This is a genomic window from Butyrivibrio sp. WCE2006 (assembly GCF_000701985.1).
Lineage (GTDB): Bacteria > Bacillota > Clostridia > Lachnospirales > Lachnospiraceae > Butyrivibrio.
In genome coordinates, this window is the sequence record NZ_JNKH01000012.1 from 1 (window position 1) to 111,578 (window position 111,578).

Annotated in this window: 86 protein-coding genes; 77 read left to right on the forward strand and 9 right to left on the reverse strand. The window is 38.9% G+C overall.

The window, feature by feature from the left end; translation table 11 throughout:
• From T501_RS09620 to T501_RS09650, 7 genes are all read left to right on the forward strand, one after another.
• Positions 1–1,476 (forward strand): leucine-rich repeat protein (locus T501_RS09620; RefSeq protein WP_044914555.1); only part of this gene is annotated, 1,476 nt, incomplete at its 5' end.
• Between the two features lie 216 nt (positions 1,477–1,692).
• On the forward strand, positions 1,693–3,108 hold the full coding sequence (pyk, locus tag T501_RS09625) for a pyruvate kinase (protein ID WP_026510297.1): 1,416 nt from the start codon (positions 1,693–1,695) through the stop codon (positions 3,106–3,108).
• A 212-nt stretch (positions 3,109–3,320) separates the two neighbouring features.
• On the forward strand, positions 3,321–4,511 hold the full coding sequence (locus T501_RS09630) for an N-acetylmuramoyl-L-alanine amidase (RefSeq protein WP_050008239.1): 1,191 nt from the start codon (positions 3,321–3,323) through the stop codon (positions 4,509–4,511).
• Between the two features lie 21 nt (positions 4,512–4,532).
• On the forward strand, positions 4,533–6,083 hold the full coding sequence (locus T501_RS09635; protein WP_044914558.1) for a Y-family DNA polymerase: 1,551 nt from the start codon (positions 4,533–4,535) through the stop codon (positions 6,081–6,083).
• Positions 6,084–6,336: 253 nt separating this feature from the next.
• Positions 6,337–7,722, forward strand: a complete 1,386-nt coding sequence (locus T501_RS09640) for a condensation domain-containing protein (protein WP_044914560.1) — start codon at positions 6,337–6,339, stop codon at positions 7,720–7,722.
• 23 nt (positions 7,723–7,745) lie between these two features.
• Positions 7,746–7,985: a phosphopantetheine-binding protein gene (locus tag T501_RS09645; RefSeq protein WP_026510301.1), complete on the forward strand. Its 240-nt coding sequence runs from the start codon at positions 7,746–7,748 to the stop codon at positions 7,983–7,985.
• Between the two features lie 20 nt (positions 7,986–8,005).
• The gene (locus T501_RS09650; protein ID WP_044914561.1) at positions 8,006–9,604 is read left to right on the forward strand and encodes an AMP-binding protein; all 1,599 of its coding nucleotides are present in this window, start codon (positions 8,006–8,008) and stop codon (positions 9,602–9,604) included.
• 58 nt (positions 9,605–9,662) lie between these two features.
• Here T501_RS09650 and T501_RS09655 read toward each other — a convergent pair whose 3' ends face one another.
• Positions 9,663–10,238: a TetR/AcrR family transcriptional regulator gene (locus T501_RS09655; RefSeq protein WP_081675237.1), complete on the reverse strand. Its 576-nt coding sequence runs from the start codon at positions 10,236–10,238 to the stop codon at positions 9,663–9,665.
• A 191-nt stretch (positions 10,239–10,429) separates the two neighbouring features.
• On the opposite strand from T501_RS09655, the gene T501_RS09660 reads away from it, so the two are divergent.
• From T501_RS09660 to T501_RS09715, 12 genes are all read left to right on the forward strand, one after another.
• Positions 10,430–10,831, forward strand: a complete 402-nt coding sequence (locus T501_RS09660; RefSeq protein WP_044914563.1) for a YolD-like family protein — start codon at positions 10,430–10,432, stop codon at positions 10,829–10,831.
• A gap of 16 nt (positions 10,832–10,847) precedes the next feature.
• Entirely contained in the window at positions 10,848–11,273 is a 426-nt protein-coding gene (locus T501_RS20185; protein ID WP_050008240.1) for a DUF2752 domain-containing protein, read from the forward strand.
• An 837-nt stretch (positions 11,274–12,110) separates the two neighbouring features.
• Complete coding sequence (gene pssD / locus T501_RS09670) at positions 12,111–12,572, forward strand: PssD/Cps14F family polysaccharide biosynthesis glycosyltransferase (protein ID WP_330363587.1); 462 nt, start codon at positions 12,111–12,113, stop codon at positions 12,570–12,572.
• A gap of 21 nt (positions 12,573–12,593) precedes the next feature.
• Positions 12,594–13,088, forward strand: a complete 495-nt coding sequence (locus tag T501_RS09675) for a glycosyltransferase (RefSeq protein WP_044914565.1) — start codon at positions 12,594–12,596, stop codon at positions 13,086–13,088.
• A complete protein-coding gene (locus tag T501_RS09680) occupies positions 13,085–14,194 on the forward strand; it encodes a polysaccharide pyruvyl transferase family protein (protein ID WP_044914567.1) in 1,110 nt (369 codons plus the stop codon). Before T501_RS09675 ends, T501_RS09680 begins: the two co-directional genes overlap by 4 nt.
• 15 nt (positions 14,195–14,209) lie before the next feature.
• A complete protein-coding gene (locus tag T501_RS09685; protein WP_044914568.1) occupies positions 14,210–15,394 on the forward strand; it encodes a Coenzyme F420 hydrogenase/dehydrogenase, beta subunit C-terminal domain in 1,185 nt (394 codons plus the stop codon).
• 118 nt (positions 15,395–15,512) lie between these two features.
• A complete protein-coding gene (locus tag T501_RS09690; protein ID WP_050008241.1) occupies positions 15,513–16,436 on the forward strand; it encodes a beta-1,6-N-acetylglucosaminyltransferase in 924 nt (307 codons plus the stop codon).
• A gap of 107 nt (positions 16,437–16,543) precedes the next feature.
• Positions 16,544–17,653: a glycosyltransferase gene (locus tag T501_RS09695; RefSeq protein ID WP_044914569.1), complete on the forward strand. Its 1,110-nt coding sequence runs from the start codon at positions 16,544–16,546 to the stop codon at positions 17,651–17,653.
• Positions 17,654–17,690: 37 nt separating this feature from the next.
• Positions 17,691–18,992, forward strand: a complete 1,302-nt coding sequence (locus T501_RS09700; protein ID WP_044914570.1) for an O-antigen ligase family protein — start codon at positions 17,691–17,693, stop codon at positions 18,990–18,992.
• Positions 18,993–19,016: 24 nt separating this feature from the next.
• Positions 19,017–20,150, forward strand: coding sequence for a Coenzyme F420 hydrogenase/dehydrogenase, beta subunit C-terminal domain (locus tag T501_RS09705; RefSeq protein WP_050008242.1), 1,134 nt, complete (start codon positions 19,017–19,019; stop codon positions 20,148–20,150).
• Positions 20,135–21,226, forward strand: coding sequence for a polysaccharide pyruvyl transferase family protein (locus T501_RS09710; RefSeq protein ID WP_044914571.1), 1,092 nt, complete (start codon positions 20,135–20,137; stop codon positions 21,224–21,226). Before T501_RS09705 ends, T501_RS09710 begins: the two co-directional genes overlap by 16 nt.
• 66 nt (positions 21,227–21,292) lie before the next feature.
• Entirely contained in the window at positions 21,293–22,777 is a 1,485-nt protein-coding gene (locus tag T501_RS09715; RefSeq protein WP_044914573.1) for an oligosaccharide flippase family protein, read from the forward strand.
• A gap of 278 nt (positions 22,778–23,055) precedes the next feature.
• Here the strand turns inward: T501_RS09715 and T501_RS22875 are convergent, their stop codons facing one another.
• A complete protein-coding gene (locus T501_RS22875) occupies positions 23,056–23,271 on the reverse strand; it encodes a hypothetical protein (protein WP_442856363.1) in 216 nt (71 codons plus the stop codon).
• Positions 23,272–23,396: 125 nt separating this feature from the next.
• Between T501_RS22875 and T501_RS20190 the strand changes: the two genes are divergently transcribed.
• Positions 23,397–24,626 (forward strand): alpha/beta hydrolase, encoded by a 1,230-nt coding sequence (locus T501_RS20190; protein ID WP_050008243.1) that lies wholly within the window; start codon positions 23,397–23,399, stop codon positions 24,624–24,626.
• 155 nt (positions 24,627–24,781) lie between these two features.
• Here T501_RS20190 and T501_RS09730 read toward each other — a convergent pair whose 3' ends face one another.
• The gene (locus T501_RS09730) at positions 24,782–26,146 is read right to left on the reverse strand and encodes an MATE family efflux transporter (protein WP_044914574.1); all 1,365 of its coding nucleotides are present in this window, start codon (positions 26,144–26,146) and stop codon (positions 24,782–24,784) included.
• Positions 26,147–26,674: 528 nt separating this feature from the next.
• Between T501_RS09730 and pheS the strand changes: the two genes are divergently transcribed.
• From pheS to T501_RS09755, 5 genes are all read left to right on the forward strand, one after another.
• Positions 26,675–27,694, forward strand: coding sequence for a phenylalanine--tRNA ligase subunit alpha (pheS, locus tag T501_RS09735; protein ID WP_026510318.1), 1,020 nt, complete (start codon positions 26,675–26,677; stop codon positions 27,692–27,694).
• 45 nt (positions 27,695–27,739) lie between these two features.
• Positions 27,740–30,160 (forward strand): phenylalanine--tRNA ligase subunit beta, encoded by a 2,421-nt coding sequence (pheT, locus tag T501_RS09740; protein ID WP_044914575.1) that lies wholly within the window; start codon positions 27,740–27,742, stop codon positions 30,158–30,160.
• Between the two features lie 45 nt (positions 30,161–30,205).
• The gene (locus tag T501_RS09745; protein ID WP_044914577.1) at positions 30,206–31,702 is read left to right on the forward strand and encodes an aminopeptidase; all 1,497 of its coding nucleotides are present in this window, start codon (positions 30,206–30,208) and stop codon (positions 31,700–31,702) included.
• Positions 31,703–31,848: 146 nt separating this feature from the next.
• Positions 31,849–32,928: a tRNA preQ1(34) S-adenosylmethionine ribosyltransferase-isomerase QueA gene (queA, locus tag T501_RS09750; protein ID WP_242832983.1), complete on the forward strand. Its 1,080-nt coding sequence runs from the start codon at positions 31,849–31,851 to the stop codon at positions 32,926–32,928.
• A gap of 39 nt (positions 32,929–32,967) precedes the next feature.
• Positions 32,968–33,312: a PilZ domain-containing protein gene (locus T501_RS09755; protein ID WP_026510322.1), complete on the forward strand. Its 345-nt coding sequence runs from the start codon at positions 32,968–32,970 to the stop codon at positions 33,310–33,312.
• A gap of 114 nt (positions 33,313–33,426) precedes the next feature.
• On the opposite strand, the gene aroA is transcribed toward T501_RS09755, so the two are convergent.
• A complete protein-coding gene (gene aroA / locus T501_RS09760; protein WP_044914578.1) occupies positions 33,427–34,758 on the reverse strand; it encodes a 3-phosphoshikimate 1-carboxyvinyltransferase in 1,332 nt (443 codons plus the stop codon).
• Between the two features lie 48 nt (positions 34,759–34,806).
• Positions 34,807–35,907: a prephenate dehydrogenase gene (locus T501_RS09765; RefSeq protein ID WP_081843109.1), complete on the reverse strand. Its 1,101-nt coding sequence runs from the start codon at positions 35,905–35,907 to the stop codon at positions 34,807–34,809.
• Positions 35,908–36,379: 472 nt separating this feature from the next.
• Between T501_RS09765 and T501_RS09770 the strand changes: the two genes are divergently transcribed.
• The 13 genes from T501_RS09770 (at position 36,380) to T501_RS09830 (ending at position 59,550) form a co-directional block, all read left to right on the forward strand.
• Positions 36,380–38,470 (forward strand): elongation factor G, encoded by a 2,091-nt coding sequence (locus T501_RS09770; protein WP_044914582.1) that lies wholly within the window; start codon positions 36,380–36,382, stop codon positions 38,468–38,470.
• Positions 38,471–38,708: 238 nt separating this feature from the next.
• A complete protein-coding gene (locus T501_RS09775) occupies positions 38,709–40,658 on the forward strand; it encodes an EAL domain-containing protein (RefSeq protein ID WP_044914583.1) in 1,950 nt (649 codons plus the stop codon).
• Positions 40,659–40,797: 139 nt separating this feature from the next.
• Entirely contained in the window at positions 40,798–43,215 is a 2,418-nt protein-coding gene (gene leuS / locus T501_RS09780; protein WP_026510327.1) for a leucine--tRNA ligase, read from the forward strand.
• A 182-nt stretch (positions 43,216–43,397) separates the two neighbouring features.
• Positions 43,398–44,483, forward strand: coding sequence for an Ig-like domain-containing protein (locus T501_RS09785; RefSeq protein WP_044914585.1), 1,086 nt, complete (start codon positions 43,398–43,400; stop codon positions 44,481–44,483).
• 33 nt (positions 44,484–44,516) lie between these two features.
• Positions 44,517–46,229 (forward strand): methyl-accepting chemotaxis protein, encoded by a 1,713-nt coding sequence (locus T501_RS20195; protein WP_050008244.1) that lies wholly within the window; start codon positions 44,517–44,519, stop codon positions 46,227–46,229.
• A 248-nt stretch (positions 46,230–46,477) separates the two neighbouring features.
• Entirely contained in the window at positions 46,478–47,911 is a 1,434-nt protein-coding gene (locus T501_RS09795) for a 2-isopropylmalate synthase (protein ID WP_044914587.1), read from the forward strand.
• A 32-nt stretch (positions 47,912–47,943) separates the two neighbouring features.
• Entirely contained in the window at positions 47,944–48,624 is a 681-nt protein-coding gene (locus T501_RS09800; protein WP_044914651.1) for a GntR family transcriptional regulator, read from the forward strand.
• Between the two features lie 103 nt (positions 48,625–48,727).
• Positions 48,728–49,936, forward strand: a complete 1,209-nt coding sequence (locus T501_RS09805; protein ID WP_044914589.1) for an NADP-dependent isocitrate dehydrogenase — start codon at positions 48,728–48,730, stop codon at positions 49,934–49,936.
• A gap of 120 nt (positions 49,937–50,056) precedes the next feature.
• Positions 50,057–51,511, forward strand: a complete 1,455-nt coding sequence (locus T501_RS09810; protein ID WP_044914590.1) for an MBOAT family O-acyltransferase — start codon at positions 50,057–50,059, stop codon at positions 51,509–51,511.
• 114 nt (positions 51,512–51,625) lie between these two features.
• A complete protein-coding gene (locus T501_RS09815) occupies positions 51,626–52,708 on the forward strand; it encodes a hypothetical protein (RefSeq protein WP_044914592.1) in 1,083 nt (360 codons plus the stop codon).
• 125 nt (positions 52,709–52,833) lie between these two features.
• A complete protein-coding gene (locus T501_RS09820; protein ID WP_044914593.1) occupies positions 52,834–55,029 on the forward strand; it encodes a glycoside hydrolase family 3 protein in 2,196 nt (731 codons plus the stop codon).
• 97 nt (positions 55,030–55,126) lie between these two features.
• A complete protein-coding gene (gene bglX / locus T501_RS09825; protein WP_044914594.1) occupies positions 55,127–57,391 on the forward strand; it encodes a beta-glucosidase BglX in 2,265 nt (754 codons plus the stop codon).
• Positions 57,392–57,552: 161 nt separating this feature from the next.
• Complete coding sequence (locus T501_RS09830) at positions 57,553–59,550, forward strand: ABC-F family ATP-binding cassette domain-containing protein (protein ID WP_044914595.1); 1,998 nt, start codon at positions 57,553–57,555, stop codon at positions 59,548–59,550.
• 90 nt (positions 59,551–59,640) lie between these two features.
• Here the strand turns inward: T501_RS09830 and T501_RS09835 are convergent, their stop codons facing one another.
• Positions 59,641–59,976, reverse strand: coding sequence for a hypothetical protein (locus tag T501_RS09835; protein ID WP_026510338.1), 336 nt, complete (start codon positions 59,974–59,976; stop codon positions 59,641–59,643).
• Between the two features lie 393 nt (positions 59,977–60,369).
• On the opposite strand from T501_RS09835, the gene T501_RS09840 reads away from it, so the two are divergent.
• From T501_RS09840 to alr, 4 genes are read left to right on the forward strand one after another with little or no spacing between them, the layout of a single operon-like run.
• Complete coding sequence (locus tag T501_RS09840) at positions 60,370–61,014, forward strand: redox-sensing transcriptional repressor Rex (RefSeq protein WP_026510339.1); 645 nt, start codon at positions 60,370–60,372, stop codon at positions 61,012–61,014.
• Positions 61,015–61,040: 26 nt separating this feature from the next.
• Positions 61,041–61,730, forward strand: a complete 690-nt coding sequence (locus T501_RS09845; RefSeq protein ID WP_044914596.1) for a coiled-coil domain-containing protein — start codon at positions 61,041–61,043, stop codon at positions 61,728–61,730.
• On the forward strand, positions 61,702–63,363 hold the full coding sequence (locus T501_RS09850) for an NAD(P)H-hydrate dehydratase (protein WP_081843110.1): 1,662 nt from the start codon (positions 61,702–61,704) through the stop codon (positions 63,361–63,363). The genes T501_RS09845 and T501_RS09850 overlap by 29 nt, the downstream gene beginning before the upstream one ends.
• Positions 63,363–64,568: an alanine racemase gene (alr, locus tag T501_RS09855; protein WP_044914598.1), complete on the forward strand. Its 1,206-nt coding sequence runs from the start codon at positions 63,363–63,365 to the stop codon at positions 64,566–64,568. The genes T501_RS09850 and alr overlap by 1 nt, the downstream gene beginning before the upstream one ends.
• Positions 64,569–64,643: 75 nt before the next feature.
• On the opposite strand, the gene T501_RS09860 is transcribed toward alr, so the two are convergent.
• On the reverse strand, positions 64,644–65,543 hold the full coding sequence (locus T501_RS09860; protein WP_155994832.1) for a hypothetical protein: 900 nt from the start codon (positions 65,541–65,543) through the stop codon (positions 64,644–64,646).
• Positions 65,544–65,901: 358 nt separating this feature from the next.
• Here T501_RS09860 and T501_RS09865 point away from each other — a divergent pair, with 358 nt between their 5' ends.
• The 23 genes from T501_RS09865 (at position 65,902) to T501_RS09975 (ending at position 94,539) form a co-directional block, all read left to right on the forward strand.
• Complete coding sequence (locus T501_RS09865; RefSeq protein ID WP_044914602.1) at positions 65,902–67,317, forward strand: hemolysin family protein; 1,416 nt, start codon at positions 65,902–65,904, stop codon at positions 67,315–67,317.
• Positions 67,318–67,336: 19 nt separating this feature from the next.
• Positions 67,337–68,077, forward strand: coding sequence for a YebC/PmpR family DNA-binding transcriptional regulator (locus T501_RS09870; RefSeq protein ID WP_026510344.1), 741 nt, complete (start codon positions 67,337–67,339; stop codon positions 68,075–68,077).
• 83 nt (positions 68,078–68,160) lie between these two features.
• Complete coding sequence (locus T501_RS09875) at positions 68,161–70,176, forward strand: hypothetical protein (RefSeq protein WP_044914603.1); 2,016 nt, start codon at positions 68,161–68,163, stop codon at positions 70,174–70,176.
• 131 nt (positions 70,177–70,307) lie between these two features.
• A complete protein-coding gene (locus T501_RS09880) occupies positions 70,308–73,253 on the forward strand; it encodes an insulinase family protein (RefSeq protein ID WP_044914604.1) in 2,946 nt (981 codons plus the stop codon).
• On the forward strand, positions 73,246–74,319 hold the full coding sequence (gene era / locus T501_RS22130; protein ID WP_442856364.1) for a GTPase Era: 1,074 nt from the start codon (positions 73,246–73,248) through the stop codon (positions 74,317–74,319). Before T501_RS09880 ends, era begins: the two co-directional genes overlap by 8 nt.
• An 11-nt stretch (positions 74,320–74,330) precedes the next feature.
• Positions 74,331–74,993: a DNA repair protein RecO gene (gene recO, locus T501_RS09890; protein WP_044914606.1), complete on the forward strand. Its 663-nt coding sequence runs from the start codon at positions 74,331–74,333 to the stop codon at positions 74,991–74,993.
• Positions 74,994–75,084: 91 nt separating this feature from the next.
• Complete coding sequence (locus T501_RS09895) at positions 75,085–75,699, forward strand: hypothetical protein (protein WP_044914607.1); 615 nt, start codon at positions 75,085–75,087, stop codon at positions 75,697–75,699.
• Between the two features lie 62 nt (positions 75,700–75,761).
• A complete protein-coding gene (locus T501_RS09900) occupies positions 75,762–77,159 on the forward strand; it encodes a glycine--tRNA ligase (RefSeq protein ID WP_044914609.1) in 1,398 nt (465 codons plus the stop codon).
• Between the two features lie 26 nt (positions 77,160–77,185).
• On the forward strand, positions 77,186–79,834 hold the full coding sequence (gene alaS, locus T501_RS09905) for an alanine--tRNA ligase (RefSeq protein WP_044914611.1): 2,649 nt from the start codon (positions 77,186–77,188) through the stop codon (positions 79,832–79,834).
• Between the two features lie 140 nt (positions 79,835–79,974).
• Positions 79,975–80,151: a 30S ribosomal protein S21 gene (gene rpsU / locus T501_RS09910; protein ID WP_022755619.1), complete on the forward strand. Its 177-nt coding sequence runs from the start codon at positions 79,975–79,977 to the stop codon at positions 80,149–80,151.
• A 96-nt stretch (positions 80,152–80,247) separates the two neighbouring features.
• Positions 80,248–81,123: a metallophosphoesterase gene (locus T501_RS09915; protein ID WP_044914613.1), complete on the forward strand. Its 876-nt coding sequence runs from the start codon at positions 80,248–80,250 to the stop codon at positions 81,121–81,123.
• 16 nt (positions 81,124–81,139) lie between these two features.
• Positions 81,140–81,892 carry a segregation and condensation protein A gene (locus T501_RS09920; RefSeq protein WP_026510353.1) on the forward strand — a complete coding sequence of 251 codons (753 nt, stop codon included), beginning with the start codon at positions 81,140–81,142 and terminating at the stop codon, positions 81,890–81,892.
• Positions 81,893–81,899: 7 nt separating this feature from the next.
• Entirely contained in the window at positions 81,900–82,469 is a 570-nt protein-coding gene (scpB, locus tag T501_RS09925; protein ID WP_044914615.1) for an SMC-Scp complex subunit ScpB, read from the forward strand.
• A gap of 129 nt (positions 82,470–82,598) precedes the next feature.
• Entirely contained in the window at positions 82,599–84,029 is a 1,431-nt protein-coding gene (locus T501_RS09930; RefSeq protein ID WP_026510355.1) for an acyl-CoA carboxylase subunit beta, read from the forward strand.
• A 14-nt stretch (positions 84,030–84,043) separates the two neighbouring features.
• Positions 84,044–84,880 (forward strand): OadG family protein, encoded by an 837-nt coding sequence (locus tag T501_RS20200; RefSeq protein ID WP_050008245.1) that lies wholly within the window; start codon positions 84,044–84,046, stop codon positions 84,878–84,880.
• A 50-nt stretch (positions 84,881–84,930) separates the two neighbouring features.
• A complete protein-coding gene (locus T501_RS09940) occupies positions 84,931–85,293 on the forward strand; it encodes a biotin/lipoyl-containing protein (protein WP_044914616.1) in 363 nt (120 codons plus the stop codon).
• Between the two features lie 31 nt (positions 85,294–85,324).
• Positions 85,325–86,476, forward strand: a complete 1,152-nt coding sequence (locus T501_RS09945) for a sodium ion-translocating decarboxylase subunit beta (RefSeq protein ID WP_044914618.1) — start codon at positions 85,325–85,327, stop codon at positions 86,474–86,476.
• 102 nt (positions 86,477–86,578) lie between these two features.
• The gene (locus T501_RS09950; RefSeq protein ID WP_026510358.1) at positions 86,579–87,979 is read left to right on the forward strand and encodes an oxaloacetate decarboxylase subunit alpha; all 1,401 of its coding nucleotides are present in this window, start codon (positions 86,579–86,581) and stop codon (positions 87,977–87,979) included.
• 181 nt (positions 87,980–88,160) lie between these two features.
• Positions 88,161–90,332, forward strand: coding sequence for a glycogen debranching protein GlgX (gene glgX, locus T501_RS09955; RefSeq protein ID WP_044914620.1), 2,172 nt, complete (start codon positions 88,161–88,163; stop codon positions 90,330–90,332).
• Complete coding sequence (locus T501_RS09960) at positions 90,322–91,050, forward strand: hypothetical protein (protein ID WP_044914621.1); 729 nt, start codon at positions 90,322–90,324, stop codon at positions 91,048–91,050. Before glgX ends, T501_RS09960 begins: the two co-directional genes overlap by 11 nt.
• A 141-nt stretch (positions 91,051–91,191) precedes the next feature.
• Positions 91,192–91,866, forward strand: a complete 675-nt coding sequence (locus tag T501_RS09965) for a response regulator transcription factor (protein ID WP_044914622.1) — start codon at positions 91,192–91,194, stop codon at positions 91,864–91,866.
• 33 nt (positions 91,867–91,899) lie between these two features.
• Positions 91,900–93,417 carry a HAMP domain-containing sensor histidine kinase gene (locus T501_RS09970; RefSeq protein WP_044914624.1) on the forward strand — a complete coding sequence of 506 codons (1,518 nt, stop codon included), beginning with the start codon at positions 91,900–91,902 and terminating at the stop codon, positions 93,415–93,417.
• Between the two features lie 18 nt (positions 93,418–93,435).
• Positions 93,436–94,539: a hypothetical protein gene (locus T501_RS09975; protein ID WP_044914625.1), complete on the forward strand. Its 1,104-nt coding sequence runs from the start codon at positions 93,436–93,438 to the stop codon at positions 94,537–94,539.
• A gap of 48 nt (positions 94,540–94,587) precedes the next feature.
• On the opposite strand, the gene T501_RS09980 is transcribed toward T501_RS09975, so the two are convergent.
• A complete protein-coding gene (locus tag T501_RS09980) occupies positions 94,588–97,668 on the reverse strand; it encodes a hypothetical protein (RefSeq protein ID WP_155994833.1) in 3,081 nt (1,026 codons plus the stop codon).
• A 356-nt stretch (positions 97,669–98,024) separates the two neighbouring features.
• Between T501_RS09980 and T501_RS09985 the strand changes: the two genes are divergently transcribed.
• From T501_RS09985 to T501_RS10015, 7 genes are all read left to right on the forward strand, one after another.
• Positions 98,025–98,549 carry an adenine phosphoribosyltransferase gene (locus T501_RS09985; RefSeq protein ID WP_026510365.1) on the forward strand — a complete coding sequence of 175 codons (525 nt, stop codon included), beginning with the start codon at positions 98,025–98,027 and terminating at the stop codon, positions 98,547–98,549.
• Positions 98,550–98,572: 23 nt separating this feature from the next.
• Positions 98,573–100,852: a RelA/SpoT family protein gene (locus tag T501_RS09990; protein WP_044914629.1), complete on the forward strand. Its 2,280-nt coding sequence runs from the start codon at positions 98,573–98,575 to the stop codon at positions 100,850–100,852.
• A 71-nt stretch (positions 100,853–100,923) separates the two neighbouring features.
• A complete protein-coding gene (locus T501_RS09995; protein WP_026510367.1) occupies positions 100,924–101,610 on the forward strand; it encodes an MBL fold metallo-hydrolase in 687 nt (228 codons plus the stop codon).
• Between the two features lie 41 nt (positions 101,611–101,651).
• On the forward strand, positions 101,652–103,160 hold the full coding sequence (gene hemZ, locus T501_RS10000; RefSeq protein ID WP_044914630.1) for a coproporphyrinogen dehydrogenase HemZ: 1,509 nt from the start codon (positions 101,652–101,654) through the stop codon (positions 103,158–103,160).
• A 15-nt stretch (positions 103,161–103,175) separates the two neighbouring features.
• A complete protein-coding gene (locus tag T501_RS10005; RefSeq protein WP_197027945.1) occupies positions 103,176–104,525 on the forward strand; it encodes an MATE family efflux transporter in 1,350 nt (449 codons plus the stop codon).
• Positions 104,522–105,205, forward strand: a complete 684-nt coding sequence (locus tag T501_RS10010; RefSeq protein ID WP_044914631.1) for a TVP38/TMEM64 family protein — start codon at positions 104,522–104,524, stop codon at positions 105,203–105,205. The genes T501_RS10005 and T501_RS10010 overlap by 4 nt, the downstream gene beginning before the upstream one ends.
• 149 nt (positions 105,206–105,354) lie before the next feature.
• Entirely contained in the window at positions 105,355–105,993 is a 639-nt protein-coding gene (locus T501_RS10015) for a phosphoribosyltransferase family protein (RefSeq protein ID WP_026510371.1), read from the forward strand.
• Between the two features lie 21 nt (positions 105,994–106,014).
• Here T501_RS10015 and T501_RS10020 read toward each other — a convergent pair whose 3' ends face one another.
• Positions 106,015–106,629, reverse strand: a complete 615-nt coding sequence (locus tag T501_RS10020) for a hypothetical protein (RefSeq protein ID WP_207641189.1) — start codon at positions 106,627–106,629, stop codon at positions 106,015–106,017.
• A 198-nt stretch (positions 106,630–106,827) separates the two neighbouring features.
• Here T501_RS10020 and T501_RS10025 point away from each other — a divergent pair, with 198 nt between their 5' ends.
• The 5 genes from T501_RS10025 to T501_RS10045 form a co-directional block, all read left to right on the forward strand.
• Positions 106,828–107,145: an ArsR/SmtB family transcription factor gene (locus T501_RS10025; RefSeq protein WP_026510373.1), complete on the forward strand. Its 318-nt coding sequence runs from the start codon at positions 106,828–106,830 to the stop codon at positions 107,143–107,145.
• Positions 107,146–107,196: 51 nt separating this feature from the next.
• Positions 107,197–107,412 carry a cation transporter gene (locus T501_RS10030; RefSeq protein ID WP_026510374.1) on the forward strand — a complete coding sequence of 72 codons (216 nt, stop codon included), beginning with the start codon at positions 107,197–107,199 and terminating at the stop codon, positions 107,410–107,412.
• A gap of 60 nt (positions 107,413–107,472) precedes the next feature.
• Positions 107,473–109,422 (forward strand): heavy metal translocating P-type ATPase, encoded by a 1,950-nt coding sequence (locus T501_RS10035; protein ID WP_044914635.1) that lies wholly within the window; start codon positions 107,473–107,475, stop codon positions 109,420–109,422.
• Positions 109,403–111,274 carry a serine hydrolase domain-containing protein gene (locus tag T501_RS10040; protein WP_050008246.1) on the forward strand — a complete coding sequence of 624 codons (1,872 nt, stop codon included), beginning with the start codon at positions 109,403–109,405 and terminating at the stop codon, positions 111,272–111,274. The genes T501_RS10035 and T501_RS10040 overlap by 20 nt, the downstream gene beginning before the upstream one ends.
• 106 nt (positions 111,275–111,380) lie before the next feature.
• Positions 111,381–111,578 (forward strand): hypothetical protein (locus T501_RS10045; protein WP_044914637.1); only part of this gene is annotated, 198 nt, incomplete at its 3' end.

Here is a 111,578-nt window from a genome sequence, read left to right on the forward strand (position 1 = left end):
CCTACAGAGGCTAACATCACTGCTGCAAAGAAGGCAGTTCAGGACGCACTTGATGCAAAGGTTGATCAAGATGAACTTAAAACAGCAAATGGAAAAATCAAGAATGCGGAAACAGCCAAGGCAATAGTAGAAGCAGAAACAGCAGCAAAAGCAGCAGACGATGCACCTTCATCAACAACTATCAAAACTGCTGAAGATAAAATAGAAGCAGCTAAAAATGCAGGAGCAACAGATAGTGAACTTAAAACAGCAAATAATTATCTTAATTCTGCAATCGAAAAGTTAGAGGAAGAGTCCAAAAAGGCTACTAAACCTGAAAATACGGACAATAAAACTGGGGAAACAGGTACTGTGAATAGTAATTCTGTTAAGAATGAAAAAAGTAAAAATGTTGGAGAGTCAGATAATATAAACAATATTGTCATGCCTGTTGAGGATGATAGCAAAAATAACTCTGATAAGGTATCTGGTAGCGGTTCCAGCACAGGTAATGAAGAGATTGTCGAAAACGAAACAGGAGCAGTTAGCGTACCGACAGGCGGAACTGTAGCAGGAGCAGGCAGCGAGTCCACAGGCGGAAGTGGATCCGGAGCAGGCGGCGATTCTACAGGTGGAAGCGCAGCAGGAGCAGGCAGCGATTCTACAAGCGGAAGTGAATCTGTAGCAGACAACGAGTCAGCAAGTGGAAGCGAATCCGGAGCAGGCAGCGAATCTGAAAGTGCAAGTGACGCAGAAGAATCAACTGATGCCGAGGAAAACTCTGATGCAGAACAGAACTCTCCTGAGCTCGAAAGCAATGAAGATATCACAGAGCCTGAACACACAGTTTCTGATTCTGTTAATGATGCTACTGGAAATGCCTCAAGTGATGGGGAAACTCTTGAGGAAGATGAGGAGCAGGAAGAAGATGAATTCGATGAAGATTCATCCGATGATGCAGTACAAGATGCTAACGACAATAATCAGAACAGTGAAACACTTGCAAATCACACCGGCGAAGACAATAGCACTGAGCAGCCAAGTGGAAATACTGATGAGGCATCTCAGGAAGAAGAGAATGTATCCCGTCTTCCTATGACAGTTACAGTGGAAGGCATCACATATCACATCGGTGTAGATGCTAAAGCAAGAGTCCTTAAAATTGGTGATATGAACTCCGCTTCAATCAATACAGTTACTGTTGATGGTGTTACATATCCTGTAATTGAGATTGAACCGAATGCTTGTACGAAGAATAAGAAACTCAAGAAGCTTTCAATTGGATTAAACGTTATGAAAATTGGAAGAAAGTCTTTCTATAAATGTAAAAAGCTTAAGTCAGTAAAGATAAAAGCTAACAAGAAACTCAAAGTAGAGAGCAGTGCATTTAAGAAGATTCATAGTAGTGCAGTCATCAAAGTTAAGGGTCTCAAAGGTTCTAAAAAGAATAAGCTTGTTAAAAAGATTAGAAAGCAAACAAATGCATTAGTAAAATAATCTTTCATCAAGGCTCCCGAAGAAATTCGGGAGTCTTCTTTTATGCTGTATGAAAACGTATTCCTTAGATAAACTATGTAAAATAGGCAATAATCTTAGTGAAATTACACATAGATTGTTAACTGACGATATATTATTATATTTTGGGCAGAATTTTTCTATGCCTATTCAGCATGTTTTTATATTTTATTTAATGTATATTATAGAGGAGATTTTATGAGAAAGACGAAAATTGTATGTACCATCGGACCTGCCAGTGAATCAGAGGAGATGATTGCTGCTCTTTGCAAGGCAGGAATGAACGTGGCAAGACTTAATTTTTCACATGGAGATCATGAGGAGCAACTTACAAGAATTAAGAGAATTAAGAAAGTACGTAAGGAACTGGGGCTTCCTATTGCTATTCTTCTTGATACCAAGGGACCTGAGTATAGAATTGGCACTTTTAAGGATGGAAAAGTCAACCTTGAAGCAGGTAAGAAATTCACATTTACAACAGAGAATATCAAGGGTGATGACACCATTGTTTCCGTAAGCTATAAGAATCTTGCTAAGGAATTATTTAAGGGAGACAGAATTCTCCTTAATAATGCACTTCTGGAGTTCAAGGTTCTTTCAACTGATGGAGTTAAGATTGAGACAGAGATAATAACAGGCGGTGAGCTTTCAGATAAAAAGAGTATGAGTTTCCCCGGAAAACATATCAAGCAGGTTTATCTTTCAGAGCAGGATAAGTCCGATATTCTTTTTGGTGTACAGAATGATGTTGATTTCATCGCATGCTCATTTGTTTCTGTGAAACAGGACCTGGTGGATGTACATGAGTTCCTTAAGGCTCATAATGGCAATGATAAGGTTCAGCTTATTGCCAAGATTGAGAATCAGTCCGGTTATGACAATATTGAAGAGATATGTACAGAGTGTGACGGTATCATGGTTGCAAGAGGTGACATGGGCGTTGAGGTTCCTTTTGAGCAGCTTCCTGCAATCCAGAAGGATCTTATTACCAAGTGCCGTATGCTCGGTAAGAGAGTTATAACAGCAACTGAGATGCTTGAATCAATGATCCACAATCCTCGTCCTACAAGAGCAGAGACCTCTGATGTGGCAAATGCTGTTTATGATGGCACAAGTGCTATCATGCTTTCTGGTGAGACAGCTGCCGGCGCTTATCCGGTTCAGGCAGTTGAAACTATGTCTAAGATTGCTGAGACAACAGAGCAGAACATCCACTACAACAAGCGTTTCTACAACTATGATTTCCTTATCAAAAATGATGTAGATGCAATTTCTCATGCTACCTGCGGAATGGCAATAGATCTTGATGCCAAGGCAATTGTAGCCTGCACACTTTCCGGACGTACAGCCAGAATGGTTTCAAGATTCCGTTCTCCTGTTGATATCATTGGCCTTACAACAAATGAGAAGACCTGGAGATGGCTCTCACTTTCATGGGCAGTTACTCCCAAGATGTGTGATGTATTCCCTTCAACAGATGTCCTTTTCTACAGTGCCAAGAAGGTTGCTATTGAAACCTTTGATTTAAAGGAAGGCGATAAAATCGTAATAACAGGTGGCGTTACCAACGGTGAATCCGGTAACACAAACCTTATAAAAATTGAAGATGTTTAATGTAAGATGAGTGTTAAAGTTTATCAGGAGACCATCAAAACCTTTTATGGATAGGTTAATCCGTGCCGCCAGGCAAGATGGCGGGTATCTATAAAATCAGAAAACCAGAGCAAAATCAAGTCCGATTGGATTTACCAACCGGACTTTTTTGCATATTTTCTTCTCATTATGTAAAATTAGAAATATTGAAAAGGTATACAGAGGTTATTATCATGAAGAAAATAAAAAATATTTCAATCCTACTTGTTCTCATACTTACACTTGCCGGGTGCGGTAGTAAGAGTGCAGATATTGAGATAAATGAGAGTGATTATAGTAGTTTATTTGAAAAAATAGATGATGAATCTGATGGTACAACTGAAACCAGTGATGAAATCGATTCCTCAGCATCATCGGATGCGACAGATATAGCTGAAACACTAAACGATGATACTGCGTTGGAATCTGAAGATGTGATGCAAACTGAAAAATCTAATGAAGCCGATGCGCAAACTACAGATAAAAATGTAGAGGATGAAGTAACTGCAGAAAAAATAGATGAAGTAACCGAAGCAGCAGATAGTGACGCTGAGGGAACATCAGCAGAAAATGGACAAGATGAAGCAGCTTCAGCAGAAAATAATGCGGATGTAGAAAAAACAACTGACGCAGATGTTGAGAATAATGCAGTTGACACTAATGCAACGAATAATGCTTCTGACGTACCAACAGAGACTCCTTCCGATGAATCAAACAGCGCAGACGTGATTAGCGTTTCAGCACCGCCTCAAACCGGAGGCCACATAGTTGTTATAGATCCGGGGCATCAAAGTAAGGCTATGACTGACAAGGAGCCAAATGGCCCCGGTTCTACCAACATGAAAATGAAGGTCACAGGTGGAACTTCCGGCAGAACTACAGGACTTGCAGAATACCAATTAGCCCTGGACATAGGCTTAAAGTTAAAGGCAGAGCTTTCAAACAGGGGCTACACAGTTGTTATGACAAGAGAATCGAATGATGTAAGCCTTAGTAATGTTGACCGTGCACAGATAGCAAACAATGCAGGTGCGGAGGCATTTATAAGGATTCATGCTAACGGTTCTGAGGACACTTCGGTAAATGGTGCCATGACTATATGCCAGACTCCTAACAATCCATATAATGCTGCGTATTATTCCCAGTCCAGAAAACTCTCGGACTGTGTGCTGGATTCTTTTGTTGCTGCAACGGGCTGTAAGAAGCAGTATGTATGGGAGACTGATACTATGACCGGAATAAACTGGGCTAATGTTCCTTCAACCATAATTGAGATGGGATACATGACTAATCCGACTGACGATACCAACATGGCAAACGCAGATTATCAGCAGAAAATGGTTGCTGGAATTGCTAACGGTATAGATAATTACTTTGCAAATTGATCAATGCTAAATATTTAGACTATGAATTCACAGGAAAAAAATGATAGAAAAAAAGCATATATCGCAATAGATTTAAAGTCTTTTTATGCTTCAGTTGAGTGTCAGGATTTAAGCCGTGATCCGCTTACTACTAATCTCGTTGTTGCAGACAGAAGCAGGACTTCCAAAACTATATGTCTGGCAGTTTCTCCGGCTCTTAAGAAATATGGGATTCCGGGAAGGGCCAGACTTTTTGAGGTTGAACAAAAAGTAAAAGAGATAAATGATGCGCGATTAAGAAAAGCTCCAGGTCATGTTTTTACAGGTGAATCCGACGACGAGGAAGAGCTTCAAAGCAATCCGTCTTTGAAGCTTTCATTTGTTGCAGCTGTACCCAGAATGGCGAGATATATGGAAATCAGTACTAAGATTTACAAGGTCTATCTGGGCTACATTGCACCTGAAGATATTCATGTGTACTCAATAGATGAGGTTTTCATTGATGCCACGAAGTATCTTGAGATTTATAAGAAGACTCCGAAGGAGCTTGCCAGCGAAATGATAAAGGCGGTTGAGGCCAATACCGGGATTACAGCAACAGCAGGAATCGGCACCAATTTATATCTTTGTAAGGTGGCGATGGATATAATGGCAAAGCATGCAAAGGCTGATGAAAATGGCGTCAGGATAGCTGAGCTTGATGAGATGAGTTATCGCAAAGAGCTTTGGGAGCATCAGCCACTGACGGATTTTTGGCGAGTGGGAAAAGGGTATGTAAAAAAACTCAATTCCTTCGGTTTATATACCATGGGAGATGTGGCAAGGTGCAGCATCGGCGGAGTTAACGATTTTCATAATGAAGAGCTTCTATATAAAACCTTCGGAATAAATGCTGAGCTTTTGATTGACCATGCATGGGGGTATGAGCCCTGCACCATGGAGATGATAAAAAAGTTTAAGCCTGAAAATAACAGCCTGAGTCAGGGACAGGTCCTGCACTGTCCGTACACCTATGAAAAGGCAAGGATAATAGTGCGTGAAATGGCAGATGCGCTTTCTATGCAGCTTTTGGAAGCAGGTAAAGTTACGGATCAGGTGGTGCTTACTGTGGGTTATGACATAGAAATCCTAAACAATCCGGAAATCATGAAGAAGTATCATGGAAAGATAAAGAAGGACTATTACGGAAGAAATACACCTGAGCACGCTCATGGCAGTTATAATCTTAGTGATTACACGGCTTTGTCCAGCCATATTATTGAAGCTGCGCTAAGTATATATGAAGAGCATGTTAATCCTATACTTCTCATAAGGCGCTTAAATATAACGGCAGTTCATGTGATTGATGAGGCTGATGCGATTAAGAAAAAAGATGAATCCTTTGAGCAGCTTTCATTATTTGAGAACTATGAAGAGAAGGAGCTCCATAAGAAGGAGGAAAAGGCCGCTGATGAGAAGGAGCTTGCTCTGCAAAAGGCAGCTCTGGAAATAAAGAAAAGATTTGGAAATAATGCCATTGTGAAGGGAACCAGTCTGCAAGAGGGTGCCACCGGACTTGAGAGAGGCAGGCAGATTGGCGGACACAAGGCCTGAAGACCTAATAATGATGATTTTGCATGAAAATGATTATCATTGTTGGATATTAAGAAGTTGAAGTTATTTGAAAAGTTATAGATGGGATTTGCAGAATGACCGAATTAACGAACGTTTTATGAAAAAGTGTTCGATAAGTTTCGGTCATTTTTTATGCATGTGTTCATTAAGAGCTTCAGGGTATGGTCTTGCGGAAACTATTGTGATAACGTCTGTGGTGTTAAATGAAAACAAGAACTTATGAGGAAACGTTATGAAAAAAGTATATCCGCTTACAGCGGCACAAAAGATGCATTACAGATGGATAAGAGAATACGGCACGCAGCAGGTTTCAGGGCTTAGCGTCGTGGCAGCACTAAAGGCAGAGCTTGATTTTGGGTTATTAAAAAAGTGTATCGAACTTGAAATGGAACGCTATGGCTGCATGAGGGTGCGCTTTACAAAAGCAGATGAAGATGGTCAGATCAGTCAGTACATAATTAAAAAGGATCACCGGGATATACCGTTAAAGGATTTATCCGGGATGAGCCTTAAAGAAGCTGATGACCTTATGCAAAGCTGGGCATATCAGACCTTTGATGGAGATGACATTCCTATGTGCGAAGTTTTTATGATAAAGCTTCCTGAAGGGTATCGTGGGTTTTTCATACACATGGATCACAGGCTCATTGATTCCTGTGGAGTTATGGTCATGACAAACGATATCATGTCGCTGTACACCCATTATAGGTTTGGCTCAGAGTATCCGCAGGATCTGGCCGATTTTGAGTCGGTACTTGAATCTGATTTAAGAAAAGCAGGAAATGAAAAGCGGTTCATAAAGGATAAGAAATTCTGGGACGAACAATTGGATATGTATGGTGAACCGGTATATTCAGATATTCAGGGGCCGTCAGTGCTGGAAGAGTCGAGGAAAAGGCATAATAACAAAAAGCTTCGAAGCGCTGATATAGAAAGAAAAGAGTTATTTGTTGCAGTTAAGGATTATAAACTGGACCCCGGACCAACAAAGGAACTGATGGATTTCTGCATCAATCACGGGTTATCAATGACTAACCTTTTATTACTGGGACTAAGGACATATCTGTCAAAGCTAAATGACGGGCAGGAGGATATTTCGGTTCAGAATTTTATTTCCAGAAGGTCAACTAAGGACGAATGGACTTCAGGTGGAAGCAGAACGATAATGTTCCCCTGCAGGACAGTCATAAGTTCTGATACTGATTTTTTATCAGCTGCTTTTGAAATACAGACAATTCAGAATAAGATTTATATGCATAGCAACTACGATCCCGCGCTGATTTATGACGAGATCAGAAAAAGATATAACACGCCGGATGATACCACCTATGAGAGCTGCTACCTGACTTATCAGCCCATGACTGTTAAGATGGACAATCCTTTTCTTAAAAATATTCCGATGCATGCCAAGTGGTTTGCCAATGGTGCAGCCACTAAGAAAATGTATCTGACAGTATCCCATACGGAGGATGGTGGCATGAATTTTTCGTATCATTATCAGACAGTGAAGCTTAATGAAAAGGATATGGAGCTGCTTAATTATTATCTGATGCGAATCCTCTTTATGGGGGTTCAAAATCCGGATATGACAGTAGGAAGCATAATGGAAACAGTCTGAAAGATAATAGGAGGAGACAGGTTATGAGTAAAGAAATGAAATTCAAGGAAATAATTGCACAGTACTGTGAGGTATCAGCAAAGGATATGAAAAACGCACTTCGCTTTCGTGAGGATCTGGGGTTTTCATCACTTGATTTTATGTCATTTTTAGGAGAGCTTGAGGATGAATTTGATGTGGAGCTGGAGCAGGAAAAAGCAACATCAATCCATACAGTCGGGGAGGCATTAGAGCTTCTTAACGAACTTGAGATGGCAGGTTGAATAACGAATAAGGAGTGTGTATGAGAAATATAAGGGATATATGGGATAAAGCAGTTTGTGATTTTAGAGATCTTACGGCTTTAAGGTGGCTTGAAAAAAAGAATATTCATGAAAAAAGCTATGGTGAGCTGGATCAAATTATAAGAAATGTGAGAACACTTTTGGAAAAGGAGAATTTTAGAGGTTCGCATATTGCACTTATTGGTGCAAGTTCTACGGAATGGCTGGAGGGATATCTTGGAATAGTGACGGGTACTAATATAGCGGTTCCGTTGGATGCAGGACTTCCTGATGATGAACTGATAGAGCTACTTAACAGATCCGATTCAGAGGCACTTTTTCTCGGCGCTTCCAGAGCTGATTTATATAAGAAGGTATACGAAAACTGTCCTAAAATAAAGCGCATATGGATGCTTACGGAAAATGAATTTTCCAATTTTCCTAAGGCAGAATTCGATATTCCCGGAGCTATGGAATATGAGATTGCAACCATAATCTATACCTCCGGAACCACCGGAAAAAGTAAGGGAGTAATGCTGACTCAGCAGAATCTTTCAGACAATGTCAGAGCAGTTGAATATGATGGAAAGCCTGGATGTGTTACATTAAGTGTCCTTCCGATTCATCACGCATACTGTCTTGTTATGGATTATCTTAAGACACTTTCTCTTGGTGCAACCATATGCATCAATGATTCATTTATGCACATGGTTAGAAACATGTCCATTTTTAAGCCTGAAGTAATGCTTATGGTCCCGCTGATGATAGAGACTATTTATAAGAAGATTGCTGCAGCAGAAGCAGATGCATTTTTAAGAGTTGGAGTGAATAAAGATGATGGATCATCAGAAGTTGGAATAAGTAAGGCGGAGTCATCGACAGAAGAGAGTAGTTTAATAATTAAGAAGGCTCTTGCAGCAAAAGTTTTTGGCGGTAATCTCAGAATTATATTTACCGGCGGTGCACATCTAGATCCCTTTTATATTGAGAAGTTTGCTGAGTACGGAGTGGATATCCTTGAGGGGTACGGCATGAGCGAGTGTTCACCGGTTATTACAACCAATACTGTTAGTAATCACAAGCCCGGTTCCATAGGGCGGCCACTTGATAACGTGGAGCTTGCATTTGAAAATGGCGAGATTCTTGTCCGCGGCACGAGTGTTATGAAGGGATATTATAAAATGCCTGCAGAGACAGAAGATGCATTGAAGGATGGATGGCTTCATACCGGAGATAAAGGATATCTCGATGAGGATGGTTATCTTTTCATAAATGGAAGAGTGAAGAATCTCATCATCATGTCTAATGGTGAAAATGTATCACCTGAGGAAATTGAGAATAAACTTTCGTTAAATCCGCTTATTTCAGAAGTTATTGTAACTGGTGAAAATAACGGACTGACTGCAAGGATTTATCCGGAGACAGAGCTTGTTGATAAAAAGGGATTATCACCGGAGGAACTTCGTGAAGAGATTCAGAGATTTATAGATGAATACAATAGCGGACAGCTCACCTATCGCCATATAACAGCTATCGTGATCAGGCGTACACCTTTTATAAGAAATTCTACAGGTAAAATAAAAAGACAGGATGCCCTTAAAGAGAATCCTGCTGCATGAGTTTGATTGTTGAAGAGAGCTTAAGTAATATACAAAAAGACATCAGCTCCTGTCATAGTTACTCACACATAAATGGAAGAATTCCATTCAGGAAAATAGTAGTAAGTATATCTGCTACATTTTCTGCTTCTGTCTTAAAATCTTCAGCTATCCATTTATGGAGTACGCCGATGTTACAGCCAATAATCCCGGCTATGAGATACGAGTACTTTTCCTTGGACACATTGCTGCCGGAAATTGTATCAGATACTGTAGTGACATATTGATGGAACATTGTCATAGCTTTTCCAAAGAATACATCGCCCCTTGCGCTTTCAAGGAGACTTGAAAGAAAGGGGTTTTTCTTTGTGTAATTGCAGATGGCTAAAAAGTAGGATTTGCATAGATCCTTGTCGTTTTTTGGATGGAAGGACTCCATCATGTGAAATATATCATCAATAGTTTTATCCTCGGCTGCGCTTACAAGCGCGGGGATATTTTCATAATGATTATAGAAAGTGCTGCGCACAATGCCGGCTTTCTTTATCACATCTGCAACGGTTATCTTTTCAAAATCCTTTTCCTTAATAAGTAAAAAGAATGCATCAATAATTGCTTCTTCCGCGGTGCTGTATCTCTCGTCAAGTTCGTTCATGATTAGCCTTTCCGGTGTATGAAAATCGATATACAATATCCTTAAACATAATACATAGATTCTATCAGTTTTAGGGTATAATTAAAACTGTTAATCGAATATGTTCAATTGAATCAGATATATGATCAAAAATAGTTGAACCAAGTTTGAAACTGTGGCTATTAGCCATAATTGTTTCGATAAGGATTTTTATGGGAAAATATGATGACATTTTAAATATTAAAAGGCCTGTCTCGAAGAATCATCAGCCTATGCCGATTGAGAACAGGGCGGCGCAGTTTATGCCCTTTGCGGCGCTGACCGGATATGATGATGCGGTGGCTGAAACAGCCAGATATACTGAAGAAAAAATCGAACTTACAGAAGAAAAGAAGGCAGAAATCAATGAGAAGTTATCTGACCTTGAGTTAAAATTAAGGGATGGCGACAGAGTGGTAACAGTTACCTTTTTTGTACCGGATGAATTAAAAAGCGGCGGCGAATATGTTACAAGAGAAATCAGGGTAAAGCGCATAGATACATATAAAGGAACATTGGTACTTTCTGATAAAACTGAGATATGGATAAATGATATTCTATCTCTTCTTATTTGATAGAGCATAATATAATATGGAAAAAATAAAGCGTATAAACGAAAAATTTAAAAATCCAAATATCAGATCAATTTTTACTGATACAGCAATAATTGTGGGAATTCTACTTGCGAACACAATAGTCTTTTCACTTACCGGTTTTGGTATTCCATGCGTATTCAGACTATTTACCGGACTTCAATGTCCGGGGTGCGGCATGACTCATGCTGCTATTGAGCTTGCAAAAGGAAATATACATGGAGCAGTTCACTACAATGTCCTTTCAGTAACCATGATGCCGATAATTGTGGCTTATCTTATCTATAAAGGTATCGATATCATCCGCACCGGCAGTACAAAAATGAAATTATGGGAAAATATATTTCTGGTTTTTTGCTGTATTGTGATGGTGGTATTTTGTGTGTATCGTAATATACCGTCTATTCTTTCAGTTGCATATTGATTATGAATTTTTTTGAATATTTAATCATTTCAATCATTTAAAAATTTCTTTAGATATTCCATAAAAAGTATTCTTATATTCAGAGAATAAGCAGCTGTCAGTCAATTCAGAGACTATAGCTGTATTTTGATATTTGTCCTTTAATAAAGTTAAAATATTATATTGTGTCTTACTATTCAAAAAGTTATCAAACTCTTTGAAACTAAATGACAATTCAAATTGTAAAATTATAAAAAAAATATTAAAAAAATATAAACTTTATATTGCAATTATCTAGAGGTGATTAGTATAATATCTTTTAGTAAAAATGAGTTTCAAGGAATTGAATTTATTTTGAAAAAATTAAACACAATTCATATGAGAGGATGAGATAGGCTACAGATTTCTCTACATTCTTAAGACATACATCTTGATTATAGAACTCTGGCTGGTGATTGAAGTGTTATTACTTTAGAATATATGGTGCTTTTCTTAATTCTATGTGAGCTTTCATCATCAATGATTTATATCTTTTCAAATACCACGATTGTTACATCGGCTATTGATTTTAGATAGATTGATAAGAATAAGACATCATATTACTTGATTTATCACCTCGGAGATTGTTGTGGATGCATCAATAATATGTTATCTGAGTATGCTAATTGTACTTTTATAGTTTTGCAGTGGGGATTGCAATCTTCCAGTATAAGTCGAATAACAGCTATTGATAGCTGTTATATATAGGTAAATTATATAGATATGTTAATGGTTATGGGATAGCTGATAATTTATGCTAAATATGATGTTTTGAGCAATTTATTGAGGGGAAAGTATGAAAAAAGGAGAGAAAATAATATGGGGAAGAATCTGAAAATTTGTCTTGTTGGATCATCAGGGGGGCATCTTGCACATCTATATATGCTTAAGAAATATTGGCAGGATAAGGATAGGTTTTGGGTAACATTTGATAAGGAAGATGCGAGGAGTCTATTGGAAGGAGAAAAGATATATCCGGCATATTATCCTTCTAATCGTAGTATTAAGGCGCTAATTATAAACACATTTAGAGCAATCAGGATTTTGTTCAAAGAGCGTCCCACACTAATTATTACATCCGGTGCAGCACCTGCAATTCCATTTTTTTGGATTGGTAAACTTATTGGTGCTAAGACTGTATATATTGAAGTATTTGATCGAATAGATGCACCTACAATAGCAGGAAGGCTTTGCTATCCTGTTACTGATAAATTTTTTGTAGAGTGGGAAGAAATGAAGAAGGTATATCCTAAAGCAATTAATTTAGGATGCATATTTTGATTAACTAGGAGTTTGCACGCGATGATATTTGTAACTGTTGGGACACATGAGCAACCATTTAATAGACTTATTGAATATATGGATAAGTGGGCAGAAAAAAATGAAGAAGAGGTCATTATTCAGACTGGATTTTCAAATTATGAGCCCCAATCTGCGAAATGGAGTAGGTTGTTTTCTTTTCAACAAATGAATGCAAATATGGATAAGGCTCGGATTGTCATTACGCATGGTGGTCCCAGTTCGTTTATTGCGCCACTTCAGAAAGGTAAGGTCCCGATTGTTGTTCCAAGGAGAAAAGAGTTCGATGAACATGTAAATGATCATCAGCTTACATTTTGTAGAATGATTAGCGAACGTATGAAGAGTATAATCCTTGTTGAAGATGAAAAAAACTTAGGTGAAATCATTCAGAATTACGACCAGATTGTTGGAAAAATGAAAGTCGGTAGTAGTAGTAATAACGATAAATTTATTGAAGGCTTTGAAGAAAATATTAAAGAATTGGTGAATAGATGAATAAAGTTGGAATATTGTCCATGCAGCGAATTCAGAACTATGGTTCTTTTTTACAAGCATATGGACTTAAACATATCTTAGAGGAGTTAGGGTGTGAAGTTCAGTTTGTTGATTATCATCCGGGCAATACACTGATACCTGCTGATGGTGGTACAGGTTTTATGCGTAAAGTTTCTAAGGTCATGGATGTTTTTAAATACTCTGCACCTCTAAAGGAAAAGATTAAATATATCAAGTATAAAAAGAATTATGCAGCAAACTATTATCCGTATCTTGGTATTTCTGAGGAAATGAATTATTCTCCTAGAGTAAATACATTGGTCATTGGGTCAGATGAAGTATTTAACTGTGTTCAGAATAATACTAATGTTGGCTTTTCCCCAGAGCTATTTGGGTGCGACAATAATGCTCAAAAGTTAATTTCTTATGCAGCATCATTTGGTAATTCTACCATAGAGAAACTTAAAGAATATCAGGTAGATGAGAAAATTTCAGGATGGCTCAAGGAATTTGACTCTATCTCAGTTAGAGATAGGAACAGTGGAAAGATTGTTGAAGCATTGACAGGTAGTGAACCTAGTTATAATTTGGATCCTGTTCTAATGTATGATTTTCTTGGAAAATGTAAAGATATACCCGATACCGTTAATGATAATAAATATATGCTCTTGTACGGTTATTCTGGAAGATTTAGTAAAGAAGAATGTAAAGAGATAAGAAGATTTGCTAAAAGTAAAGGAATTAAGATCTATTGCATCGGCGGGGTTCAGGACTGTTGTGATAAATTTATTGATGTGAATCCTTTTGAGGTTATAGCATATTTTAAAAATGCAGACTATGTTGTAACGGATACTTTTCATGGTTCCATTATGTCAATCATTACTCATAGAAAGTTTGCAGCAGTTGTAAGAGATACTGGTTATGGAAATAGTCAGAAGCTTACAGATCTACTTGATAGATTAGGATTAGATGATAGAATCCTTTCTTCTATGACAGATATTAGTAATCTGCTTGAAAGAGAAATAGAGTATAGTTCAGTTGATAAGATTATTTCATCTGAAAGAAAAAAAACATATATATTTTTAAAAAATGAAGTTTGTGCATAGTTAAGGAAATATTAAATGATAACCCCTGCATTATTCGAAAGTAAAAAAGATTGTTGTGCCTGTGGTGCTTGCTTAAATGTTTGTCCTAAGCAAGCTATTTCTTTGCAAGAAGATGAATGTGGCTTTTTATATCCACAAATAGATGAATCAAAATGTATCAATTGTGGCGCATGCAAAAGGGTTTGTGCATACCAGAATACTGATGTTAAAAATGCTCCATTAAAGTGCTTCGCTGCAGTTAATAAAGATGAAGAGCAACGTGAAAAATCTGCATCTGGTGGTGTTTTTGCAGCAATCGCGACCAAAGTCATCCAGGATGGTGGAATTGTCTACGGTGCAGCATTTGATAATGAATGGACACTAAGACATATAGCTGTTGATTCATTAGAAGAATTAAATAAGCTTCAGGGATCTAAATATGTTCAAAGTAATACAGGTCATACATTTTCTGAAGTTAAGGAAAAACTAAATGAAGGCATCAAAGTGCTTTATAGTGGTACACCATGTCAGATTGCTGGACTTTTAAGTTTCCTGGGGAAAGATTATGATAACCTGATCACGATTGACTTGGTGTGTCATGGAGTCCCTAATAATAGAATGTTCAAAAATTATATTAGCTCTTTGGAAGAAAAGTATGGAGCTAAGGTAACAGATTTTGCATTTAGAGATAAGAAACTTGGATGGGGAAAAAATGCTAGTGCTTGCATAAATGGGAAAAAAATAAAGATTTGGGAAAGTGCTTCGCCATATTTATACTATTTTTCAAATGCCAGTATTTGCCGTGAGAACTGTTATAGTTGTAAATATGCCGGACAAAATAGACCTGCAGATCTTACTATAGGTGATTTTTGGGGAATAGAAAAACAACATCCGGAATATCTGAATTCATCTGCATGGAATGAAGCTAAAGGAATATCGCTCATTGTAGCTAATACTAATAAAGGCATTACTGAATTGAATGAGTTAAATGATTACCTTGATTTACAAGCTTCATCATTTGAGAAAGCTGCAAAAGGAAATGCTCAGTTAAATCATCCTAGTACATCATGTAATAGGGATGAAATTGTGGATTTATATGCTAAGAATGGCATGGGAGCTATTGAGCAAAGGTTTTTAAGCAAGATTGGATTACGAAAATATAGTAGCCATATAAAAGCATTCATACCTCCAAAAATGAAGCGAGCTTTGAAGCGTTTATGAAAATGATAAGATTATAATCGAATAGAGTGTGGCGTTAGAACGCAACATATACAAGTGATTGAGAAAAAGTATGATGCAATTATTTGCATAGATGAAATAATATAGGAAACACCAAATAATGAAACATGCATTCTTGATAATTGCTCATAATAATTGGTGGCAGTTAAAACAACTTATAAAGCAACTGGACAGCGAATTTCACGATATATATATCCATATAGATAAAAGATGTAAAGACTTTGATCAGGGTATTTTTTCAGAAATGACCTTGAAATCAAAGATTTATTTTTTTCAAGAATACAAAGTTTACTGGGGAGGTTATTCTCTGGTTGAAGTTGAACTTTTCTTGCTTGAGAATGCATTTAGAAATAATTATGATTATTATCATATTATTTCAGGAGGAGACTTACTTATAACTAGTAACCAAGAATTTGATGCATTTTTTGAGAATAATAAGGGCTTTGAATTTATTGATTTTGATGATAATAAACTGATAAATGATCCTGAAATTTTAAGAAGGGTTAGACTCTATCATTTTTTACAAAATTTTAGAAGAATATCTGGAAGTTCATTTATTAATTCGATTTTTGTTTTTTTTGAAAGATGCCTGTTATTATTACAAATTATCTTGCAAATTGATAGAACAAAAAAGTTAAATTGGACAATTAAATATGGATCCCAATGGGTTAGTATAACAAATGATTTGACAAAAGAGGTTTTGAATCATAAGAAAAACGTTAAAGAAGTGTTTAGATTTACAAATTGTGCTGATGAGTTATTTATACAGACAATAGCATATAATTCAATGTTTAGAGATAAAATATTTGAAAATGAGATTGATAGTCTAATGAATAACATGAGAGTGGTTGACTGGAAGCGAGGAAAGAATGGCAGTCCGTACACTTTTTGTAGTTCAGATTTTGAAAATATAATACATTCAAAAGGCTTATTTGCTAGAAAATTTTCAGAAGAGATTGATAAGGAAATAATTTTGAAGATAAATAATTATGTTAATGGTGTAGATTATGAAATTAGTTTGTGATAAAGATATGTGTAATGGATGTGGAGCTTGTGCGGCAATTTACCCCGCTAATGCAATACATATACAAGAAGATGTTTCGATTAATGAAGGTATAGATTAAAAAAATTATGAAAAAAAAAATGTCTGAATATACTAATAAAATAAGAATAGCTCATATTACCAAAAACTTTACTGCGAACGGAATTACATCAGTTGTCTTAAATTATACTAGCCATTTAGATAAAGAGATATTTGATGCTGATATTATTTCCGGTTCACCAATAACAAATGAATTAAAAGACAAGAGTATTGAAAATGGTGTTGAACTTATAGCGGTTCCATCAAAAATAGAATCCTCCAGAGGATATTATTTAGGGATATGGAATGCATTAAAAAAAGGAAAATATGATATTGTTCATGTACATGGAAATAGCGCAACAATGGCTATTGAGCTTTTAATGGCATTGGCTTTAGGAATCAGAGTTAGAGTTGCTCACTGCCATAGTAGTTCATGTGAACATTTCAAGATTCATAATAGGTTATTACCAATTTTTTTGCGCTTATATACAAAAGGATATGCATGTAGTAGTTTGGCAGGTAAGTGGCTTTTTGGAATTCACCCATTTGAGGTTCTGGTAAATGGCTTTGAAACAAAAAAATATTTGTTTAATTTAAAAAAAAGGGTGGAGCTGAGAAAAAGATTAGGTTTAACAGATAAATTTGTGATTGGTAATGTTGCTGGATTTACTAATACGAAAAATCATGAATTTTTACTAGATGTATTTGAATCAGTTGCAGACAAGGATAAAGAGGCGGTTCTCTTTTTAGTTGGCGAAGGTCCCTTGCTTAATAAAGTATTATCGAGAATTGAAAATAGTGCGTTTAGAGAACGTATTGTATATTACGGTGTTAGCAATAATGTTGAAGATTTATACAATGTAATGGATTTGTTTGTATTGCCAAGTAAGTATGAAGGATTGGGATTGGTCTTTCTTGAAGCACAGATTAATGGACTTAAGTGTATCGCCTCGGATCAAGTTCCACGTGAAGTAAATCTGAATGGTCAGACAAAATTTCTCTCGTTAACTGATTCTTTGGAGAATTGGATAAATGAAATATTGTCGATTAATGATTATGACAGAGAAAAAATGTCTATTAATTCATATAATAAATCAGCAGAATATGATATTGATAAATGTGTTAAAAGATTAGAAAATGACTATTTATCAGCTCTATAATTAGAAGCAAATTATAATTTTTTAGGTTAGGTATATCATGACAATATTTGGTCTTATTTGGATATTTGTAATGGGATATTGCTTTATGAAAAAAAACATAAAGTATATGTTTTCAGCAACACTTTTTTTTATGACTATTCAATGTGCTAATGTACTATATCTAGGTTCAAGCGGTATTGGTCCTCAAGTATTAACTTCAATTTGTTTTATAATTAAGACAATTATTTTTTTTAAAGGTAAAATGCCACGAATTAAGAAAGATAGGTCTCGATTAGCCAGTATTGCTTTGGCTGTTTTAATGGTCGTTATTATAGCTAGTACGTTAATTAATGAACAGTTTTCCGAAAAATGGCTAGTTATTCTTCAATTAGCAGTATATATTGTTACATTTCTATTTATAAAAAGAGCAGTAAAAAATATTGATAACGAGAGCTTATATGGAATTGTCAGAACAATTATAATTTTTGTGATTGTAATAGGGATTGTTCAATGGTTGATAACGATGTTTGTGCCTCCTGCTCGAATTTTATTGAAATATATTTTTTATAATGATAATAGTACGGATGTTTATTTTAATCACAATGATTATTTTCATAATAGACGAATATATTCTACATTTATGGAACCATCTTATATGTCTGCATTTGTAGTTGGAGCCTTTTATTACCTAATATCTTTTTGGAATAGGATTAAAGAGAATTATTTAATATTGTTACTTCTTATAGTCATTCTTTTTGCATCATCTAGTTCGACTGCATATGGGAACTTTCTTATTACAGGAATAGTTTTTATATTAAGTGTGAAAGAGATAAAACTAAGCTGGAAAATACTGATTATGGCTATAGCGATGTTTGCAGCCTTTTTTATTTATTCCCTTTTTTATAATGTTTTGGATGCAGTTATTTTTTCAAAGGCTTTGACAGGGTCTGGTATTACTCGAGCTCGATGGAATTATGAAGCTTATGATGCATTTTTGACTTCGCCGCTAATAGGAGTAGGCTATAAAGCAATACGCGGCAGTAGTATAATATTCTCTTTATTAGGTCAAGTAGGAATTTTTGGTCTGGTTACTTTTGTTTTATTTAATCTCAACTCTGTGTGGAGAGTTTTTTTTAGAAATATACTGAAAAAGAATTATGATACTGGATATTATGCAGTATTATATGCTGTAATATCGTCATTTATTAGTTTAGTAATCGCCTGCCCAGATCTTGATTTGTGTTCATATTGGTTTTGGCTATACTTATTAGCAAGCTATAACGGACATGAATTGGTTAGGTTCAAAAATGGTAAAAAAAAGCTTATTAGATCTGCTAGTAATAAATATTGTAATCAGTAGTTATAATCATATGAGGTATAGTTAATGAATGAAAAAGAGATTTGTGCGTCAAGTTGTAGTGGCTGTGCGGCATGCATGTCAATATGTCCTAAATCAGCTATTACAATGCAAGAAAATGAAAAAGGTTTTCTCTATCCAGTTATAGATGATAAAGCTTGTATTGACTGTAAGCTTTGCATGAAAACATGTAATACAAAGCCTGATAAATCTGAAATCAAAAATACATATTTGTTAAAAATAAAAGATCATGTTCAGCACATGATATCACAGTCAGGTGGAGCTTTTTCAGCTGTATCAGATATTATACTAAATGAACAAGGAATAATATTCGGCGTAAAATATGACGATGAGTATGAAGCAGAATTTGGTATGGCGTCAAATATATTTGAACGTGATTTAATGCATGGATTAAAATATATGCAGGCTAAAGTGAATTATACATATAGGGACGTTGAGAATGCATTGAAAACAAGAAAAGTTCTATTTGTAGGAACTCCATGTCAGGTTGGGGGCTTAAAAAAGTATCTTAAGAATAGAAATGTATCTGAAAATAATTTGGTTACAGTTGATATAGTCTGCCATGGTGTTCCATCTGTACTTATATGGAGACAGATACTTAAAGAAGCTAAAAGTAATGTAGGTGATATTAAACAGGTAATATGTAGAGATGAATTATCAACAGGTTGGGGGGATAGTCTGAGCAGCTTTTATGGAAGAAGTAAATATTCTACAAAGCATTTTATTCGAATATTTGGGTCAAATCTAGCACTTCGGGAATCTTGTTATAAATGCGAATATACAACATTAGAGAGGTGCGGCGATATAACAATAGCTGATGCTTGGGGAGTAGAAAAATTAGATTCTGATTTTTTAGATAGTAGAGGAGTTTCTTTGCTGCTTATTAATACGCAAAAAGGTGCTGAAATTCTTCAAAAGATGAAAGATAGTGTTGAATTAAAACTTGTAGATATTAATAATTATGCTCAAAAGAATATGACAGAACCATCGACTCCGCATAGGAATATTGATGAATTCTGGAGCGATTATGAGACTAAAGATTTTTCATATATTATAAGGAAGTATGCTGAGAATAATCTTTTGTTGAATTATAAATACATTATAAAAAGAGGAATAAAAGCTATATGCAAAAGAAAGTAGGAATTCTGACTTTTCATAATTCAGTAAATTATGGTGCTGTACTTCAGACATTTGCACTTAATAGAGTGTTGGCTAAAGAAGGCTTTTCAGTTGAAGTAATTGATTATGTCAATGATAAGATTGATAACGAATTAAAATCAAAAGGGCATATTGAAGAGAAGAGTATAAAAGCAATTATTAAAAGTGCACTTCAAAAATATCATGGGGCAAGAAAATTAAAGGCTTTTTCAAAGTTTATGGATGATAATATTGATTTGTCCAGGGAAAGAGATATTAAAAAGAGTTCAATAAAAAAAGTAGCTGATAATTATGATATTTTTGTGACTGGCAGTGATCAGGTCTGGAATTTATCATTAACAAATAATGATACGACTTATTTCTTGGACTTTGTACCGGACAAGGCATTGAAAGTTGCATATTCAGTTTCAGCAGGTGACTGTTTTAATGAGGATATCAAATCAGTTGATTCATTAGTAAAAAAATTTAACGCTGTATCAGTTAGAGAGACTGCTTTAAATAGTTTTATAAATGAAAATTGTAGTGTTGAGTCATGTGTTTGTTGTGATCCTGTGCTTTTAGCGGATGTTTCTGAGTTTATGAAAGTTAAAAGCAGAAGAATAATGAGGAAGAAGTATATTTTCTGTTACCTTATGGGCAATAAGCCTGGCATTATTGAAGTGGCAAGAAACATAGCAAATGAGAAAGATTTAGTACTAATTGATAATAAATCAAGTGTGCAGTTTTTTTTGCATAGTAGTCCTGAAGAGTATCTTTCCTGGATTTATAATGCAGAATATGTTTTAACAGATTCATTTCATGGGACCGCATTTTCAGTAGTATTCCATAAACAATTTGTTTCAGATAAATATGACTGTGATGGAAATATAAAGCTGAGAATTAGTAATTTACTGGATTCTCTCGGACTTAAGGATTATTTTGTTTCGATAAATGCCCAAAATATGGAAATTATAAAAGACTTAATTAATAAACAGATTGATTATGAAAAGGTAGAAGAACAAAAAAAGATAATGTCTGATAAATCACATGATTGGTTGATAGATGCAGTCGAAGGATAAATTATTAGCTTTTTGAGAAATGATTGATGTAAGCACAAGATATTATTACTATTTTGAGGAAAGTTTATGAGTGAAAATAGAAGTATAAAAAAGAACTTTATTTGGCAGGTTGGGATTGAAATAACAAACATGTTATTGCCATTGGTAACATCACCTATTTTAGCAAGGCGAATGGGAGCGGAGACTCTTGGAATTTATTCATATGTATATACCGTAACATATTATTTCCTGCAAATTGCTTTATTAGGTATGTTTCAGTATGGTACAAGAGAGATTGCTGTAGCCCGTGATAATAAGACGTTATTAAATAAAAAGTTCAGTGAGCTTTTTTGTTTTCAGCTAATTCATGGCAGCATAGTCTTGATTGTTTTCTTATTATATTCAGTTATATTTTCTAAATATACTGTACTTATGCTTATTCAGACTATTTATTTTTTAGGAGCTTCTGTTCTTCTTATTAATTATGTTTTTACAGGTCTTGAAGAATTCAATATCATTGCTGTTAAAACTATGATAATTAGAGCAATTGGTGTGATATTAATTTTTACTTTCGTACAGACAAAAGAAGATCTACCTTTATATACATTGATTATGGCAGCCGAACCTATGGCAGGGGCACTTGTATATATTTCACTTGCAAAAAGAAGAGTAAAGCTCGTTAAAGTTAATTTGATAGATGTTTTTAAGCATATAAAGGGATTGTACATGATTTTTATCCCTATTCTGGCCACATTTTTATATGCCACTATGGATAAGTTGATGCTTGGAAATATGTGTAGTATGGAACAGCTTGGCTTTTATTCTAATGCGGAAAAAGCACTAATAGCAAAGAATCTTGCAGTTGCGTTAAGTGTAGTATTAGTACCTAGAATGTCGAAACTTGCAGGTGATCGCAAATCTGATAAATTTAATGAATTGCTAGATAAGTCCTTAGAGGTTATTCTTTTACTTACTATAGCATTTGGATTTGGAACTGCAGGTGTGTCATCTTCATTTTCAGTAGTATTTTGGGGGAAGAATTTTATTGATTGTAGTAGCTTGATTCAGGTTATGAGCTTTACACTTCCCGCATATGGCTTGACTTATGTTATCAATAATCAGTATCTTGTCCCTTTAAAAAAAGAAAGCATATATATAAGAGCAACTGTCTTTGGAGTGTTTGCAAATCTTCTGATTAACTTTATATTGATTCCATCCTATGGTGCTTATGGTGCTGCAATTGCAACTTTAGCGACTCAATATATCGTGCTTATTATTGAATGTATTGCAATAAGAACTGAGTATTCGATTATTCCTGTAATAAGGAATGCAGTACCATATGTTTTATTTGCATTGTTAATGTATTTTTCAATCAAATATATTGATAATAGTTTTGACTTTAGTTTAATTTCTTTGGTGATGGAGATAGTAGTAGGTAGTTTGATATTTCTTGCGTTTTGTATTGGATATTGGATTTTGTTTAAAAAAGAGATGTATTTGAGTATCATTCAAAACGTAATAAATCAGGTAGTTGTTAAGCTTCCGGGTTCATCTATTAGTAAAAACGCTTAATTATTTCCAAATCAAAGCCTCCTACTGAAATCGAAGTAAAGATTTCAGTAGGAGGCAATTATTCAGTAGCTTTTATTTGACCAAAGAGAATCTAATTTTCTCGCCAATTTCTTCGCTCTTTACCTCATAAATATTGTCTTGTGAAAGCATAAGTCCAGTAGGGTTTCTTCCGATAATGACATACTGATTATTGCAATCCCTTGAGATATACGTTCGCAGTGCGTCATCCAATAAAACATCTGCATTATCTATAACAAATAATTTGTCTTTAGATTGATTTATAGAATTTTTATATCCTTTTTTATATCTAAATAATTAAAGCACTTAATTCTCTTGTCTTCTGCAGACATTTCTTCAATAAATGAAAATATTGCAGACTTGCCTGTTCCGGAATCACCTACTACAAAAGTTATGTTGTAATCCAAATTGAAATTTACTTCAAAAACAGTATGTGTAGTATATATATGATTCGTAATAACAGGTTTAATTTTCATTAGTCCTGAAATCAAGGTTTCAAATTGAGAATATTCTCGCAATATTCAAGTAGAGACTTAGTAAATATATATGATAATTTGTAATCAGCGAATGATATACATTATTTCGTTTGGGAGGTTATTACTTGAGAAAGAAAACTATATGGGGACTAATTATGACAATGGGAATTTTAACAGCTTGTGGAACTGGAAATGTTGAGAAGGTGGCTGGTGCAGAAAACACTACTGCAAATGAAGAAATAGTTGAAGAGGTTGAAAACACCACAGAAGATGGTGGAACTGCGTCAGAAGAGGCTGTAGCAACTACAGAAGAAACTAACACTTCTGTAGAAGAGAATGATGATGAGAGTGGCGCTGCATCTGATGCAGAAAATGCTAAATCCGAAGATACTAAAACCGAAGATACAGATGAAAGCAGCAATAGTGCATATGAAGAGGCAATAGCTCAGGAGACATCTGTTTCAGAGGAAGCTACAGTGAGCGAAGAAGGTAATGATAGCGAGGAGCGCGTACCTACTGCAGAGATTGGTGAACATGTTCTACCTAAATATACGAATCTCAGAACAGATGAAGCAGGAACAATAGAGCATATTTCCTACACAGGGCACAATTATGCCGGAGATGGAAGCGAGATAACGAAGGAAGCTAATGTATATCTTCCTCCGAACTATGATCCTTCAAAGAAGTATAATCTGATGATCCTTTTGCACGGTATAGGCGGTGATGAGGATGAGTGGGGACTTACCAAGAGTACTTCCAGGGTCAAGGCCATAATGGATAATCTTACATATTATGGTGATATCGAGCCATTTATTGTTGTAACTCCAAATGGAAGAGCCGGAGCAGATACAGATAAGAATACAAAAGCAATCGATTCTTTCTATAAATTTGGCGAAGAATTGAGGAACGATCTCATTCCATACATGGATTCACACTATAGCACTTATGGCGAGTATGATGAGAATGGATATGACCTGTCTGCGGCCCGTGCTCACAGGGCAATAGCAGGACTTTCCATGGGTGGAATGCAGACTATAAATATTGGACTTGATGAGTGCAATGATATGTTTGGATATTTTGGAGCTTTTTCAGCAGCACCTACTAGCTATCCTGCTACGAAAACCGCAGAGATTCTAAAGGATTGCGAATATCCGATTTATTACTTCTATAATATATGTGGTCTTCAGGATCGAATTGCATACCAGAGTTCCTCTGCAGCAGCTAAAAATCTTCCTGCACTTAGCGACAAGTTCACAGAAGGAGAGAACTTTATGTGGCAGGAGATGGATGGAGGTCATGATTTCCATATCTGGTATCAGGGATTCTATAATTTTGCGCAGATCGCTTTTAAATGAGATTTGCAATGTATTTTTGACAAGGCTAAATGTTTGTAAAAGTCTAAAAAAGCAAAAGAATAATAAAAAAAGGCAGTTAGATAAGGAATCTACAGCTGCCTTTTTTTATGAAGAGACCCAAATACACAGCACGAATGCAAAAGTTTTATGGCTACTTAGTTCAGATCCAGATTATCTCGTGTGATGTTCTTTAGCCATTTCCGACTTCTGTAGTGATTGATAACCCATGGCCATTTTACAAATTCGTCGGTGCAGAGCAGGAAGTATACCCACATGGGAGGCAGTTTTAGAAGAGCGGCTGCAATGAAGCCCAGCGGTACGGCATAGCACCACATATCGATTGTGTCACAGATAAAGCCAAATTGGCTATCGCCCCCTGCACGGAATACTCCGGCTATGAGGGTTGTATTAACTGCTGCACCCATTACATAATAGGTATTGATCAAAAGCATTATCTTCAGATAATCTTTTCCTGCAGGTGTGAGATTTGCAAAATTAAGGAATATCGGAATTAACAGGAAAATGATAAATCCTCCGATGGCACCGAAAAGTACAGTCATTTTCATCAATGTCTTTGATGCTTTGTCCGCATCTTCGAGCCTGTTCTCACCAATTATCTGTCCAAGAAGGATTCCACCTGCGCTAGCTACACCGAAGCAAAGGATTGTTCCGAAATTCCTTGCAAGAGAAGTGAAGGAATAAGCTGCTACCACATCTGTTCCAAGGAACTGTCCGATAATCACGGAGTACATTGAAAAAGCAAGTCCCCATGAAATATCATTAAGCATTGCAGGAAGCGCCATTTTAAAGAAGTCCTTGAGAAGCAGATCATTACTGATAAACATATAGGAGAGCTTAAGCTTGACATCCTTGCTTCTTATTGAAACGATTATGCATAAAATAAGCTCGATCACTCTTGAGATAGAAGTTGCAAGAGCAACTCCGGCAGCACCAAGCTTTGGCGCACCGAAAAGACCGAATATAAATACTGCATTAAGTAATATATTCAGTGAAAATGCTATTGTATTTAATACGGTAGAAATGGAGACTCTTCCGATACTTCTTAGTGTTGCAAGATAAATTTCAATTATGCCCCAGCAGAGATACGCAACACTGATATTTCTTAAATAAGTAGCACCTATAGCTATAAGTTCCGGATCCGGTGTAAATACACGCATCATAAGAGTTGGGAAAAACATTGCTGCTGAAGCGAATAAAACTGCTGCAAGTAATGAGAATCTAAGCGCAATTCCCTCCACCACATCTATAGCACGCATGTCGCCTTTACCATAGTACTGTGAGCAAAGCATTGTAACCCCGGTGCCAAGTCCGTAAAAGACCATAAAAAGGATGCTTGCATACTGGGCGGCAAGTGAAACTGCAGATATGTGGCTTTGTCCCACATAATTCAGCATGATAACGTCAGCAGAGTTAACTGCCACGCTAAGAAGATTTTGAAAAACTATAGGAATAGTAAGTTTCAAAATCTGAGATCGATAATTCTGTTTTCTGTCTTTCATCTTCGTAACCCCTTGTTGTAGCTAAGTTTATTTTGCACAATTTAATTTGTGCGGAGCACGTAGTGCTTTTTCGCTGGCTAAGTGCAAACTTGCTGTATTCATAATGATAACATATAGGCTGCTGATTTTCCTCAGAAATTGATTTATAGCAGCAAATCGAAGCAAATGATCTTAGGAGTTTCCCAAGTCTGATGTTTAGCCAATTTCTAAAGTTTATAGGTTGTAAATAAGAAGTTTTAGGGCATATTCACCTTGACTTTTTTTATGCTCATCGTTAAACTAGTTTGCAGAGCGTTGAAGATGTGGGGCATACCCCAAGATGTTCTGTTTTCCTATTTCAGAGAGACAGGTCACTGGCTGAGAGCCTGTCAGGTAAAGACAGTACGGAAATTTCGCATTGGAGCTACAACTGAAGATTTGAAATGAGAGTCTGCTATTTTTGGCAGGAATCAGGGTGGTACCGCGGATTATATTCGTCCCTTACATCTTTGCGATGTAGGGGACTTTTCATTTTAGGAGGTAGAAATGATAAAAGAGCAGTTAGACAAAATCAGGGAAAGTGCACTTAAGCAGATAGGCGATACTGAAGGCCTTGATATGCTGAATGATATCCGTGTTAATTTTCTTGGTAAAAAAGGTGAGCTTACAGGTATCCTTAAGAGCATGAAGGATGTGGCACCTGAGGACAGACCTAAGGTTGGTCAGATGGTGAACGAGGTTCGTGAAGAGATTGAGAAGAGTCTTGAGAACACGAAGAAGCGTCTTGAGGCAGCCGTAAGAGAGGCTAAGCTTGCAAGTGAGACAATTGATGTAACTCTTCCTGCAAAGAAGAACAATGTCGGACATCGTCATCCCAATACCATTACTCTTGAGGATGTTGAGAATGTCTTCATTGGAATGGGTTATGAAGTAGCAGAAGGTCCTGAGGTAGAGAAGGACTATTACAATTTTGAAGCACTTAATATTCCTGCAGATCACCCTGCAAAGGATGAGCAGGATACATTTTATATCAGCGGAGACTTACTTCTTCGTACACAGACTTCATCTACACAGGTTCATGAGATGGAGAAGGGCAAGCTTCCTATTAAAATGATAGCTCCCGGCCGTGTATTCAGAGCAGACGAAGTTGATGCTACACACAGCCCCAGCTTCCATCAGATTGAAGGTCTTGTAATTGATAAGGACATCACATTTGCTGATCTTAAGGGAACTCTTGCTGAGTTTGCAAAAGAGATCTTTGGCGAGGATGTTAAGGTTAAATTCAGACCTCATCATTTCCCGTTCACAGAGCCTTCAGCAGAAATGGATGTCAGCTGCTTCAAGTGTGGTGGTAAGGGATGCCGTTTCTGTAAAGGTGAGGGTTGGATAGAGATCCTTGGTTGCGGAATGGTTCATCCTCATGTACTTGAGATGAGTGGCATTGATCCTAATGAATACACAGGCTTTGCATTCGGTCTTGGTCTTGAGCGTATTGCAGTACTTAAGTATGAGATTGATGACATGCGCCTTTTGTATGAGAACGACATCAGATTCTTAGAGCAGTTCTAATATATAAAATCGGATATAAACTATCATTTTTAGAGGAGAATAAAAGTGGACGCTAATTTAAATTGGATAAAAGCATATGTACCGGACTTAAATGTAAGCGATCAGGAGTTTCTTGATGCACTCACTCTTTCCGGAACAAAGGGCGAAAGTTTTCATCGCCTTGATAAAAACCTTGATAAAATAGTTGTTGGTCAGATTGACAAGATTGAGCCCCATCCAGACGCTGATAAGCTTGTTATCTGCCAGGTTAACATCGGTTCAGAGATGATACAGATTGTCACTGGTGCCAAGAATATGAAGGAAGGAGATAAGGTTCCCGTTGTTCTTGATGGCGGAAGAGTTGCAGGCGGTCATGACGGAAGCCCGAATCCTGAAGATGGTATCAAAATCAAAGCCGGAAAGCTTCGCGGAATTCCCAGCCAGGGAATGATGTGCTCAATCGAAGAGCTCGGTTCATCCAAAGATTTTTATCCCGATGCACCGGAGGATGGACTTTACATTCTTCCTGAAGATACAGAGGTTGGCGCTGATGCGGTAGATATTCTTGGTCTTCATGACACTGTTTTCGAGTTTGAAGTAACAAGTAACAGAGTAGACTGCTACAGCATCCTTGGTATTGCCAGAGAGGCAGCTGCTACATTTAAGCTTCCTTTTAAGGCTCCTGAGGTGAAAGTAGAGGAGACTTCTGAAAAGGCATCAGATTATATTTCTGTTGAGATTAAGGATAAGGATCTTTGCAGCCGTTATTGCGCAAGAGTAGTGACAGATGTTAAGGTTGAGCCTTCACCTGAGTGGATGCAGAGAAGACTTGCAGCTAATGGTGTAAGACCTATAAACAACATAGTTGATATCACAAACTATGTAATGCTTGAGTATGGTCAGCCTATGCACGCATTTGATCTTTCAACAATCGCAGGTAATAAGATTATTGTTAAACGTGCTAAGGATGGCGAGAAGTTCGTGACACTTGACGGTCAGGAGAGAACACTTGACAGTGAAGTTATCATGATCTGTGATGGAGAAAAAGAAGTTGCCATTGGTGGTATAATGGGCGGTGAAAACTCCATGATCACAGAGTCAGCTAAGACTGTTCTTTTTGAAGCAGCAACCTTCAATGGACCTAACATCCGTAAGAGCTCCAAGAGAATCGGACTTCGTACAGATGCATCAGGCTTCTTTGAAAAAGGACTTGATCCTAACAACGCAGAGGACGCTATAAACCGTGCATGCCAGCTAATTAATGAACTTGGCTGTGGTAAGGTTACTTCAGGTATTGTTGAAGAAAAGTCACCTATCAAGCCTCTTAACAGAATTAAGTTTGAGCCTGACAGAATTAATAAACTTCTCGGAACAGATATTGATACACAGACAATGCTTGATATTTTCGCAAGAGAAGAGCTTACATATGATGAAGCTTCTAACGAGATTATTATCCCAAGCTTCAGACAGGATCTGATCGGTATGTGCGATATCGCTGAGGAAGTAGCAAGATTCTATGGATATGATAAGATTCCTATGACACTTCCTAAGAATGCACCTACTACAGGTAAGCTTACATTCAAGATGACAGTTGAGAAGACAGCAAGAGAAGTTGCTCAGTTCTGCGGATTTTCACAGGCTTATGGCTACTCTTTTGAAAGCCCCAAGGTATTTGATAAATTACTTTTACCTGAAGATGCTCACGAGAGAAAAGCTATAAAGATTTCCAATCCTCTTGGTGAAGATTTCTCAATTATGAGAACTATTCCGCTTAACGTTATTCTTACAAGCCTTGCTACAAACTACAAGCGCAGAAATAAGGATGTTAAGCTTTATGAGATAGCAAACATTTATCTTGCAAAGGAGCTTCCTTTAACTGAGCTTCCTGATGAGAGATCACAGTTCGTACTTGGTTTCTATGGAGAAGGCGACTTCTTCACAATGAAGGGTGCTGTTGAAGAATTCCTTGCTCAGATTGGAATGGATAACGATCTTGAATATGATGCAAAGGCAGGTAAGGTATTCCTTCATCCCGGACGCCAGGCTCAGATTTCATTCAAGGGCGAAGTTATAGGTTACCTTGGTGAAGTACATCCTGAAGTACTCGATAATTATGGAATCGGAACAAGAGCTTACATTGCAGTTCTTGATCTTCCTGCAATCGTGCCTCATGCAAATTATAACCGTGTATACACAGGAATCGCTAAGTTCCCTGCAGTAACACGAGATATCAGTATGGTTGTTCCTACAGAGGTTACAGCCGGTGAGATTGAGAAGATGATCAGGCAGCGCGGTGGTAAGAAGCTTGAAAAGCTTGAACTGTTCGACATCTATGAAGGTTCTCAGATTGAGAAGGGCTTTAAGTCTATGGCTTATTCACTTGCATTCAGAGATAAGGAAAAGACTCTTGCTGATGACGAAGTAAACGGCGCAATGAAGAAGATTTTAAATGGCCTTGAAAGCATGAATATTTCTCTTAGAAGTTAATTATTCAGCATATGTTTTTTGAGCTGTATAAGAAAAGGAGACAAAATGAAAAGTACTAACGTATGGACAAAATACACTGCAAAACAGCTTAAGGAAGTTGAAGCTTTTGCAGATTCTTACAAGAACTTCCTTGATAATTCAAAGACAGAGCGCGAAGCTATCGATTCTATAGTTAATGAGATCGAGGATGCAGGCTATCGCGAACTCAACACACTTATTGGTTCAAACACCAAGCTAAAAAAAGGTGATAAGGTTTATAGCGTATGGATGAACAAGTCCATCGCTATGTTCCAGATTGGTTCTGAGCCTCTTGAAAATGGTATGAACATCCTTGGAGCACATATCGATTCTCCCAGAATGGATGTTAAGCAGAATCCCCTTTATGAGGATACAAGCATCGCATACCTCGATACACATTACTATGGCGGAATCAAGAAATATCTTTATGTAGCAATTCCGCTTTCAATTCACGGTGTTGTTGTTAAGAAGGATGGCACTACAGTTCAGCTCAATGTTGGTGAGGATGAGGATGATCCGGTATTCTTCATCAGTGATCTTCTTATTCACCTTTCAGGTGACCTTATGAGCAAGAAGGCTTCACAGGTAGTTGAGGGTGAAGCTCTTGATCTTATCGTTGGTAGCAGACCTTTTGTAATTGAGAGCGATGAGAAGAAAAAGGACGAGAAGAAGAGCTCCAAGCTCACAGAAGGCCAGCAGTATGCTGTAGATTATGAGAAGGCAGAAAAAGAAGAAAACGGCAAGATAAGCGGAGCTGTTAAGAGAGGAATTCTTGGTATTCTTAACGATCTCTATGGTATTGAGGAGGAGGATTTCCTTTCAGCAGAGCTTGAGATTGTACCTGCAGGAAAAGCAAGAGATGCAGGCTTTGACCGTTCAATGATCCTTGGTTATGGCCAGGATGACAGAGTATGCGCATATCCTTCCATGAAGGCACTTCTTGAAGTTAAGAATCTGACAAGAACAGGCTGCTGCATCCTTGTAGATAAAGAAGAAATCGGTAGTGTTGGTGCTACAGGTATGCAGAGCAGATTCTTTGAGAATGCAGTAGCAGAACTCATGAACCTCTGCGGTGATTACAACGAAATTAAGCTTAGAAGATGTCTTGCAAACTCATGCATGCTTTCTTCTGACGTAAGTGCTGCATTCGATCCTATGTATGCAGGCCAGTTTGAGAAGAAGAACGCAGCTTATCTTGGACTTGGCCCTGTTATCAATAAGTTTACAGGAAGCCGTGGTAAGTCCGGTTCTAATGATGCTAACGCTGAGTACATTGCACATATCAGAAGCATCTTCGAAGAGGATGATATAACATTCCAGACTGCTGAGCTTGGTAAGGTAGATGTAGGTGGCGGTGGAACAATCGCATACATTCTTGCTCTTTATGGCATGAATGTAATTGATAGTGGTGTTGCTGTTCTTAACATGCATGCTCCGTGGGAGGCAACTTCCAAGGCTGATATCTATGAAGCACTGAGAAGCTATAAGACATTCCTTGAAAAGGCAAGTCTTACAAATATGTAATTTTGTTTTCATCCGGCAGAATATCCATCTGCCGGATGATTGTTGCTGTTGTAGATAATTATTGTTTTAGATTTTTGGAATCTAGGATATCGATATATTGCTGCAGCATTAGATATAAACAGTCGTTATTAGTTGAGGAGTTTAAATTGAGCAATACAAATACAGATGTGAATGATCCCAATCTCGGACTTCGCACCAGTGATTATTATTTTGATCTTCCCGAGGAGCTTATAGCCCAGGATCCTCTTCCTGCAAGAGATGATGCCAAGCTTCTTGTTATGAACAAAAACACGGGGAAGATTCAGCATAAGATTTTCCATGAAATTATAGATTACCTGCAGCCGGGAGACTGCCTTGTTCTAAATGACACGAAGGTAATTCCTGCAAGACTTCTTGGTACAAAAAAAGATACCGGAGCTGCAGTTGAAATTCTTCTTCTTAAAAGAAGAGAAAATGATATATGGGAGACTCTTGTAAGACCGGGTAAAAAGCTTCGCCCCGGTGCTGAAGTTACTTTCGGTGATGGAAGCCTTACTGCGAAAATTCTTGATATAGTTGAAGAAGGTAACAGACTTGTTCAGTTCTACTATGAAGGAATTTTTGAGGAAGTTCTGGATAAGCTTGGTGAGATGCCGCTTCCGCCTTATATTACACATAAGCTTCAGGATAAAAATATGTATCAGACAGTTTATGCGAAATATGAAGGATCAGCAGCTGCACCTACAGCAGGGCTTCATTTTACTACAGAGCTTCTTGATAAAATAAAGGACAAAGGTGTAGACCTCGCCTATGTAACTCTACATGTTGGACTTGGTACCTTCAGACCTGTAAAGGTCACAAATGTTCTTGAACATCACATGCACACTGAGTGGTATCAGGTTACTGCCGAAGCTGCTGAGAAAATCAATAAAGCAAAGAAAAGCGGACATAGAGTTATCTGCGTTGGAACTACAAGTTGCAGAACTATTGAGAGTGCTGCAGATGAAAATGGTAATATAGAGGCATGCGCAGATAATACTTCAATTTTCATATATCCCGGCTATAAATTTAAGGTGACAGATTGTCTTATAACAAATTTCCACCTGCCGGAATCGACTCTTGTGATGCTTGTTTCAGCCCTTGCTGGCAGAGAAAACGTGCTTAACGCCTATAACGAGGCTATTAAATTACGATATAGGTTTTTCAGTTTTGGAGATGCTTGTTTCTTTACTGATGACGAAATTTAGGCTATAATTACAGTTACAATAGTATTCGAGGGGGATATTATGGAAGAAAGAAGAAAGTATAGAAGACTTGATCTTGATGGCGAACTTATAATGAATCCCATTGGAAGTGACTGTGAGCCTGAGGCTGTAGCCATTTCTGTTATTAATGCATCCAGAGCAGGAATGGGATTCCAGTCAGATTTACAGCTGACCATGGGTGATAACTATGAATGTAACCTTACTCTTTGGACCAAAGAGGTTCTTCATGTCTTCATCAAAATTGTCAGAGGTACTGCGCTGGAAGACAGTTATGAATATGGCGCGATTTTCATAGGTATGCCTGAATATGACAGACAGAGGATTTCTGTTTATGAGACAGTTCAGGAGACGTTAGAAGAGATGTAATTTAAAGCCTTCCCGGTAACGGGAAGGCTTTTGTAATATTAGCTAGTCGAGTTTCCTAATGCAAAAATGATAGACAAGCTTAATGCCTGGAATAATTTATTAAGACTCCTGGAATTATTTTATAAGACTTCTCAAATCTTTGAAAAATTCAGGATATGAAATTCCCACACACTTATCATCTATAATTCTTGTTGCGCCTTCTGCAGCCAGTGCAGCAATAGCGAAGGTCATGGCTATTCTGTGATCACCTTCCGAATCAATGTCAGCGCCATAAAGCGGCTTTCCGCCATGTATGATCATTCCATCATCTGTGGGTTCAATATCAGCACCCATAGCTTTAAGATTCTTGCAAACACTATCAATTCGGTTTGATTCCTTTACTTTAAGCTCGGCAGCATCCTTAATGATAGTAGTGCAGTTAGCGGTTGCAGCTACTACAGCAAAGATAGGAAGCTCATCGATCATGGTAGGGATAAGCTTTCCTGATACTTCGAATCTTCCATTCTCATTGCCATGAAGATCTGAATAACGAACATGAAGATCTGCTCTTGGCTCGATGGACTCATCGTAATTCTCAAGCTGAATATCTGCGCCCATCTGAGTAAGAATACTGAGGATTCCTGATCTGGTCTTGTTGATCCCGACGTTATGTATCACAATGTCAGAACCCGGAACAAGAAGAGCAGCAGCTATAAAGTATGCGGCTGAAGATATGTCACCGGGTACATTAACCTTAATACCGTGGAGAGGTGATCCCGGGTGAAGAATAGTTGCGGAGCTTCCCTTGACATCAACTTCATTGTGAATATCAGCACCGAAAGCTCTGAGCATGATCTCAGTGTGATTTCTGCTAAGAGCAGGCTCGTAAACAACTGTATCACTTTCAGAATAGAGTCCTGCCAGCACAATACATGATTTAACCTGAGCTGAAGCAACAGGGCTGTGGTAAGTGATACCAAGAAGCCTTTTTCCACCCTTAATAATGAGAGGAGCGCATTCATTCCCTTTAAGAGAAGATATGTCAGCACCCATCTGGGTAAGAGGCTTGATGATTCTGTTCATAGGTCTTTTTTCTATGGAACTGTCACCTGTGATCATGGAATCAAATGGCTGAGCAGCAAGAATTCCGGCAAGCAGCCTTGTTGTAGTGCCGCTGTTGCCGGTATAAATTGTTTTTGACGGAGCATTAAGACCATGAAGTCCTTTACCGTGGACTGTTATGGTCGGCACTCCGTTCATAGGTCTTTGTGAATGCTCAATCTGAATACCGAGCTGTTTAAAACATTCGATTGTTGACAGACAATCCCCGCTTTTCAAGAAACCGGTAATCTCAGTTGTTCCTTCTGAAATGGCCCCAAACATGATACTTCTATGCGAAATAGATTTATCCCCAGGAACAAAAATACTGCCGGTCAATGGCTTTGAACTTTTTTCAATGCTTATCATGGTTAATTCCCTCTTTTTAATCAAGTAGTATATTTTAGCCTAAAGGTATCAGTCGATTGACGGATATCCATGAGTCTCTAATAATTTTAATGCCTTCTCCATGGCTTTGTCATCATGAAATTCTATACTTAACGTGCCATGTTCAAATTCACGATTGTGTACGATGCCGATGTTCTTGATATTGATTCCGTTTACGGAAAGGAGAGTGGCAACTGATGCAATATTACCCGGTTCATCAGCTATATCAACTCTGATAACATAAGTCTTCTGGATAGGTCCTCGTCTCAGGTCATTAAATGAATCTCTGTATTCTCTTGCATTTGAGAAGAAATTCATAAGAGCATCTCCGTCAACCTCATCGACTACCTGCTTCATTTCTGTAAGATAAGAAATGTATTTATCAAGCAGTGTAGATATATTTTTGTGGTTTGTAAGACAGATCTGCTGTAGCATCACAGGTGAAGAAGAAGATATTCTTGTGATGTCCTTGAAACCACCGGCTGCGATCATTTTCATAAGACCATCTTCGGAGTCGCTGTCGTGCACCAGGTTAACAAGACATCCACTTATTACATGCGGAACGTGGCTCACTGCAGCTGTAATAAAATCATGCTGCGTATATGGAATTATAAGTGGGGTTGCACCCATCAGCTCTACAAGCTCTTTGTAATTGGCAAGTCTCTCATCAGAAGTCTTCTCGGTTCTGGTGAGGATGTAAAATGCATTCTCCAGTATAGATGCCTTGGAATTGATGTATCCGATTCTCTCAGTACCTGCCATTGGATGGCCACCGATAAACTGGTCCTCTAACCCAAGCTCCTTCACATGCTCATGGATACTGGTCTTAACAGAACCGATATCAGTAAGAGTGGTCTTGCGATTAAGGTAAGGCTTTATTAGTTTTAAATTATCGTTATTTCGTTCTATCGGTGCACACAGAAAAATGTAGTCACATTCTGAGAATCTCTCATCTATCTTGTCACATGCTATATCAACTATTCCGTCCTCTTTTGCTTTGAGAGAAGTCTCAATATGAGGTGTGTAAGAAATAATGCGGATATTAGGATTCTTGGCCTTAAGAGCTCTGGCCATAGAACCACCGATAAGACCCAAACCTACAAAGCCGCAAGTGATATTATCAGTATTCATTTGGATTGGTCTCCTTAAAATCTATAGTTTTTATGAGCTGTTTCCATCTTTGCCCACTGTTAATGATTGATTATTGGGATAAAAGAAAATAGTTTCCCTATAAAATACGCTTAAAATCTACTAAACTATATCACGTTAAAGTGCGAAAATCAATGAATTTGCCTAATTATATGAGAATTTGCAGTTACTGTTCAGACAGCTCTGCGCACTTGCTGCGCTGAGCGTGAGAATGTTCTACGTCTTGAATATAGGATTTGCCCCTTTGCCGAAGGCAACTGGAATGGGCAAATCCAGTTGCTGTGAGCACCGTAAGGTGTGAACAGTAACAGTTTTTTATCCTATTGTGCAAATTTGATTGAATTACTTGTATTGTATGCACAATTTTAGTAAAATGTATGCATAGGGTTTGGGGGGAATCTTAATTTTTCTAGTTAAATTTCCCAACATAATTTAAGACTTGGAGGAACAAAAGATGAAAGTTTACACAAGTGACAAAATACGCAACGTCGTACTCTTAGGTCATGGGGGAGCAGGAAAGACTTCACTTGCTGAGGCAATGGCTTATCTTGCAGGTATTACCTCCCGAATGGGTAAAGTATCTGACGGCAATACCGTTAGTGACTTTGATAAAGAGGAACAGAAGCGACAGTTTTCAATCAGCACAACTAACATTGCGCTGGAATGGGAAGATCACAAGATCAACCTTCTTGATGCCCCCGGATTTTTCGATTTTATCGGTGAGGTTCAGGAGGCAATGAGCGTAGCAGATGCAGCTATTATCGTTGTTTCCGGTAAAGCAGGCGTGGAAGTTGGAACTGAAAGAGCATGGGATCTTTGCGAGAAATATGGCATACCGCGTATGTTCTTTGTATCAGACATGGATATCGACGATGCTTCATACAGACAGGTTGTGCAGGATCTTACAGATAAATACGGAAAGAAAATCGCACCCTTCAACCTTCCTACCCGTGAAAATGAGAAGTTTGTAGGATATGTAAATGTAATTCAGGAAAAGGGCTTCCGCTGGGAGGGCAAAGATGCCATTGAGTGTGAAGTTCCCGAATATAACCTTGAATATTTGAAACAGTATAGAGATACACTTATGGAGGCAGTAGCCGAAACAAGTGAAGAATTTATGGATAGATATTTCAGTGGAGATACCTTCTCAGAGCAGGAGATCAGATCAGCACTCAGAAATAATGTATGTGACGGATCAATTGTTCCTATAGAAATGGGATCAAGCATTCTTGCACAGGGTGTTTACACACTGATGGACGATATTATTAAATACATGCCTGCTCCTGAGAACCGTAAGATGGCAGGTATCAACATGAAGACCAACGAGATATTCGAAGCTAACTTCGATTTCTCAAAACCTAAGACAGCATTCGTGTTTAAGACAATGATGGATCCTTTCATTGGTAAATACTCAATGATAAAGGTTCGCTCCGGCGTTATCAAGACCGATGATGTAATGTATGATACCAATAAGGATTCAGAGGTTAAGATCGGTAAGATTTATGTAATGCAGGGCAATAAGACAATTGAAGTTCCCGAGCTTCATGCCGGTGATTTCGGTGCCCTTCAGAAGCTGGATGTTTCAACAGGTGATACCCTTTCAACAAAGGCTAATCCTGTTCAGTATGCTAAGATGGATATTTCAGAGCCCTACACCTATATGAGATATAAGGCTCAGAATAAAGCTGATATCGATAAGATTGCACAGTCTCTTGCAAAGCTTGCTGCTGAGGATGCAACACTTAAGGTTGTTAATGATGCTGAAAACCATCAGTCACTTATCTATGGTATGGGTGATATGCACCTTGAGATTGCTGTTAGTAAGCTGCTTAATGAGTACAAGGTTGCAATTGACCTTGATAAGCCGAAGGTAGCTTTCAGAGAGACGATTCGTAAGAACTCAGATGTTGAGTACAAGTATAAAAAGCAGACCGGTGGTCACGGCCAGTACGGACACGTTAAGATGCGCTTCGAGCCTTCAGGTGATGACAGCAAGCCTTATGTATTCGAGCAGGAAGTTGTCGGCGGTGCAGTTCCGAAGAACTATTTCCCTGCAGTAGAAAAGGGTATAGCAGAAGCTGCTCAGAGAGGACCTCTTGCTGCATATCCCGTAGTGGGAGTTAAGGCTGTGCTTTATGATGGATCATATCATCCGGTTGACTCTTCTGAAATGGCATTCAAGGTTGCTGCAAGCAATGCCTTCAAGAAGGGATTCATGGATGCTACACCTGTACTTCTTGAGCCTATAGCTACTCTTAAGGTAACAGTTCCGGATTCATTTACCGGTGATGTAATGGGTGACCTTAATAAGAGAAGAGGTCGTGTGCTTGGTATGAATCCTACAGGCGATGGAAAACAGGTCATCGAGGCTGACATTCCTATGATGGAACTCTTTGGATATTGCACAACCTTGAGATCAATGACAGGTGGTGCAGGTGATTACGAGTACAGCTTTACAAGATATGAGCAGGCTCCTTCAGATATCCAGCAGAAGGAAGTAGCTGCAAGAGCTGAAAAAGTTAAGGAAAACGGAATAGAAGATTAATAGTAAAAAAATTGGAACCGGCATTTCGAAAGGGATGCCGGTTTTTTATGTCATATAGTTTTATGCCATAGAGCAAATAAATAAAGCAGAGTACTTGAGAGCTCTTCCATGGAAGGCTGCTTGTTGTTATAAGGACTTCATAATTATTTAAGAGTTTCTTTAATCGGTGCTTATATGTTTATGATAGTATAAACGTAATACCATGGTTTAGTATGCGCTGATTTATTGTGAGGTTGAAATGCCGTATAATCCTTTGTTTTTTCAACTTAGATATGACATTATAGGTGAGATTGCAGGGCTTTTGTTTGCTGTGCTGATTCTTGTTTTTATGTTTCTTACTAAGCCTAAGCAGTCTAAAACATATATTTTTATGCTGACAGGAACAATTATTTCCATATTTGCGATTATGGTGCAGATCGTTATCGTTAGAATGGCCAGTACTGTTTCTGTCTACTATAACAGAAATGTATTTACCGCAGCTTTGACGCTGTTTCTTACTTTATATGCTATACTTTTGTTCATTTACTTTAACTATATTAATCTATTGAGCGAGGGCAGATTCAGAAAACGCTTTGTTCTGATAATGATTTATATTACGCTTTCGACTATCTATTTTGCTGTAATGATTTATCTGATCGTTCTGAAGAGGCTGTTCTTCGTAAGAACAGACGGAATCGATATCACACACTTTACAAGATTTTACTGTGTTGCAGGAATTTTATGTTGCATTATATGTATGGTTATTACTACTTTGCGCCGTAAAAATATATCCAGAATTGTTTTCAGGGCGACAGTGATATCGGTTACAATTGACGTTGCTGTACTTATCCTGCAGATAATAGCAACCCATGCTATATTCAGTGCGGTTACCTATGTGATTCCTTTCGTAATAGGTTATCAGCTGTTTCACTCTAATTCCTATGACGAGGAGACAGGATGCCAGAATATCAGTGCTTTCGAGAGCAGATTCCAGACAAATGAAAGGGCAGGAAGAGTATTCTATATAGCCTACATAGATTTTCCTCAGCTTGCAGACAGTTCTATTGTTCCGAATTATGAAGCGTTTTCAATGGAAGTGGCGAAAATTTGCAGAAAAATCGAGAGAATATCGAGAAAAATCCTGATGTACAGATTAAATTATGGGACCTTCATAGCAATTCTGGAGACAAAAGAAAGGTCAGATGCTGAGAATTATACTGAACAGATGAGGGATATTCTTGATAGCTTCTTTGAGAGAATTGATGATAAAATCCATTATTTTGTAGGAGTTTGCGGAGATAGCAAAAGGTTTGTGGCAGTAGGCAACAAATACACACAGCTGTTTTTGAGATATCTTAGGAACAGATATTTAAAAGATGGCGAAAATGTATATTATTTCGCTAATGGGGCTGATTTCAGGGATTTTGAAGAAATCTATAAGATCGAGCAGACACTCATGGATATACGAGCACGAATGAATCCTGACGATGAGAGGATTATTTGTTATGCTCAGCCAATTTACAGTGTTGAAAATAAATCCTTCAGAACAGCTGAAGCGCTGATGAGACTTTCTATCGATGGTAAGATGATACCGCCGGATACTTTCATTAAAGTTGCTGAGCAGAACAATTGTATACATGCCCTTACCGTGATAATGATGCATAAGGTTTGCAGGGCAGTTGAAGCACTGATGGAGGAATATGATTTTGATGCTGTTACGATAAACTGTTCCACATTGGATTTTACAGATAAAACTTTTTATAAAGAAATAATGGATATCATTCACAGCTATAGGATTGACCAGAAGATGATCAGACTTGAAATTACTGAGTCCATGATGGCTGAGAATTATGATGCCGTAAGATATAACATGAGTATGCTAAACCGCGAAGGAATCCAGCTTTATATGGATGACTTTGGGACAGGTTACTCAAATCTTGAGAGAGTTGTGGATGTACCTGTGCAGACTATTAAATTCGATAAATCTCTTCTTTATAAAGCGGTCAAGGATTATCGTGTCGATGACATTTTCACTTATATGATTGATTTCTTTAAGAAAAATGGCTTCGTTACACTGATTGAGGGCGTTGAGAATGAGGCTCAGAAGAAATTCAGTATAGACAGAGGTTTTGACTATATTCAGGGCTATCATTATGCAAAGCCTTCACCTATTGAGAATTTACGGAAGTATTTCGATAAAAAATCTTAAAGATTCTGATTCGTTTATCTTAAGTAAGGGGACCTCGCTTGAATGTGATACTTTAATATGATAGAATTTTTTATTGTTCATAAGAGAGATAGAAAATCTATTCATTATGCATTTAATTTCGCAGAAACGAGGTACCCAAATGTCAGAGTTATATAATCACAAAGAAGTTGAACAGAAGTGGCAGAAAATCTGGGATGATGAAAATGCATTTGCTGCAAGCAATGATTTTTCAAAGCCTAAATATTATGCCCTTGTAGAGTTCCCTTATCCTTCAGGACAGGGACTTCACGTAGGTCATCCGCGTCCGTACACAGCACTTGATATTGTTGCACGTAAGCGCAGAATGCAGGGCTATAATGTTCTATATCCCATGGGATGGGACGCTTTCGGTCTTCCTACCGAGAACTATGCTATTAAGAATCATATTCATCCCAAGATCGTAACAGCTAATAATGTTAAAAAGTTTAAGAGCCAGCTTCATTCTTTAGGTTATTCCTTTGACTGGAACAGGGAAATAAATACAACAGATCCTGACTACTATAAGTGGACACAGTGGATATTCCTTAAGCTCTTCAAGGCAGGGCTCGCTTATAAGAAGGAGATGCCTATCAACTGGTGTACATCATGTAAGGTTGGTCTTGCTAACGAAGAAGTTGTCAACGGCGTTTGTGAGCGTTGCGGTTCTGAAGTAGTGCGCAAGGTTAAGAGCGAGTGGATGCTCAAAATCACTGAGTATGCTGATAAGCTCATCGACGGACTTGATGGTGTAGATTATATTGAGCGTGTTAAAGTATCACAGAAGAACTGGATCGGACGTTCTACAGGTGCTGAAGTTGATTTTCAGATCAAGGACACAGAGGATGTTCTTACTGTTTATACAACACGTTGCGATACTCTTTTTGGTGCTACATATATGGTAGTATCTCCTGAGCATCCTTATCTTGATAAATACAAGGATCAGATTAAGAACTTCGATGAGATTCTTAAGTATCGTGAAGAGGCTTCCAAGAAGTCTGATTTCGAACGTTCTGAGCTTGCAAAGGATAAGACCGGTGTTCAGATTGACGGACTTTGCGCTATCAATCCTGTTAACGGTAAAGAGATTCCGATCTGGGTTTCAGATTATGTACTTATGAGCTATGGGACAGGTGCTATCATGGCAGTTCCTGCTCATGACGACAGAGACTGGGAGTTTGCTAAGAAATTCGGTCTTCCGATCATCCAGGTAGTTGCTAAAGATGGCGAAGAGGTTGATGTTAATGAGGCAGCATTTACTGATGTTGCTACAGGCGTGCTCATTAACTCAGATTTCATCAATGGTCTTTCAGTTGCCGAAGCAAAAGAAAAGATGATCTCATTCCTGGAAGAGAAGAAGATCGGCCATGCACAGGTTAACTATAAGCTCCGTGACTGGGTATTCTCACGTCAGAGATATTGGGGCGAGCCTATTCCGATTGTTGAATGTGAGAAGTGCGGATTTGTTCCTGTTGACGAGTCAGAGCTTCCGCTTCTTCTTCCTGAGGTTGACAGCTATGAGCCTACAGACAATGGTGAGTCACCTCTTGCTGCAATGACAGATTGGGTTAATACCACATGTCCTTGCTGCGGTGGCCCTGCAAAGCGCGAGACTGATACAATGCCTCAGTGGGCAGGTTCATCATGGTATTTCCTCAGATATACAGATCCTACCAATAAAGAAGCTCTTGCTAGTAAGGAAGCACTTAAGTACTGGCTTCCTGTAGACTGGTACAACGGAGGAATGGAGCATACAACACTTCACCTTCTTTACTCAAGATTCTGGCACAAGTTCCTTTATGATCAGGGAGTTGTTCCTACATCTGAGCCTTACCAGAAGCGTACAAGCCACGGCATGATCCTTGGTGAGAACGGCGAGAAAATGAGTAAGTCCCGTGGTAATGTGGTTAATCCTGATGACATTGTTGAGGATTACGGCGCTGATACACTTCGTACATATGAGATGTTTATTGGTGCATTTGATCTTGCTGCTTCATGGTCTGAGGATGGCGTTAAGGGCTGCAGAAGATTCCTTGAAAGAGTTTGGAAGCTTCAGGATATCCTCGTAGATGGTGATGAGTATTCAGATGACCTGAAGGGTGAAATGCACAGAACAATCAAGAAGGTATCAAATGATTTTGAGAACCTTAAGTATAACACAGCTATTGCAGCTATGATGTCACTTATAAATGACTTCTACAAGAAGGGTGCAGTTAATAAGGCTGAGTACAAGACACTCCTTACAATGCTCAATCCTGTAGCTCCTCACATCACAGAAGAGATCTGGCAGGTTATCGGCGGTGAAGGAAGACTTTATCAGCAGACCTGGCCTGAATTTGATGAGGCACTTACTGTTGAGAATACAGTTGAGATTGCTGTTCAGGTTAATGGTAAGGTTCGTGCAACCATCTCAATCGGTAAGGATGATCCGAAGGATACAGTACTTGCTAAAGCAAAGGAAGCTATTGCAGGCAAATTTACCGGTAACATAATTAAGGAAATCTATGTTCCGGGTAAGATTGTAAATATAGTAATGAAATAATAGGCGATTTTAGCGCTTTGGGCTCCATGTTCTAAAAAGAACATGGAGCTTTTATTATTTTTTTGTAAATTCGTTTACAAATGATGTTTATTTCGAATGTATAGAGTACAATATATGTATATTAGTATATCTTATGGGGAGAAAGCTAGTTACTTAAATTGTTGTAGAAAGAGGTGTACTTAATGAGAAAAAGAATTAATTGGAAAAATGGTATCTGTATTGCTTTGACAGCTTCTGTTTGTTTTACAGGATTTGGATTTAACTCATTTGCTGAAACCGGGCAGAATACTCAAAATACAGATAATTCACACACTGCGCAGGATAACACAAATACCGGAAAAGATCAGAATGCTCCAAATACCGGAAATACGGGTAATAACCAGGGCTCACAAAATACCGGCAATAATCAGGATTCAAATAATCCTGAAAAATCAAATACTTCTATACGAATTACTGCTACAAGCATTACTTTTAAAAACTCAAAAGAAGTGATAACGGTAGGAGAAACAATTGATTTATCCAAGACTGTGACAATTAATCCGGATGATGCATTGGTTACATGGGAGAGTAGCAGCCCGGGAATTGCTAAAGTTGAAAATGGTCTTGTTACTGCCCTTGGTACAGGCACTGCTGTTATAAAAGTGGTTTCAGATTTTGATACTTCTGTATTTGCTGTCTGTGAAATATCTGTTAAGGACAGTAAATATTATACGCAGCTGATTTTCCCTGAAAACGAGCTGAAGATTCAGCCCGGTGAAGTTGAAACAGTTCAGGGTGTTTCTTATCCGGGTACGGTTGTTGATGATGTGATTAAATGGGAGAGCACCAATAATGATATTGCCACAGTCATAGGAGATGACAAGGAGTCCAAAAAAGCCTATATATCAGCAGAAAATGTGGGGACCTGTTATATAGTTGCTAAGGTAGGTAACGGAGCTGAAATCGGCAGGATCAAGGTTACTGTTGGAAGTCCTTCTGGTCTTGAAAAGACGCGTATCATCAAAGAATCCGTGCCTACAATAACTTATCTTAAGCGGAATAAGGGGAGCTTTAAGATAAAATACAAGGCTATAGAATATGCCAGCGGTTACCAGATTAAATACAAAAAATCAGGAAGCTGGGTAACGGTTAATACAACTAAAAAGAGTGTTACGGTAAATAAACTTCCAAAGGGGTTATACAAGGTAAAAGTCAGAGCATACAGAAATTATGATGGCAAGAAATACTACGGAAAGTATTCTAATACACACAAGATAAAGGTTAAGTAATAAGCATTTTCTTATGAGGAGGTAGATTGACTTATGAGTATTAAGAACCTGGTTAGTGTTGACGAGAACAAAATTCGTAACTTGAGTGTGCAGGAGAAATTCAATTCAACCTTCAGGCAGATAATCACCATGTCTGCGGTTGCGGTTGCTATTCTGGCAATAACACTGGTATCTGCAATGGTTTCCATAAGAACCATCTACACCAAATATTATACTATGAATAATATTCAGGCAGATATCAGAATTGATATGCAGGCTTTGGCAAAAGCTTATCTGTGGGCTCTGTCATCACCTGATGAGGGAATAAGACAGGAACAGCTGGGAAAAGCTACCGAAAAATATGCTGAATTTGATGCTAATCTGTCTAAACTCTCAAAACTTACTAAAAGTTCTTCTGATATTAGTAAAGTATCTGCAGACCTTAAGAATGTTGAGGCAAATGGTGTGGCTCTTGGTAATATGTTCAACGATGGCTCCACATCTGAAGAAATATTCTTCTACTTTAATGATACCTTGTATCCATCAATAGATGCGGCCGTAAAGGATTTTAAGACAGTATCATCAGAGACGACCGTAGCTGCAGAGAACGCATATAGGAGTTCTGTAATTCTTGGAATTGTGATGAGTGTTATCACCGCTGTTGTTATTCTGATGCTTATTATCTACATTGTAGATGTTAAGAAAAAGCTCTCACATTCAATTCTTGTTCCTGTTGAAGAGATTTCAAAGGCCGCCAATGAAATGGCAAAAGGTAATCTTAACATTAACATTGATTACGACTCAGATGATGAACTTGGTAAACTGGCAAAGGATCTTAGTAAATCAACCTCTGGAATTGAGAAGATTGTAACAGATATAAGAGAGACGCTAAAAAGAGTTGCTGATGGCGATTTTTCAAAAGGAACAATTACGCCTTCGCTTTATATAGCTGACTATGCACCTATCAGTGCTGCTATGAATAATATTACCGACTCACTTTCTGATACTCTTGCCCATGTACGTGAATCTTCTAATCATGTGTCACAGGGCGCATCCGGTATGAGTCAGGGTGCTACGGCACTTGCAGAAGGTTCAACGGATCAGGCAGCGGCTGTAGAAGAGCTTACTGCATCTGTTAATACCATTACTGCTCAGACAAAGACCATGGCTGAGACTGCAGAGAAATCAAGAAAAATGGCTGATCAGGTTAGAGATGATGCGGATGCCAGTGCACGCAAGATGCATCTTGTTACAGATGCAATGGTTAGAATTACAGAGGCTTCTAATGAGATTGAGCAGGTTACCAATACTATCGAGTCCATTGCCAAGCAGACACAGCTCCTTGCACTTAATGCTTCTATTGAGGCTGCAAGAGCAGGCGAATCAGGAAAAGGTTTCGCGGTAGTTGCAGAGGAGATCAGCACACTTGCAAGTCAGAGTACTGAAGCTGCCAAGAATACGCATCAGCTTATTCAGGATACGATGGAGGAAATCAAAAACGGTAATGATGTTGTTGGTGAGACAACAGAAGCTCTTCAGAAGATGCAGGAATCTGTTAAGGAGATTACCGGCATGATAGCTGAAACCGGAGAGATGGCAAAGCATCAGGCTGAAAGCATGGAAGAAATCAATGACGGAATTGATCAGATCTCTGCAGTTGTACAGAGTAATTCTGAGACAGCTCAGGAATCCAGCAATGTATCACAGCGACTGACAGAACAGTCTGAAGACCTCACAAGACTTATAAATCAGTTCAGACTCCGCTGAGTATATTAATTCCTATTGCATTACAATAGAATAAATTTGTTTGCAATAAAGCAGATTAAAATTGATTGCATTAAAACATATTATGTCTTCAAGAGATTAGATCATAGATTTATGGTCTAATCTCTTTTTTTAGTGTGCTTTATCACATTAAAGCGTTGACATAGATGGTATTATTGTATACAATAATGCAAAACGAATTTTTCATCCTTATCATAAAGGATAATTGACGTAAATCGAGGAGGACTAAAATGCAGGACCAGACATTTCAAAACAGACCGGTAACAATGAATGAACACAACAATCTATTACAGATTGAAGAGCATATGTATATTCTTGATGATGTCAAGAAACCTAATGTTTTCAGAAACATGTTCCCATATGATGAGGTTCCGAAAATTCCCTTCAACGATAGAATTGTTCCTCACAATATGCCCAAGGATATATGGATCACTGATACGACTTTCCGTGACGGACAGCAATCACGAGCACCTTATTCCACAGAGCAGATTGTAAAAATATATGATATGATGCATGAACTTGGCGGACCGAATGGTATGATCAGAGCCAGCGAATTTTTCCTTTACAGCAAAAAGGACAGAGATGCAGTTTATAAATGCATGGAGAGAGGTTATAAGTTTCCTGAGGTTACAAGCTGGATAAGAGCAAGTAAGGAAGACTTTAAGCTTGTAAAGGAAATCGGTATGAAGGAGACAGGTATCCTTGTAAGCTGTTCAGATTATCATATTTTTCTGAAATTAAAAATGACAAGAAAGCAGGCTCTGGAGCATTATCTTAGTGTTATCCGCGACTGTCTCGATGAAGGTATTGCCTGCAGATGTCATCTTGAAGATATAACAAGAGCTGATATCTATGGATTTGTAGTTCCATTCTGTGTAGAGCTTATGAAGCTGCGTGAAGAGTATGGAATTCCGATCAAGGTACGTGCCTGCGATACAATGGGATATGGTGTCAATTTCTCAGGTGCTGTTATTCCCAGAAGTGTACAGGGTATCATCTATGCATTAAATACAAACGCAGGTGTTCCCAGCGAGCTCATTGAGTGGCATGGACATAATGATTTTTATAAGGCTGTTACCAACTCAACAACAGCATGGATATATGGCTGTTCCGGTGTCAATGCTTCACTTTTTGGTATCGGTGAAAGAACAGGTAACACACCACTTGAAGCAATGATATTTGAGTATGCGCAGCTTAAGGGAACATTAAACGGAATGAATACTCAGGTTATCACAGACCTTGCAAGATATTATGAAAAAGAACTGGGATACCATATCCCGCCTCAGACTCCTTTTGTTGGCAAGAACTTTAATGTGACAAGAGCCGGTATCCACGCTGACGGACTTCTTAAGAATGAGGAGATTTATAACATATTCGATACGGATAAGTTCCTTGGAAGACCGCCTGTAAGCGCTGTTTCCAATACTTCAGGACTTGCAGGAATTGCTCACTGGATTAATGTTCACTACCGCTTAAAGGGTGATAATGCTATCGGAAAAGAGCACAAGCTTGTTCAGGTTTTAAAGGAATGGGTTGACGGTGAATATGAAAACGGCCGTGTTACCGTAATGTACGACGAAGAACTCACTAAGAAAATCGATGAAGTATCAAAACTTATCGGAATCGAAGTATGTGAGGGTGAGATAAAAAATCTTTCTGAATGATTCCTGGTGAAGACCATAGAATAGAGGGAAAAATGGAAAAAAAGGATTTAAAGCAGGAAGTGACAGATAAATATTCACTTCGCGGCAGAGTATTTAACAGAATACGTGAAGATATTTTAAATGGCAAGTATTCTGATCATGAGGAATTAAAAGAGGTTGCAATTGGTGCTGAGCTTGGTGTGAGCAGAACCCCTGTAAGAGAAGCACTAAGGCAGCTTGAGCTGGAGGGACTGGTTCAGATAATTCCCAATAAAGGTGCTTATGTGGTCGGTATCAGTGCAAAGGACATTCATGATATTTACATGATAAGGTCAAAACTTGAAGGACTTTGCGCCAGATGGGCCTGCGACAACATAACTGATGAACAGATGGAGGATCTGGAAGAGATAGTATATCTTGCGGATTTCCATGAAAAAAAGGGGCATTTTGATCAGCTTGCGGAGCTGGACAACAGATTTCATACAACACTTTATGAATCCTGTGATTCCAAGATGCTTGAACATCTGCTTAAGGATTATCACCAGTACGTCTGGCAGATAAGGCAAAAGACACTTGCAGGCAAGCGCGGCAAGGACTGCAATGATGAGCACCGTGCCATTATGGAAGCTATACGGGATAAAAATCCTGATAAAGCAGAAGAATTTGCCAATAGGCATATGCTTAGTGCCTATGATAATATGGTAAAGAACGGACTTTTAGAAATGTTTTCGTAACTATAATGACTTCTTGAATGAATATAAAAGGTAATCATGAGACTTTACTATTGAACGTAAAGTGTTAGATAAATTCAAGAACTATATTAAAGAGGAGGACGATATGTCAAAAGTACAGATGACCACCCCCATTGTCGAGATGGATGGAGATGAGATGACCAGAATTCTCTGGAAGATGATCAAGGAAGAACTGATTGAGCCTTATATTGATCTTAAGAGTGAGTATTATGATCTTGGTCTTAAATACAGAGATGAGACAGATGATAAGGTTACAATTGACAGTGCCAACGCAACTAAAAAGTATGGCGTAGCTGTTAAGTGTGCTACCATTACTCCCAATGCAGCCAGAGTTGAAGAATATGACCTTAAGCAGATGTGGAAGAGCCCTAACGGTACAATCCGTGCAATGCTTGATGGAACAGTTTTCAGAGCACCTATTCTTGTTAAGGGAATAGAACCCAATGTTAAGACCTGGGAGAAGCCTATCACACTTGCACGTCATGCTTATGGTGATGTTTATAAGAATGTTGAGATAGCAGTTCCCGGTGCAGGTAAAGCTGAGCTGGTATTTACAGGCGCTGATGGAAAAGAGATAAGACAGACCATTCAGGAATTTGACGGTCCCGGTATCATTCAGGGAATCCACAATAAGGATGCTTCTATTAAGAGCTTTGCTAAGGCATGCTTTGAATATGCTCTTTCAACAAAGCAGGATCTCTGGTTTGCTACAAAGGATACTATCAGCAAGACTTATGATGCAAGATTCAGAGAAATCTTCGATGAGACCTTTGAGAAGGAGTACAGACATAAGTTTGACGCTGCCGGAATAGAGTATTTCTATACACTTATTGATGATGCCGTAGCTCGTGTCATGAAGTCAAAGGGCGGATTTATCTGGGCTTGTAAGAACTATGACGGTGATGTAATGAGTGACATGGTATCTTCTGCATGCGGATCTCTTGCAATGATGACTTCAGTTCTTGTATCTCCTGATGGTATCTATGAGTACGAGGCTGCTCATGGAACAGTACAGCGTCACTATTATAAGTATCTTAAGGGAGAAGAGACATCCACAAACCCTGTAGCAACTATCTTTGCCTGGACTGGTGCTATGAGAAAGCGCGGAGAGCTTGATAATATTCAGGGACTCATCGACTGGGCAGATAAGATGGAAAAGGCAACTCTTTCAACAATTGAGAGCGGCAAGATGACAGGGGACCTTGTTCTTATAACAAGCAATCCCAATGCTAAAAAGCTTAACTCTGAGCAGTTTATAAAGGCTATCAGAGAGACATATGAAGGATTAAAATAAAATAATATATTTTAGACAGCCCACACCTTTATTAGTATCATTGCTAAATAATGGTGTGGGTTTTCTTTTTTTCCGGTTTTCCTGTATCATAGAAAAGCTAAAACTGTTTTTGGAGGGAACATGGTTTTTCAGTTAACAACTTTTTGCTTTCTGTTTATCACATTTATTCTATTTCATATTTCTCCGGGTGCTATAAGGAAATTCGAACTGCTGGCTTTTAGCGTGTTCTTTATTATCTGGCAGGGGAAAAGTATCGGTATAATAACAATCTGCGCAATCACGGCTTTTACGTATCTGTGTGGTCTTATGATTTCATTTTTAAAGAAAAAGGAAATGACAAGGATTTCGAATGTTGTTTCAGCTATCGGAATCATAGCACTGGCAATGGTTTTATTCGGATGGAAATATCTGGCAGCTGCTGCAAATCTTCCGGGGGTGTATATTCCTGACAACCTGCTAAAGGTTGCAATGCCGATTGGACTTTCATTCTACATTTTTCAGGCCATAAGCTATCTTGCAGATGTTACGACTAAGAAGATTGAGGCTAAGAAGAACCTCATAAATTTTGCACTTTACATGATGTGGTTTCCAAAGTGGATGAGCGGACCTATTGAAAGGGCTGAGGATTTTATTATAAAAATCGAGAACAGTAAAAACACAAAGCTGTTTGATTTTGACAGAGCCATTAGAGTCTTGTCCTATATTTTGTGGGGATTATTCATGAAAATGGTTATTGCAGACAGGATAGGGATTCCTGTCGATATCACCTTTGATAATCCTTTGGAATTTGGACCCGTTACACTTTTACTTTGCACATTCTTATACACGATTCAGATATACTGTGATTTCGCGGGATATACAAATCTGATGATCGGAATATCCATGATGTTTGGAATAGAGCTTATTCAGAATTTCAGGACACCCTATTTTGCTGAAAATATCGTTCAGTTCTGGAGGAGATGGCATCTTTCCCTCAGTAACTTTTTAAAGGATTATATCTATATTCCTCTTGGAGGGAACAGAAAAGGAAGTCTTAGAAAAGCTTTTAATATACTTGTCGTTTTCCTTGTGTGCGGAATGTGGCACGGGGCAGGATTAACATTCATAATATGGGGTGTTTTCCATGGAATTATGAATGTAGTTACCAATATTCTTGATAGAGGAAAATTGAGATTTCTTGTAAGAGGGATTACAGGATGGGGGATAAGTTTTCTTGCAGTTTCCTTTGCGTGGATTTTCTTCAGGGCAAATAGTCTGTCGAATGCATTTGATTATATAAAAGCTATGTTTATCCGGGATGGAAAAGGGCTTAGTGCAGGACTTGCAGTAGAAGAAGGCCTGATGCTGGGGTTGTCTTCCATTGAATGGTTTGTGGCAGCTGTATCAATAATGCTGCTTAGTGTGTTTGATTTTTGGGCCTATAGGAGTAATGAGATTCCGCCTGAACTTATGAGTAAGCGGTGGGGTGATATTTCAAGAGGCATCGCATTTGCTTTATTTGCGCTTATAATTCTTATCTTTGGCAGATACGGCGCAGGTGAGGAGATCAGAAGTTTTGTTTATGCCCAGTTCTAAAGCTTATCTATATGAAAAATAGATGAATTTTCGAGGAATATAGTATTTATTGTTGAATATAATCGAATATTGGATCTGTGAGAAATTCAATATTCGATACGAAGGAGATTGTAAATGAAGCGATTAATCGCGTGCCTGTTAAGCGTGATAATTTTTGTTTCATGCTTTAATATAGCTGATAATATTCTGCGCACAAAAACAGAGGCGGGAGTGACACAGATGCGTGCTCTCTATGACCAGCCCAAAAACACGATAGATGTGGTTTTTCTTGGTTCAAGTCATGTACACTGCGGAATAAATACCGCAAAGCTTTTTGAGGATTACGGAATTGCAGGATACGACCTTTCCTCTGCAGAGCAGTCCCTGTGGGTTTCGTATCATTATCTCAAGGAAATATGTAAATACCAGAAGCCCAAGGTTGTAGTTCTTGATTTTTTCAGCGCTGCGGCATTTATGGAGGATTATAAATATCATTATGAATTCCTTAGTGACAGTCTGTACGGGATGAGGCTTTCAGCTAATAAACTGCAGCTGATGGCTGCTGCCTTTGATAATAAGAAGGAGCTGTGGAATATGTATTTTCCTTCTTTCTTTGGCTATCACGACAGGTACAATAATCTTGATAAAAAGGATTTTGATGAGGCCTTTGGAAAGGACTTAAGTTCATATAAAGGCTTTGTTCCGCATTTTCATAATGTGGAGATGACAGATCCTGTGATTGAAACTGATGAGTGCAAACCGCCTTTACAAAAATCAGAAAAGTATCTTGATAAAATAATCGAGTATACAAAGCAGAATGATATGAAGCTTTATATCACTATGGTGCCTTATGTCCTAAACCAGGAGCAGCAACAGGGTATGAAGCAGGAGGAGACAGCACGCTATAACTGGCTTGAAAAGTATGTTGATGAGCTCAACCAAAATGGCGATGATCATGTTTGTTTTGACTATGTATTCAAGCATCCTGATGATATAGGAATTGACTACACAAGCGGAAGAGATATTTCTGATGGCAATTCACATCTAAATTACAATGGAAGTAACAGATATTCCGCCTATCTTGGGAACACTCTGAGGAATCTTTACGGGTCAGAGCTTCTGCCTGATCACAGAGGGGATTCTGCTTATGATTCATATTTAAGCCATATAAAGAATATTGAGGAACAGGTAAGAAATGCCGAATTTGAAGTCAGGTGAGCATTTGCTTAATTGATTTGGAATATAAAAATACATCTGCTATTTTCAGAATACTCTTTTTCATTTGTACTATGTGTGTGGTATTATTAATACATTGGGTACAACATTAAGGAGGCAAAAAGGGTATGGCAGATTTTAAAATCGTCAAAAATGTTGAAGGACCGTCTTTAGGAACATGTAGTGCTCCGATAATCGAAAAAGACGGTCTTTTTTTTAAGGATTTAGAACGGACAGGTGAACTTGTTCCCTATGAGGACTGGAGACTTTCTCCGGAGGAAAGGGCAAAGGACCTTGCAGGAAGACTTAGCGTGGAAGAGATAGCAGGTCTTATGATGTATAGTGCTCACCAGCTTGTGCCTGCAATTTCAGGGGGCTGGTACGGAGCTACTTACAGAGGAGGCAAGACTTTTGATGAAAGCGGCGCTGATGAGTGGGAACTCACTGACCAGCAGAAGAAATTCCTGACAGAGGATCATGTGAGATACGTACTTGCCATGGTGCTTAAAAACGGTGAGGTAGCTGCTAAATGGAATAATGAGATGCAGGCACTCTGTGAGGAGATGCCCCATGGAATTCCTGTTAATACAAGTACTGATCCAAGGCACGGAGCAGGCAGTGCATCTGCCGAGTTTAGAACAGAAGCGAAGGATACCAGCAAATGGCCTTTGGGACTTGGTCTTGCAGCAACCTTTGATCCTGATCTTGTTAAGAAGTTTGCTAAAACTGCTGCAAAGGAATACAGAGCACTTGGCATAACAACTGAACTTGGTCCTCAGATTGACCTTGGAACAGAACCCAGATGGATGAGAGTTTCAGATACATATGGGCAGAGCAGTAAGCTTGTTACTGAATATGCAAAGGCTTATTGTGAAGGTCTTCAGAATGGTGATGGAGACAGCTGGGGAAATGGAAGCGTTGCTGCTATGGTAAAGCACTGGCCGGGCGGCGGTCCTTGTGAATCAGGAAGAGATGCTCATTATGCTTTTGGAAAATATGCAGTATATCCGGGCAAGAATTTTGAGGAGCATTTAAAGCCGTTTATTGAAGGTGCATTCAAACTTGAAGGTACAGGTAAGGCTTCAGCCGTTATGCCATATTACACAGTCAGCTTTGGCATCGACCCTTCAGGCAAAAATGTAGGTAACAGCTACAGCAAATACATAATAGGTGACCTTCTCAGAGATAAGTACGGATTTGACGGTGTTGTATGTACCGATTGGGGAATTACAGGGGATCCTTCGGATAAGCTTGATTCCTTTGGCTCAAGATGCTACGGAACAGAGGATTTATCTGAGGCTGAGAGACATCTTTGCATCATTGAAAACGGTGTGGATCAGTTTGGCGGTAACAATTATATAAAGCCTATTCTTGAAGCATATCGCATTGGATGTGAAAGACACGGCGAAGAAAAAATGAGAAAGCGTTTCGAGGAAAGTGCAAGAAGACTTCTGCTTAACAGCTTCCGCTGCGGACTTTTTGAGAATCCGTATCTTGATCCGAATGAGAGTAAAAATATTCTTGGCTGTGATGAATATGTAGAGAGCGGCTTTAATGCTCAGCTTAAGAGTATTGTCATGGTTAAAAACAATGGTGTTCTTCCCATAAAGGGAAAGAAAAAGGTTTATATTCCCGGAAGAACAATTGAAGCTCATAAGGGATTTTTGAGAAACATGGTGGATGCTGTTTCACTCCCGGGAGCAAATCAAAAGGATGTTGAGAAATTTTTTGAATTCACCGAAAATCCCGAGGGAGCAGATTTTGCAATATGCTTTATAGAAAGTCCTATAAGTGACGGATATACGGAGGAGACCGGATACAGACCGGTAACTCTTCAATACAGAAGCTATACTGCAGATAATGCCAGAGAGGTCAGCATTGCAGGCGGCGATTTTAGAGAGGAATCCGATAACAGATCTTATAAAGGAAAATCCAATAAAGCAGCAAATGAGCATGACCTTGATATAGTTATTAAGACCAAAGAGCAGATGAAGGATAAGCCTGTTATAGTGTCAATTCGCATGAATAATCCAAGTATTGTTGCGGAATTCGAGCCCTATGCGGATGCAATACTTGTTAATTTCGGTGTTGAGACAAAGGCTGTTCTTTCAATTGTAAATGGTGATTCTGAACCATCTGCAATGCTTCCTGTCCAGCTTCCAAAGGATATGGACACAATAGAGAAGCATTGTGAAGACGTTCCTTTTGATTATGAGCCATATAAAGACTCTGAGGGCAATTCCTATGACTTTGGCTTTGGACTCAACTGGAGCGGCGTTATCAGGGATGAGAGATGGGACAGATATGTCAAAGACAGGAAATAATGAGAAACAGACTTATAAAGTAAATAGCAAAAAACAGTAGCTGTTTATATATAAAAAATCTTTATATGAAGTATTTTAAAGTTATGAGGAGTTAAATATGACACGAGAAAACTTAGAAGCATTACTTAAAGACATGTCACTTGAAGAAAAAATCATGCAGTTGGTGCAGGTTCCGGGCTGGACCTTTGAAAAGAATGCAGCTGTAACAGGTATAGCTGATAATCCGGCTACAGAGAAGGCAACCAGACTTGCAGGCAGTACTCTTGGTGTTTATGGAGCAGATAAGGTAAAGGCAATACAGGATGAATATATAAAAAATCATCCGCATCATATTCCTATGCTGTTTATGCTTGATGTAATTCACGGACATGACACTGTTTTTCCCTGCCCGCTTGCTCAGGGTGCAACCTTTGAACCCGAGGTTTCAAGAAAGGGAGCAGAGGTACAGGCAAAAGAAGCAGCAGCTGACGGAATACATGTAACCTTTTCACCCATGGTTGATCTTGTAAGAGATGCAAGATGGGGCAGAGTTGTCGAATCAACCGGTGAAGATGCTTATCTTAATGGAGAAATGGCTTCTGCTATGGTAAAGGGCTATCAGGGAGATTCTATTGCTGATAAGGACCATGTAGCAGCCTGTGTAAAGCATTTTGCAGCCTATGGTGCAGCTGAAGCAGGACGTGACTACAATAACTGCGAATTATCAGAGTATGCATTAAGAGATCAGTATCTCAAAGGATACAACAAGGCTATTGATGCCGGTGCAAGACTGGTGATGACATCCTTTAATACATTAAATGGAATTCCTTCATCAGGAAATAAGTGGCTTATGCGCGATATTTTACGCAAGGAGATGGGCTTTGACGGTGTTCTTATTTCTGACTGGGGCGCTATCAGTGAGATGACTTCATGGGGTATCGCAGAGGATCTGAAAGAGGCTGCAAAGCTCGCCATGGAGGCAGGCGTGGACATCGATATGTGTACCGAAAGTTATGGCGCTAATCTTGAAGAGCTGATAGCAAAGGGTGATATTGATGTGAAGCTTTTGGATGAAGCTGTTCTCAGAGTTCTTGATCTTAAAAATGATCTTGGACTTTTTGAAGATCCATATCACGGTGCATCAAAGGAAAAGCATGATGAGATCGCATATTCTGCAGAAAGCAGAGAGATTGCAAGGGATGCTGTAAGAAAATCCCTGGTACTTCTTGAGAACAGGGAGGAAGCACTTCCTATTAAGGAAAAGAAGGTAGCTCTTATAGGTCCTTATGCAGTTGAGAAGAATTTGCAGAGCTCCTGGGCTTTGGCAACTGACCCTGAGAAAAATGTAACCCTCATGGAGGCTGCAGGAGAAGATGAAAATGTAAGACTTTATCTTGGATTGAATCAGGATAAGGACATTGCAGATGGTCAAAAGACTGTAGTAAGGGTTGCAAAAGGAAGTACCCTTTTGGATAACGATACTGTTTTGGGTGTAAATACCTATCATAATGATAATTTTGAGGAAGAGAACGAGAGACTTTACAATGAAGCCATGGAGGTTGCACAGTGGGCTGATACTGTTATTCTTTGCCTGGGTGAAGATTTCGGACAGTCAGGTGAATCCACAAGCCGCGCAGAAATACTGCTTCCTGACATCCAGATGGAGCTTTTCTATGGAATCAGAAAAAATGCGAAGAAGCTGGTAACTCTGGTATTTACAGGAAGACCTCTTGATCTTGAGCATATTCCGGATTTATCTGATGCTACCATGATCTGCTGGAGACCGGGCACAGAAGGCGGACACGGAATATGGGATGTACTTTCAGGAAAGTTTTCACCTTCAGGCAAGCTTCCTATGAGCTTCCCCTGGAGCGTTGGACAGGAGCCTATATACTACAACTCATTTGTTACAGGAAGACCCAAGCCTGAAGAGGGACCTTCAAACTTTACAACCAGATATCTTGATTGCCCCAATGAGGCAAGATATCCCTTTGGATATGGACTTACATACGCAGAGTTTGAAATATCAGACGTAGAGCTTGATAAGACCACACTTAAGAAGAACTCAGGGGTAAATGAAAAGGATAAGATCATCGCATCAGTAAGGATTGCCAATACAGGTCTTGTGCCTGCAACTCAGACTATGCAGCTGTACATAAGAGATCTTGCCGGAAGCAGAGTTCGTCCTGTCATGGAACTCAAGGGATTCAAGAAAGTAAGACTTCTTCCCGGTGAGGAAAAACAGGTTTGCTTTGAAATCTGTGAGGAAATGCTCAGATTCTGGACCATTGAGAATAAGACAGACAGTGAATGCGGCAAATTTAAAGTATATATTGGAGTGGATTCAGCGACTGAAAACGAAGCAGAATTTGTTCTTGAATAACAGAGGAAAAAAATCCTTTAATTTGGAATGGATTTTGATTTTGTTTTGGTGATGAGCACTGAAATATTGTTTAATATTTGCTCAATATATTTATTCGTGATAATCTAATGTGTGCCCGATGATTGTATGCGGGCACACTTTTATATTAATGGAGCATTGTAATGATTTTAAATTGTCATGATCTTTCAAAGTCATTTGACGGAAAAGATGTATTAAAAGGTGTTTCTTTTCATATTGAAGATAATGAGAAGGCTGCTATTGTCGGAATCAATGGTGCCGGGAAGACCACACTTATAAGAATGCTTATTGGAGAACTGACGCCGGACACCGGAACGGTTACTCTTTCCAAGGATACAACTGTTGGATACCTTGCGCAGAGTCAGAATATCGATAGTGCGCACAGTATATATGAAGAGCTGCGCGAAATGAAACGGGATGTTATAGATCTTGAAAAAGAGATTCGCAAGGCTGAACAGCAGATGGATGTCCTGAGGGGAGATGATCTTGACAGGTTGATGGAGCGCTATGCTCAGATGAGCCATGATTTTCAGCTGAAAAATGGTTATGCCTGGGAGAGCGAGGTTATCGGAGTAGCAAAGGGCCTGGGCTTCACGGAAGAAGAGTTTGATAAGAGAATTTCCACACTTTCAGGCGGGCAGAAGACCAGAGTAGCACTTGGTAAGCTCTTGCTGAAAAGTCCTGATCTGATCATTCTTGATGAGCCCACAAACCATCTTGACATGAATTCAATAAAATGGCTTGAAGGCTATTTAATGAATTATAAGGGAGCCGTTCTTATAGTTTCCCATGACAGATATTTCCTTGACAGGATTGCTCAGAAAGTGATTGAGATAGATCAAACCAGCGCAGAGGTTTATCTTGGGAATTATACTGATTATGCCAAAAAGCGTGAACAGATAAGGGCTGCGAAGCTGAAGGCTTATTTGAACCAGCAGGCTGAGATCAAGCATCAGGAAGAGGTTATTGATAAGCTCAAACAGTTTAACAGGGAAAAGAGCATTAAGAGAGCGGAGAGCCGCGAGAAAATGCTCGATAAGATAGAGCGCCTTGAAAAGCCTTCTGAAATCAGGGACGATATGAGAATTACTCTGACACCTTCATGTGTCAGCGGCAATGATGTTATGCATGTTGATTCCATAGCCAAAGCGTTTGGTAATGAGAAGCTTTTTGAGAATATCAGCTTCGATATCAAACGTGGTGAGAAGGTTGCCATAATAGGAGATAACGGAACTGGTAAGACCACCATGCTTAAAATAATAAACGGCATGGAATCTCTTGATGCCGGTGAGATCATCCTTGGTGTTAAGGTTCACATAGGTTATTACGATCAGGAACATCAGGTATTGCATGATGAGAAGACTCTGTTTGAAGAGTTGTCAGACGCATATCCAAACATGAATAATACTGAGATCAGAAATACTCTGGCAGCATTTCTGTTTACAGGTGATGATGTATTTAAGAGAATCGGTGATCTCTCAGGTGGTGAGAAGGGAAGAGTTTCACTTGCAAAGCTTATGCTTTCCGATGCCAATTTCCTTATCCTGGATGAGCCTACAAACCACCTTGATATCACAAGTAAAGAGATACTTGAGGATGCCATCAGCGGTTATGAGGGAACTGTACTTTATGTAAGTCATGACCGTTATTTTATAAATAAAACTGCCACCAGAATTCTTGATCTTACTCACGGCAAAATGATCAATTATATAGGTAATTACGATTATTATTTGGCTCACTGTGATGAGCAGACAGAGAGAGTTCTTTCAGAAAACCGTGATACTGTTGTGGCAAAGAAAGGCATTGGAATGGATTCCTCGGCAGCTGCAGCAGGCACATCCTTTGGAAAACTCGCCGGAAGTTCCGCCTCCCAGAGCCAGGCAGATAACAGCAAGGGAGCGGCTGACTGGAAGGCACAAAAGGAAGAAGCTGCAAAGAAACGTAAGCTTGAAGCTGCCTTAAAAAAATGCGAAGAAGAAATAGCAAAGCTTGAAGAGAGAAACGAAAAGATAAATGAAGAGCTTTTGGATACGGCTGTAGCAACAGACCTTGCAAAAGTCCGTAAGCTTTCTGATGAGCTTTCAGCCCATGAGGAAAGGCTCAATACGCTTTATGATGAGTGGGCCAAGCTCAGCGAATAAAAATAATTGAAAATACCCCGTGCAGTGTGCACGGGGTATTACTCTTCTGATGTATTACTTATATAAGCTAAATTATTAAATTAGTAATTTTCAAGCAAAAGCATCAAATGAGCTACCGGCTTGAGCATAGGCATAACCTGCCATGTCACGTCCATAGCCAACAGTAGTGTTGCCAAATTTTGAAGCTATCTGGTTAAATTGTTTATTAACCTTCATTGCTTCTTCTTTTCCGTCGGAGCTTGCAATTTCACCAACCTTTACTTCCTGGGCATTTGGATAGACCACAGGAGGCACGGTGGCGATATCGCCCACAGCCTTATGTTTGTCGTAGACATCTGAAACAGGTGCCTTATTTGAGATGGCCATATTCATAGGCTGTGCCTGGTATACATTGTATCCGCCTAATCCGCCAATTGACATTCCCATTCCTATTACCTCTGTTAATTTGCTTTACACAAGGAACTTTAAAAAACGCCATAAGAAGCTAGGTTCATTATAGCGTTTAATTCGAAAGAATCTATAAAATCCTTATTAAAGAAAAGCGAAATGTGGCGTTTTATGAAAGTTAGTTTTACCAGTATACATCTGAGATGAAAGTTATTTTCAATCATCTAAAATAAAAATTAAATCTTATTGCGTATGCAATTTCTTACATTGACTAAATTTTAACAGATAGTATAATTATAATATCCGAATTTTCAGAGCTATATATATATATGATGCAATGGTTAAGATACTTATCATGCAAGAATTAATCTGATTTTCCATGCAATCATTATGAAATTACAAACAATTCGGAGAACAGAATATGGAGGAATCATGGCGAGAAAAGAAATTTCTCAGGCTGTTATAAGCAGACTCCCAAGGTATTTCAGATATCTTGGAGAACTTAAGGATCAGGGAATTACACGTATTTCATCCCAGGAATTAAGCGATATCATGAAGGTGACAGCTTCGCAGATCAGACAGGATTTTAATAACTTTGGGGGCTTTGGCCAGCAGGGTTATGGATATAATGTGGAATATCTCTATGTGGAGATTGGTAAGATTTTAGGACTTGGAAGAGAACATACGTTGATTATCATTGGTGCCGGACATTTAGGTCAGGCACTTTCAGGCTACAACAATTTTTTCAACAGAGGATTTATTTTTAAAGGTGCGTTTGATCTTAATCCCGAGCTTCATGGGAAGAAGATACGTGACATCGAGATCCGCCCTGTTGAGGAGATTGAGGACTTTGTAAGAACGAACAAGATTGAGATTGCAGTGCTGACTATTCCTAAGGATCAGGCTGTGCCGATGGCTGACAAGCTTGTTAAGTGCGGAATAAAAGCTATATGGAATTTTGCTCATGTTGACTTAGAGCTTCCGCCTTATGTTCAGGTGGAAAATGTTCATTTGTCGGATTCACTTATGAAGTTGTCCTATAGTATAGACAGATATGAGAATTCCCACAAACGGTAAGTGTTGTTAAAACGTGAGGACATGCTATGTCAAAAGACGACAAAAACTATTCTGATGCCCTCGTTGGGAAGGATGTTCCTATTCTTTTCGAGGATGAAAAATGGCAACAGCTTTTTGCATTAAGCCCGAAAACCGCTAAGATAAAGGGTATTGAAGCTGAGCTTATTAAGCTTGTGGCTAAACAGGAAAAGACCAGAGAAAAAATTAAGGATGTAAAGCGCCTTAAGAAAAAACTTTTAGGTGAAATTGTCGTTTTGAGGGATGATGCCGATAAAAATCCCAAACAGCTAAAAAAGATTGAGGCTGAGATTGATGACCATAAGCGTCTTATCAATGAATGTAATGAAAAAATTGAGGAGTGCGAGGATGAGATGCTTGGGCTTCCCAGGGAAATCTATCAGAAAAACTATGACCTTATGGTAGAGACCATGGATCTTTTTTATAAGAGGATCCATGACAACACAATCGAGATTACTGCCATCGATGATTGGATCTCTCAAGTCAGGGTTCAACTTAAAAAGAATGTTATTAGAATGCAGGAAAAGGAAATCGAGAATTTCAGTGTTTATTCGTACATGCACAATATCTTCGGACCGGAGGTTATAGACCTCTTTGATCTGAAATATGATCCTGAGAGACGGCATCCTATGCTTAAGCCGGGAATGAAGGAACGTGATGGGATAATATATGACGATGATAAATTTACCGATAATTGATCGAAATTCAAAATATGTTGTAAGTGCCGCCGAAATGAAAAGATGTGACAATGCTACGATTGAACACTTTGGTATTCCGCAGGATGTTCTGATGGAGAGGGCGGCACTTTCTATATGCAAATATGTAAAACGCGCACTCCCACAAGGCGGAAGAGTGTTGATTTTTGCAGGCAGTGGGAATAACGGTGGGGACGGCATTGCTGCTGCCAGGATTTTGCAGCAGGATAACATTCCGGTAAAGATCATTCTGGTAAATCATAAGCTCAATGAGAAAAGTTCCAAAAGGACAAAAGCCTGCGAACAGCAACTAAAAATAGCCCTGACCTATGGTGTGGATGTCTCCGATTTTGATATAGCAGGGATTAATTCTGAGATCAAGAATAGTGCTGTTATAGTTGACGCCATGCTCGGAATCGGATGTTCAAGGGATTTAGAAGGAGATTACAGATCTGCTGTATGTGAGATTAATTATGCCAGGGAGGATTTTGATGAAAAAGCCCCTCACGTGATATCGGCGGATATTCCCACCGGAATAAATTCTGATACAGGGCATGTCCAGGGAGAAGCAATCCAGGCTGATGAGACTGTGACATTCAGTTTTCTGAAACTGGGTATGGCTTTTTATCCCGGTGCAGCTCATGCCGGGGAAATCCATATCGTCAACGTCGGAATCACGGAGGATGGCTTTCTTAATGACTTCCCACGATTTAAATATGTTGATATTCCCGATATCTCGCAGATAGCAAAGCTTATTCTTCCTAAGAGGAATCCTGCAGGGAACAAAGGCTCCTTTGGAAAAGTTCTGGTAGCAGCCGGAAGTAAGAGGATTAGCGGAGCCTGCATAATGGCTGCAGAGAGCTGTTTGCGCAGCGGTGCCGGAATGGTACGTGTGTTTACGGAAGAAACTAATTTATCAGCCGTACAGACGCTTCTTCCTGAAGCTATGACTGATATTTATTCCGAAAAGGATTTTGAGAGTGAGAATGAACTTGATATTGAAAGAGTAAAGGATACTCTAATAAAGGCCATAGACTGGGCTGGTGCAATTGTCTGCGGACCAGGTATCGGTAAAGGAAAAGCCGGAAAAGAAATATTAAGGTTCATTCTTGAAAATGCAAAGCTGCCATTGGTTTTAGATGCTGATGCCCTGAATATTATTTCTGAGGATAGCGGAATCAGAAAACTTTTATCAGAATACAGTGCGGACAAAATACTTACTCCGCACCTTGCTGAGTTTTCAAGACTTGTTGGTAAAAACATACATGATTGCAGGCCCTGCGTTATAGAAGAAAGCGTAAGACTTGCAAAAGAATTTCATGCGAGTATTATATGTAAGGATGCACGAAGTGTCATTACCGATGGAGAAAGATTTTTTATTAATCTTAGCGGGAATGATGGAATGGCTACTGCAGGAAGTGGAGATGTACTTGCAGGGCTTCTTGGTGCGCTGGTTATTTCCGGTTTTTCAGGAACTCTGGAGGGGGCTGTTGCAGGGGCGTATTTGCATGGAATTGCAGGAGACATGGCTGCTATCAGAAACGGAAGGCAGGGGATGACTGCAAGAGACATTTCCGGAAGTCTTAGAGATATTTTTTCCGGACAAGAAATATTTAAAAAAGAGGCAAATCAGTAATGCTGGATGAATTTTCAAGAGTATATGCAAAGGTAGATTTGGATGCGATTTCTCAAAATGTAGAGAACATGTATAATTCGCTTCCCAGAAACACAAAAATGTTGGCGGTTGTAAAAACTGACGGATATGGCTATGGTGCGGTTCCTATAGCTAGAATGCTTCAAAAGGACGCTTATATCTGGGGATTTGCTACTGCAACTGCAGAAGAGGCTTTTGAACTAAGAGAAGCCGGTGTAAGCAAACCAATCCTGGTTTTGGGATACACATTTCCTTATGCTTACGAAAGAATGCTAAGAGAGAATATAAGGCCTTCTGTTTTCAGATATGACATGATAAATCACCTTGCGGAAAGAGTGAAAAAGAGAAGAGCGCAGGGAGGAAACGAGACATTCCACGTGCATGTTGCTGTGGACTGTGGAATGAGCAGAATCGGTGTCAGACCGGATGCAAACGGAGAGAATTTTATAAAAACAGTTCTTCAGACTGAAGGATTAGAGCTTGAAGGAATATTTACACATTTTGCCAGAGCAGATGAGGCTGATCTTTCAGATGCCCATGCAAGATTTAAAGAGTTTAGCGACTTCGTTACTAAAGTAGAAGCAGATAATGATTACAAGATTCCTATTGTCCATTGTTCCAACAGTGCCAGTATCATAGATATGCCACAGGCACATATGGATATGGTAAGATGCGGAGTCACAATGTATGGAATGTGGCCCTCTGAGGAAGTCAGCAGGGATAAGATAGAGATTAAGCCGGCGCTTTCTCTTTACAGTCACATATCTTTTATTAAGGATATACCGGAGAACACACCTGTCAGCTATGGTGGCACTTTCGTTTCGGATAGACGTATGAGGGTTGCTACTATACCCGTTGGATATGGTGATGGTTATCCCAGAAGCCTTTCAGGGGGAAGGGGATATGTTCTGATTCACGGCGAGAAGGCAAGAATTCTCGGACGTGTATGCATGGATCAGTTCATGGTGGATGTTACTTCAATCCCCAACGCCAAGGAAGGGGATGAGGTTATACTTATAGGAAAATCAGGAACGAATTATGGCGATAATAATGCTGAAGTTATAACTGCCGAGGAATTGGGCGATCTTAGCGGCAGATTTAACTACGAACTCACCTGTAATCTTAATCACAGAGTGCCCAGATTATATGTGAAGGATGGGAAAATTCTCAGAGATTTTGAGGTATAATTGATTTTCTCAATAAAGCTTCGTAAAATTGTTAAATACACAGTGTATAGATTAAAACGGCTAAACTGATTTTTGTCAGCTTAGCCGTTTTTTTATTGCACTGTATTGAATATTTATTTCCTGAAGCGCTGAGGTATCACCGTCCATGTTGTCAGGGTGATAGAGCTTTACCAAAGATTTGTATTTTCTGTTTGCAGACTCAAGGGAGTTGCAGCCTGCAAAAAAATTAAAGGACTGATTAGGATTGCTTTTCTGCTGTGTGTCTTTATTTTTTTGTCTATCTGATCTGGCATTTCTGTTATTGCGCTTGTCCTCAATTCGAAGATCCTCATAATCATCAGAATCTTCATTATCTTCAAATTCATCGATATAATTTCGTCTCGAGGATTTTTGCCTTAGATTCGCTTTTTTGTAATAACGCGGCCTGAAGGATTTGCGGTAATCATAATAATTATCTTCGTAATCATCTTCTTCATCGTAATCATCTTCAGAATATTCGCTGTCATCATAATCCTCATCATATAAAGCATCATCGTATTCATAGGATTCTGAGCCTTCATAATCTTCATAAAACTCTTCAAGAGGACTTTTTCTGTAGGATTTTTGATATGCAGCATCATCAAATTCTTCGCTGTGTCGTGAAAGCCATCTGTCATAACTGCGCTCGGCAATTCGTTTTCCTGACTTGGGGAATAGCTTCTGATACCGCTTTTTTATTACCTGAAATAACGATTTTCCGGTAAACAGACATTTGAGAACATAGATAACTGCATCAGCAAGTATTGCTATTAGCAAAAACTTTCCGGAAAATACAAAGGTGCCTATGGCAATAAATGTAAGTGATAAAGGAAGGAAAAGAATAAGCAAAATCAGAAGAAGTAAAAAGTACATCAAAGTACCGCTATACGCAGACAGGAGATGAAGATATCCTTTTAATGTATCAAGGATAAGTTCTTTAACTCCCAGAGCGTCCACATGTATAGGTAAAAACGCGGAAAATATATCTTCCCCTGCGAGTATTTCTACAACGAGAATAAAGTAAAATGCGCTGTAAACAATGCCAGTCACGGGAAGGAGTACAAGAAATAAGCGCAGCAGCCTGAAAAGCTGGCGCATGAAAAACGATATCATATCGAATATGCTTTTTAATATCCAAATTAATCCTCTTGTGAGGAATTCAAAAAAGATTGAAATCATTCTTATATTTTAGCTTAACGAAAAAACGATGACAAGTATTTAAAGAATAAGGCGTTTTCTTGACTGTATCCATGCAAAATGCTATATTCTATCTTGACGCATTTTGCGATTTTGATAGCAAAGGAGATGAATATAGATGGACGATGGTGGGCCTAATGCCACTGCCTTTATTCTGATATTTATCATTATGATTCTTGTAGATATGCTTCTGCATGGATTTGGAGCAGCTATTGAGAATCTTAAACCGGATGATTTAAAAGCAGGAGGGGATAAGGACGACGACAGTCAGCCTTCACAGAATCCACTTCTTATAAGAGAGAAGAAATCAGCAAGGAAGCTTGAGAAGATCATGGAGTTTCCGGGAAAATATATCAACACAATTCAGTTGCTGACACTTCTTATCAATATGATTCTGGGTGTGATCTATATCAGAGTTTTGAGCAGTCTCACTTATGGTCTGATAGGCGGTCTTTTAGGTAATACTTCGTTATCACAGATACTCTCATATGTAGTTGCGGTTCTTATATTGATGTATGTCGTTCTTACGATCGGAGTTCTTATTCCGAGGAAGCTCGGTACCAGATATCCTGAGAAATGGGCATATTTCGGAGTGGGAGCAATTACGCTTATAATTAAAATTTTCAGTCCATTCACAGGTCTTATCAGGCTTACAGCCATGGGGATCTTGAGAATTTTTGGATTTCACTGGGATGCTGATGATAATGATGTCACTGAGGAAGAAATCAAGTCCATGCTTTCAGAGGGTCAGGAGCAGGGTGTTCTGCAGGATTCTGAGGCTGATATGATTTCGAATATCTTTGAGTTTTCAGATAAGCAGGCTCAGGATATTATGACAAACAGAAAAGCCATGGTGTGTATTGACGGCAATACTACCTTGAAGGAAGCCGTGGATTTTATGCTCAATATGAACAACAGCCGGTTTCCGGTATACCTTGATAATATTGATCATATAATTGGAATCCTTCACATAAGAGATGCCATGAAAAAGCTTTCTGAGCATACAGATGACGACACACCTTTAAGAAAAACAAGAGGTCTTTTGAGATCTCCCAGAAATGTGCCCGAGACGAGAAATATTGACAGCCTTTTTCATGATATGCAAAAATCCAAGACCCAGATGGTTATTGTCATTGATGAGTACGGACAGACTGCCGGACTTGTTTCAATGGAGGATATCATCGAAGAGATATTTGGAAATATCATGGATGAATATGATAAGGATGAGGAATACATAGAGGCCACATCTAATGAAGATGAGTTCATAATAGAGGGGAAGACACCACTTGAGGATTTAGAGGACAGGTTTGGCATTGAATTTGATGATGCCAATTTCGAAACGATCAATGGTCTGTTGATTTCCAAGCTAGACAGAATCCCCAAGGAGGGAGAAGACTTTACTGCTAAGATCGGAGGATATTCCTTCAAGATTCTCTCAGTAGAAAACCACATGATCCAAAGCGTTCTGGTAAAGAGAATAACAGAAGATGAGATTGAAAATACCGGAGACGATCAGGAAAATAAAGAAAATTAATATTTTTTAGGAGGATACAATGTCAGGACATTCAAAATTTGCTAACATTAAACATAAGAAGGAGAAGAACGACGCTGCAAAGGGTAAGATCTTTACTGTTATCGGACGTGAGATTGCCGTAGCTGTTAAAGAGGGTGGTCCGGATCCTTCAAATAACTTCAAGCTTGCTCAGGTTATAGCAAAAGCTAAGGCTAACAATATGCCTAACGATACTATCGAGCGTGGTATTAAGAAGGCTGCCGGAGCAGATGGAAGTGTTGATTATCAGAATCTTACATACGAAGGATATGGCCCGGGCGGCACAGCTATTATCGTTGATACACTTACGGATAATGCTAACCGTACAGCAGCAAATGTAAGAGCAGCATTTTCAAAGGGTAACGGTAATATCGGTACACAGGGCTGTGTATCTTATATGTTTGACAGAAAGGGTCAGATTCTTATCGATAAGGAAGAGTGCTCAATGGGTTCTGATGACCTTATGATGCTTGTTCTTGATGCAGGTGCTGATGACTTTAATGAAGAGGATGACAGCTATGAGATTCTTACAACTCCTGATGCTTTCCAGGGTGTTGTTGAGGCACTTGATAATGAGAAAATTGCTACAGCATCAGCTGAGATCACTATGATCCCTCAGAACTATGTTGAAGTTACTGATGAAGAAAATGTAAAACGTATTCAGAGAATCCTTGATATCCTTGATGAGGATGATGATGTTCAGGCTGTTTATCACAACTGGGATGACAGCTCAGCAGAATAATAATAAAGAAACTGCATGAAGTAAATTTATCTAATACGGTTATTGATAAAATTCAATAATCGCGGGTTTGGGGAGGCCTTGAGATGAAGCTAAAAAAGACATGGATCGGAGTTTGTGTCGGGGTAATTTATTTATTGGGAATGATTTTTGCCATAGGAGTTACCGGCTTTGTTTCGGGGCTTTTTCCTGCTTATGACAGGTTTCTGGTTGCCGGAGGAACTGTAGCAGCAGCTGCCGTGCTGGCTTTTATTGTGTCTTTTATTCTGGGTCAGATAGGTGACAGGGTAAATGATATTGAAAGTGTCAATTCATTTTCAAAGCCTATATGGCTTGAGATCCTTGTGGTTATCTCACTAATTCTTATCGGAATATTTGCTTATAGTCATACAGCTGCGCTTATAAAAGAATATACAGGTAATATTACGCTTTATGACAGCGCTCTTTTATCTGTAAGTGGCACTACAGTTGAGCTTAATGGCATTGCAGATGTGATTTATGTAGGACTTCTCAGAATCGTTATGAGTTTTTTGGGTAATACACTTTCTGCGGTATTTGCTTTAAATATGATGTTGAGAATTATGATGGTGGTTTTTGCATATATCGCCATCAGGATAAGTCTTGGAATGGTTGCAGGAATTGCGGCAGGAACAGCTTTCTTTGCCATTCCGGCTTTTGGATATTCTCTTCGTGTAGTTGATTCAAAGCAGCTCCTTTTCACAGCAGTATGGTTTGAACTGATGCTTGTGGTTATGTATGTTGTAGGCTTTGAGAAGAGCGCAGGTAATAGATGGTTTTATAAGATATTCAGTATTGTTCTCGGCGCAATAATAGGGACAATGATTTATCTTGAAGCCGGAAGTGCTGCCATAATAGTATTCCTGATAGCTGCATGGATGCTGGCTGATATGGAATGCGAGACCATAAATGTATGTATTAATGAGATTCTGCTTCTTCTTTCAGGTGTTGCAGCATTTATAGGCATGCTTGTATTTGAAGGCGGAATGGATAGTGTTCCTAACACATATTATCTTTGGACATGGAGATTTTACGGTTACAACGAAAATTCATGGCTTAAAATGATTGATGATTCTACTCCCAATACATATTTTGCGTTGGGACTTCTTGCAGCTGCACTTATTCCTGCTGCCTTGACAATTCTAAGAGACAGATGTGAGAAAATAGTTCCCTGGCTGGCGTTTTCAGTACTTGGAATAGTGATGTCTGTATTTCTTGGAGATACCCTTACTAATAGTGAAGTATTTATCATTTCTTCAATCGTTGTGCTCATAAGCTGCGGCGTATCCTGTGCGGCATATAATGATATTGTCGAAGATATAAAGGAAGAGCCTGAAATCGAAGAAGATGATGAAGAGGATGAGGAAGACGAAGAATCTGAAGAAGGCGCTCCGGAAGCTGAATTGAATAATTCTGAACGAAATGCTTCCGAAGAAAATAAGATAAAAGAAATTGAAACAGAACAGACTGAAGCTTTTAATGCCGAGGCGAATAAATCTGAATCAGAGCGTGCTGAAGATAGGAATATCGAGGCGAATAAATCTGAATCAGAACGCACTGAAGTTGATAATACCGAGGTGAATAAATTTGAATCAGATCGTCCTGAAGCTGATAATGTCGTGGTGAATTTACCTGAATCAGAACACACTAAAGTGCATAAGATACAGGATTCAGGCAGTTCCTCTGAGGTAGAGAAGGAGGCAAGGACACCAAGATATGTACCTGAAGGTATGGTACTTCCAACCGGTGATGAGGACGAAGAAAATCTTGTGCCGCATTTTAATCTGAACAGACCGCAGATGGAAGACGTTGGAATATTATCTGTAGGGACTGCGAAAAATAATGGTGAAACAAAAGATGAGGCAAAGATTGAACCAAAGGTTGAGGAAGAGGTTGAGTCTAAAGCTGCTGAAAGAGCTGAATTAAGAGAAAGAGCTTATCAGTCTACCCTCAATGATAAAGTCATAGCTGATGTCATAAATGATGTAATAGCTGAGATAAATGAGGGAGTAAGACATAATAACTCCTCAGATAAAGATGATTTTGATGTCGTTATCAGACCTGGTGACGATTTTGATATATAGAATTTCTTTGGAAATTCACAATTTAATTGTATAATCTGTTAGCGTAAGGTAATTATTGATGTCGTGGGGCAATAATAAATGCGCTGACAGGCATCGAATTTAGAAAGTTGTAGAAAAAAGAGGTTATGTTAATGAGAGTTGAAGAGCTTAATACCTATGAAGTATTAGAGCATAGAAGAATAGAAGATCTTAATTCTGACAGTTATATTGTCAGACATAAGAAGACAGGTGCCAAGCTGGCGCTTTTATCAAATGATGATGACAATAAGGTCTTCTATATTGGATTCAGAACTCCGCCAAAGGACTCTACAGGTGTAGCACATATTATTGAGCACACCGTTCTTTGCGGATCAAAGGAATTTCCTATAAAGGATCCTTTTGTAGAACTGGTGAAGGGATCACTTAATACATTTCTTAATGCAATGACATATCCGGATAAGACAGTTTATCCCATTGCAAGCTGCAATGATGCAGATTTCCAGAATCTTATGCATGTATATCTGGATGCCGTTTTTTATCCCAATATATATCAGACAGAAAAAATCTTTAAGCAGGAAGGCTGGCATTATGAGATGGAAAATGCCGACGACGAGCTTAAAATAAATGGTGTTGTATATAATGAGATGAAGGGTGCATTCTCTAACGCAGACGAAATAGTAGCAAGACAGATAAGAAAATCATTGTATCCCGATACTACTTACGGAATCGAATCAGGTGGAGACCCGGATGAAATCTATAATCTGACATATGAAGACTATCTTGATTTCCATAGAAAATATTATCATCCTTCAAACAGCTATATCTATCTTTATGGCAATATGGATATGGTTGAGAAACTGCAGTATATAGATGAGAATTATCTGTCTAAGTACGACTATCTTGAGGTTGATTCTTCAATAGGACTGCAGAAGTCTTTTGATGGCAGGAAGAGCTACACCGGAAAATATCCTATACTGAATGAGGAGTCAGAGAGGGACAATACTTATCTGACACTCAACTATAGCGTAGGAAGCAGTCTTGATCCAAAGTTTTATGTTGCATTCGATATTTTGGATTACGCTCTGTGTTCAGCCCCCGGCGCTCCTATTAAGAAGGCACTGATCGACAAGGGAATTGGTAGCGAAGTATTTAGTGATTACGATAACGGTATAATACAGCCGGTTTTCTCAATCGTAGCTAAAAATGCCAATCCGGAGCAGAAGGACGAGTTCATCGCTACTGTAGAAGAAGTGCTCAGGAGTCAGGTAGAGAACGGAATAGATAAGAAGGCACTTCTTGCCGGACTTAATGCAGACGAGTTTAAGTACAGAGAGGCAGATTTTGGTAGATTTCCTAAAGGACTTCTCTATGGCCTTCAGGTTTTGGACAGCTGGCTTTATGATGAGAAAAAGCCATGGATAAACATTGAGGCTAATAATACCTTTGCTGAGCTGAAAAAAGAGGTTGAGACAGGTTATTTTGAATCACTGATTGAGAAATACCTTCTTAACAACAATCACAGTACTGTACTTGTAATGGAACCTGAAAAAGGTCTTACAGAGAAAAAGGACAGAGAGCTCGCTGATAAATTAAAAGCATACCGCGATTCGCTAAGCAGCGAGGAAGTTGATAAAATCGTTCGTGAGACAAAAGAACTGAAGGCATATCAGGAAGAACCCGACAGACCTGAGGATCTTGCCAAGATTCCGCTTCTTACAAGAGGCGATATAAAAAAGGAAGCCGATAAGTTTATAAATGAAGAGAAAACTGTCGGAAAGCAGAAAATCCTTTTCCACAATGTATTTACCAATGGAATAGGTTACATCAACTTTGTTTTTGATATTAAGAATGTACCTGACAGGCTGCTTCCATACACACCGCTTTTGAAGCTTTTACTTGGTCTTATGGATACCGAGAACTATTCATATACCGACCTTTATAACGAGATCAATCTTCAGACAGGTGGTATTTCAGGTTCAATCAGTACATATACGGATGCTCAGAATGTTTCAGAGTTTACTACTACATTTGAGGTGGCAGTTAAAGCGTTGTATCCGCAGCTTGATAAGGCATTTGAGCTTGTGAGTGAGATAATCTTCAGGACAAAGTTTGATGATGATAAGAGAATGCTTGAGATATTGGACGAGACCTGCAGCAGACTTCGTTCGGATCTTGCAAGTGCAGGACATCATAGTGCTGCACTTCGTGCACTTTCATATGTTTCAAAGCCTGCCAAAATCTCAGACATGGTATCCGGAATCGGTGGATACAGAATGCTTGAGGAGGTAAAGGAAAAGCTTTCCAAGGATAAGGGATATGCTCTTGAAATTGCTGATAATATGCAGGAACTTTGCAGGATAATCTTCAGACCTGAGAATCTTCTTGTTGATTACACAGCTTCTGAAAAAGAGTATGTTGGCTTTGAGGATAAGGTTACTGCATTTGCAGATAAGCTTTATACCGACGAGATACAGGTAAAGGGATTCGAAATTAAATGTTCCAAGCAAAATGAAGGCTTCCAGACAGCAGGTCAGGTTCAGTATGTATGCCTTGCAGGAAATTTTGCTAATAAGGGACTTAAGTATGACGGCTCTCTTAGAGTTCTTAAAGTAATGCTTGGTTATGATTACCTTTGGAAAAATATTCGTGTTCTGGGCGGCGCTTACGGATGCATGAGCGGTTTTTCCAAAAACGGAGATTCCTATTTTGCAACCTACAGAGATCCACACCTCTCAAGAAGTATTGATGTTTTCAAAGAGGCATCGGATTATCTTAAGAATTTTGAAGCTGATGAAAGAACAGTTACGCAGTTTGTAATCGGAGCTGTCAGTGATCTTGATACACCTAAGACTCCGGCTACAAAGGGTGCATATGGTCTTACAGCTTATCTTTGCCACACTAATATGAAGGATATTCAGGCGGACAGAGATGCACTTCTTGCTACTGATATAGAGAAGATAAGAGGTTTATCAGCATATATTGATGCATTTATGGAAGATGACTGCCTTTGCGTAGTTGGTGATGGAAATAAGATTTTACAGAATAAAGATCTTTTCGGAAAAGTGGAGCAACTTATTTATGCAGGAAAATCTGAATAATAATTTAAATATGAAGTGTGGCTATGTGACTCTTATAGGCAGACCAAACGTGGGAAAATCCACATTGATGAATCATCTTATAGGTCAGAAGATTGCCATCACATCGCACAAACCACAGACTACACGCGGCAGGATTCAGACTGTCTACACAGATGACAGAGGGCAGATTGTATTTTTGGATACACCTGGAATTCATGAATCCAAAAACAAGCTCGGAGAATATATGGTCAAAGTCGCAACCAAAACAATGGAAGAGGTTGATCTTATATTATGGCTTGTGGAACCCAGTACATTTATCGGAGCCGGTGAGCATATGATCATAGATCAGCTGCGTGAATGTGGTAAACAGGTTATCCTCGTGATAAATAAGATCGATACAGTTTCCAAGGATGATCTTCAAAGCTTTATAGATGCTTATAAAAAAGAAATGGATTATGCTGACATCGTCACGGTTTCAGCTCTTAAGAGCGATAACCTTGACGAGCTTATGCAGCGAATATATGACAGACTTCCCTACGGAGATCCGTTTTACAGCGAAGAAACTCTGACAGACCAGACTGAAAGGGATATCGTAGGCGAGATAATAAGAGAAAAAGCATTAAGACTTTTAAATGATGAGGTCCCTCATGGAATCGCAGTTACTGTTGAGACTATGAGAACAAGAAAAGCGGCAACGCAGACTAAGAAGAAAAAGTCAAAGCATGTTCATCCGCCAAAAAAAGGTAAACAAAATGATGCTGTAGTCGGTACAGACAATGGTGGAGTGCCTGACCTTGAAGCAATGCTTTCAGCTCTTAAGGGCGGTGAGAAGGATGCAGCCGATGTTTCTACGGAAACTGAAATAATGGATATAGAAGCATCAATCATCTGTGAACGCGATTCACATAAAGGAATTATTATCGGAAAAGGCGGATCAATGCTTAAAAAGATTGGTTCACAGGCCAGATCTGATATTGAGAATATGGTAGGCTGCAAAGTTAATCTCCAGCTTTTTGTTAAAGTCAGAAAGGACTGGAGAAACGACCAGGTTCAGATGAAGAATTTTGGTTACAAGAATACAAAATAATCGAGGAATGCATGACCACATTAACCACAGTGAACGGAATTATTATAAAGAGGACACCGGTCGGGGAATATGACCAGGTAGTTACTATACTTACTTCCGAACGTGGCAAGATCACTGCATTTGCAAAGGGTTCAAGGCGTCCGGGGAATCAACTGTCCGGTGCTGTTGAACCTTTTTGTTTTGGAAAATTCAAGCTGTACGAAGGCAGAACTTCATATAATATACAGGAAGCGGAGATTATTAACTATTTTGAATCCTTCAGGAATGATTTTAACGGTTCAATGTATGGAATGTTTTTTCTTGAACTTGCAGACTATTATACCAGGGAGAATAATGATGAACGCGATTTTTTAAAGCTGCTATACAGGTCACTCAGAGCTTTGGAATCGGATAACTTTGATGACAGACTTGTAAGATGTATATTTGAGATAAAGTGTCTTGTGATAAACGGTGAGTTTCCCGGAATTCCAACGGATAGAAAATATGAAGAATCAACAGCTTACACCTTGGAATTCATAAGAGTCACGGCAATTGAAAAGCTTTATTCTTTTGCTGTTACTGCAGAAATTCAAAACGAACTTTTCCATATTTGTGACATATACAGAAGGCAATTTATTGACAGGAAACTGAACAGTCTGGAAATGATTAAAATGATTGAAGGTTTAAATTTATGATTGTATTTGAAAAAGCACAAAATGCGTTATATAATCATAAACGTGTGCATACACTGGCACTCTAATTAATTTAATAAAAGAGGGTATTATTGTGAAAAAAAGTTTTGTCAATAACCTTGCTTTTGCTGCTGTATTGATGCTTATTGTTATGTCGCTCACAGCATGTGGGAAGAACTCGGATGCCGATAATTCCGACAAGTCTTCGATTGAGATCAGGAAGGATGGGACTGTTATAAGTACCATTGTCGCAGATTTTGCTGAAAGCTACTATAGTACTGATGAGCTGAAGGAAATGACGGAAAACGAGATCAATGCATTTGTTGTTTCAAATGGAGAGGATTCTGCATCATTTGAATCCATTGACAGCAAGGATGGCAAGGTCAGGCTGGTAATTAAGTTTGGAAGTGCATCTGACTATGCTCATTTCAATGATGAGATGTTATTATATGAGACAGTTTCAGATGCTGTAATTTCAGGACAGATAGATGTTAATTCCCTTGTTGATAAGGATGGGAATACTATTGAGCCTGATAAGGCTGACAGCTTGAGCAGTCAGCATGTGGTAATCTGTGCATCAAAGGGTCTTGTGTCTGTTCCATATAAAATAAGATATGCTTCTAAGAATATAAAGCTTATCGATAAGAAAACAGCAGATTTTTCAGGACTGGCGGATGATGCTAGCGCATGTCTTGTTCTTGATAAATGATATATGAGCATGTTGCTCTAAAAATAATAAATGAGCGTTGTGCTCGGAAAGAGGTTTTGGTTATGAAAGCTAATGAAAAAACAATGGAAAAAATAATTGCTCTCGCAAAGGGTAGAGGTTTTATTTATCCCGGAAGTGAAATATACGGTGGTCTTGCTAATACATGGGATTACGGTAACCTTGGTGTTGAACTTAAGAATAACGTAAAGAAGGCATGGTGGCAGAAATTTATTCAGGAGAGCCCTTATAACGTTGGTGTTGACTGTGCAATTCTTATGAATCCTCAGACCTGGGTTGCATCAGGACATCTTTCAAGCTTTTCTGATCCTCTTATGGATTGTAAGGAATGTCATGAGCGTTTCCGTGCTGATCAGCTTATTGAGAACTATGCTGCTGAGAATAATATCACACTTGAGTCTTCAGTAGATGGCTGGTCACAGGAGCAGATGAAGCAGTTCATCGATGAGCATAATGTTCCCTGTCCGTCATGCGGAAAGCATAACTTTACTGATATTCGTCAGTTTAACCTTATGTTTAAGACATTCCAGGGTGTTACAGAGGATGCTAAGAATACAGTATATCTTCGTCCTGAAACAGCTCAGGGTATTTTTGTCAACTTTAAGAATGTACAGCGTACTTCCCGTAAGAAGATTCCTTTCGGTATCGGACAGATCGGTAAGTCATTCAGAAACGAGATAACTCCCGGTAACTTTACTTTCAGAACAAGAGAATTTGAGCAGATGGAGCTTGAGTTCTTCTGCGAGCCTGATACTGATCTTGAATGGTTCAATTACTGGAGACAGTTCTGTATCGACTGGCTTAAGTCTCTTGGCATGAAGGAAGATGAGATGAGAGTAAGAGACCATGATAAGGAAGAACTTTCATTCTATTCCAAGGCAACAAGTGATATTGAGTTCATGTTCCCGTTTGGATGGGGTGAGCTTTGGGGTATCGCTGACAGAACCAATTATGACCTTTCAAGACATCAGGAAGTTTCAAAGGAAGACCTTACATACTTCGATGATACAAAGAATGAGAGATACATTCCTTATGTTATTGAGCCTTCACTTGGTGCAGACCGTGTTGTACTTGCATTCCTCTGTGGTGCTTATGATGAAGAGGAGATTGCTGAGGGAGATGTAAGAACTGTACTTCATTTCCATCCTGCACTTGCTCCTGTTAAGATCGGTGTGCTTCCTCTTTCAAAGAAGCTTAATGAAGGTGCTGAGAAGATTTATGCTACACTTTCCAAGAAGTACAATTGCGAATTTGATGACAGAGGAAATATCGGTAAGCGTTATCGCAGACAGGACGAGATTGGTACTCCGTTCTGCGTAACCTATGATTTTGATTCTGAGACAGATGGCAAGGTAACAGTACGTTTCCGTGACAGCATGGAGCAGGAGCGTGTTGCTATCGACGAGCTTGAGGCATACTTTGCAGATAAGTTCAGCTTCTAATTTGAACGTATTTAAAGGAGTTTAAAATGAGACAATTTACAGCTAATGAACTGCGTAAGACATGGAAGCAGTTTTATATTGATAGAGGACACGTTGATGTAGGTGCGGTATCTCTGGTATCAGATGGTTCTACCGGCGTTATGTTTAATGTTGCGGGTATGCAGCCTCTTATGCCATATCTTCTCGGTAAGAAGCATCCTCTTGGAACAAGACTTTGTAATGTTCAGGGATGTGTCCGCACAAATGATATTGACTCAGTTGGTGATAAGAGCCACGTAACATTCTTTGAAATGATGGGAAGCTGGAGTCTTGGTGACTATTTCAAAGAGGAAAGATGCAAATGGAGTTTTGAACTTCTTACAGAGGTATTTGGTTTTGATGCTGATCACCTTGCAGCTACTGTATTTGCAGGTGATGAGAATGCACCAAGAGATGAAGAAGGTGCAGCATGCCGCATAAAATCAGGCTTCAAGAAGGAAAACATTTATTACCTTCCTGCAGAAGATAACTGGTGGGGACTTGAATACGGTCCCTGCGGTCCTGACTCAGAGATGTTCTATATCGCTGACAGACCGGATTGCGGTCCTGATTGCGGCCCCGGATGTGACTGCGGTAAGTACACAGAGCTTGGAAACGATGTTTTCATGCAGTATGAGAAGCATCATGATGGCACACTTACACCGCTTTCACAGAAGAACGTAGATACAGGCTGGGGACTTGAGAGAATCCTTGCATTCCTTAATGGTTCAAGAGATGTCTATCAGGTAGACGTTTTCGTTCCTGCCATTAACTACATTGAGAAGAATGCTAATGTTAAGTATGGCGAAGATGAGAAGATCACAAAATCCATGAGAATTCTTGCTGATCATATCCGTACTTCTGTTATGCTTATCGGAGATGAGGCTAAGCTTCTTCCGTCAAATACAGGTGCTGGATATATTCTTAGAAGACTTATCCGCAGAGCGGTAAGACATGCAAGAGCTTTGAATCTTGGTAAAGAGCAGATTCTTGGAATGGCTGCAATCTATATCGATGAGGTTTACAGCGAGAGCTATCCTAATCTTGTTGCTAATCGCAAGTTTGTTCTTACAGAGCTTGAGAGAGAAATATCAAGATTTGAGAGCACCCTTGAGAACGGCATGAAGGAATTTAAGAAGATTCTCGATAAGACATCTTCTGAGAACAAGAAAGAAATCAGCGGAAGAGATGCATTCTTCCTTTATGACACATATGGATTCCCTGTGGAGCTTACTGTTGAGGAAGAGGGACTTAAGGTTGACGAAAACGGCTTCAAGGATGCTATGGAAGAGCAGAAGCAGAAGGCAAGGGATAACCAGAATTTCTCAGCCAATCTTACAACAGGAGCAGGAGTATTTGATTCACTTGATGAATCAAAGCAGTGCGAATTCCTTGGATACGAAACTCTTAACTGTGACGGCAAAATCATTGCTATGGCATCAGGTGAGTCTCTTGTAGATGAACTTGGTGAAGGACAGCAGGGAAGCATAATCACAGATAAGACTACATTTTACGGCACAATGGGTGGTCAGGTTGGTGACCTTGGAGAGATAATCGGAAAAGATGGTTCAAAGTTCGAAGTAACAGAGACCATTCATGTAGCAGGTGGAAGAACAGCACATGTAGGTACTGTCGTTAGCGGAAGCTTTAAGAATTCAGATAGTGTTTCACTTAAAGTAGATGCTGAGAACAGAGCAAAGACCTGCCGTAACCACTCAGCTACACATCTTCTTCAGAAAGCACTTCGTGAAGTACTCGGTGATCATGTTGAGCAGGCAGGTTCGTATCAGGATACTGACAAGACAAGATTCGACTTTAGCCATCACCAGGCTATGACAGCTGAAGAACTTCAGAAGGTTGAAGACCTCGTAAATGAGAAGATTGCAGAAGCACTTCCTGTAGTTACTGAAGAGATGACTATGGAAGAGGCTAAAAAGACAGGTGCTATGGCTCTGTTTGGTGAGAAATACGGTGATACTGTAAGAGTTGTCAAGATGGGGGATTTCTCAATCGAACTCTGCGGTGGTACTCATGTTTCAAATACAAGTCATGTAGGTATATTCAAGATTGTGTCTGAGAGTGGTGTTGCTGCCGGTGTACGTCGTATTGAAGCTCTTACAGGTGATAATGCAAGAGCATATTATAAGGATGTAGAGTCTAAGCTTTATGACGCAGCAAAGCTTTTGAAGACAAATCCTGATGATGTTGCTGATCATATCAAGAAGCTTCAGGAAGAACTCAAAGCTCTTAAGAGCGAGAATGAATCACTCAAGAGTAAAGAAGCTCAGGCAGCTCTTGGCGATGTCCTGGATCAGGTTAAGGAGATTAAAGGTATTAAACTTCTTGCAGCTCCGCTTAAGGGCGTGGATATGAATGGCCTTCGCGATCTTGGTGATCAGATGAAGGAGAAAATTGGCGAAGGTGTTGTTGTACTCATTTCTGAAGCTAATGGTAAGGTTAACCTTATGGCAATGGCTACAGATGACGCAATTGCACATGGCGCACATGCCGGAAACCTTGTTAAGGCAATTGCTGCCAAAGTCGGTGGCGGCGGCGGTGGACGTCCCAACATGGCTCAGGCAGGAGGCAAGAATCCTGCAGGTATACCTGATGCAATAGCAGAGGCTGAGAAGGCATTGTTAGAGCAGATTAATTAAAAAACTGCGTATTTAGTGCTTGACGAACCATAAAAATATGGTATAATCAATAAATGTTATGTGGGTTAATACCTAAAGACATAACAAATAACCCTGGTCACCCGTTAAGGAAGGGTCTGAAGGGAGGGTAAGAGTAGAGAATGTCAACAGTTATTGTAAAAGAAAATGAAACTTTAGACAGCGCGCTTCGTCGCTTTAAGAGAAGCTGTGCCAAGGCTGGCATCCAGCAGGAGATTCGTAAAAGAGAACATTACGAGAAGCCAAGCGTAAAGCGTAAGAAAAAGTCTGAAGCAGCTAGAAAACGTAAATATAATTAATAAAAATAAGTCCTTGGTTTTATAAATCAAGGACTATTTTATTTTAAAAATCTACATTTGTAGCTTTTTATTAGTGGAGCCATACGAGATATTTGTATGATATATCTGATTCTGATATTGATATTGATCTTGATACTTGCTGTAGCAGTTATTGCAATCATTTATCATGATATGAATAACTTTGTTATAAGAAAGTATGAGATACATTCAACTAAATTGACAAAGGATTTCACCTTTTGTCTTTTATCCGATCTTCATGAGAAAATGTTCGGAGATAATAATGAGAGACTCTATGATGCAATTTGCAAAAATTCCCCGGATATAATTCTTATAGCAGGGGATATGCTTACTGCATTTAATGAACATGGAAATGATCATTATGATGAGATAGGCGAATTTGTAGCAAGGTTATCTTCGAAGTTTCCTGTTTATGCAGCCAATGGTAATCATGAGACAAAGATGGATATTCTCGGTGGCTTAAGGGGCAGAGCTTATAAATCTTATGAAGATAAGATTACTAAGGCAGGTTGTGTTCTTTTAAGAAATGAGAGTATATATCTTGAAGACCTTAATGTAGAGGTGAATGGACTGGAACTTGAGCGTGATTACTTCCGCAAGGTGGTAAAGCGTGAGCTTCCGAATGATTATCTTGAAAACGTGTTTGGAAAAGCTGATGACAGCAGATTTCAGGTGCTGATAGCTCATAATCCGATTTATTTTGAGGAGTATGCCAAATGGGGGGCTGATCTTACTGTTTCGGGTCATGTTCACGGCGGTATTATCAGACTGCCTTTCCTTGGTGGGGTGATATCACCTGCAATGGTGCTTTTTCCTAAATATGATGGGGGACTCTTTAAGATTGGGAATAAATCTCTGATCTTAAGTAGAGGCCTTTCTACGCATTCTATTCCTGTCAGATTTAATAATCCGGGAGAAGTCTGTATGATCAGAATGCTTTCAGATAAAAAATAAAACGAGGATAGCTATAATGGCATTGGAAGTAAAGCTGCAGGTTTTTGAAGGACCTCTGGATCTGCTTCTTCATCTTATAGATAAAAACAAAATAGACATTTATGATATTCCTATTGCAGTAATAACTGAGCAGTATATGGATTATATCAGAGCCATGCAGAAGGATGATATGGAAGTTACCAGTGAATTCCTTGTCATGGCTGCTACTTTGGTGGACATAAAATGCAAAATGCTTCTTCCCAAGGAAGTTAATGAAGAAGGCGAAGAGGAAGATCCGAGAGCAGAACTTGTTGAAAAACTGCTGGAATATAAAATGTATAAGTTCATGGCTGAGGAACTCCGCGAGCGTCAGACGAACGCTGATACTCATATGTATAGGAAAAAGAATGTTCCTGAGGAAGTCTTGTCCTATGAGGAACCGATTGACTATGATACTCTCATAGGCGATGCGAATCTTGCCAAACTTAATGATATTTTCCAGGCACTGCTGAGAAGACAGGAAGATAAGGTCGATCCCATAAGAAGTAAGTTTGGTAAAATCGAAAAAGAGTCTGTGGATCTTGATCAGAAGACTCTTTATGTAAAGGCCTATATCAGAGAACATGAGAGATTCAGTTTTAAACAGCTCCTTGAGAAACAGGGAAGCAAAGTAGAGATTATCGTAACCTTCATGGTTATACTTGAGGCTATGAAGATTGGCGACATTGAAATAGAACAAACCGAGACGTTTGGGGATATTATGATTACTTCAAACAGAGTGGCAAAGTGAGGGAGATATGACGAAGGAAGAGGGAGCAGCAGCGATTGAAGCAATCCTTTTTACAATGGGGGATTCTGTTACTGTTGCAGCAATATGTAACGCACTGGATGAGGATTTGAAGGACGTGCGTGATCAGATTGCTTATCTTAAGAAAAAATATTCAAAAGCGGATAGCGGTATAAGTCTGATAGAATTAGAGGATTCAATTCAGCTTTGCACGAAGAGCGAAATGTATGAATATCTTATAAAGGTGGCAAAGACACCCAAAAAGATAACACTTACGGATGCTCTGATGGAGACATTATCAATTATTGCTTACAAACAGCCTATTACCAGATTAGATGTGGAACGCATCAGGGGCGTTAACAGTGATCATGCCGTTAACAGGCTTGTGGAGTTTAATCTTGTACAGGAGCTTGGAAGGCTTGATGCCCCAGGAAGACCGCTTCTTTTTGGGACTACCGAACAGTTTCTTAGAAGCTTCGGAGTTAAGTCATTGGATGATCTTCCTTCTCTTGATGCAGTAAGGGTTGAGGAGTTTAAGCAGGAGGCTGAACAGGAAATCAGTGTAAAACTTGATATTTGATTTAAAATATTAAAATTCCGCACAAAATAAGGGTATGGAGTATTCTCCATGCCCTTATTTTGTGCTATACTATATTCTGACTTAAGTTGTGGTTTTGTACACTTAAAAATATATTACGGAGGTGAAGAAATGAGTAGTTCTTCTCAGGCAAGCCAGAGAATTTTTTCTCTGCTTGATGAAAACAGTTTCGTTGAAATCGGCGCTCAGGTTAAAGCCAGAAGCACAGATTTCAATCTGAAGCAGACAGAGACACCCTCTGATGGTGTAGTAACCGGCTATGGCGTTATTGGCGGTAAGCTTGTATACGTATATGCCCAGGATGCATCTGTTCTTGGTGGCTCTGTAGGTGAGATGCATGCTAAGAAAATAGCAGGTCTCTACGATATGGCTCTTAAGATGGGAGCACCGGTAATTGGTCTTATAGATTCAGCTGGTCTTCGTCTTCAGGAGGCAACTGATGCACTTAATGCTTTCGGTGAAATCTATCGCAAGCAGGTTAGCGCTTCAGGTGTTGTTCCTCAGATCACAGCAATCCTTGGATCTTGTGGTGGTGGTCTGGCACTTTTCCCGACAATGACCGATTTTACATTTATTGAGGAAAAGAGTGGTAAGCTCTTTGTTAATTCTCCTAATGTACTTGAGGGCAACAGCAAGGAGAAGTGTGATACATCATCTGCTGCATGGCAGAGCAGCGAGGTTGGAAACGTAGATGTAGCAGCTGATGAACAGTCTATCTACGCTCAGATAAGAGAACTCGTTTCACTACTTCCTTCAAATAATGAAGATACAGAGAATTTTGATGAGTGCACGGATGATCTTAATCGTGCATGTGAGAACCTTGATGGTTCTATTGACGATCCTGCGCTTATTTTAAGACAGATTTCAGATAATGGAATCTTCTTTGAGACAAAGCAGGGTTATGCAAAGGAAATGGTTACAGGTTTCATCAAGCTCAATGGTGCAACTGTAGGTGTTATTGCCAACAGAAAAGCATTATATGATGAGAATGGTGAAGTTGCTGAGAAGTTTGAGAACGTTCTTACAGCTCATGCATGTGAGAAGGCAGCTGATATGGTTGACTTCTGTGATGCATTTGAGATTCCTGTTCTCTCACTTACAAATGTAAAGGGCTTTGGTGCTACAAAGTGCGACGAGAGACATGTTGCCAAGAGTGCAGCTAAGCTTGTTGCTGCTTTAGCAGGCGCTACAGTTCCCAAGGTTAATGTTATAACAGGCATGGCTTATGGAAGTGCTTATGTTGTAATGAACTCAAAGGCAATCGGCGCAGATATGACATTTGCATGGCCTGATGCCGAGATTGGTACAATGAATGCTGAGCATGCTGCCAAGATTATTGCTGATGGCAAGGATGCAGCTACTGTTGCTGATACAGCAGCAGCTTACGAGAGACTCCAGAACAATGTAGAAAGTGCTGCAGGCAGAGGATATGTTGATACAATCATTAACGCTGCAGACACAAGAAAATATGTAATAGGAGCTTTTGAAATGCTTTACAGTAAGCGTGAAGAGCGCCCTGTGAGGAAGCACACTACAGTATAAGGAGGAGCCTGACAGTGAAGCATAAGATTTTTGCTTTAGGTGTTACGCTTATCTGCATGCTAGGTCTATCAGCTTGTGGTCAGAACATACAGTATAATACTGTAGCCGGAAGCAGATATGATGAGAGTGTATTTTCAAAGGAAGGTCTTTTGGGATATGCCCAGACTATCGAAGATCAGTACTTTGAGACTATGTATTTGCAGGGTATAACACCTGACAATTTCGAAGAAAAATTAGAAGACAGTTTTGATGCTAATACCTATGATGTATTTTTTGCTGGTTATAAGAACTGGTATGATGCAGTCGATGAGATTGGATTTAGCAGTCCTGATACATTAGCAGAGGATATAAGCGTCAAGGATCTTACCTACTATGTGAACAAGGATGGCGAGCTTATGGTTGATGCCACTATTGAAGGAAAAGGCAACAATGCTCACACAGCTATTCTTGAGTATTCACTTGACAGAAAGGGTGTACCTACACTTATTTCAGTCAACGTAAATCATACAACAGGTGAGAAGCTTAAGAGCGCAGGTCTTAATACCCTTCTTGGAATGGGTATGGCATTTACAGTACTTATTATTATTGCGCTGGTAATTTCATTATTCCCGCTTATTAATAAGCTTACAGAGAAGAAGCCTGAGACTAATAAAGAGATTACAGAGAAGTCCATTGAAACAGTTACATCCCAGATTGCTGAAAAGGAAGAGCTTACTGATGATTCAGAGCTTATAGCTGTTATTTCAGCGGCTATTGCAGCCTATGAGGCTAGTCAGGGCACTGGCGGTGACGGATTTGTTGTAAGATCAGTTCGTAAAGTTGGTAAAGCAAGCAATTGGAAAAAAGCTTAAAGCTTTGAATTACGCTTTGAATTAAAGCTAATATTAGGAGGAAATAGATAATGAAAAATTATACAATTACCGTTAACGGAAACGTATATGATGTAACTGTAGAGGAAGGCACAGGCAGTGGTGCTCCCGTAGCAGCAGCTCCTGTAGCAGCTCCCAAGGCTCCTGCAGCTCCTGTAAAGAAGGCAAGCGCTGGTGCAGGCAGTGTAAAGGTAACAGCCGGTGCAGCAGGTAAGGTCCTTAAGATCAATGCAACTGTTGGACAGTCTGTAAAGAAGGGCGATGCTGTAGTAACAATGGAATCAATGAAGATGGAAATTCCTATGGTTGCTCCTCAGGATGGAACAATCGCAAGTATCGACGTTGCTGTAGGCGACCAGGTTGAAGCTGGCGGCGTTGTTGCAACAATGAACTAAAATTTGGAGAGACTCACACGGAGGTCGTTAAATGGATTACATTGTAAACACATTATCGAATCTCTGGCAGCAAACTGCATTTACAACAATGACTCCCGGTAACTATATCATGGTAGTTGTTGCGTTGATATTTATGTATCTTGCAATCGCCAAAGATTTCGAACCACTTCTTTTGGTGCCTATCTCCTTCGGTATGCTTTTAGTTAATATCTATCCGGATATTATGATGTCAATCGATAAGTCATCGAATGGTGTAGGCGGACTTTTATATTATTTCTACCTGCTGGATGAGTGGGCTATCATGCCTTCACTTATCTTCATGGGTGTAGGAGCGATGACAGACTTCGGTCCACTTATCGCTAACCCTAAGAGCTTCCTTATGGGAGCAGCAGCTCAGTTTGGTATCTTTTCAGCATATTTCATGGCTATTGCCATGGGCTTTAATGATCAGCAGGCTGCAGCTATTTCAATCATCGGAGGAGCAGATGGTCCTACATCTATCTTCCTTGCTACAAAGCTGAACCAGACAACTATTCTGGGACCTATTGCCGTAGCTGCATATTCGTACATGTCACTTGTACCGATTATTCAGCCTCCGGTTATGAAGCTTCTTACAACTGATAAGGAAAGAAAGATTCGTATGCAGCAGCTCAGACCTGTTTCCAAGCTTGAGAAGATTCTTTTCCCTATCATCGTTACAATTGTTGTAAGTATGATTCTTCCTACAACAGCACCTCTTATCGGTATGCTTATGCTTGGTAACCTGTTCCGTGAAAGTGGCGTTGTACGTCAGCTTCAGGAGACAGCTTCCAATGCTCTTATGTATATCGTAGTAATTATGCTGGGTACTTCTGTAGGTGCTACAACAAGTGCTGAAGCATTCCTTAACATAACAACAATTAAGATCGTTGTGCTTGGTCTTATTGCATTCGTAATTGGTACTGCAGCCGGAACACTCTTTGGTAAACTTATGTGTGTTATCACCGGTGGCAAGGTTAATCCTTTGATCGGTTCAGCCGGAGTTTCTGCAGTTCCTATGGCTGCCAGAGTTTCACAGAAGGTTGGTGCAGAGTATGATCCCAGTAACTTCCTTCTCATGCATGCTATGGGACCCAACGTTGCAGGTGTAGTAGGTACTGCAGTCGTTGCAGGTACATTTATGGCAGTATTTGGAGTATTTTAAGTTGGATGGGGAATTTACCAATTCCCCGGATCTGACTTTATTCCGGGAAACGTATTTACGTAACCTCGGAATTTCCATATCAAAATATAAAGGAGAAAAATTATGGCAAAGCCAATTAAGATTACAGAGACAGTTCTGCGTGATGCCCATCAGTCACTGATTGCCACCAGAATGCCTACAGAGCTTATGCTTCCCATTATCCCTACAATGGATAAAGTTGGTTATAACTCAGTTGAGTGCTGGGGAGGCGCAACTTTTGATGCTTCCATGAGATTCCTTAAGGAAGATCCGTGGGAGAGACTTCGTAAGCTTAGAGATGGTTTCAAGAACACAAAGCTTCAGATGCTTCTTCGTGGTCAGAATATTCTTGGATACAAGCACTATCCTGATGACGTTGTAGAGTACTTTGTTCAGAAATCTATCGCTAATGGTATTGATATTATTCGTATCTTTGACTGTCTTAACGATTTGAGAAACCTTGAAACTTCAGTTAAGACATGTAAGAAAGAGGGCGGACATGCTCAGATCGCCCTTGCTTATACTCTTGGTGATGCATACACAGAAGAGTACTGGATGAACATTGCAAAAGAAATCGAGTCAATGGGTGCAGATTCAATCTGTATCAAGGACATGGCAGGTCTTCTTCTTCCTTATGAAGCTGAGAAGCTTGTTAAGGCATTAAAGAGTGCTACAAACCTTCCTATTGATCTTCACACTCACTATACTTCAGGTGTTGCAAGTATGACATATCTGAAGGCAGCTGAGGCAGGTGTTGATATCATTGACTGTGCAATTTCACCTTTTGCACTTGGTACTTCACAGCCTGCTACTGAGGTTATGGTAGAAGCCTTCAAGGGACAGGAATTTGATACAGGTCTCGATCAGAAGCTTCTTGCTGAGATCGCTGATTACTTCAGACCTTACAGAGAAGAGTGCCTTAAGAGCGGACTTATGGATGCTAAGGTTCTTGGTGTTAACATTAAGACTCTTATGTATCAGGTTCCCGGTGGTATGCTTTCTAACATGGTTAGCCAGCTTAAAGAGCAGAATGCCAGCGATAAGTACAATACAGTTCTTGAGGAGATCCCGAGAGTACGTAAGGACTTCGGTGAGCCTCCGCTTGTTACACCTTCATCTCAGATCGTTGGTACTCAGGCAGTTATGAACGTACTCATGGGTGAGAGATATAAGGTAGCTACAGATCAGACTAAGGATCTTCTTGCTGGTGAATATGGTAAGACAATTAAGCCTTTCAATCCTGAAGTTCAGAAGAAGATTATTGGCGACAGAGAAGTTATTACCTGCAGACCTGCAGATAAGCTTGCTCCCGGTCTTCCTAAGTTTGAAGAAGCTGTTAAACAGTGGAAGCAGCAGGATGAGGATGTATTATCATATGCATTATTCCCTCAGGTTGCTACTGATTTCTTCAAGTATCGTCTTGCTCAGCAGGAAAAGGTTGATCTTTCAGCCGCAGATACCAAGAACGGAGCATATCCTGCATAACCGCCTTAGCGAGGTATTTTCAAAAGAACAACTATTCGGTTTGAATGGTTGTTCTTTTTTTGTACTTTTTTTCGTATATAATTACTTTTTAATTTATGTTACAATTAGAGTAGTATTCTATTGGTATTTTGAATTCTAAGTATGAAAAGGGGGAGCTTAAGAGACAACTTAAGCAATAGCTATGGCAGAGTTTAGAAGACAAAGACCAAAACTTAATAACTACGGGTTTTCACACCTTAAGGATAATAGAAAGTCTGAAGAGAACAGACAGATTCTTGCTGCTGAAACAATTAACGGCTTCAGGGTAAGACCCGGTTATTATGATATAAACGGCGCTACAGTACTCCCTGATGGCGTTAATTTCACTGTTTATTCAAACGGAGCAACCAAGGTTACTTTGCTTCTTTATCATAGAGGCGAAGAGAGACCATATGTTTCGCTCACTTTTCCTGAAAATTATCGAATAGGAAAAGTTCATTCAATGATAGTGTTTGGTCTTTCAATCGAAAACATGGAATATGCTTATCGTATTGATGGGCCATGGGACGAGGATAAAGGACTTCTGTTTGATTATAACCATATTCTTCTCGATCCATATGCGAAGGCTGTTGTAGGACAAAGAGTATGGGGACAGACCATTAAGTTTGAAGAGGCCTATAGAGCAAGAGTAGTAAGGAATGACTTTGATTGGGGTGATACAAGCTGGCTTAAAACACCTATGAGTGATTCCATAATATATGAGATGCATGTTCGTGGATTTACTATGGATGAGTCATCCGGTATTAAGTGTCGTGGATCTTTTGCAGGAATCATGGAAAAGGTTGATTATCTTAAGAGACTTGGGGTGACAGCCTTAGAACTGATGCCGATTTTTGAGTTCGACGAGACAAGAGATAAGAGAATTGTAAACGGAAGGACGCTCCTTGATTACTGGGGATATAACACTGTAAGTTTTTTTGCTCCGAATACAAGTTATGCATCAACTGAAGAGTATAACAGGGAAGGGTTCGAGCTCAAGGAGATGATAAAGCTCCTTAAAGAGAACGGAATAGAGGTTATTCTGGACGTTGTATTCAATCATACTGCAGAAGGCAATAAAAACGGTCCATTCATTTCCTTTAAGGGATTTGATAATAATATATATTACATGCTGACTCCTGACGGAGATTATTACAATTTCAGCGGCTGCGGTAATACGCTTAATTGTAATCATCCCATGGTACAGCAGATGATAGTTGAGTGCCTGCATTATTGGGTTGAGGAATATAAGATAGACGGATTCAGATTTGATCTTGCAAGTATTCTTGGTAGAGACCAGAATGGTGCACCTATGGATGCTCCGCCGCTTCTTCAAAGACTGGCATTCGACCCGATTCTTGGTGATGTTAAGCTTATTGCGGAAGCCTGGGATGCAGGTGGAATGTATCAGGTTGGATCTTTCCCTTCATGGGGCAGATGGGCTGAGTGGAATGGAAGATATAGAGATAGTATAAGATCATTCCTGAAAGGCGAGTATTGGGCTGCGCCTGAAGCTGTTAGACGTATCACAGGCTCTATGGATATGTACGGCCATAATTATGCAGGATACGATTCTTCGGTGAATTTCATTACCTGTCATGACGGATTTACGCTTTATGATATGTTTGCTTATAACGAAAAACATAATGAGGCAAATGGCTGGAATAATACAGATGGAGCCAATGACAACAGAAGCTGGAACTGTGGTCATGAGGGTGAGACAGATAACCAGGAAGTAAATGATCTCAGATTCAAAATGATGAGAAATGCAATTACTGTTCTGATGTGTAGCAGAGGTACACCTATGATACTTGCAGGGGATGAATTTGCAAACACACAGTTTGGTAATAATAATGCATACTGTCAGGATAATGAGGTATCTTGGCTCAACTGGAATCTGTTTACGAAGAACAGACAGTATTTTGATTTTTATCGTGACATGATTCAGTTCAGGAGAAAGCATCCTTGCATTCGTAAGGATTTGAAGCCTGCGATGTCGGGGCTCCCTTATATCTCTGTGTTTACTGATCATCCTTTTAATACAAATATAAATGACAGTACTAAAGTAATAAGCATCATGTTCGCCGGTTATATCCGAAGAAAGGGTCATGATGATATTGTTATAATGTCTGTAAATGTTTTCTGGGAGGATATACATATAACACTTCCGGATCCACCTGAAGGGGCTTATTGGACTTTGGTTGTAGATACTGCTGCTGAAGACAAGAGATATTTTAATAACAGACCAAAGCCTCTGTCAGTACCTAACTGGAGACTCAAGGCCAGAAGCGTAAGTGTATTCATTGCAGCATATGGAGAAGGCTATGGCAGATGAGAATGGAAATCAGATTGATAATCAGGAAGCACAGGTTAATCCAGGTGTTCCCGGTGAAGAGATAAAAGTTAATGAAAACCCCAATCCCGGTGAAGCGCAAAAAGCAGATGATACTACTTCTGATGAAGTAGTAAATCTTGTGGTTGACGGTTTTGAATTTCTTTCTGAGGAAGATGTCAAAAAGGCTAAGCTTGATAAGCATAAGATTGAAGTTTTGAGGCAGAAGGTACATTCTACCAAAATATCTGATATTGAAGCTGTTTATGAAAAAGCCATAACCAATAAGATTTTTGCTACTCCTATCGGATGGCATTATCTTGCAAGGCTTAGGGATAAGCTTATAAGTGCCGGTGTAAATGAAGAGGATTTAATTCCTATTCCTGTAAATACGAAATTTACAAAAGTGGATTTAAAGGATGAATATCATCCAAGACAATATATATTACCACCACCGCAGAAGAAAAAAAGAGATGTTAAAGCGACTATGATAATTCTTATTGCTATGAATCTTATTCTTGTGGCGATGGTGGTTTCGATGTTTTTGATAGCATATTATTCAGAGACCGACAACATAATAAATTATAAACAGAACGTTACCAACAGATATGCTGAGTGGGAAGATTCATTAAAAGAGAGGGAAAAAGCTGTCAGAATCAAAGAAAAAGAACTTGATATTCAGGATGATACTGAATATGACAGTGAATTAGATACACAATAATACTGAATATGTCAGTGAATTAGATACAATAATACTGAATATGACAGTGAATTTAGATGTACAATGATACTGAAAATAAAGTGAATTAGATACAAAATGAACACAATTACAGCGTATATTTGTGTTTAGGAGAGTGAAAATATGGACAAATTAAAAATACTTGTAGTTGATGACGAATCAAGAATGAGGAAACTTGTAAGAGATTTCCTTGTAAAAAATAATTTTGAAGTAATTGAGGCAGAGGACGGTCAGAAGGCTGTTGACATCTTTTTTGAAGAAAAAGATATTGCTCTTATAATTCTGGATGTGATGATGCCTAAAATGGATGGGTGGCAGGTGTGCCGTGAAATCAGAGAATATTCCAAAGTGCCTATAATCATGCTTACAGCAAAAACAGAAGAACGGGATGAGCTGCAGGGATTTGAACTTGGTGTTGACGAATACATAGGAAAGCCCTTCAGTCCTAAAATCCTGGTTGCGAGGGTAGAAGCTATTTTAAGAAGAACTGCCCAGGGTTCAAGCGAAGACATAATTGAAGCCGGTGGTATCGTTATAAATAAAGCTGCCCATAACGTAACAATAGATGGAAAAGAAATAGAACTTTCATTTAAAGAATTTGAGCTTCTGACTTATTTTATAGAGAATAAGGGACTGGCTCTTTCCCGTGAAAAGATTCTTAATAATGTGTGGAATTATGATTACTTTGGTGATGCCAGAACTATTGATACCCATGTTAAGAAGCTCCGAGGGAAAATGGGTGATAAGGGAGATCTCATAAAGACCATATGGGGTATGGGATACAAATTCGAGCCATAATATAAATAATTTTTAAAAGCAGGTTAGTTACAATTGGAAAATGATAATGAGAAGAAAGTAAGACTTTCACTAAGAACAGAGCTTAATATTTTATTTCTTTTTGTTATGGTCGGAATGATATTGTTTCTGGTCATAATAAATCAGTTTTTTCTTGAAAGAGTTTACATGTCGCATCAGCTTGATGTTGTAAGAAAAGCTTACAGAAGTATCGATGCAGCATCAACGGATGGCAGCTTTACTACTGATGAATACGACATTGAGCTTCAGAGTATATGTGATACTTATGGCATAGAGCTGATTGTTCTTGATGCTGATTCACAGATGATAAAATCATCCTCAAGTGACGCTGATTATATGGCGCGCATTTTGTGGGATAATCTTGTAGGTGACAGCCTCCTGATAAATGGCGACAGCGGACGCAGGATTATTGAAAAAAATAATTACTATACGATTCAGATTGAGAACGATAAAAGATTAAATACAGAATACCTGGAAATATGGGGCGTCATTGAATCAGGATATATTGTCATGGTAAGAAGTGCTCTTGCCGGAATCAGGGAGAGCGTAGGAATATCCAACAGATTCATGCTCTACGTCGGAATTGTAGCAATAGTTATCGGTTCGATAAGTATACTCTATCTTAGTAACAGAATTACAAAACCTATACTTCAGTTGTCCAAAATCTCTGAAGAGATGAAAAATCTGAATTTTGAAGTAAAATATCAGTCTAACAACAATAAGAAGAATACAAATGAAATTGATATTTTAGGCGATAACATAAATGAACTTTCGGAGACTCTGGAGACAACAATTAAAGAATTAAAGACTGCTAATAATGAGCTGAAGCAGGATATTGCCCATAAAGAACAGATTGATGAGATGAGACGTGAGTTTTTATCAAATGTCTCACACGAGCTTAAGACCCCTATCGCACTAATACAGGGGTATGCTGAGGGCCTTGAAGAAGGAATAAGTGATGATCCGGAGAGCATGGCTTTTTATTGTGATGTCATAAGGGATGAAGCATCAAAAATGGACACGCTCGTTAAGAAGCTTTTGACCCTTAATCAGCTGGAATTTGGTAATGATGTTGCTCAAATGGAACGTTTTGATATTACCGAGACTATAAAGAATTACATAAAATCTGCCGATATATTAACGAAGCAGAAAAATGCTAAGGTACAGATGGCTGATTATCCTTCAATTTACGTGTGGGCAGATGAGTTCAAAACAGAAGAAGTTTTAATGAATTATTACAGCAATGCGCTTAATCATCTGGATGGAGATTGTATTGTTGAAATAAAACTGATTCAGCATGACGATAAGGTACGAATTTCTATTTTTAATACCGGAGAGCCCATACCTGAGGATAGTATAGATCATATCTGGGAAAAGTTTTATAAGGTTGATAAGGCCAGAACCAGAGAGTACGGAGGAAGCGGTGTAGGTCTTTCAATTGTAAAAGCCATAATGGAATCCATGCATCAGGAATATGGTGTCAAGAATTATGATAATGGCGTTGAGTTTTGGTTTGAGCTGGAGACAAGATAAAACCTTCTGGAGGCGTTTATGAAAAAACGTGTTTTTAAGGCTTTGATAACTGGAATCATGACAGGAATTCTGTTGACGGGGTGTGGGTCGCAATTCCCTGAAATGACAGAAGAAGAATATGATCAAACTGTTCAATATGCAGTTGGGATACTTATGAAGTATTCTAACAATGGGGTTGAAAGGCTTTCATCATTAAGTTCTTTGGAACTTGAAAGACAGCTGGAGAAAGAAGCCCGTGATGCCAGGAAAGCTGAAAGAGATGCTGCTACTGCAGAAGCAGTTGCCAATATGTCGCAGAATCTTGAAGAAGGCGAAGAATCAGATACAGAAAACGATACAAATATTGATCTTGCCCAAAATTCTGATGATTCAGCTAAGACGGAAGAAAGTTTCGGAAATCAGAATATGTCAGAAGATGGATCTGAAGAAGAAAGTGGGGAGACAAATCAGCCGGAGAATACTGAGGATAGTTCAGAAGCTAAAGATAATCAGAATGGCGATGAGTTGGAAGATGATATCGACAATCTTCTTGATAAGTTTGGAGATGAGCTTGATCAGGGAATCGAAAATGCAGGTTTAGATGAGAATACAAACAATGAATCTGCCAATCATAAAAAAGAAGATGATGTTCAAAATACAAAGCCTGTCACTGAAGAAACTCCGGAAGGAAATGATGACAGCAGCCTTTCTGCAGAAGCAGACAGGACAGTTGAAGGCATGAGACAGGAGCTTTCAAAAGGAATGTTTCTTACATATTCAGGGTACAGCGTTGCAGGTTCATATCCTGATAATGATGATATTTTTGTTATAAATGCCACTAATGGTAAAAAGCTTCTTATTTTGAATTTCAGGTTGAATAATACAACGGGAACAGATATTTCTGTTGATATGGTTAAAGCCAATCCTCATTTTCAGATCATTCTTAATGGGACAAATGTTGGATACACAAATGTAACGATGCTTGAGAATGACCTGAGTTCATTTAAAGGTATGATACCTTCAGGTGACAAAAAGAGTATGGTACTTATTAAGCAGATGGATGCCGGAAAACTTAAAAACGTTGAATCGCTTGGACTCATAGGAGATATGGGCGGAGAGACGATAGAGTTTAAGCTGGAGTGAAAAAAGCTGCCACACAAGTTTATGTTTGTGTGGCAGTTTTTCTATTAATTATTTTTTCCTTCGTTTACCTGTAATGTTGTGAATGTAAAGTAACACTAACGCAAACGCAATTATCAGTATGCGAACAAAGATAGAAGAGGAATCATCTGATGTTAATGCTCTTCTGGCTCCAAGAACAAGAGGGTTATTGAGTACACGCTCTCTTATTGATCCAAGAACGCCTTTATCGTTATCAGCTGATTCTGATACAGACTCATTATTGGAATCGTTATTATCATTATTCTTAGGCTGTTCCGGATTGCCATTTTCCGAAGTTTCAGGTTGGTTCGGATTAGTAGGATTCTTCGGGCTTTCCTCATTTTCTACAGTTGTAGGATTGTTAGGAGTATTCGGAATATCCGGTGTATCCGGTTCAGTTGTGTTTTCCGGTGTAGCAGGGCTATCAGGCGTAACCGGAGGCTCAGTAGTTACCTGATCTTCATGATTTTCAGGGTTGGCAGGCTCTTCAGGAGTTGGTGTATCACCATCTGCAACTTCTTCAGGAATAGAAGGCTCTTCAGGAGTTGGCGTATCACCAGAAGGAACATCACCACCTGAAACTTCGTCAGGAGTAGAAGGCTCTTCAGGAGTTGGCGTATCACCATCTGCAACTTCTTCAGGAATAGAAGGCTCATTAGGAGTTTGTGCATTACCTGGAGTGATTTCACCACCAGAAACTTCATCAGAGGTAGTAGGTTCCTCAGAGCTTGGTGTATCATCTGAAGGAGCATCACCACCTGTAACTTCGTCGGTAGTAGAAGGCTCATTAGGAGTTTGTGCATTACCTGGAGTGACTTCACCACCTGAAACTTCATCAGAGGTAGTAGGTTCCTCAGAGCTTGGTGTATCATCTGAAGGAGCATCACCACCTGTAACTTCATCAGGGGTAGTAGGTTCCTCAGGAGGTAAATCGTCAGGCTCAGGAGTAGTTGGCTCTTCAGGAACAAAAAGTTTATTTACAAATGTATAGGTATTCACATTAGTATTATCTGAAGAGCTATTATTTAATGTAAGGACTGCCGGATGCATCTCATCTGACTTATCTAAATAGAAATCATTAAAGACTTCATCGTCTTTTAGTATGCTAACAGTGGCTATTTCGTAATTTTCTTTATTAAGATCCAGCGCTCCAAAACTTGCTGTAGAATCTTCTTTAGTAACAGTAATTTTTATAGTATATTTCGATTCATCAAAAATAGTCTGTTCACTTTCTGTATCTATAATTTCAGATAGATAATATGTGAATTCATGGTTTTCATTTACTTTCCAATTGGTTTTATCAAATACAAGTCTGTTGTCGAATGCAATTTTGCCGGATGCATTATTTTTTCCTGTCAATACGACTTCTCCGGATTCATTTTCTAACTTAAAGCCAAATTCATTATCTTTGAGAGTTACTTTCTCATTACTGCCGTCTTTTACGAAAGCCTTTGAAGCATTTAATTCCAATGACTTTCCTACTGATATTATTTCGGATGCAGGGTCACCTACAACAAGATAGCCATTACATAAAATTGCGCCACCATGTGTATATGAAGCGTTGTTCTCCATTCTTACGCTGGGCTCTGAAGGTACAGAAGTTGTATCCTCAAGACGAGCGCTGATTCCGGTAGAATATGTAGCTACAAAATATTCATCATCAGTATTTATGGCGGCATGGTCTATTGAACCTGTTATTACTGCGTCTCCAAATACTTTTTTTGCAACAGTACTGTTAAGGGCACAGAAGAAATCGTTATATCCATTTTCCATAAAAGTATTGTTATTCAGTGCATATTCGTGATCAGCTTGTTTCATAGAGCCTGTTCCGGAAACATGAATATTATTTTTATCTCCGCCATTGTTGTTAAAAAGTATAGGCTTGGAATTTTCATCGCCAAATATGAAAACTCTACCGGTTGAACATCCTGCAATACCGCCGCCAAAGCCACCTGCGGTGTTGCCTGTAATTACGGTATCAGCAGGAACTGTCATTGAAGATGCATCGTCGACGAAGATAGCACCGCCTCCCCAATCCTGATAGTTACCATTGGGAGTAATACCATCACTTTTATAGCCGGTTTTATTTCCTGTAAATGTTCCTTTTGTAAGAACTGCTTCGTTTGTCGCAGATGGACTGAAATCACTGCGATAATTACCAATAACTGCGATAGCTCCGCCCTCGTGATTTGTGGCTATATTATTACTGAAAGTTCCGCCATTTACAATGAGTTTCTGGCCTTTGAACAGAATGGCACCGCCACTTGTATTGGAGCAGTTATCAGAAAAAACAACATTATCTCCAATAGAGAGATTATTATTACCCATCACATATATGGCACCGCCGCCACTTCCCCAAACATCATAATTGGATTCATATCCGGAAGTATTTTTATTAAAAGTAGCGTTACTTAGATTGATATCATTTACAACTTTATCAAAGAATATCGCACCGCCATTATAAGCTGCAGAGTTTTCAGTAAAGGTATTATTTCCATTTGCAAAAAATTCACCTTCAGATATTTTTATAGCAGCACCATCACCTTTTGATTTGTTTTCTGCAAAATTACTGTTTTCGATAGTAAGATCGGAGTTCATGGAAAGAATAGCAGAATTGGTAAAGTCTCTGACATTTACTCCGCCAAGGAAAAGAGAGGAACCTTTTTCAACATCTGCTGCATGTTCGATGCTGTTAGTTCCTGCTGCAATCGTACCGTTTATTATTGTCAGTTCGGAATTATTGAGTATAAAACCTGAATATTCCTGTGACAGGGTAAGCGTATGTTCATTAAGGTCAATAACCAGCGATTTAAGATCAGTGATTCTGATGGAATCACCATGCAGATTGATATCATTTTTCAAAATAACACTATTGCCTTTTGAGATAGCATCTACAAAGCCGGCTTCATTATTAACGCTTGTTGAATTTATAGACATATCGCTATATGATTGGTTATTAAGTGTACCGTTTAACTGAACGAACTTATTTGGAAAATTAATATTTCCATCTCCGGCCATGACTGAAATTGCTGAACCAGAGAAGATCTGGGTAACAAGTATAGCTGTGACCACTGTATTTAATATTCCTCGAAATAGTTTCGTGGGTTTCATTTATTTTGTATCTCCTTACTAAGTAAATCGGTTAACCATATTTAAGTATTATACATATTCAATCATAAAATGCAATATTAATTACAAAAATATATGATAATAAATGCAAGTATTTTGCAACAGAATATAAAGTTTCCTTATAAATATAAAAATCGGATATTTGCAGAAAACAATGCATTAATGGACTGTTTTTTCTGTTTTGTTAAGCATGCCATCTGAATTCAAGTGCTGAATTTCATATATTTTATGGATTAGTATTGTAATATTAAGAATAATTTATTATTTTTTTTCATCATCATATGAAATTCGTGATATAATCTATTAGTTAAAGAGACTCTTTTGAACGAGGTATAGATATGAAAAATTTAAATGATTATGTAAGAACAATTCCTGATTTTCCTGAGCCGGGTATTATGTTCAGAGATATTACAACCGTACTCCAGGATCCGGATGGTCTTCAGCTTGCTATAAATACAATGCAGGATATGGTTAAGGATGTGGATTTTGATGTAGTTGTAGGTGCAGAATCCAGAGGTTTTATATTCGGTACTGCTATAGCCTATAATTTGAAAAAGGGCTTTTCCATGGCTCGTAAAAAGGGTAAGCTTCCCTGTGAAACCATATCTGAAGAATATGAGCTTGAGTATGGCACAGCAGCAATGGAGATGCATGTTGATGCAATTAAGCCCGGTCAGAAGGTTATTATTGTAGATGACCTTATTGCAACAGGCGGAACACTTAAAGCCATGACCAAACTTATCGAGAGACTTGGCGGTGAAGTTGTGGGAATCCTTGTCCTTATGGAACTTAAGGGACTTAAAGGCAGAGAAGCTCTTGGTGATTACAAGCTTTATTCAGCTCTTGCTTACGAAGGCAAATAAACATTTGCGGGGATAGATATATTATGGGCCAGACAGAATTTGATGATGGAAAAATTGAATCAATCGATGAATTTCAGTCTCCCGAAGCTCTCTACGAAGGGCTTATTACCCGTGTCCGCAGATACCATCCATCAGATGATATAACATTGATAGAGAAGGCTTATCAGGCTGCCGCTGAGGCTCATAAGGATCAGCGGCGAAAGTCGGGTGAGCCTTATATTATTCATCCGCTCTGTGTTTCTATTATCCTGGCTGATCTTGAAATGGATAAGGAGACTATTGCGGCAGGACTTCTGCATGATGTCGTTGAAGACACCATTTATACGAAGGAACAGATAAGTGAGCAGTTCGGAGCAGATGTAGCTCTTCTTGTTGATGGTGTTACCAAGTTGCAAGGACTGGAATTGTCAGGGGATTACGCGTCTAAGACACCTGATCAGATGGAGATGCAGGCGCAGAATCTCAGGAAAATGTTCCTGGCAATGGCGAAGGATATCCGTGTAATTCTTATTAAGCTTGCGGATAGACTTCACAATATGCGTACCTTGAAGCATATGCCGCCTGTTAAGCAGCAGAGAATTGCCCAGGAGACATTGGATATTTACAGTCCGATTGCCGGAAGACTTGGTATCAGTAAGATAAAAATTGAGTTGGATGATCTTTCGCTTAAATATCTTGAACCTGATATTTACTACGACCTGGTTAAGAGAGTTGCCCAGAGAAAAGTCGAGAGAGAGAAGTACGTCGATGAAATATGCGCAGTTGTTCGGGAACATATCCGTGCTGCGGGAATTCCCGGAGAAGTTAACGGAAGAGTAAAACACTTCTTCAGTATATATAAGAAAATGCACAATCAGGGCAAGACCCTTGATCAGATATATGATCTTTTTGCAGTAAGAATTATCGTTGATTCTGTTAAGGACTGTTATGCTGCTCTTGGTGTAATACATGAGATGTATAAACCTATTCCGGGCAGATTTAAAGATTATATTGCGATGCCTAAACCCAATATGTATCAGTCATTGCATACCACGCTGATTGGTGCATCCGGACAGCCCTTTGAAATACAGATCAGAACATATGAAATGCACCGTGCTGCTGAGTACGGTATTGCAGCTCATTGGAAATATAAAGAAGCATCAGATGGAAAACATGTCGAAAGGCAGGAAGAAGAGAAGCTTACCTGGCTCAGACAGATCCTTGAATGGCAACAGGATATGTCAGATAACCAGGAATTCATGAATCTGCTTAAGAGTGATCTCAATCTGTTTTCTGAAGATGTATATTGCTTTACACCTAATGGAGAAGTTAAGAATCTACCTGCAGGTTCGACCCCTATTGATTTTGCTTATAGTATTCATAGTGCTGTAGGTAATAAGATGATAGGTGCCAAAGTAAACGGTAAACTGGTTCCTATTGATTATCGTATTCAAAATGGCGACAGAATAGAAATACTTACCAGCCAGAACTCAAAGGGACCAAGCAGAGACTGGCTCAGCATTGTTGGAAGCACTTCAACAAAGAATAAAATAAACCAGTGGTTCAGGCATGAGTTTAAAGAGGAAAATGTAAACAGGGGTAAAGAAGCCCTTGTAGAGTATTGTAAGGCTAAAGGCATAGATATTTACAATATCATAAAGCCGGAATATCAGAGCCTTATCGTGAGAAAATATGGTTTCCACAGTTGGGATGCGGTACTTGCAGCTGTCGGACACGGCGGACTTAAGGAAGGTCAGGTAGTTAATAAAATACTTGAACTTTATGATAAAGATCACAAGCAGAACATGACTGATGAGGAAGTTCTTGCTGCGGTTGCCGAATCAAATGTTACGCCAAGGATCAGCAGTACAGGAAGCGCTATAATCGTTAAAGGCATACATGATGTTGCTGTAAGATTTTCAAAATGTTGTAATCCTGTACCTGGAGACCCCATTGTTGGATTTGTCACAAGAGGAAGAGGCGTCTCCATCCATAGGAAGGACTGTGTAAATGTCCGCGCTATGCAAAATGAGGACAGAACAAGACTTATTGAGGCTAAGTGGGAAAGTCATGCACTTGGTGAGAAGTACGTTGCAACCATCAATATTTTTGCCAATAACAGATCAGGGCTTCTTGCAGATGTATCAAGAGCTCTTACTGAGAAGAATGTAGATATTCTTTCTATGAATACCAGAACCAGTAAGCAGGGACTTGCCACAATGGAAACTTCATTCCAGGTTTCAAGCAGAGAGGAGCTTGGAGAGATTGTTGATAAGATAAGAAATATTGACAGCGTCATCGATATCGAAAGAACAACAGGCTAATAGTTAATCACTTGGCGCGTTATTCGCGCTTAGTGTACTGTTAGCACATGGTATCAGAAAGGGATACTTAAATGAAAAATAATAAAATAGGAACTGTGGCAGTTGGCTCAATGTGCCTGGGAATGGTGCAGACTAACTGCTATTTTGTTTTTATAGAGGATGGTAAAGATCATAGTGTGAGTACAGATCCCCATAAGGAAGAAGATTATACGCCGGTTGTATTCTTTGATCCTGCGGATAAGGGAGAACTTATTTACCGGGAGCTTGATAAGAGGGGATTTAAAGTTGATGCAATATATCTGACTCATGCTCATTTTGATCATATTGGCGGAGCAGATGAGCTTAGAAAACTCACCGGTGCAAAAATCTATGCCTATGAAAATGAGAAGAGATTATGCGAGGATCCGGAATATAATCTGTCTGCTGATTATGGCAGAAGCATAACCATTAAGCCTGATGGATTTCTGCCGGATGGTGCAGAATGTGAGTCTGCAGGGCTAAAGTTCAAGCTTTTAGCTACACCGGGTCATACTGAGGGAAGCTGCTGCTTCTACTTTGAGGATGGTATTCTTATAAGCGGAGATACGTTGTTTGAGAGCTCTGTGGGAAGAACAGATTTTCCCGGAGGATCTATGTCTGAGCTTGTTCGTTCCTGCCATGATAAGTTGTTTGTACTTCCGGATGATACTAAGGTATACCCGGGACATGGTGATATGACAACTATCGGATATGAGAAACAGAATAATCCATTTCTCTAATAATTTCGAATATTAACAAAGCTATTAACAAGGAAATATAAATGATTTTAGTCAGAATTAACAAGGACAAATATAAATATGATATTCATTCTTTGGTGAAAGCATTTTATTCTAAAGAGGATGTAAGTGTATTAACTGATGAAGAAATCGCAAAAAAAGAATTTGATGAAAATGATATTCTCTTTAAAATAGAAATCTTTTTGGAAGAGGAAAAAGGCGAGATTTCCATGAAAATCATCAGGAAGGATGGTTCCTGTGCTGAAGCAAAGACAATCTGTGCCACTTCTGAGGAAGGTGCAGATAGTTCAACAAACGGAACATCTGCATCTCTTTCAACTCCAAAGAATGCACTTAAGCAGATGATGTACAGGGAGCTTTCAAAGGAAATAGGTCATGAGCTTCCCTGGGGTTCGCTTACCGGAATAAGACCAACCAGAATACCGATGCAAATGCTTGAAGCAGGAAAACAGGAAGATGATATAAAGAAGTACATGCAAAATACTTTCTTTGTGTCTGACGAGAAAACTGATTTGGCATATAACATTGCTATTAGGGAAAAGAAGATACTGGATGATATAAACTACCGTGATGGATATAGTATTTATCTTGGAATACCTTTTTGCCCCACCACATGTTTGTATTGCTCATTTACATCATTTCCAATAGTAACATGGTCTAAAAAGGTTGATGATTACATAGAATGTCTGAAAAAAGAGATTGATTTTGTAGCAGAAAACTTTAAAGGCAAAACAGTTAATTCAGTGTATATAGGCGGTGGTACACCTACAACGCTAAGCCCTGATCAGATGACCAGACTTATCAGCTATCTGAGAGAAAAGATTGATTTGTCGGAGTGCAGGGAATTTACAGTTGAGTCAGGCCGCCCTGATTCCATAACAAGAGAAAAGCTTAGAGCAATGAAAAACTGTGGTGTAGACAGGATTTCAGTAAATCCTCAGACAATGAGTGATGAAACTCTTAAAAGAATTGGAAGGCAGCATACAGTTGCACAGTTTATAGATGCATATAAAACTGCAAGGGAAGAAGGCTTTGACAACATTAACATGGATATAATCCTGGGACTTCCCGGTGAAACCGAAGAAGATGTTAAGCATACAATGTCTGAGATTGAGAAGCTTTCTCCTGATGATCTTACGGTTCACAGTTTATCCGTAAAGAGAGGATCAAGACTTGCTGAGCATATCAGAAATAACGGATATTTTGTGGCAGGTGATACAGGCTCCATGATGAAGATTGCTGCAGAGAGCGCCGGAAGAATGGGACTATCTCCTTATTATCTCTATAGACAGAAGAATATTTCCGGCAATCTTGAAAATACAGGTTATGCAAGAGAAGGAAAAGCCGGGATTTACAATATCCTCATGATGGAGGAAGTGCAGTCAATCGTGGCTTTAGGAGCAGGAACTGTAACAAAAAGAGTATATGGTGATGGAAGAATTGAAAGATGCGACAATGTAAAGGATATTACATTGTATATGAATAATATAGAGGAAATGATAGAGCGCAAACGTGTTTTGTTCTCGTTATAGCCTACGGAGTTTTGAATGCAAAAGAATAATAAAAGATATGACATGATGACAAAGACACCAATACCTCAGCTTATTTTGAAGATGGCTGTGCCAACCATAATAAGCATGCTGGTAACGGGAATATATAATACGGCAGACACGTTCTTTGTAGGGAAGATATCAACACAGGCGACTGCAGCAGTTGGCCTTGTTTTTACGGTAATGGCTCTGATTCAGGCAACGGGATTTTTCTGTGGCCATGGATCCGGGAATTTTTTATCAAGAATGCTTGGAGCAGGTGAATCCAAGAAAGCAAATGAAATGGCTTCAACCGGATTTGCCCTTGCCTTAATACTTGGTCTTGTTATTGCAATTGTTGGGAATATATTTGTAGATGATCTTGCAAGGCTCATTGGTGCGACACCGACAACCCTTGATGATACAAGAAAATACATGAGGATAATCCTGTTTGGTGCTCCTTTTATGATTGGTCAGTTTGTAATAAATAACCAGTTAAGATTTCAGGGAAGTGCCGTTTATGCAATGATAGGTCTCATGTGCGGTGCAGTGATGAATATGGGACTGGATCCACTTCTTATCTTTGTATTTGACATGGGAGTATCAGGGGCAGCTATTGCTACAATTATGGGACAGCTTACTAGTTTTGTTGTTTTGCTAATAGGTAGTAGCAGAGGTGAAAATATAAGGCTTTCCTTATCAAATGTGAGATTAAACGCTTATTATTTGAAAGAGATAATAAATGGTGGTGCGCCATCACTTTTCAGGCAGGGACTTGCTGCCATCGCGTCACTCCTTATGAACAAGGCTGCGGGAACCTATGGTGGAGACGCGGCTATAGCAGGAATGTCAGTAAATACCAGAGTTATGATGATGATGTCATCAGCTCTTATAGGCTTTGGTCAGGGATATCAGCCGGTATGTTCCTTTAATTACGGCGCCGGTCTTAAAAATCGTGTAAAAGAAGGATATTTTTTCTGCGTTAAGTATTCGACGATTTTCTTATGTATACTTGGTGCAATAAGTTATTTCTTTTCAAGTGAGATTATTTCTTTCTTTAGAAATGATCCCGACGTTATAGCGGTTGGATCAGTGGCCCTTAAGTGGACCGCAGCGACGCTTCCTCTTAGCGGCTGCATAGTTATGACAAATATGATGCTTCAATCTATAGGTAAAGGTATTAAGGCATCAATAATGGCTTCCTGCAGGAACGGAATATTCTTTATTCCGCTTATTTTAATCCTGCCACAGATATTTGGATTATTTGGAGTTGAAATTACTCAGGCTATTGCCGATATATTTTCAATTGCAGTTTCAATACCGCTTGCTTATTCAGAAATAAGACATTTTAAGGAGCAGAGTAAGTGAAGAAAAAAGATCTTATAAGAAAACTTTTTATAGTGATCTTTATTGCAGCATTCCTGATTGCTGTCTATTTTTTCATAGGAAAACCGATGCTGAAATTTGTTGGTGATCCGGATGAATTAAAGGCTTATATAGAAAGCAGAGGAGCCATGGGACTTCTGGTATTCTGCCTTCTTGTAACTGTGCAGACAATATCTACCTGTATTCCGGGTACTCCGTTTTATATGGGTGCAGGATATGTTCTTGGTGGATTCTATGGAGCACTTATATGTGACTTAGCTGCGACCATAGGTAACACCGTAGCATTTTTACTTGGAAGGAAATTTGGAAGAAAGCTCCTTGAAAACTTGTTTCCTGAAAAGAAAATTGAATCCGTTGAGCAATACATAAAGAAAGGCAGTCCAAAGCTTATTCATATAATGTTCATGTTTTTACCGCTTCCCAAGGATACTTATGCATGGTTTGGATATTATTCTGGTGAGAAGGTTCTGATGTGGATGGTTATTACATTTATCGCAAGGTTTCCTCACATCTTTTTATACAGCTATGGCGGGAATAAGATTCAGGAACAGCAGTATGGTGTTCTGATACTTGGCGCAATTATTGCAGTTTTGGTTTACGTGGTAGTATTACTTAGGATAAAGAAGCTTCGTAAGGAAGATAATAACATCGATGAAATCTGATTTTGGAAAAGCAGATTATTTATGCTTCATATAATCTAAAATTTGTATAAAAGATTAACTATTAACTGAATATTTTAATTTTGATATGTTATTATTATGTATAGAGTTACTGAATGATTTACCTTTACTGATTTGCAGGAGGAGGAATTATGCAAGGCTATACCAAGATTGAATATTCCAGAAATAATGAAGTTATTCTACGTAACACAAAAGGGCATTTTATTACACCCAATTCCCATGTTAATTACTTTATTGATTTTTGTGATGCCAAGGCCAGAATGAAGGAAGCAAGAGCTGCAGGCGAATCCCTTGCAGAGTTTTATATAGCTTCGGGTGCCATAGACACAATTCTTTGCCTCAATGGTATGGAAGTTGTAGGCTCTTATCTTGCTGAAAAGCTGACACAGGCAGGGGTTATCTCAACTAATGCCCATAAGACGATGTACATAACAGGACCTGAATACAATGTTAACGGACAGATAATGTTCAGAGATAACAATAAGCATATGATAACCGGCAAGAAGGTTTTGATTATTTCGGATTCCGTTACAACAGGTGGTTCACTTAAGAGTGCATTGGATTCTGTAAGATTCTATCAGGGTGAAGTAGTCGGAATTGCAGCAATTTTCTCCGTTGCTACACAGATTGAGAATTATCCGATAATGTCCCTGTTTTCAACGAGAGATCTTCCGGACTATGCAAGCTACGCTCCGGATAACTGTCCTTTATGCAAGGAAGGTGTAGTAGTAGATGCTATCTGTAATGGATTTGGATATTCTACTTTATAATTAGTTCCATTAATGAATTGGTTATATATCTGGTGAATTGAAGGCCACAAGGATTCCTTCGATTCCCATATCACATAATACGATATTTTCAGCAGGTATGTTTATTGTACTAACATACCTGCTTTTATATTCTTCAAGTGAAAGAGAGGACTTAATGTCATAATCAGGACAGGTAGAAGCATAGCCTTTTTGAAGACTGTCAGCTTTTGGAATATATGTCTTAAGGTAATGATTGTAGATATCATCAGGAGATGAACAGAGCCAGAGGCAGTAATTACAGTTTGTTGTGAGCTTACTGGCAACGCGTTTTAACTGATCATGTTTATCTATGTCCATAATCGGAAAGCCTGTTGTTTTTATTTCATTTACAAGGCTTGCAAGAAGTCTGTATTCACTCCGTGATAACAGAGCAGAGTAGTGGTTTATGAGAAAATCACATACTTCATATTTTCCGCAGTACATAATTTCTGTGGTTACTACATCTATGGGATTATGCTTGTCTGTGGTAAGCGCAGTTATTCTGGGAAAAAGCGTATCGTCACGATAGCCGGTTCCTGAATCAATTATCGTCTTTGCATTTTTTGTTAAATACTCGTATTTATAAGGCCTCTCCATCATATTTCTATAAATTCCCAATCAAATCATTATTTAATATCAATATCAATTTCACTTACATTTTACAACGCTTCAAATAGTTTATAAAAGATAAAAAAGCATGTTGACATCAGAGACATACGGATGTATATTTAAATCAACATATGAACAATCGTTCATATGATTAAATGAAAGTATTTAAATGAGATTTATGTAAACGCTTATGAAAGGAGGTCAAATATGGCTGCATTATCATGTAAGCTTGACGAGCTTCCCGATGAAGAAGAGATGTATGATCTCGCTGAATTATTCAAGGTATTCGGTGATTCATCAAGAATAAGAATTTTGTTCGCGTTATTTGCATCAGAATTTTGTGTAAATGATCTTGCCGATAATCTTGGAATGACTCAATCAGCAGTTTCTCATCAGCTTAAAATTTTGAAGGTTAATAAGCTCGTTAAGAGTAGACGTGATGGGAAGCAAATGTATTATTATCTGGCAGATGATCATGTGAGAACCATTATATCAATGGGACGTGAGCATATTGAAGAACAGTAAGATAAACGTAGTTATAAATTCTAATTATTATAAAGAAAAGAGGACATAAAGATGAAGAAGAGTTTTAAATGTGAAGTTGATTGTGCAAACTGTGCAGCAAAGATGGAAGATGCAATTAATAAAATTGATGGTGTTAAGAGTGCCAGAGTAAATTTCATGACACAGAAGCTTACTCTTGATGCAGATGATGACAGATATGATGAGATCCTGGATGCTGCAGTTAAGGCTTGTAAAAAGGTAGAGCCTGATTGTGAGATTGAAATCTGACAAAAAAAGAGCCAATACAGGCTCTTTTATTAAATATAGTTTTTTTAAGAGGCGTGTACTATGACTAAAAAGATGAAGAAAACCCGAAACAGAATAATCGCCGTACTTATAATATTTCTGCTATTACTTATACTTGATAATACCGGCATTATCTCGCCGGAGAGCTTGAGCATTCTTGGTGTGTTCTATACTCCGGCAATATTTATCATATATCTGATTCCGTATCTGATAATTGGCATAGATGTGTTAAGGAAGGCGTTTGTAAATATTTCTCATGGACAGGTGTTTGATGAGAATTTCCTGATGATGATTGCCACATTTGGTGCATTTGCGATTGGTGAATATTCAGAAGCACTGGCAGTTATGCTTTTTTACCAGATTGGAGAGCTTTTCCAAAGTTATGCTGTCGGAAAGTCAAGACAGTCAATAACTGAGCTTATGAGTATTGCTCCCGAGTATGCAAATGTGATCCAGGATGACGGTGAGATCGAGGAAACAGACCCTGAGGACGTAGAGATAGGAACACTGCTTTTGATTAAGCCCGGTGAAAAGATTCCAATCGATGGAATAGTAATAGAAGGTGAATCATTTATAGATACTTCTGCCATCACAGGTGAATCTGTTCCAAGAAGAGTTAAGGAATCCGGCGAAGTCATAAGCGGATGCGTAAATCAGGATAGTGTTCTCAAGATAAAAACAACGAAGAAATATGAGGAATCTACAGTTGCCAAGATTCTTGAGCTTGTTGAAAATGCCAGCAACAAGAAATCAAGAATGGAGAATTATATCACCAGATTTGCAAGGTATTATACGCCTGTTGTAACAATTGGAGCTGCTTTACTTGCAATAATTCCTCCGATTCTTGGAATGATGCCTATAGCAGATTCTGTTAAAAGAGCTTGTATTTTCCTTATAGTATCCTGTCCCTGCGCGCTTGTTATATCAGTGCCTTTAGGATTCTTTGGCGGTATTGGTGCAAGTTCCAGGATGGGTATTCTTGTTAAGGGAAGTAATTTCCTTGAGGCTATAGCTGAGGCAGATACTCTGGTTCTTGATAAGACAGGTACAATCACTAAGGGTGAATTCAAGGTAAGCGAGATAATTCCTGCAAGTGCTGATGTCACAAAGGAAGAAATCATATGTATCGCTTCCGGTGCTGAGAAATTTTCAAATCATCCGATCGCAAGATCGATTATAGAATATCATGAAGAAATGCATAGTAATAACAGTTCTTTGAGCGATGATAATACTGAGCTTTCAGATATCAAAGAGGTGGCAGGCCACGGCATAACTGCACTTCTTGGAAAAGAAATGATTTTTGTCGGAAATGCCAAGCTTCTAAAGAAGTATGAGATAGATTTTACTGAATCTGATAAGCCGGGAACCGTTATTTATGTAGCCAGGGGAAAAGTTTTTCTTGGAACAATCATAATATCTGATACAATAAAAGAAGGTGCTGCAGAATCTATTTCGAGTGTGAAGAGAGCCGGCGTGACGAAGGTTGTAATGCTCACAGGTGATAACGAAGATACTGCCAGGGTCGTAGCAGAAAAAGTCGGAATAGATGATGTATATTCGCAGTTACTGCCAGCAGATAAGGTTGAAAGAGTGGAATATCTCCTTAACAATAACAGTGGTGGTAAGGTTGCATTTGTTGGTGATGGTATTAATGATGCTCCTGTTCTAATGAGAGCTGATGTTGGAATCGCCATGGGAAGCATGGGTTCTGATGCTGCCATTGAAGCGGCAGACATAGTTCTTATGGATGATGACATAGGTAAGATTTCAGCAGTAATTAAAATTGCCAGAAAAACCTTGAGCATTGTAAAGGAAAACATCGTATTCGCTCTTTTTGTAAAAATATTGATACTGTTTCTTGGTGCTATTGGATTTGCGACCATGTGGATGGCTGTGTTTGGTGATGTTGGTGTTGCCGTACTTGCTATTCTTAATTCAATGAGAGCCATGAGATGGTCGAAAGAGGATATGAATGGCAAAGTCAGAGCTTGAAGTAATACAGCTTTTAATGAAGCTGATTGGACACAAGACAGGCGAGATCAGTAAAGTAACTTACACCCCTCAGAAGATAGTTTTTCCAACGGATACAGAGGGGGAGACATCTCTTCCCAGATGTACTCCGGAGGAGCAGGGGGTAAGTAGTGTATTTATCGAGAAATTATTCAGGACACTACATGAGAATAACAGCTGTCATATGCATAAAGCAATGGCAGTAAGAAATGGATATGTAATAGGTGAGTGTGCTTTCAGACCATTTGATATGGATAAATGGCATGTTACTCATTCTATGTGTAAAAGCGTAACAGGAATGGCTATAGGTCTTCTTGTATGCGAAGGAAAAATTAAATTAGAAGACAAGATTGAAGATATATTCAAAGGAATGAAGGGACCTTTACAAAGTCTGTTTTCAAGTGGAATCACTGTAAGACATCTTTTGACAATGACAAGTGGTTCTTCATTTAATGAATCAGGCTCAATTGCTTCCAATGATTGGAGAAAACAATTTCTGGAGGCTCAGGTTAAATTTACACCAGGATCATCCTTTGAGTATAATTCAATGAATTCCTACATGCTCTCAGCGATAGTGAGTGAAGTCACTGGCGAGAGCATGTTTGATTATTTAAAACCCAGACTATTCGAGCCTTTAGGAATAAAGAGAGTCTTCTGGGAGACCTGTCCTCAGGGAATTACTAAAGGCGGCTGGGGAATGTACCTCAGAATGGAAGATATGGCTAAACTGGGACAGCTATATCTTAACAATGGTTCTTATGACGGCAAACAGATTTTGCCTGAAGAATGGGTTAAAGCTGCAACAACAATGCAGATACCAACCGGGGTTACTTCTGCTCCCGGATATGGCTTTCAGCTTTGGAACAGCAGTTCAAGACTTGGGGCATATACATTTAACGGAATGCTTGGACAGAACGTGTATGTTTTCCCTGACATTAATATGATGATAGTCACGAATGCAGGCAATGAGGACCTTTTCCAAAAGGGCAATATGTCCAGAACTGTATATAATCTTATGGCTGAGCTTGAGGTAGAAGATGCGCCCATCGAAATCTCAGATGAGGTAATCGCTGCTCAAAGGAGCCTTGCGAAATTTGTAAAAAGTGTTCAGGATGAGCCTGAAACTTCATTTTGTATACCGTCGGGAGGTTGGAATAAAAAGAAAAAGCGAAGTACTCTCGGAATGAGTCACAAATTCAGATACCTTCTTATGAAGAGTCTGGATGGAGTGGTTTACGATATGGATGATAAAGGCGTAGGATTCATGCCTTTACTTATGCAGATAATGCATAATAACTTTACCGATGGTATTTCATCTGTGGGCTTTAAACTTAATAATGCAAACGGTGCTTTTTACCTTCTTATTAAGGAGGGAGAAAAGACTCATGAAATAAAATGCGGACTGGATGGGAAAGCGGCTCTGACAGATATTGATGAGCACGGTGAAATTTACAGTGTCGCTACAATATCAGAGTTTTCTACTGACGAATACGGCAGACCTGTTATAAGAAATGAGTTTTATTTTACAGAAGATTCTACCGCCAGAGTGATGAATATTTATCTTGGGAAAAGACAGCCGCTTGAACATGATAATGCTATTTCATTTCTATTTGAGAAAGCTCCGGCAAATATCGGTATAAGATTTGATGAAATACCGGGAAGTGGAATGCTCATAAATATTCTGAACCAGTTTGGTAACCTTGAAGATTTGAAGGGAATCAATGGTTTTGTAAAAAATAAGCTGACTGACTACGGCGCACTTGATGCACTTATATTGGCAATTCAGGATACGGTTCGTCCTAAGCTTCACGGTGCTAGGGTAAAGTTTTTGTAGGATTGATAGAATGTAGCACAAGAATTGTGCACAACATAAATAAAAAGGACAACCTTCTGTGTTAAGGTATTTGTTGGCCAAAACAAAAAGCACGGGAGGTGTCCTTATGGACAGTATAAAACAAGTTTGGGAAAAGGTGGAAGAAAATCTTATAAAGCTACGTGAGGATTTTGCAAAAGAGCCTACCCGAATGGCAGAGTTTGAACGAGGTGTACATGCCGAATTCGGTCGACTGGAAAGAGATTTTCTCAGGCAAACATTGGAGGATAGAGATAACCAAATAAGAGGAAGTTTAAAAAGGCTT

Bases quoted from the DNA above. Each gene is read 5' to 3' on its own strand.
- pyk (WP_026510297.1), top strand. From the start codon at position 1,693: ATGAGAAAGACGAAAATTGTATGTACCATCGGACCTGCCAGTGAATCA.
- T501_RS09630 (WP_050008239.1), top strand. From the start codon at position 3,321: ATGAAGAAAATAAAAAATATTTCAATCCTACTTGTTCTCATACTTACA.
- T501_RS09635 (WP_044914558.1), top strand. From the start codon at position 4,533: ATGAATTCACAGGAAAAAAATGATAGAAAAAAAGCATATATCGCAATA.
- T501_RS09640 (WP_044914560.1), top strand. From the start codon at position 6,337: ATGAAAAAAGTATATCCGCTTACAGCGGCACAAAAGATGCATTACAGA.
- T501_RS09645 (WP_026510301.1), top strand. From the start codon at position 7,746: ATGAGTAAAGAAATGAAATTCAAGGAAATAATTGCACAGTACTGTGAG.
- T501_RS09650 (WP_044914561.1), top strand. From the start codon at position 8,006: ATGAGAAATATAAGGGATATATGGGATAAAGCAGTTTGTGATTTTAGA.
- T501_RS09655 (WP_081675237.1), bottom strand. From the start codon at position 10,238: ATGAACGAACTTGACGAGAGATACAGCACCGCGGAAGAAGCAATTATT.
- T501_RS09660 (WP_044914563.1), top strand. From the start codon at position 10,430: ATGGGAAAATATGATGACATTTTAAATATTAAAAGGCCTGTCTCGAAG.
- T501_RS20185 (WP_050008240.1), top strand. From the start codon at position 10,848: ATGGAAAAAATAAAGCGTATAAACGAAAAATTTAAAAATCCAAATATC.
- pssD (WP_330363587.1), top strand. From the start codon at position 12,111: ATGGGGAAGAATCTGAAAATTTGTCTTGTTGGATCATCAGGGGGGCAT.
- T501_RS09675 (WP_044914565.1), top strand. From the start codon at position 12,594: ATGATATTTGTAACTGTTGGGACACATGAGCAACCATTTAATAGACTT.
- T501_RS09680 (WP_044914567.1), top strand. From the start codon at position 13,085: ATGAATAAAGTTGGAATATTGTCCATGCAGCGAATTCAGAACTATGGT.
- T501_RS09685 (WP_044914568.1), top strand. From the start codon at position 14,210: ATGATAACCCCTGCATTATTCGAAAGTAAAAAAGATTGTTGTGCCTGT.
- T501_RS09690 (WP_050008241.1), top strand. From the start codon at position 15,513: ATGAAACATGCATTCTTGATAATTGCTCATAATAATTGGTGGCAGTTA.
- T501_RS09695 (WP_044914569.1), top strand. From the start codon at position 16,544: ATGAAAAAAAAAATGTCTGAATATACTAATAAAATAAGAATAGCTCAT.
- T501_RS09700 (WP_044914570.1), top strand. From the start codon at position 17,691: ATGACAATATTTGGTCTTATTTGGATATTTGTAATGGGATATTGCTTT.
- T501_RS09705 (WP_050008242.1), top strand. From the start codon at position 19,017: ATGAATGAAAAAGAGATTTGTGCGTCAAGTTGTAGTGGCTGTGCGGCA.
- T501_RS09710 (WP_044914571.1), top strand. From the start codon at position 20,135: ATGCAAAAGAAAGTAGGAATTCTGACTTTTCATAATTCAGTAAATTAT.
- T501_RS09715 (WP_044914573.1), top strand. From the start codon at position 21,293: ATGAGTGAAAATAGAAGTATAAAAAAGAACTTTATTTGGCAGGTTGGG.
- T501_RS22875 (WP_442856363.1), bottom strand. From the start codon at position 23,271: ATGAAAATTAAACCTGTTATTACGAATCATATATATACTACACATACT.
- T501_RS09730 (WP_044914574.1), bottom strand. From the start codon at position 26,146: ATGAAAGACAGAAAACAGAATTATCGATCTCAGATTTTGAAACTTACT.
- T501_RS09745 (WP_044914577.1), top strand. From the start codon at position 30,206: ATGAAAAGTACTAACGTATGGACAAAATACACTGCAAAACAGCTTAAG.
- T501_RS09755 (WP_026510322.1), top strand. From the start codon at position 32,968: ATGGAAGAAAGAAGAAAGTATAGAAGACTTGATCTTGATGGCGAACTT.
- aroA (WP_044914578.1), bottom strand. From the start codon at position 34,758: ATGATAAGCATTGAAAAAAGTTCAAAGCCATTGACCGGCAGTATTTTT.
- T501_RS09765 (WP_081843109.1), bottom strand. From the start codon at position 35,907: ATGAATACTGATAATATCACTTGCGGCTTTGTAGGTTTGGGTCTTATC.
- T501_RS09770 (WP_044914582.1), top strand. From the start codon at position 36,380: ATGAAAGTTTACACAAGTGACAAAATACGCAACGTCGTACTCTTAGGT.
- T501_RS09775 (WP_044914583.1), top strand. From the start codon at position 38,709: ATGCCGTATAATCCTTTGTTTTTTCAACTTAGATATGACATTATAGGT.
- leuS (WP_026510327.1), top strand. From the start codon at position 40,798: ATGTCAGAGTTATATAATCACAAAGAAGTTGAACAGAAGTGGCAGAAA.
- T501_RS09785 (WP_044914585.1), top strand. From the start codon at position 43,398: ATGAGAAAAAGAATTAATTGGAAAAATGGTATCTGTATTGCTTTGACA.
- T501_RS20195 (WP_050008244.1), top strand. From the start codon at position 44,517: ATGAGTATTAAGAACCTGGTTAGTGTTGACGAGAACAAAATTCGTAAC.
- T501_RS09795 (WP_044914587.1), top strand. From the start codon at position 46,478: ATGCAGGACCAGACATTTCAAAACAGACCGGTAACAATGAATGAACAC.
- T501_RS09800 (WP_044914651.1), top strand. From the start codon at position 47,944: ATGGAAAAAAAGGATTTAAAGCAGGAAGTGACAGATAAATATTCACTT.
- T501_RS09805 (WP_044914589.1), top strand. From the start codon at position 48,728: ATGTCAAAAGTACAGATGACCACCCCCATTGTCGAGATGGATGGAGAT.
- T501_RS09810 (WP_044914590.1), top strand. From the start codon at position 50,057: ATGGTTTTTCAGTTAACAACTTTTTGCTTTCTGTTTATCACATTTATT.
- T501_RS09815 (WP_044914592.1), top strand. From the start codon at position 51,626: ATGAAGCGATTAATCGCGTGCCTGTTAAGCGTGATAATTTTTGTTTCA.
- T501_RS09820 (WP_044914593.1), top strand. From the start codon at position 52,834: ATGGCAGATTTTAAAATCGTCAAAAATGTTGAAGGACCGTCTTTAGGA.
- bglX (WP_044914594.1), top strand. From the start codon at position 55,127: ATGACACGAGAAAACTTAGAAGCATTACTTAAAGACATGTCACTTGAA.
- T501_RS09830 (WP_044914595.1), top strand. From the start codon at position 57,553: ATGATTTTAAATTGTCATGATCTTTCAAAGTCATTTGACGGAAAAGAT.
- T501_RS09835 (WP_026510338.1), bottom strand. From the start codon at position 59,976: ATGGGAATGTCAATTGGCGGATTAGGCGGATACAATGTATACCAGGCA.
- T501_RS09840 (WP_026510339.1), top strand. From the start codon at position 60,370: ATGGCGAGAAAAGAAATTTCTCAGGCTGTTATAAGCAGACTCCCAAGG.
- T501_RS09845 (WP_044914596.1), top strand. From the start codon at position 61,041: ATGTCAAAAGACGACAAAAACTATTCTGATGCCCTCGTTGGGAAGGAT.
- T501_RS09850 (WP_081843110.1), top strand. From the start codon at position 61,702: ATGACGATGATAAATTTACCGATAATTGATCGAAATTCAAAATATGTT.
- alr (WP_044914598.1), top strand. From the start codon at position 63,363: ATGCTGGATGAATTTTCAAGAGTATATGCAAAGGTAGATTTGGATGCG.
- T501_RS09865 (WP_044914602.1), top strand. From the start codon at position 65,902: ATGGACGATGGTGGGCCTAATGCCACTGCCTTTATTCTGATATTTATC.
- T501_RS09870 (WP_026510344.1), top strand. From the start codon at position 67,337: ATGTCAGGACATTCAAAATTTGCTAACATTAAACATAAGAAGGAGAAG.
- T501_RS09875 (WP_044914603.1), top strand. From the start codon at position 68,161: ATGAAGCTAAAAAAGACATGGATCGGAGTTTGTGTCGGGGTAATTTAT.
- T501_RS09880 (WP_044914604.1), top strand. From the start codon at position 70,308: ATGAGAGTTGAAGAGCTTAATACCTATGAAGTATTAGAGCATAGAAGA.
- recO (WP_044914606.1), top strand. From the start codon at position 74,331: ATGACCACATTAACCACAGTGAACGGAATTATTATAAAGAGGACACCG.
- T501_RS09900 (WP_044914609.1), top strand. From the start codon at position 75,762: ATGAAAGCTAATGAAAAAACAATGGAAAAAATAATTGCTCTCGCAAAG.
- alaS (WP_044914611.1), top strand. From the start codon at position 77,186: ATGAGACAATTTACAGCTAATGAACTGCGTAAGACATGGAAGCAGTTT.
- rpsU (WP_022755619.1), top strand. From the start codon at position 79,975: ATGTCAACAGTTATTGTAAAAGAAAATGAAACTTTAGACAGCGCGCTT.
- T501_RS09915 (WP_044914613.1), top strand. From the start codon at position 80,248: ATGATATATCTGATTCTGATATTGATATTGATCTTGATACTTGCTGTA.
- T501_RS09920 (WP_026510353.1), top strand. From the start codon at position 81,140: ATGGCATTGGAAGTAAAGCTGCAGGTTTTTGAAGGACCTCTGGATCTG.
- scpB (WP_044914615.1), top strand. From the start codon at position 81,900: ATGACGAAGGAAGAGGGAGCAGCAGCGATTGAAGCAATCCTTTTTACA.
- T501_RS09930 (WP_026510355.1), top strand. From the start codon at position 82,599: ATGAGTAGTTCTTCTCAGGCAAGCCAGAGAATTTTTTCTCTGCTTGAT.
- T501_RS09940 (WP_044914616.1), top strand. From the start codon at position 84,931: ATGAAAAATTATACAATTACCGTTAACGGAAACGTATATGATGTAACT.
- T501_RS09945 (WP_044914618.1), top strand. From the start codon at position 85,325: ATGGATTACATTGTAAACACATTATCGAATCTCTGGCAGCAAACTGCA.
- T501_RS09950 (WP_026510358.1), top strand. From the start codon at position 86,579: ATGGCAAAGCCAATTAAGATTACAGAGACAGTTCTGCGTGATGCCCAT.
- glgX (WP_044914620.1), top strand. From the start codon at position 88,161: ATGGCAGAGTTTAGAAGACAAAGACCAAAACTTAATAACTACGGGTTT.
- T501_RS09960 (WP_044914621.1), top strand. From the start codon at position 90,322: ATGGCAGATGAGAATGGAAATCAGATTGATAATCAGGAAGCACAGGTT.
- T501_RS09965 (WP_044914622.1), top strand. From the start codon at position 91,192: ATGGACAAATTAAAAATACTTGTAGTTGATGACGAATCAAGAATGAGG.
- T501_RS09975 (WP_044914625.1), top strand. From the start codon at position 93,436: ATGAAAAAACGTGTTTTTAAGGCTTTGATAACTGGAATCATGACAGGA.
- T501_RS09980 (WP_155994833.1), bottom strand. From the start codon at position 97,668: ATGAAACCCACGAAACTATTTCGAGGAATATTAAATACAGTGGTCACA.
- T501_RS09985 (WP_026510365.1), top strand. From the start codon at position 98,025: ATGAAAAATTTAAATGATTATGTAAGAACAATTCCTGATTTTCCTGAG.
- T501_RS09990 (WP_044914629.1), top strand. From the start codon at position 98,573: ATGGGCCAGACAGAATTTGATGATGGAAAAATTGAATCAATCGATGAA.
- T501_RS09995 (WP_026510367.1), top strand. From the start codon at position 100,924: ATGAAAAATAATAAAATAGGAACTGTGGCAGTTGGCTCAATGTGCCTG.
- hemZ (WP_044914630.1), top strand. From the start codon at position 101,652: ATGATTTTAGTCAGAATTAACAAGGACAAATATAAATATGATATTCAT.
- T501_RS10005 (WP_197027945.1), top strand. From the start codon at position 103,176: ATGCAAAAGAATAATAAAAGATATGACATGATGACAAAGACACCAATA.
- T501_RS10015 (WP_026510371.1), top strand. From the start codon at position 105,355: ATGCAAGGCTATACCAAGATTGAATATTCCAGAAATAATGAAGTTATT.
- T501_RS10025 (WP_026510373.1), top strand. From the start codon at position 106,828: ATGGCTGCATTATCATGTAAGCTTGACGAGCTTCCCGATGAAGAAGAG.
- T501_RS10030 (WP_026510374.1), top strand. From the start codon at position 107,197: ATGAAGAAGAGTTTTAAATGTGAAGTTGATTGTGCAAACTGTGCAGCA.
- T501_RS10035 (WP_044914635.1), top strand. From the start codon at position 107,473: ATGACTAAAAAGATGAAGAAAACCCGAAACAGAATAATCGCCGTACTT.
- T501_RS10040 (WP_050008246.1), top strand. From the start codon at position 109,403: ATGGCAAAGTCAGAGCTTGAAGTAATACAGCTTTTAATGAAGCTGATT.